Origin of the sequence: Bacteroides reticulotermitis JCM 10512, assembly GCF_000517545.1 — a bacterium.
GTDB classification, from domain to species: domain Bacteria; phylum Bacteroidota; class Bacteroidia; order Bacteroidales; family Bacteroidaceae; genus Bacteroides; species Bacteroides reticulotermitis.
Genome location: NZ_BAIV01000014.1, coordinates 1 through 115,343 on the forward strand (window position 1 = coordinate 1; position 115,343 = coordinate 115,343).

Here is a 115,343-nt window from a genome sequence, read left to right on the forward strand (position 1 = left end):
AGTAGCGGCGACCCCGACACCGGTAAAACCGCCGGGAGCTGGTTTGGAGCCTGCGTCTTCCTCATCGTCGCGGCGACAGTCCTTCGTTCCTTCTTCCTGTAATATAGCAGGCTATGGAATACAATATCAACAAGGGAATCGGACGCAACGTGGAATTCAACGGCTTGCAGGCACAATACCTGTACTTTTTTGTCGGGGGCTTGCTGGCCATTTTCCTGCTGTTCGTCATCTTCTATATGATAGGTATTGACCGGTGGTTCTGTATCGGTTTCGGTGTCCTCTCCGCTTTCTCTCTGATCTTCGGGGTGTTCCACCTGAACAAGAAGTATGGTCCCAACGGCCTGATGAAGCTGGCCGCAGTCAAGTACCACCCGTCCTATATCATCAATCGCAAACGTATATCTTCCTTATTTAAAAAACGCATTCATGAGAAATATATTAAAAGCCGCAACGCTGGAAAGTAAGTTTCCAATCCTGTCCGTGGAGGAAGGGTGCATTCTCTCCAAAGACGCGGACGTGACCATCGGCTTCAAGGTCTTTCTTCCGGAGCTGTTCACGGTCACTTCCGCAGATTATGCATCCATGCACGGCACATGAACAAAGGCAGTCAAGGTACTGCCGAATTATACGATAGTACACCGCCAGGACTGGTTTCTGAAAGAAAATTACAAGGCCGACACGCAGAAAGACGGGATGAGTTTTTTGGACCGTTCTTTCGAACTTCATTTTAATGAACGGCCTTTCCTAAATCATTTCTCTTACCTGTTTATCACCAAGACGACTAAGGAACGCAGCCGCAGCCAGAGCAATTTCTCCATCCTCTGCCGGGGGAATATAATTCCGAAGGAAGTCCGGGACAAAGAAACGGTCAGCCTGTTTTTGGAGAGTGTCGACCAGTTCGAGCGCATCCTGAATGACTCGGCCTTTATCCGTCTGGAGCGGTTGACCACCGATGAGATAGTCGGCACACCACAGCAGGCCGGATTGATTGAAAAGTATTTTTCTCTATCACAGCAGGACACGACCACCCTGAAGGATATACAGATGAGCGCGTCCAAGATGCGCATCGGGGACAATACGCTCTGCGTGCATACGCTTTCCGACGTGGATGATCTTCCCGGCAGTGTCCAGACGGATACCCGGTATGAGAAATACTCCACCGACCGCAGCGACTGCCGTCTAAGTTTTGCCGCTCCGGTGGGGCTAATGCTCTCCTGTAACCATATTTACAACCAGTTCCTGTTCATCGATGATTCGGCAGAAATCCTGCAACGCTTTGAGAAGACGGCACGCAACATGCACTCGCTTTCCAAATACAGCCGAGCCAACCAACTTAACAAGCAGTGGATTGATGCCTACCTGGACGAGGCGCATTCCTTCGGGCTGACCGCCATCCGTTGCCATTGCAATGTCATGGCATGGTCGGACAGCCGGGAGAAGCTCAAGGTGATAAAGAACGATACCGGTTCTGCTCTGGCCCTGATGGGATGCAAGCCCCGTTATAATACCATTGACGCACCTGCCTTGTATTGGGCAGGTATTCCGGGAGGCGAAGGCGATTTCCCTTCCGAGGAGTCCTTTTTCACTTTCGTCGAACAGGGAGTCTGCTTCTTTACGGAAGAGACGAACTATGCGGATTCCCTGTCGCCATTCGGTATCAAGATGGCAGACCGGACAAACGGGAAGCCCCTGCATCTGGATATTTCGGACGAACCGATGCGTCGTGGTATTACAACCAACCGTAACAAGCTGGTCATCGGGCCTTCCGGTTCGGGCAAGTCATTTTTTATGAACCATCTTGTGAGACAGTATTGGGAACAGAATACCCACATTATATTGATCGACATCGGTAACAGTTACAAGGGATTATGTGACCTGATTCACCAGCGCACAAACGGTGAGGATGGCATATATTATACGTATAGTGAAAAACATCCGATAGCTTTTAATCCATTTTTCACCGAAGACAAGGTCTTTGACCTGGAAAAGAAAGAGTCCATTAAAACGCTGATCATGTCGCTCTGGAAAAGGGATACGGAAGTCATTACCCGTGCCGAGGAAGTAGCACTCTCAATGGCGGTTAACCTGTTCCTTGAAAAGATAAAGGAGGACAATGAGCTGGTTCCTTCCTTTAATACTTTCTACGAGTTCGTACAGGGAGAGTTCCGTGGAATACTGGAGGAGAAGCATTACCGCGAGAAGGATTTCGATCTCACTAACTTTCTGAATGTATTGGCTCCTTATTATCGTGGTGGAGAGTACGATTATCTGCTGAACTCCGACGAGCAGCTCGACCTGTTGAACAAGCGTTTTGTGGTATTTGAAATTGACGAAATTAAGGAGCATAAAATTCTTTTTCCGGTAGTCACTGTCATCATTATGGAGGCTTTCATAAACAAAATGAGACGTTTGCATGGGGTGCGAAAGATGATAGTTGTAGAGGAGGCTTGGAAGGCAATCGCACGTGAAGGCATGGCTGACTATATAAAGTTTTTATGTGCGCCCGTAAAGGTTGCATCGTAAATATCTCTTTGGCAAGAGATTAGGAAAGTGTTCTTTGAAAATGACCTATCATCAGCCGACTTATCTGTTTCGGGAAAACTTAACCGAGCAGGGAGTGTAGCATGTCGGAAAAGTCATAAGTCAGTTAGTTACCAAACTGCGACTGAATGGCGAGATGAAAAGATAGATATGAGGATAAAGTCCGAATTGATTGAACGATAGTCCGAATGGTCCCCCTTGAGGCTATGGCGTAAGGTAACTATCAATCGCCATATCGTGATACTACTTCAGTGTATAGGAATGAAGGTAGCAAGAACTTATCACGACACAACCGCAGTAAGCGAGTAAAGGACGGAAGTCGTATCCGACAATCTATCATGCCAACAGTTACGATGTAATAAACGGGGATTACCTATCCCGAAGTGCCGAAAGGCTATTAGGTTCGACCTATGAAAATTCGGAGTGGTAACGGAGCTTCCATAGTAGTTTGAGCAAGGTAACGCCTTGTACATGGCGAAGGGAAGCAGCTAATTATTAATACAATTAACGGAAAATGTGAGAGACATTATGAGAAGTCCAGAAAGAGTATTAAACAGTCTATCAGAACACAGTAAGGATGCAAGCTATAAGTTTGAACGTCTTTACAGAATTTTGTTCAATGAGGAAATGTTCTACGTTGCCTATCAGCGTATCTACGCTAAAGAGGGTAACATGACTAAAGGTTCAGACGGTCAGACCATTGACAACATGAGCCTGAAACGAATTGAAAAGTTGATTGATACGTTAAAAGATGAAACGTACCAGCCCCAACCGTCAAAGAGGGTGTACATACCGAAGAAAAACGGTAAGAAAAGACCTCTTGGCGTGCCGACTTTCAATGACAAGTTGATACAAGAAGTAGTAAGAATGGTACTGGAAGCCATATACGAGGGAAATTTTGAATACACCTCGCATGGTTTCCGTCCCAATCGAAGCTGCCATACTGCATTAACTCATATCCAAAAGGAGTTTAATGGTGCAAAATGGTTTGTGGAGGGAGACATAAAAGGCTTCTTTGATAATATAAACCATGATGTATTGATAAACATTCTCTTGGAGCGTATTGCGGATGAACGCTTCATCCGATTGATACGCAAGTTTATGAAAGCGGGATATATCGAAGACTGGCAATTCCACAATACTTACAGTGGCACACCGCAAGGGGGTATCATCAGCCCGATATTGGCTAATATATACCTTGACAAGCTGGATAAGTATATAAAGGAATACACAGCCAAATTCGACAAAGGGAAGAAACGAAAATTCAGTAGAGAAAGTATGGACTTTGGCAATGCAAGAAAACGTATTGTGCGAAGATTGAAGTTCGTAAAAGACGAAAGGCAAAGGACAAAGCTAATCCTTGAACTGAAAGCAATAGAACAAGGACGGGCTAAATATCCCAACGGCGAAGAAATGGATGCCGATTACAGAAGAATGAAATATGCAAGATATGCAGATGATTTTCTTGTGGGAATTATCGGAAGCAAGCAGGATGCGCAACAGATAAAAGAAGATATTAAAAACTTCCTTGCTGACAGACTGGCATTGGAGCTGTCCGATGAAAAGACACTTGTCACTCACACGGAAAGACCGGCCAAGTTTCTCGGATATGAAATCACTGTAAGAAAGTCCAATGACCAAAGACGGGATAAACGGGGTAGATTGAGAAGAACCTATGGTAAAAGGGTCTGCTTGAATGTCAGTACGGAAACAGTCCGTAAAAAACTTTTCGATTGGGGAGTATTGGAACTGACAAACCGTAACGGAAAGGAAATATGGAAACCGAAATGTAAATCGGGACTGATATTCAATGACGACCTTGAAATCCTTGATAGTTATAATCGGGAAATCGTGGGGTTCTATAATTACTACTCCATAGCCAACAACTGCGCCCATGCCTTGAATAATTTCAAGTACATCATGGAATACAGCATGTACAAAACGTTTGCAGGCAAATATAAGTGCCGAACACGTAAGGTAAACAAGAAATATCGTAAGAACGGTAGGTTTATCGTAACGCACATGACTAAAACTGGTGTAAAGGAAAGATACTTTTACGACGGTGGCTTCAAACGAAAGAAGCCCACCTATAAATCGGAATGTGACATTATGCCACGAACAATTTATACTGCGGGGCGGACAAGCCTTGTTGAAAGGCTGAAAGCCCGTGAGTGTGAATTATGTGGAGCGACAGACGACCTTGTTATGCACCATGTAAGGAAACTAAAGAACTTGCAGGGAAAGGAAAGCTGGGAACGACACATGATTGCCCGTAAACGCAAGACGATTGCCGTGTGCAGGAGTTGTCACAAGAAGATACATGACGGAAAGATAGACTGAAATTAGTGGAGAGCCGGATACGCTGAGAGGTGTAAGTCCGGTTCGGGGGCGAGCATTTGGAAACCTACCATAGAAATATGATAAGGCGCTGGGTGCTTAGCCTACACAAAACGGTTAGAAAGTATTTTGGTGAGGCCGTTGTCGTCACTCAAGAACTGGACGATATTGTATCAAGTCCCATTATCAAAGACACCATTATCAACAATGCCGATTGTAAGATTCTGCTGGATCAGCGAAAGTATATTAACAAGTTTGACTCCGTACAGTCCCTGCTCGGATTGACCGACAAAGAGAAAGGGCAGATATTGTCTATCAATCAGTCCAACGATCCGGCACGGAAGTATAAGGAGGTTTGAATAGGCTTGGGAGGTGTCCGGTCCGCTGTCTATGCCACAGAAACCTCTGTCGAGGAGTATCTCACCTATACCACGGAAGAAACCGAAAAACTGGAAGTCACACAAATGACAGAGAAGCTGGGCGGCAATATGGAGCAGGCTATCCGAATGTTGGCAAGTGAGAAGAAAAAGAAAAAATAAACGATTAAAATAAAGAAGCAATGAGAAAGAGAATTATAAGCATGTTGTTTGTCCTGTCGGCCTTTATAGTACCGGCAAGCGTACAGGCACAGTGGGTGGTGTCCGATCCGGGCAACCTCGTCCAGGGTATCGTGAACAGTGTCAACGAAATAGTGGAGACCTCGGAAACGGCGCAGAATGCCCTCTCCACATGGAAGGAGACCTCAAAGATTTTCGAGCAGGGGCGTGAGTATTACGACAAGCTGCGCAAAGTGAACGACCTGATCAGCGGCAGCGAGAAAGTCAAGGAGTCCGTCCTGATGCTCGGTGATATCTCCGAGATTTACGTGAACAATTTCGGCAAGATGCTAACCGACAAGAATTTCAGCCAGCGGGAGCTGAATGCGATAGCTGCCGGTTATAACACCATCATGAAGAAGAGCAGCCGCAGCATTACCGAGCTGAAGAATATCATCAATCCCACCGGCATGTCCATGAACGACAAGGAACGCATTGACCTGGTGAACCGGGTATACAGGGAAATGACACATTACAAGGAATTGGCCAACTACTACACCCGCAAGAACCTGCATGTATCCTACCTGCGTGCCAAGGAGAAGAACGAGCAGCAACAGGTATTTGACCTGTACGGCAAGGATGAGCGTTATTGGTAGTCTACAATTTTAAAAGAATCAATTATGGTATTATTATCCATTTCATTTGAAAATATGCACCAGATTCTTCGGAATCTCTATGATACGATGACCAAACTCTGCCACCCGATGATGGACATGGCGATGGCACTCGCTGCATTAGGAGCTTTGTTCTATATCGCTTACCGTGTCTGGCAGTCGCTCTCCCGTGCGGAGCCCATCGATGTCTTTTCGATGTTACGGCCTTTTGTCCTGGGCATGTGTATCCTTTTCTTTGACGTGATGGTGCTGGGAACTCTCAACGGTATCTTTAGCCCCATCGTTCAGGGAACCGGAATGCTGCTCCGTGACCAGACCTTCGACTTGCAGAAGTACCAGCAGGAGAAGGACAAGCTCCGTGCGGACATGATGGCTAAGACGATGATGACCGGACGTGTCTTTGCTTCCAATGAGGAGCTGGATGCGGAACTGGATAACATGGGCTGGAGTGAGGAGGAGCATACGGCCTTGCAGACCATGTATGAGGTTTCGTATGCCTTCTCCCTGCAAGGTATTGTCCAGATGGTCATGCGCAAATTGCTGGAGATTCTCTTCCAGTCCGCTTCGCTGGTCATCGACACGATCCGTACCTTTTTCCTGATAGTCCTAAGCATTTTGGGACCGATAGCCTTTGCCCTGAGTGTTTTTGACGGACTGCAGAACACGCTTGTCCAATGGCTGGCACGCTATATCAGTGTCTATCTCTGGCTACCGGTGGCTGATCTCTTCGGGGCGATGCTTGCAAGATACAGACGCTAATCCTGCAGGAAGAGATGAACCTGATGGCCGATCCGATGAGTGTCATTGACGTGGACGGTTCCTCGGCCATCTATCTGATATTCATGGTCATCGGCATTATCGGATATTTTTGTGTGCCCACTGTTTCGAACTGGATTGTCCAAGCGGGAGGTATGAGTGCCTATAACCGGAATGTCAACAATACGACATCCAAGGTGACCAATGTAGCCGGTGCTGCGGCGGGTGCTTCGACGGGAAATGTCGGTGCCGTATTATTGAAAAAGTAGAAATTGAAAAAACATAAAATTATGGAATTTAAAAGTTTTAAAAACATCGAATCCTCGTTCAGGCAGATCCGCCTGTTCACGTTGGTCTTTCTGGGTATTTGTGCCTCACTGACTACGTATGCCATCTGAAAGTCCTACCTCTTTGCTAACCAGCAACGGGAGAAAGTATATGTATTGGATCAGGGCAAGTCACTCATAGTGGCGTTATCCCAAGATGCGGCATTGAACCGTCCGGTGGAGGCCCGCGAGCATGTGCGCCGCATGCATGAACTGTTCTTTACGCTGGCTCCCGATAAGGCCGCTATCGAATCCAATATCAACCGGGCCATGTATCTGGCGGACAAGAGTCTTTATAGTTATTACCGGGATTGGAACGAGAAAGGCTATTATAATCGTCTGATCAGCGGTAATATTAACCAGACTGTCCTGGTAGACAGCATGCAGTGTGATTTCGATAACTATCCGTACCGGATCACCACCTTTGCCCGGCAGATGATTATCCGAAACAGCAATATCACCGAGCGTTCCCTGGTCACCCGTTGCTTCCTGCAGAGTACAGTCAGGTCGGATAATAATCCGCAAGGCTTCATGGCGGAACGCTTTGAGATTTTGGAAAACAGGGATATAAGGACCGTTGAACGCTAATATATTAAGGTAATGAAAAGCAGGAAGATAAAGACAGAGATCAGCGAAAAACTGAAGAACGTTTGCGAGGAGCTGTCCGAAAAAGAGCGTAAGGGAGTGCTTGTGGGCATGCTGGTTACCAGTACCGTTCTATGTGGTATCACCGTAGCACGCGCTTTCGGGCGTTTTCTCTCTCACGGCACACAAAAGGAGTTGCCGTTTGTCCATCCGGTGGACTCCCTCCACCGGGCGGATAAAGACAGTATAATGTATCACCCTAAAACCAACGAGTAATGGAAGATAAAGATTTGGAAAAGCCCGAAGCGGCAGAAGAAACGGCGGTACAGCCGGAAAACGGCAGAGCCTTGAAGGAAGAACCTGAAAAAGAGAAGAAGGTGCTCACACCGGAAGAGATGGAAAAAAGAAGGAAGTTCATTGTGATTCCGGCCTTTGTGCTGGTCTTCCTGGGAGTCATGTACTGAATATTTGCCCCCTCCGGCAAGGAAAACGAGACGGAAGCCCCCGGAAATTCAGGATTCAATGTGAACGTACCCGAACCTACCACTGCCAAACTGGTGGATAAGAAGACCGCTGCCTATGAGAAGCAACAGGCGGAAGTGGAGGAAGAAAGCCGGATGAAGTCGTTGGAGCAGCTTGCCGGGACATTAATGAACGAAGGAAAGGGGGCATCCGATACCGGTGAAAAAGAAAAGGACGGAGACCGGTTGCAACAGTCCGTTAATACCTACGAGCAAATCTCCGGGCAGTTGAATGACTTCTATGAGACTCCCAAAGAGACGGCAAACAGCGATTTGGAAAGAAAAGTAGATGAACTGAACAAAAAGCTGGAAGAGGCGGAAAAGGAGAAGAACAAGGCGGCTACCCGAGAAGAACTGATGGAGCGGTCCTACAAGATGGCGGCAAAGTATCTGAACCCGGATAAGGATACGGTCCAGGAGAAAGCTGTCGGAAAAGAACCCACGGAAACTGTTCCGGTTCAGCGGGCGGAGTATCAGACGACCTCCGGCCTTTCACAACCTGTTACGGATTCCGCCTATATCGCTTCGCTTACTGTCGAGAGGAATTACGGTTTTAATACTGCTGTCGGGAACAGCTACCAAATGGGGACGAATACCATCGCCGCCTGCATTTCGGAGAACCAGATCATTGAACAGGGAGGCAGGGTAAAACTCCGGTTGCTGCAACCTCTACAAGCCGGCAACATTACCGTTCCGGAGAACAGTCTGGTAACAGGTGCGGCGGTCATACAGGGAGAGCGTCTGGATATCCTGATCAGCAGCATCGAGTATGCCGGGAATATCATTCCTGTTCAGTTGGCGACTTACGATATAGACGGGCAGAAAGGTATTTTCGTTCCCGGATCGGAAACCCGCAATGCGGCAAAGGATGCGGCTGGAACGGTCAGCGAGAGCATGGGAAACAGCGTTTCGTTTGCACGTTCTGCCGGACAGCAGGTGGTCATGGACCTGACGCGCGGAGTCATGCAGGGCGGCACGCGGTTGATCACCGGACGGGTTCGCGCGGTCAAGGTGACACTGAAAGCCGGATATAAGGTGCTGCTGGTCACAAAGAGACAATAACGGATTATTCACTTTAATAAAAAAGACAAGACAATGAAAATAGTTATAGCATTCTTGATGGCTGTTCTGGCCTCGGTATCCGGTTTTTCACAGGAGGAAAGGCCGGTAAATCCCGTCAGGATTCTGACGGCGGGCCAGCATATCATCCCTTATAAAATAGAGGTCACTTTTGGGAAGACGGTGCATATCCTCTTCCCTTCGGAAGTGCGCTACGTGGATTTGGGCAGTAACAATATCATCGCAGGCAAGGCTGACGGAGTCGAGAACGTGGTACGTGTCAAAGCGGCGGTGAAGGAGTTTCCGGGAGAGACGAACTTCTCCGTGATTACAGGAGACGGCTCTTTCTTTTCCTTCAATGTCGTTTATAAGGAAGAGCCTTCCACACTGAATATCAATATGGACCAGTGGATGAACCCGGACGAGGGAGAAAAGAAAGGAGGCAGCTCCATCCGTGTCACGGAACTGGGCGAGGAAGATCCGACGGTCATTGCCAGCGTGATGTACACCATCCACCGGCTGGACCGTAGGGACGTGAAGCATATCGGATGCAGGCAGTTCGGGATGCAGGCTCTTTTAAAGGGCATTTATGTGCATAAGGACCTGATCTTCTTCCATGTTTCCCTGACGAACAATTCCAATGTGCCTTTCGATGTGGATTTCGTGCGATTTAAGATAGTGGATAAGAAGATAGCCAAAAGGACGGCTCAGCAGGAAACTTATATTGAACCGGTACGCACGCTCAATGCCCTGACACGCATCGAAGGAAAGAGCACGGGACGGATCGTGTATGCCTTTCCGAAAATTGTCATTCCTGACGACAAGTTGCTGGAAGTGGAAATTTACGAGAAAGGGGGAGGCCGTCACCAGCGGTTCTATATTGAGAACAGTGACCTGGTGGACGCGCGTATTGTGAATGAATTAATCGGTGAGTAATCATGAAAAGAGTTTTATTTATTTTGTTATGCATTTGTCTGCCCTTTGTGGCAGGCAAATCTTTTGCCCAGCGTTACCTGCCGGGGCAGAAAGGTATCCAGCTTACGTTAGGCGGTGTAGACGACTTCGGTTCAAATGTGAAGCATCTGCATGGTAATTTCCAGGTCGGACTGGCTCTGAGTCGGTATAACCGGAACCATTCCCGCTGGCTGTTCGGGGCGGATTATGTGAAAAAGCACTATTCCTATAAGGATGTTGCGATCCCCAAAGCGCAGTTTACCGGGGAGGTAGGTTATTTCGTGCCGTTCATCTCGGACCGTGGTAAGAACGTGTTCTTCTCTGCCGGTCTTTCCGCTCTGGCGGGTTATGAGACGACCAACTGGAACTGCAAGCTGCTCTATGACGGGGCGACTTTAAAGAATGACGGATGCTTCATTTATGGTTTTGCCCCGGCTTTCGAGATGGAGGCGTTCCTTTCCGACAGGCTGGTTTTTCTTTTCAATGTCCGCCAGAGGATATTCTTCGGATCATCCGTGGGGAATTTCCACACGGTGGCAGCTGTCGGTGTCAAGTACATTTTCAATTAGCAGCAACAGTATGGAACAAGGCAATTGGAACGTGGATGAGATGCTTCATTGGCTGGATATGAAAATAAACCGGGAAGACCGGAACATACGTGAACAAAGCAAGAAGATGAATGAGAATTTCCTACACTTTTTCGAATGGAATGCGGAGAGCCTGTATAAGTCTCATTTTATGTCCGGGTGTTATAAGATACTCCGGCAGGCGGTGGACGGGGCAAAGGGCATGGATACGGTTTGGAATATTGTTGAGGACAACATTGCTTACTGTGAGAACAAACTGTTGAACGGTCAGGTGGATTGTAACAGTTCCAGCCGGACAACGAATGTTGCCCATTTCCTGAAGTTGGAGTGTATGCAGCAGTTAGTTAGGGATTACCGGGAATTCGCGAATATCCTTGCGCAAACGCCTCCCGAAGAGAATTTGCAACAGACGGCTAATAAAACAGAAAAGAAGAGAGAAGAGCCGCCTGAAAGAAAGATAAAAACGGGCATCAGGCGTTAGCCGACAACGGACTCAATCAAGTAAATTATTCATTTAGTAATACGTAAAATCATGAAGATGAAATTAATAATAAGTGGTATCATGCTCACATTGCTTTGCCTGCTGGGTGGCTGTGATGATAAATTGGAAGTACAGCAGGCTTATGATTTCTCGCTAACGTCCTGGTATCTCCAGAAGACCATTTCCCCGGATGAGACCGTGGAGATTCGTCTGACACTCAATCGTAGCGGAAACTATGAGGAAGCCGGCTATCAAATCGGTTATATACAGATGGAGGGTAGCGGCGAGGTGTACGACAAGAAGAAGGTCTATCTGGTGAACCGGGAGATGCAACCGTTGGATTCGATAGCGGAGTTGGATGACAGCGATCCCTGCCGCCAGGTATTCACGCTCTTCTATCATAACCGAAGCAGCAAGAATGCGGAAATTAAATTCGTGATAGCGGATAATTTCCATCAGGAAAGAGAACTGGATATATCCTTTCAGAGCGAAACTGAAACGGACATGGAACTATAAATCGGACAACAATGGATAAAAGTGATTTAAGGATCGAACAATTGCAGCAATATCTTGACAAGAAGAAAGGGGTTGTGGAAAGCGATATAAAAGAGTATAACCAGCAACTGGGAAAAAACTATCTTCATTTCTTTGACTGGCATGCCGATGACTTGTATAAGGCCTGTTATATGGATAAGAATTATAAGGCCATTCAGGAGGCGATTGATACCGCTGAAACGCCGAAGGACATTGAAGGCTATTTGAAGCGTTGTACCCTGTATATAGAAGAAGATCTCCTGAACGGTCCGCTTGTCAAGAAAAGTACCAACCCGATGTCGAATATGGCCCATTCCCTGGAGATGGAATGCAAACAGGAGTTACTGAAGGACCTCCGGTATTTAAACAGGCTTCTTCAGAGTGAGACTGTAAGTGAAAGAATAAGGCCGCAAGAAGCACCCCGACAAGAAATTGTGCCTGTGAAAGAAAAGAAGAAAACGGGACCACGGTTGAGATAGTATCAATTGAAAGCAATAAAAAAGCTACTGAATTTTTGTTTCAGTAGCTTTTTTATTTATCCCGGTCTTATATTCCGGCTATACCAGATAAGCCTCAAAAAGATAATGTATGAATAACCGGCCCTTTTCCGTCCAGACCGTCAACATGGCCGTGCCTGTTTCTCCTGTGCGGCTTTCCCATACATGGGTCCGGGTTGCTGTATAGCCTTGATTCTGGTAAGGAGCTTTGAGCAGCCACTGACCGGATTGACGGAACTGGATGCCTGCCCATCGGAGCCGCTTGTTCAACATTCCGGCAGTCATTCCCAATTCTTTCGCTATCTGTGTGGTCGTGTAGGTGCTTTGGGATTGCAGGACTTTGTCGTAATACTGAACTTTTGGGGCCTGTAGCTTGAGTTTCAGGATAGCATAGTTGTTCTCCTTCTCCAATGCTGAAATACGGCTGTCTCGCTCTTTTATACGGTTCTGTGCGAGCAATATGGCACGCGCAAGCAGTTCATTATCCGTTTCGCCATTCTTCTTAAGAAGATAGCCACCGTTCTTTAGTGTTTCGGGAACCAGTTCATCAAATATCCAGCTTTCGAATTTCTCAGCGGAAGGCAGCTTGCTACCGGCAATCAGCGGTATACGTTTCCTTCGCTGATGTACTTGATTTTCTGGACGGCACTGCGTGTAGGGGTGTCGTAAACCACGACACCCATTGGTTTACAATGTCTTACGACGGCATCTCTCGGATTGGAGTAGCCAAGTGCGGCGGCAACATCCGAGGCGCAGAACCATATTTTCCCGTCAATTTCCAGTGTCCGGATGCGTCCGAACTCGGGATGTTCAAATATCGATACTTTATTCATGACTGTTTAATTTATAGGTTTCTTCTATTGCTTTAAATATCTCGTAGACTACCTGGGGGACGATAGCGTTCCCGTATCCTTTAATGGATGCCTGTCTTCACCGAGAAAAGGAGATACCGTCCAATCGGGTGGAAAGCCCATCATCTCGGCTACAAACAGGGGATTGAGTTGGAAACTCTTTCCAGTCCGGGCGAAGAAATCCGGAAGGCTGTTCTTCTGTGGTATCTTTCCCCGTTTCTTCAGGTTCTCCAGTGAAGGTGCGCCTTTCCAATCCCGCGCTGTCGGTGTCGGCATCACTTGTCCTTCTGCCAGCCATTGTAGGATCGATTCTTCCAGATTGTTCCCGTCCGTGTTTTCCAGCTCAGTATTGTCCGGTATCGGTTCCGGTAGTATCCCGTAAAAGTCCAGAAAATCCGTCAGGCCGTTGGGATTCTTCTCTCCGGCTATCTGGGCATGGGGTGAGGATAAATTCATCGATTTCCATTTCCTGACTCTTTCGGCATGGTGTATCTCTGTTGCCACTGGCGTTGGCAGAAGCATTCCATGGATTATCTCCGGTAGTCCCTGCTGCCTGCTGCCCGGCCCCCTGCGCTTGTAGTCCTGTGCCGTCACGGTGGGCAATAAACCAAACTCTATCCCGTCTGTGAGGTGCACCGACGGAACAAGCCGGTATAAGTACCGGCTGGACGGAATATCCTTCGCGTTCAAGATCACGGCAAATGGTTTCAACAACATATTGCTGTCGTCTTTTAAATACAGGCTCACTCTCTCCGAATAGAGTGGATTGACTTCCCACTTCAGTCTCCTGACCGGGCTGTACCATCGTGAGGATGCCAGCAACGTTCTCACCAATGACCCAATCGGGCCTGATCTCATGTATGGCCCTGAGCATGTGAGGCCAGAGATAGCGGTTATCATCCGCTCCCTTTCTTTGGCCTGCGACGGAGAATGGTTGACAAGGAAAACCTCCTGTAAGGACATTGATTTTTCCTCTCCATTCCCTGAAATCTGTCGTTGTGACATCTGTATAACTTTTCGCATCTTTAAACCAGTAATTTAGAATGGTATTACAAAAATCGTCTATCTCGCAATGGAAGGCATTCTGCCATCCCATTCATTCGGCAGCCAGGTCTGGGGCGCCGAATCCACTAAACAGGGAAGCGTGTACCAGACGCTTCCGCTGTTTCTTGTCTTGCTCTTCTTCTTTCATTGTTTATTCATTATTTAGAGGTTCGAGGTTCATTACTTTTTTGTCGATCTTACGATAGATGCTCCCCATCTCCAGCATATTTTCCAATCGGAGCAGGTCCGTGATTTCATAGACGGTCATCCCTTTCTGTGTCGTGAAGCGGATATATCCTTTCTGTCGCTGTATCTCCACTTCTTCGGGAGTCATGTGCAGGACTTCACAGATTTCCTGCAAGGTCAGGGTAAGGCTTACTTCCTTAACTGTGTAGATGTAAGTCAGGATGTTCAGCATCTGGAGGCATTTGCGGTGTGATTTGACGAGTGCTGCGAATTTGTTTCGTTCTATGACGATTACTTTACTTTGATTTTCCATGTGAATTTTTATTTATGAGTTAATAGAATCGGATATGAAATCTTCGTTTAGACATTCTTCTCTCAGGAATTTATATACGTCAGAAGCCCAGAAGTAAATCTTGCCGCTGAGTTTGAAAAATGGGAGTTTCCCGGAATTACGCCAGCGGATCAGTGTCCGGTCGCATACTTTCAGCATCAGGCGCATATCCCGGCTGTCCAGCATTTGCTTACCGTTGAAACTGGTTACTGCTTCCAGAGCCGTTTCCAGCTTGGCAATCAGTTTTCGTTGTTCCTCAAAGTTGTCCTTTATCATTGCTTTGAGTATCTCAATATCATTTCTGTTCTCTTCCATACAATATTCCTTTGTTCTAATGGGTTATTTTTCTTTCTTCGGTTGCAAAGTTTTCAAAATTAGGCATGAAAAATAGGGCTGACGGTAACCGCCAGCCCCACATTTTCCTTGTAACTCACTTGGTATCAATGTGAATTTTCAGAATATTTTTTCTTCATCAGGATAGAAAGGGGAATACACGCAATTCTCCTTCTTAAAAAAGAGACTGATAGAATGACAGAGGATATCGGATAAAAAAGGGCTGACAATTAATTGTCAACCCTTCTATAAATATGCTATGATTAACTTGGAAGCATCAAAAACATTGCTTACCTTTGTGTTACAGAGATATTTGAAATTATGCAGAGCAATGCAATGTGTAGCTGAACTTCCACTACTATATCGTTACCTGCATCTTTATAAAAACACTTTTAATCGCTGATTTATAAAAGATTAAAACGAACTACACTCTTTTGTTGTTTGTAATAAAGTGCTTCATCGGTTCCGGAAATCATTTGAACCTTGGATGTATTGAGCATATAGTCCGGATTTATTTCCGCAGTCAGGTTCATGTTACGGGTAGCAAGCCATGACACAGCCAATAAGGCATCCAAACGATTGATAGGGCGTTTGAAATAATCATAAGCATTGAGGTCTTCTATTTCTTCCTCGAAAGAGGTATCATACTTATGTGTTTCCCTATCGTTACTTGCCATCAACCAAGAGCCCTTTCCGGTAAGCGTTAATTTAGGAGTTAACTTATCCGTGTAAATCAACGAAAAATAATGGCTGTATTCATGCTCACGGGTATCTTTTAGTGTAGATGCAGCGTTCTCTGTATCGGTATTTTCCCGAAGTTGGTCCTGCCTGGTATTCGTTGGCGAAGTTTTAAAGACATAAGACGCATTAAGTTCCTTCTTATCTGGCTTTATATCCAGATGATAAGCCAATGCTCCCTCCCATATACAGTTTTTTACACTTGAAGACGTGCGGTTATTTATCGAAGAACCAGGCTGCTCATTCGATTGAAACTCCGTTTTAGCATATCTATCGGTATAATTGTCCCTCTTCCTAACCGAAAAGCTACCACTGAGAAAGTCTCTAGCCGACAGGTCACGACTAATATTTATATTACCACTATATGCATCCGTTTTATTCTCGACCCGCTCATTATCCAGCAACGAATAATTCGTTCCCTGCGTGGAAGAGATATTTTCCGTATGCAAAGGCTTATCCCATGAATATCCGATAGAGCTTGCTATTCGGGTTTTGTCTGAGCTTGCCGTCACTCGCTGTGAAAGATTCAGGTTTCTGTCCAGACGAAAGGAAGCGAGTGATTCGCCAACCGCTCCAAACAAACGCTGAGTTTTATCCGGGGTCACCGTTATCACATAGTCATATTCCTTATACTTTTCAGGTTTATCAAGCAGAATCTTAACATTGGTAAACCCCATTGCAGGCAACTTTCGCAATACCTCGTTCAGTGAACTTCCACCGGAAAAGAGTGCATCCTTACGTCCGTTGCGAAGTACTATCACACTCTTCAGTGGATCATTTTCAGCTACGATCCGGTCGTCAATAACCGATAAAAAAGGTACTCGTCCCAATATATCCAACATGCTCGATGTAGCACGTGTTGAATCAGCGGTAATATTATAAATCACTTCCCGGGCGTTCTTCTCTACTAACGGCCGGATGGTGACTTCATCAAGCTGAATTTGATCTATTTTAAGCGTAATCTGCCCCAACTTGATCGGTTCGGAGTCAAGTTCGATGTTTCGTATTTGTTCTTTATACCCTACACAAGTTATCTTAAGCTTGTATTTGCCTTTCGGTAAGGGAATTTCGAACTTTCCATACGTATCGCAAGCGGCTGTCCGAAAAACTTTTCCCGGTTGACTCGTCGTTAATACGATTACAGAAGCAAAAGAAATAGGAAGATTTTCGGTGTCCTTGATCACTCCACTGGCGGAGAGAAGGTCTTGCTTTACAGTTTGTGCATTCAACTTCCACACCGATAGTTCGGAAAAACAGATAGGAAGGAGTATAAAACAGAAGTAAAACGCTTTTTTCTTATTCATCTCTATTCAATTTTTCAATTAAGTCTTCATAAATGTATTTATTTACACCACCTGTATGATGCAAAGCTTGAAACATTAGTTTGCGCTCATTACTTTTAACGAGATCAAAATAGACGGAAAGTTTATGTATAAAGGCAGTTAAGCCCTCCCCAAGGTGCATAGTAGCAAAGAAATCACAGGGCACTTTTCCCTTTTCTATAACAATCTATTTTGTCGTTTCCTATTTTTACAAATATAAGTATAACTATTGAAATAAAGATATTTAATTATTATTTACCAGCCATGTTATGAAACATACATATATGTTTACGCTTATAATATGTATTTATATAAGTCATACGCACTTTCGAAAGAGCTTGGGAGTTATGATCGGACCTTTTATTTTCAAAACGCTTCGATAAGTTTACTTTCTACAAAAAACCTCTTGATTACTTAGATTGAAGTGAGGAAAAGCTTTATTTACATAAAATCTTAATCTATTATTATGAAAACGAGAACGTTCCTCATCTTGTCGGATTTATGACTTTTCCGGTTGCCACGTCAAATTTGCGAAGCCGGATCGCGTGATCCGGCTCGAGTACACTCCGATATTAGGTCCATCATTTTATAAATCTATTCGTGGAGGTACTCTCCACCATTGGGGGTAAATAGATAACTTCAGGATCCAGGTTTTCAGAGGAACGATCCCAAATAAGCGTTAAGGGCATAGGTTCTTTTACTAATAAGTGTTATAAAAACACTTATTAAAGGGTAATTACTTGCAGATTTCGCAGAAGTCCGTATCTTTGCACTGTGTTTTTCATAGTATTAGATTTAAGGTTAACAAAGGTTGGAGCAAGGCGTTGCTCCTTTTTTTTGCCCTATACGCTCGTAACGGCTAGATGAAGTAACACCACTCACACGCATCAGTTGCTGATCACTCTGCTGATTTTGAATACAAATAACTATTTTCTCAACGCATCTTTATTATATAATTCTAGGTTCTTAAAATTATCTAAAGATTCTCCACATTGTTGAGCGTCCAGAGAACTATATCTATATTTGAGAATACAAACAACTTTAATCTAGCGAGTATCTATGAAAACAATCAAGGTAATAGCATTATTATTCGTTTTTTCTTGTTTATGTTTCTCGTGCAATCAAAAACAGGATCAGCTTGTGAATCTATTCTATCAGAAGGATGATGGTGTTTTATTCCTCGCAAATACAGAATCTGCTACTTATATTCAGAAATTGGAACTCAATTTGGAAAAAGACACGCTACTACTCACTACTTATAAAAAGGACGTTTCCGGATCGACTAAATTTAAAGCTAGTTTATTTTCTAAATGGAGAGTAAAATTAGATTCAACTTTCCATATTAAGTATCTAAAGTATGGAGACAAAGCGGTTGAATTATCTGAATTGAAATCCCCCTCTAAGGATTTAATCCAACGTTTCTATCCCTCTATTGAGATACAACCTGAAAAGTTTCCATATGTTGTCGAGTAACTCCCTCCTATTAAAGCTTTAAAGAAGACGCGTTGTATTCATACAGCAGCTCAAATGTACTCCACACACACATAGCTAACTCCAAATCTCTCTACATTTGTCACATCCAATATGGATACATTAAACTATTTAATTATGAAAATATACCTTTTACTATTGATCTTGGTTTCTAATACAGTTTATGCACAAAAGATTAATAATCTGATAGAATTAAAACAGAATTCCACCAATGAGCTATTCCATCATTTAGAGAGAGCCATTCGCACTCCCGCATTTCAATCTGAAGGTTACTGGGTATGGGGAAGTTCTGTAACAAAAGGAGGTGATGGGAAATATCATATGTTTGTATCCCGATTTCCTAAAACATTGCGTTTTCATCCGGGCTGGATGGTAGCTTCGGAAATTGTGCATGCAGTATCAGATACTCCCCAAGGTCCATATAATTTTAGTGACGTAGCATTACCGGCACGAGGTGCGCAATACTGGGATGGACGATCTACTCATAATCCACGGATTTTAAAGCACAACCATAAATATTACCTTATCTACATGGGCTCTACTCACCCTTTTGCGGAACCTACTTATGATGAATTGACTCTAAGCAGTCCTTGGTGCACCGTAGCCCGTTCGAGCAAACGTATCGGTTTAGCCATAGCCGATTCGCCTTACGGCCCATGGAAACGACTTGATGAACCGATTTTAAAAACGAAAGCCAATACTTTCTATAGTTATCTGACATCCAATCCCTCTCCCATTATTCAGGAAGACGGTTCGGTTATGATGATTTTTAAAGGACGCGCGCATACCCAGAATGGGAAACACTCCCAGATGGCTTTGGGCATAGCTTATGCTCCATCCATAGAAGGACCGTACACAGTACTAAATAATGATCAACCTATATTCCAAATAGATGGACAAGGCGAAGCAGAAGATCCTTTTCTATGGAAAGATAAAAGAGGATACCATGTTATATTCAAAGATCAGGTAGGCAAATACACAGGTGAACGAGGTGGAGGAGTTATGGCATACTCCGAAGATGGTATTCACTGGACAGTCAATAAAGATCCAAAATCCTACTCACTCACCGTAGAATGGGAAGACGGAAAAGTTGAAAAACAAGGGCAATTGGAACGCTCATTTCTCTTATTTGATGAAAACGGAAAAATGACCCATGCCTTTTTCGCTACAATGGATGGGCCCGGCGGATTTGAAAATGCAAGCAATTCATGGAATATGGTAATACCCATTAAATAATGCCTTAAACAAGAATCAAATAGGAAATAGTTAGCAGCAAAATCGTCCCGACTTGCTCATTACAGAGCTTTAGGTGAATTAGCATCTGCGTTTTATGACTATTGAAATAAACAAAGGGAAACCGTCTTTCTTCACAAATGGTCTCCCTTTTGTTTTAAATACAATACTTATTCAATAAATCAATTATTTTTCAGTTTTTTCCATTAGTAAATCGAAAGTTGTCGGAGTAAAATTCGGAAGATCGACCTGACCTTCGCCTTCATCCAACATTACTTTTTCTGCATTGAATTTGAATTTCAGCTTAGTGGTCTTCAATTCATAGTTGCCGCCTTCTGACTGAGAAACTTTTACTTCAATGTTTAAAGTCTGATCTTCTACATCTTCGTCTCCAGACGGAATGGATACAGCAAGTTTCAACGGTTTCGGATCAAGCACAAATTTCACACTGTCTTTGGCTTCCGTAAGTGTAGGTGTATAACCAATTTTATACTTTACATTACCCACCGCCTCAATTATCTTATCAGCTGTTTCTTCGTCATTTACAATAGAGAGCACAATATCCTTTATCGGAAAGTTCTCAAAATAAACGGTGTCATTATTCACTTTCGCTGAAATATCCAAGCCGGCCGGAGTTTCTTCCTCTCCTTCCAGACCTTCGCTTTCTGTCGGTGATACAGTGAGGATATTCATTTTTCCGGTATAATCACCGAACATAGCAGCAGGTGAAATCACATCGGGTTTTTCCCAAGTAGGATCGTCGTCATCATTACAAGCCGTAAAGCTAAAAGAACATCCAAGTACCAACATGAATACAAATAAACGGTTTAGTTTAAATTCTTTTTTCATTTCCTTTAATTTAAAAATTTAGTAAAAAAAATAGTTATTATTTCATCAGCTGATTTCATTAAAAAAACGGATGCATCTTGAAATTACTGCACATCGCTCATGTTAAAAAAAGCTTCATTGCTAATAATCAAATAGATACATTGATAATAAATTAAAATAAAAAGAGAATGTATACTACCATTTTCTGAACACAACCGAATAAAAGAATAATAAACAGTAAGTCACCCGGTATGCATATTACTATATTTAACTCTTCACGATGCAGTCTTTTCGGAATAAAATCATTTAAGTGATAAGTAGATTATTATTTAACCTAAAAAAGTATATAATGAAAAGTAGTTCATTCTTTTACAAAACCCTGATAACTGCAACGGCAATTATCAGTTCCATCGGTTTACAGTCATGTCTGGACGATGATGACAATAACAATTATTACTACAACAGATATCCCAAGGCACTTGTCACGGTAAAGTCGAGTATCGACGAGACCTTCTTCTTACAGTTGGACGACAGTACAACCCTGTTACCGGTAAATTTATCCGCTTCCCCATACGGAGATAAAGAAGTACGAGCACTAGTCAATTATGAAGAAGTGGACAAGCCCAGTGGAATATACAACAAAGCAATACAAATAAACTGGATTGACAGCATCCTCACCAAGTCCATCGCTCCTGATCTGGGAGATGACAACGACAAGGTATATGGTACAGATCCCGTAGAAATAGTAAAAGATTGGGTAACGATTGCAGAAGACGGTTATCTGACTCTTCGCTTTCGGACCTTATGGGGAGGAAACCGGAAGCCACACTTCGTCAATTTGTTACTGGGACAAGACCCCGAGAATCCTTACGAAGTGGAATTCAGGCATCATGCATACGGGGATATATACGGAGAAAAAGCTGATGCGTTGGTTGCTTTCAAACTAGACGGACTTCCCGATACGAAAGGGAAAACGGTCAAACTGAAACTGAAATGGCAATCATTCAACGGCGAAAAGTCTGTAGAATTTGATTATTGTACCCGAAGGTCGGTAAATCCTCAGAGTTCCGCCATTACAACCGTCAGAAGCAATTTTAAGATGAAATAATTTTCTCATGATCCACGACTTCCCTGGATGACTCCGCTTGTTTAAAGTGTGAATTGTTCAGGGAAGTTTTATTATATCAATATGGGATTTCATTTTCAACCATCCGAAAGTTTTTCCAGCCCCAAGAAACGTTATCCGGACACCAGAGTTACAACACAGCATAATCGAGATAATGAAATCCAAAAAAAATGCGTTAACAAATGACTCAAGAAAGTAACTACATCATTCAATGCAAGTTATTACATTAATAGATGCAAGAGAATTCTTATTTAACGAACGGGCGAGTCTCAGAAATCATCTAGATCTTTTTTAAATTCACCTAGATCGTTGTATTGAAAGAACCCGATCTTTTTAGAATCTATCTAGACGTTTTGAGGGGATAAATCCGCTTGGTTTCTTATCTCTTGAAAAGATGAAAATTTTACCGCAGGACTATTGGTTTTTTCAAATAAATAAAGTATTTTTGCTTATATTACATTTAAAAGATAGTACCATGAAGAAACTAAGTTTGTGTTTTCTGATCGGGTTTCTCTGCTTAAGCAATACCGTTTTTGCACAGGAGACGTTGGAGATAGACTACCCCACTATCAAAGAATATGTAACCACTCACCCTACTGAGTTCCAGGAACTAATGCAGCGTTTTCAAGCCAATGACTCTTTACTAACGCGTCAAGATTATGCAACTGTATACTATGGCTACTCTTTTACGTCTGCATATCAAGGAAGTATGAATACATTTTCCGATTTCTTTGAATTAACAAAGGCAAAGAAGTACGAAGAAGCCTACAGTGCCGCTCAGGAACATTTAAAGAGTAATCCGGTATCTTTGCAATTACTCTATCACTTGTACGAGTTGGGGAGCATGCTTCAAAAAGATTCCAACGAAACAAGAGGATATGCCAAACAATATGCGGCCTTACTCACTACAATATCGTTGAGCGGTGATGGAAAATCTGAAGAAACAGCTATTAAAGTGATTTGTGTGGCTGATGAGTATCAACTAATGTATATATTTTTTAGAGTCGGAAAACTAAAGTCACAAGCCCTGATAAACAATTGTGACCTGATGGAGTTTGAAAGCAGCGAATACTTTCCGGGAACCCAATTGTATTTCGACATCAGCCGCTCTCTCGACTACACAAGCGAACTTTTTAATAAGAAATGAAACGAAAACTAATTTATATCTTTCTCTCTTTTGTCTTTCTTTGCATCGTGAGTATCCTTGTTTGCAACCGGCTGATTAAAAAGAATGCCGTGCAAAAACTGTATAGTCAGGTGACTGAAATGCCCCACAATTCTGTGGGGTTATTGCTTGGCACTTCACCGAAACTCAAGAACGGCAACAACAATCTATATTTCGATTATCGCATTCAGGCAACCGCCAATCTGTATAAGGCGCGAAAGATCGATTACATTTTGATAAGTGGCGACAAACGAAGGGACGATTACAACGAACCCGAGGAGATGAAACAAGCGTTAATCCGCAAAGGTGTCCCTCTACAAGCCATTTATCTCGATTATGCCGGACTGCGAACGCTGGATTCCGTAGTAAGAGCCAAGCTCGTCTTTGGACAAAACAAGCTTACCGTCATATCTCAAAAGTTCCACAACGAACGCGCTATTTATCTTGCCGAACGAAACGGTATAGAAGCCATCGGATTCAATGCCGACGATGTTAGCGCGTATGCCGGTTTCAAAACCCAACTACGCGAACTCTTTGCCCGCGTAAAGATGTTCGCTGACCTGGCAACAGGCAAAAAGCCGAGGTTTCTGGGCGAACACTTTGTCATAGGCAAGCAAGGGAAGTAACGACAATTCTCATCAAACCATATAAAAAACAGTATGTATATCCGACCCACTGAAAAGACTGATTTAAAGAGAATCATGGAGATTTATGATTTTGCCAGAGCTTTTATGCAGGAAAACGGCAACCCAAATCAATGGATTGACGGATACCCAAGCGAAGAGTTCATGTTACAGGAAATAATCGCTAACCATAGTTTCGTTTGTGAGAATGAGCAAGGTGAACTAGTGGGCACCTTTTGTTTCATCATCGGGGAAGATCCTACCTACCGCAAGATAGAGAATGGCAAATGGCTGAATGATAATCCCTACGGTACACTTCACCGAATTGCTTCCAACGGCCGGCAAAAAGGGCTTTTCCACCATTGCATCGAATGGTGCTTCAAGTGTTGCGGGAATATACGTGTAGATACGCATCAGGATAATGTGGTGATGCAAAGTGCCTTGACAAAAGATGGTTTCAAAGAATGTGGAATCATTTATACTACGAACGGTACGCCTCGTATTGCCTATCAAAAGAGTTTATAACAATCGGTCGAAATACCTGTTCCATGGGAAGAAACAAGCAGGGTATTCGAGAAGCACACGCAAATAGGTTCGCTCATTCGATTGTTTTAAGCCAACAATTATATATTTTTGCACAAAAAGCCCCATCATGGAAATAAACGAAGCAAGCCCCAAGTTTCAGGATCTATCAATTTCGCCTATGCACACTGCGGAACATCTGCTGAACGCCACTATGGTCAGAGCCTTCGGATGCCCGCGTTCGCGTAACGCGCACATCGAACGGAAGAAAAGTAAATGCGACTACGAACTCAGCTCCTGCCCTACATCGGAGCAAATACAGCAGATCGAAGATAAAGTGAACGAAGAGATAAGCCGACATCTGCCGGTAACGATCGAGTTCATGACGCACGAACAGGCCAAAGAGATTGTCGATCTGAGTAAGTTGCCCGACGATGCCAGCGAAACATTGCGCATTGTCCGCATTGGCGACTATGACGCCTGTGCCTGCATAGGAACACACGTTGCCAATACCTCCGAAGTCGGTACTTTCAAAATATTCAGTTACGATTATGATGAAAACCGCCAAACGCTACGGTTGAGATTCAAACTGATTCGCGCGAAGTAAATAATCAGTTTAACGCACCCTCTTATCATTTAAGTTAGGCATCAATAGCAAAAAGGCATAAAATAGGAAAATTTGTCACTCCAAAATGACAAATAGTCAAATCGAAATCTAAAAATCCCTTGGCACAAAGTTTGCGCTATACTAAATGAACAGCGGTTCGAAAACAGATGGCGAAAGTGAAACATCGCTTTCCTTCACCGGAAGTTTGAGAAAACCGTCGTTCGCGATTTTATCGAATGTTTAACTTAAAAGATAGGAGACTAAATTATGATGCCTGTTAGAAGAACTCAAAGTTGGTTACCAAGTATCTTTAATGATTTCTTTGATAACGATTGGATGGTAAAAGCAAATGCAACCGCACCTGCCATTAATGTATTTGAAACTGAAAACGAATACAAACTCGAATTGGCAGCTCCGGGAATGACGAAGGATGACTTCAATGTGCGCATTGATGAAGACAACAACCTCGTGATTAGCATGGAGAAGAAGACCGAAAACAAGGAAGAGAAAAAAGACGGACGCTATCTGCGTCGTGAATTCTCTTACTCGAAGTTCCAGCAAACCATGATTTTACCGGAGAATGTGGAAAAAGAGAAAATAGCCGCTGCTGTAGACAATGGCGTTTTGAACATTACATTACCCAAACGATCTGAAGAAGAAGTAAAAAAAGCTCAAAAGCAGATTGAAATTAAGTAAACCAACATTTACTACCCGCCAATGGGGTGAGATAGAATTAGAAAGCCGCTCTTTCCATTATGGAAGAGCGGCTTTTATTTGTCATCACTAACTGCGCCAATCAATGATTCTTCCGGTAACTCAACACCGCCCATACATTGGCTGTGAAAGTAAATAGAAGTAAAACGCCCAATTGGGGCAGTAAATCGGCAATACCACTTCCTTTGAGGTACACCATACGCAACACTTCCATGAAATACTTCAAGGGGTTGAAGTCAGTAATCACCTGTGCCCAGCCGGGCATACTTCTGTCAGGCGTAAAGAGTCCGCTCATCAGCATAAGAATCATCATGAAGAACCACATGACGAACATGGCTTGCTGCATCGTGGCCGAATAATTCGAGATCACCAAGCCCAATCCGGACATAGTCAACACAAAGAAAATGGCAAAGAAGTAAATCACACCGAAATGTCCCACAGGAACAATGCCGTAAAGTGCCCATGCCCAAGCAAAGGCTAACGTCAGTACAACAAAACCCACCAACCAATACGGCAACAATTTAGCCAGAATAAAGGTAAACTTAGGAACAGGCGTTACATTAATCTGTTCGATGGTTCCGATTTCTTTTTCACTCACCACGTTCAGGGCAGGAAGAAAACCGCAAATCAAGGTCAGCAACATAACCATCAATGCCGGAATCATATACAGTTTATAGTTCAGATCGGGGTTAAACAAGTTCTGCGTGTTCAGGCTAATCGATGGATATACACCTGTTGCGTTAACGGGATGCTCGCTACGAAGTTCTTGGGAATAGTTGTTCACAATGGTAGCCAGATAAGAACTTCCCAACCCTCCCTTTGTGCCATTTGTAGCATTGGCGGCAATCAAGATATGCGCTTGCTCACCATTTGTCCAGTCGCGTTCCAAGTCTTGCGGAATCTCCATAACAATATCCGCATCCCCAGACTCAATATTAGCTAAAGCTCCCTGATACGAAGACGGCAATTCCACCAGGTGGAAGTAGCTGGAAGAGGCGATTTTCTCCACCAATCTTGTCGATATGGTAGAATGATCATTATCCACAATATTCAACCGGACGTTTTTGATCTCCATATTTACAGCCCAAGGCATCAACAGCATGATCATGCATGGAAATATCAGAATCAGCTTCGGCAAGAACGAGTTGCGAAGTAATTGCTTAAACTCTTTTTCAATCAGGAACTTTATCATGCTAACCTATGCTTAAATTTCTTAAAACTAATCGTAATCAATACAACCGCCATGAGACTCAGAATCCCGATTTCCTTTACAACAAAGACTACCGAAACTCCTTCGATCATCAATTTACGAATGGCCTGAATATACCAGCGTGCCGGTATTATGTCCGAAATCCATTGCAGAAACAACGGCATGCTTTCGATGGGGAAAATCATTCCCGACAAAATCATGGTAGGCATAAGCAAGACCAATCCCGAAGCAAGCATAGCCGCCACCTGCGTACGCGTTATGGACGAGAATAACAAGCCCAACGCCAGCGAAACGAAAATGAACAATAAAGACACGACAACCAACCAAAACAAACTTCCTGCAATCGGAACATTCAGCACAAAAACCGAAAGTAATAAGATAGTTATCAGGTTGACAAAGGAAAGCACAAAGTAGGGCACAGCCTTAGCCAGAATGATGAATAATGGCTTCATTGGCGATACCAACAGCACTTCCATTGTACCCGTTTCCTTTTCACGTACAATCGAGATGGAAGTCATCATCGCACAGATCAACATCAAGATAAGCCCCATCACACCCGGTACAAAATTATAAGCACTCTTCATTTGCGGATTGTACAGCAATTTAATATCCGGTGTCAATCCAGCCGTATTTATTCCCGGTGGCAAGAGTTCTTTGCCGGCTGCGGCAATTACACCCGAAGCGTAATTGGTTTGGGTAGTAGCCATGTTGGGGTCAGTGGCATCGGCAATCAGCTGTACGCAAGCTTCTCCGGTATACAAACGGTCGGTGAAGCGATCGGTAAACACAATTGCCATATCAATATCTCCCTTACCAAAGGCCTTTTCCACTTCCTTCGGTGTGTGATACAGGCTGGTTACATTAAAATACTCACTGGCATCCAAACGATCTATAATCTTTCGTGTGATCTCATCGTTGGACGGATCGAGCACGCCCATCCGCACATTCCGGACTTCAGTCGTAATGGCAAAGCCGAACAGAATAATTTGTACCACCGGCATTCCCAATAAGATCAGCATCGTCCGCCGATCGCGGAAGATGTGATAAAACTCTTTCTTTACGAACGCGATAAATTGTTTCATTTTCAGTCAGCTTTACGCACCGCATCGCGGGCCAGTTGTTGGAAAACATCATCCATGGTCGACACGCCGAACTGCCTCTTTAGATTATCGGGCGTATCGAGTGCTTTGATTTGTCCATCTACCATGATGGAAATGCGGTTGCAGTACTCCGCTTCATCCATATAGTGGGTAGTTACAAATATGGTAATCCCACGATCGGCAGCCTGATAGATCAACTCCCAGAACTGTCGTCGGGTAGCAGGTTCTACACCTCCTGTAGGCTCATCGAGAAAGACGATCTTAGGCTCATGAAATATAGAAACCGAGAAAGCCAGTTTCTGTTTCCATCCTAATGGAAGACTCTTCACCAAAGTGTTTCGTTCGGCGGTAAGGCCGAGACGTTCCAGCAATTTATCCGTTTTCTCGGCAATATCTTTCTCCTTCATTCCATAAATACCGGCGAACAAGCGGATATTCTCCCACACTTTCAAATCCTCGTACAAAGAAAACTTCTGGCTCATATAGCCAATATGTTTCTTCACCTGCTCCGCATCTTTGCAAATATCGAATCCGCCGATCTTTCCAACCCCCGAAGTCGGTTTGCTCAATCCGCACAACATCCGCATAGCCGTAGTCTTCCCCGCGCCATTAGCCCCAAGAAAACCAAATATTTCTCCACGTTTCACTTGGAAAGAGATATGATCTACGGCCGTAAACGAGCCAAAGCACTTCGTCAATCCTTCCACTTCAATCACCGGAGTTGTCCCTTCGCCCTTCCCCTCTTCACGCGCCAAAGAAGGCGGACAGAGGATATCGGCAAAACGATTCAATATCTCTTCGGGAACATCAATTCCATGAATCTGCCCGTTGTTGATAAAAGCGATCCGGTCGCACTGGCGAGCTTCGTCCATGATGGGGGTCGATACAATGATGGTAATTCCCTGCTGACGCAAGTTTTGCAACATCTGCCAGAACTCTTTACGCGAAACAGGATCGACTCCGGTAGTTGGCTCATCGAGAAACAAGATTTCGGGTTTATGAATCAGCGCACAACTCAAAGCCAACTTCTGTTTCATGCCACCCGACAGGGCACCTGCCCGCCGTTTCTTAAAAGGTTCTATCTGCTGATAGATATCTTTTATCAAATCGTAGTTTTCTTGAATGGTAGTATGAAATACGGTCGCGAAGAATTCCAGGTTCTCTTCCACCGTAAGATCTTGGTAAAGAGAAAATTTCCCCGGCATATACCCAATCTGCCGGCGTATTTGTTTGTAGTCTTTCACCACATCCAACCCGCCAACCGTAGCCGCTCCGCTATCCGCCAGTAGTAAGGTGGTCAAGATGCGAAACATGGTACTCTTGCCGGCGCCGTCGGGTCCTATCAGTCCGAAGATTTCTCCCCGATTCACCGTAAAGGAGACGCCTTTCAAAGCTTCTACCTTACCGTAAGTTTTACTGATATTGGTCGCTACAACGAGCGTGTCTACTTCTTCCATTTCGCTCCTCCGTACATACCTATTTTCAGATAGCCGTCATTCTTCACCGCTATTTTGACGGCATACACCAAATTAGCCCGTTCGTCTTTTGTCAGAATCGTTTTGGGCGTAAATTCCGATCGGTCGGATATCCAGGTAACCGCACCTTCATACGCTTTTTGTTCGGCAGCTCCATAGTCGGAGTAAACCGTTACTTGGTCGCCCAACTTCACATGAGCCAACTGTTCCGAAGTGATATAGGCACGCAAGTACATGCGGTCAATGTCGGCTACCTTAAACAGAGGTTTGCCAACCGAAGCCAATTCGCCCGCTTCGGTATATTTAGCCAGCACGGTTCCGTTTATAGGCGACTGAACATGGCATTTGCTCAACTGATCTTCTACTTGAGCGACCTGCACAATCACCGATTTCCCTTGTTCGGTCAGGCTGTTCGTACTATTCATAAGAGATGATGTCTGGGCAGTAAGCTCACGTTCGAGCAGCGCGATCTGGGCATCCCAATCGTCCAACTGTTTGCGGTTAGCGGCTCCTGCTTCCAATAGATTCTGCACTCTGCGCTTCTCTCGCTGTGCTGTGGCAATCTGTTGTTTAGTAGCTGCAATCTGTTTCGCCAAATCCGGCCGTTGACTTTCCACTGACTTCAAACTTGCTCCCAACTGCATCTTCGTTAAGTAGAGCTGAACGGTATCGATAAGCCCTACCTCCTCGCCCACTTGCAACCGGGTACCTTCTTCCAGATTCAAATGAAGTAGCTTGCCGGATGCCTCGGCCGAAACCGTTACTTCCGTACTTTCAAACGTACCGGTCGCATCATAAACGGGTAATCCGTTTCCACAGGAAGCCAAAAGCAATAACATACCTCCGACCCCTACATTGTATATCGTTTGTTTCATAAGGCAATTCTTCTTATTCATGGTTTGTAGTATATTTCAGTTGATAAATATTCATCAGTAATTGGATCTCATGCAAGGCTTTCGTTTGCTTGGACAGGCTTTCGTTGGTTATTTCCCGCAGCATTTCGGTCACCGTTAAGGTTCCGTTGGCAACCTTAGCTTCGGCGGCTTTACGAATATTACTCCGCAAACGAATTATTTCGTCATCGTCTTGCATCTGTTTCTCCATCGAACGGATGGCATGATCCTGCTGTGTCATTTGCAAACGTGTATTGAAAAGAAATACATCCCGGTTGCTATCTAACTGACGACGGCTGTTTTCTATAACCCGCCGGTCGTTTTTGAGCGTATACAGACTTCCGAAGTTCCACGACAAACGAACACCTGCTATATAATAAGGAGCAAACTTATCTTTCAACATATTCAAGCCCGGGTTGCCGTAAGCTCCCTGAACAAAGAGTCCGAAATGGGGCATATAGCCTACATCGAGTGCTTTCTCGCGTACCTGCAAACTTGTTTTCTGTACATCGAACCAAGTCAGTTCCGGCCGGCGTATTTCACTGGCTGCCGAAACAGTTTCTTCCCGTAAGGTTTTTCAAGAACAGCTTCATCGGGCAACTTCTCGCCTACCAACAACGAAAGCATCTGCATATAGGCTAGGCGAAGCGAAGCAAGCTCCACACGTTTTTGCCGTGTATTCAGTTCTTCCACCTTTACAGCATCCAAGTCGGCCTGATTGGCAATACCATTTTCTACATAAGCCGTTATCTGTCGGAAGCTCCGCGCCAGGTCTTCCTGAAGCAACGCGTTTTGTTCCAATTGTTCGCCAAGTAGCAAGATTCCGAAATACAGATCGTTCACCCGCTCATTAAGTGCGTACATATCTACATTCAGCTTTTCTTTATCTACTTCCGCATTCGCCTCGGTTTGCTTCTTCTTCATCCGGATTCCTCCGCCATCCCAAATGTTCTGTTGCAGTTCTAATAGAACCTGATATTGATCTTTGGGCAATCCTTTGATATCGATCCCTGCCATTTTGATCGGAATTTCCGTTACATCACTCTGGTACGAAGCTTTAGCCGAAAGAGCAAACTGAGGTAAATAGCCCTTGGCAGCATTAGCCAGACTATACTCCTTTGTCTTCTCAATCAGTCCGTATTGACGTACCAAGGGATAGTTTTCCTGCGTTTTCCGCTGACACTCTTTCAATGTAATCTGTCCGTACATTCCTGTAACGGAACACAACCAAAAGAGACTGAAAATCATTCTTTTCATATATCTATCTTCTAACTATTATTCTATAGGCAAAGGTAAGCGTTTGGAGTATATTTCCACAGTCCACAAGTTGGTTATTATGTTCCATTAGTTCGATTTATAAGAAAAAATCCCGAAGCATATCCCAAAATTATTATATTTGCGGGAAAAGTGGACAAAAATGGAACAAAAAGAACCTTTAGACTTTGGACTCAAGAACATAGAGGAAAAGATTATCGACCCACACAGTGAGTTTCGCTTCATTACCTCTAATTTTGGTTTCGTGAATAGCATCACCCATCTAGAACCCTTCTTGTTAAAATTCGGACAGCCTTATCGAATCAAAGAAGGGCGTATTGCATTTATACAAAGAGGTACGGCACGTGTCTCCATCAATTTGATAGAATATACGTATCAAAAGGGCATGATTGCCTTGGTTGCTCCTAATTCGATTATCCAAATGAATGAAATGTCGGCTGATTTCGATGCACAAATGATGGCTATACACGCTGACTTCCTTCCGATACAAAGTAAAGAGGACTTTTTGACCCACCTCCTGAACCACAAACGCCTCCTATTAATCTACTTATCGGATGAGGAACATCAACAGATCGAAGAGTTCTACCTGCTGATGTGGAAAATTATGCAAGAGAAGATATTCCGAAGAGAGGTAATCCAGCATTTGCTGGTGAGTTTACTGTATAACATCGAATACTTTATTAAAGCTAACCACCAGCAAGTCTACGATGAACACTTGACGAGGCAGCAAGACATTTTCCAACGCTTTATCTCATTAGTCAATATATATAGCAAGACAGAGCGTACGGTTGGCTTTTACGCCGACAAGCTTTGCCTCACTCCCCGTTATCTAAATACCGTCATCCGACAAAACAGCCAGCAAACCGTTATGGACTGGATCGATCAATCGGTGATACAAGAAGCTAAAGTGATGTTGAAATGCAGTAATCTGCTGATCTATCAAATAGCTGATGAGCTGAATTTCCCCAACCCGTCCTTCTTCTGCAAATACTTCAAAAGAAAGACGGGAATGACGCCACAAGCTTATCAGCGAAGCTAATAAAATACTATCTGACTTCCACCAGTTCTAACACACGACTAGCATATTCGCGTGGCAAAGGAAGTTCAATGCCCGTATTCATTAGGAGAGCGCCACTAAACACTTTCCCTTCTACGGCAAGCGGATCTTTGCTTCTACATTCAGTTCAGTCAGGCAATATTGCTTGTTCGTCTCTAAGCCGGCCATGCGGAAACGGGGAATTATCTGTCCCTGATAATGCATGGTTTTGAAAGCGAAAAACACGGCCCGTTCCTTTTCAGGAGTAATATACATCAATGAAGCCACTCCTAGATCATCGTAGGGAGAAATAAGACGATACAAATCGCCTTGCTGAATAACCGGACGAATTTGTTTATAAGTCTCAATCGCTTTCCGGGCAAAGACACGCTCCTCTTCCGTCATGTTTTTAGGTTGCATCTCCATCCCCAGGCGACCGGTCATTGCTACATCAAAGCGAAGTTTTAAAGGTAACGCACGTCCCGTCTGATGATTAGGCGACGAACCGACGTGGGCTCCCATGGCGACGGCGGGGAAGAAATAGGAAGTCCCCCACTGCATATAGATACGCTGCAAGGCTTCAGTGTTATCACTTACCCAGAATTCTTCGAAGTTGGGCAGTACTCCATAGTTCGCACGCCCACCCCCGCTGGCACAAGCTTGGATCACTAAATCGGGATACTTCGCCCGGATTCGCTCCATCACCCGGCGCAAGCCACGTTGGTAGTCAATATAAAGATGTGATTGTTTATCGGCAGTTAAATACGAAGAACCATAGTTGGAGATGTTCATGTTCGCATCCCATTTAATGTAGGCAACATCCGGATTGTCAGTCATCAATTTATCGACAAGCTGATACATGAAATCCTGCACTTTCGGATTCGATACGTCCAACACCAATTGAGTTCCTCCTCGCCCTGGCCGTGGTTCGCGATTGGACTGACGGATGATCCAGTCGGGATGCTTCTCATATAGTTCGCTTACGTTGTTTGTCATTTCGGGTTCCAACCATATCCCGAACTTAATACCGTGTTTCTTAGCAGCCTTCACCAGACCGTCTATGCCATGAGGAAGTTTATGGGTATCTACCGTCCAATCCCCTAAAGATGAGTTGTCGCTCTTGCGGGGATATTTATCGCCAAACCAGCCGTCGTCCATCACAAAAAGTTCGCCACCCATATCGCTATATCACCCATCATCTGGTCCATCCCTTGCTCGGTGATGTCGAAGTAAACTCCCTCCCAACTATTCAACAGGACATCGCGTTGTTTCTTTCCACCGTGCACCTTACCATTTCGAGCCCAATGATGGAAGTTACGACTTACGCCACCCAAGCCTTCATCACTATAAGTCAGCGCCAGTTCAGGGGTAACAAACACTTCTTTAGGAGCCAGACTATATGCGGAAGCATCTTCGTTGATTCCGGCAAAGAACGAATGATAGTTCGTATCATCCGTATCAAAACGCAAGCTAAAGTTTCCTCCCCAACAAAGAGCGGCTCCAATAACCCGTCCATACGCCTCCTGTGGTTTACCATCCAATGAGATCATCACCTCGGCATGGCTTGTATGCGAATTACGGACTCCATCCTTATTCTTGATTACTTTCATACCCGGAAGCAGCGGTTCGGCCACAACCTTACTTTCATTTGCCCAAGTACCATAGAGATGAGAGATCCAAACATCGTTCTTGCGCACCGGCAGATAAGCCGAAGCGAACTGTTGCAACTTGACTTCTTTCTTCTCGGTATGAGATATTTCGGTCCAAGTCTCAATTATATCGGAGTTTCGATAGGCTTTATACATCATTTTCACCTCGAAAGGATATACCTTGTCGCATGTTGTTATTTGAGTCAGGCTAAATTCGGGTTCTTCTTTGGTCTGAACACCTGTAACGACGAGATCTAAGGACATATTTCCATCTCCATGTTGCACCTGCAAAGCGGCTTCTGCCGTACATTCAACGCCAAAAACGGGATAAGCCGAACGAGTATCTGGCAGACTCGCCTCCATGATCGAACCGATTTGTTCCGGTTTTATCTTATCTCCGTAGTAGATAAACTTCAACTCGCCCTTATTCGGTGCGGACAGTAGTAAAGAGGTATTTGCAGTAGAAATCAGAACCTCCTTTTCCCAAGCGAAAAGGGGGAAAGTAGTCGATAAGCAAAAGGCTAACAAAAGTAGTTTCTTCATAATCCATTATAATTTAAGAATTCGGTAGGCTAAAATAAAGATTAAATAGAAAAAACAAAAGCCTGAATGTATCATTTCCAACCTTGAAATACAAAATGGAAGTGATATGATACATTCAGGCAGTTGCCAGTAGACAGGCCACTGATTGGAAGGCCCTTTATTGAGAAAATTCCTTGATACGCTGTTCTTCTTCCAAGCGACAGATCAACAGGGTATTGTCTTTTTCGGCAATGATATAACCATCGAGTCCTTGCACCACAACTCGTTTTTCTTCGCTTGCATGTACGATGCAATTCTTGCTTTCATATAGGCGCACATCCTGCCCGATAACGGCGTTTCCGGAATTGTCACGAGGCAATAAACCGTGAAGTGCTCCCCAGGTTCCGAGATCCGACCATCCGAACGATGCCGGCAGAAGGTAAATTTCTTCAGCCTTCTCCATCACAGCATAGTCGATGGAGATGCTTTCGCAAGTTGGGAAAAACTTTCGGATTACTTCATCTTCTCTTTCGGTATAGAGATCGGGGAAAAGCCGATCGAATATCTGAGCAATACCGGGTGCGTATACACGCATCACGGCAGTAATCGTACGTACGTTCCAAACAAATATTCCGGCATTCCAGAAGTAATTGCCTGCCGACAGATAGGCTTCAGCTGTATCCTTATCCGGTTTCTCTTTGAATGCGTCTACTTTCAAAATCTCTTTGTCAGCCAAGATCGCATCCCCTGCCGCAATGTAACCGTATCCGGTTTCAGGGCGGGTTGGACGAACGCCTAACGTGGCAATGGCACTACTCTCTGCCGTAAAGTGAAGTGCTTTTTCTACTATTCTCCGAAACTCAGCCGTATCGATGACTAACGCGTCGGAAGGTGTCACCACGACATTGGCATTCGGATGTTTCTTTTTAATTTTCCAGCAGGCATACGCTATACATGGAGCGGTATTTCGGGCACAAGGTTCGGCCAGGATATTGCTTTCGGGTATCTCGGGCAACTGTTCCCGTACAATACTTACATACTTTTCCGAGGTAACTACCCACACATTCTCTTGCGGACAGATTCCCTTGAAACGATCCACTGTCAATTGAATCAATGTTTTACCACATCCCATCACATCTATAAACTGCTTTGGGCATTCCGGTGTACTCATAGGCCAAAAACGACTTCCTATGCCGCCTGCCATAATTACAATATGATTATCCATAGGCATCTAACAATTCCCCTTAATTGAAACTTCTTTATAAATAAGGGTGCAAGATACTGCAAATCGCGGAAAGAGACAAACGAAAATGCCAAAGATTTGTGGATACAATGAAAAGATGCGAATCAGACAAACTCATTGACAAATCAAAGGTCTAAATAAATCTAGGCATGCATCAATATGTTAAAGATCGCATCTTTTTAAAAATACTGGTAGAAAAATAGTTAAAGTCAAGTTAATTCCTTATCTTTGCGAGATAAACAAACGAAGTTTATGCTAAATCTTTCTTGACAGCAATTTGATCCGTTTTTGTCTTACGGACCTACCCATCGTCAAAATCGAAATCAAAATCAACTTTTGTTTTATTATATACTCTCAAAAGAGTGCTGAGTAATGGATATAGCACATTTTTGAGAATTTTAAAAATAAGGTCTAACAAGTGAGTTATCAGACAATTACTTTGAAAAGACTGAAGAATAAATTATTTTTGCAATGAAATTATTGCAAAAATATTAATTGAGAAATCACCTAAAAAATAAGAAAAATAGCCCATGGCAGTATCATTTAACAAAAGAGAATTACAAAAGAAAAAAGAACAGAAAAAACAAGAAAAGCTGAAGCGTAAAGAAGAACGTAAAGCTAGTGCAAGCGGATCATTTGATGATATGATCGCTTATGTTGATGAGAATGGCATGATAACTGACACTCCTCCCGATCCGAATAAGAAACAAGAAATCGAGATCGAGAATATTGAAGTGTCAACTCCTAAAAAAGAATTCGTGGAAGAAGTTCCATTGATTGGACGCGTTGATTTTTTCAATCCTGATAAAGGTTTTGGATTCATTAAAAATACAACCAACACAGAAAAATACTTCTTTCACATTAGCAACGCTCCGGCTAATATAGCCGAAGGCAATAAAGTAAGTTATGAATTAGAGCGAGGCGATAGAGGTATGAATGCCGTGAAAATCGTTCTAGAGAAATAAAAACAATAATTAATTACATTAAAAACGAAAAGATGAACATTTATGTATCGAATTTAAATTTTAGCACAGAAAGCGAAAATTTACAGGAATTATTTGCAACGTACGGAGAAGTTACTTCTGCTAAAATTATTACAGATCGTGAAACTGGACGCTCACGCGGCTTTGGCTTTGTAGAAATGCCAGACGACAGCGAAGGCCAAAAGGCTATCGACGAGCTAAACAATACTGATTTCGAAGGAAAAACTATTTCAGTAAACGTTGCTCGCCCAAGAACTGAAAGAAGCAATGGCGGTGGATACGGTCATGGCGGCGGTGGTTACAACCGTGGTGGCGGTAATGGCGGTGGATACGGCCGTAGATACTAATTATATTAAGGAGACGTGCCGCGAGAATAAAGGCCTGTAAAGTTTACTTTATCACAAAGCACACTCTTTTTTGAAAATTCAAAGCAATGAAGTTAAGTTTTACTTTTCTTCATTGCTTTTGTTTTTTAGCTACCCTACTCCTGGGCACCGGGCTAATTAGGGATCACCTTTTATACATATGTATATATTATTAAGATAAACAGGGAGAACGTGTCATCAACTCCCACTCACAGCTATACCTCTAAAAAAAATGATTGTTGCATTGAAAAATTACGCAACCTTATTCGTTGACCTGCCCTTACGCGTATCCCTATTAGCAAAGCGGATAGGCTCGTACTAATTGCAGTTAGCATGTACTATCAAGAGGACGATACCGCTCTGTAGCCACTGCATGCACCAAAATGACAAAAAGGACTTTGGCTGCTTTTACTTTTGCATTAAAAGCACTAGTCTATGTGCAGAAAATGGATTCCGAAACGATTCGTTCTATGTTGGCAAGTAGTGATAGTAAGAGAGCCGGCAGCAAATCCTGCAAGCTCTCTATCTTTTGTTTTACAGCCTATTACTCGGTTTCTCCCGTCAGTTCTTTTATCAGTTTCTTATAGATAATCTGATCTAGTCTGCCGGCATCGTCGAGTGCCGACTTTTTGTATTTATTGGCAGATTCGAGATTCTTCTCATTTAAGTAATATTGATATAGCAGATATTTATTGTAGAAGTTGGGACAAATCTCCAAGGCCTTATTAGCGTACTTGTACACATCGGACATCTCTTTGTTTATGTACGCACTACTTGCTTTATAGGAATAATTTAAGAAAGGCAGCAATAGTTCTTTGGAAATCCCCTCTATTTCATGCTCACAGATCGGTTCCTTATCTTTGACGATCTTGTCGAGTTTTTCGCCATAGTTGGCAACTCCCGAAGTTACAGCGACAATCTCTCCTTTTTTATCAAAAAAGAAACAAGTTGGAAAACCGGTCACGAAAAAAGTATATGGAATAGCTTGATTCATATCCCCTAAAAGAAAGTCGGTATAGTAGGGTGTGATCGGGTAATTCTCGAAAATATCACTCGTCCGAAGCCATTCACACGGCATACATCCTTCGTAAGAAGAAATAAGCATAACGTAGTCGTCGGTCTTCAGAAGGCTATCCAAGGCAGTCGTGCTAAAGACCGACTTCTTATCAATAAAACCTTTCGTTGTCAGGGTAGCAGCTTTTGTAAGCCCAATCCGGGTAACTTTTTGCTGAGCAAACAGTTCGGTTGGCGAAAGCATCAACGTGAACGACAAACAAACAGCTAATAATAAATAGTTTTTCATAACATCTTAATTTAGTTTATACTATATAAATTCACAGCGTGAATCAGGAATTTGAAATCAAAATTTCTCTTTACTCTCGAACTTACCTTCCTCGGAATAATACTTCCATGTACCTTTAGGCTGGTTATTCGAATATTTTCCACGCGACTTCAGTTTACCGTTTTCATAATATTCGCGATAACGTCCGTGGCGCTTTCCTCCCTTCACTTCAGCTTCGCTTTTCAACGCTCCTTCCGGATAAAACTCTCGCAAAACATTTCCCTGAAATTTCTCGATATAGAAACGCTTCAGTTCGCTCATCTGCTCCTTTTCGGTTTCAGCATCTTCGTTCATCTCCTCATCGGCTTCATCACTGGCAACGACAACAGATTCTTCGGGCTTGTACGGTTTGTAGTCCATCACATACTGTAAGGAAGCGGAACTACCATCTCCCACTACTTGCATAGTCCAGTAAGGGAACGAATAGAGCACGTCTTTATTCGATTCGATCTCATTCCATGTAGCTACATTCATCATTGGCTTCAGCAATGGGTAGAACTTATTGATGTCTGTATATAGGAAAATCGTAGAATTTGACTTCAAATACGAGAGTGCGTTTTTAAAACCCGGATTATTCTTCAAGAGATTCTTCTGCTCATAGTCTTCTACAAAAGAAAGCAGAGAGGCTGCCTTATTGCTGAAAACCACGTAATCGTCCACATAGGTATAATAGGGCTTCTCAAACTTATCAAACAGTTTTCCGAAAAAGAGACGGAAGAATCCCTTCATTTCGACATAGTTAATATCGAAGTCTTTGTAGTTGACTGTTTTAATCTTAACCGGAGTACGGCGTCTGATCTTCTTTTCGATAAACTCCATGTTCTTTCGGGCATCTTTGATATTCTTAGCTCGAATAGCCAAAATCAGTTCAGGCTCGCGTCCCAACAATCCGGGTTCGGATTGTGTAACGGCAAACTCTCCCGACATCCAACTCAGGAAGTTTTCTTCTAATGAGATTCCGAATAATCCTTCGATCTTCTTCCGCGAGCTTTTATACGTATCATGCAACTGTTTGTCATGAACTGCAAGCGCTTCTTCCAGCTCCTTGACAAAAGTCACCGGATTGTTAAAGCCAATATTCGTGTAGAGCGCCGTTCGTCCGGAGAGTATTTCATGCGCTTTCATCGAATGTTTGCCCGAATTCAGCAAAGCTGCCACATAGGGATCGGCGGTATCTTTGCACAAAGTGTACCCTTTCATTTCCATACGAACCTTATCGGTATTAAAATAAAGTCCGGCAAAGTCCATCGATTGACTGAACAGGTCGATGTATCGTTCTTTTCACCCAAATAAATGCTCATGAACTGAGGCAAGCGTGCGTAATTGATAAAGACCCGGATAAGTCCTTTACCGGCAACCTTCTTTTCAGCTTCGATGAACGCATGATCGAGCCCAATCTTAGGTTTGTTGCGTGAATCGATGGCCGACTCAACAAGCTTGGAAGTATAAGAAGCCACCAGATGATTATCCACAAATGCGGTATAAAAGATATCGCGTGTTTCCAAATCACGCATTTCCAGAATATTAATTCCGTTGTATGTCCGGTTAGTGACCGAGCTGCCGGCTACTGTGAGTACTGTTTCGAGTTGATCTTTCAACAGATCCATTTTGGACGCTTTCTGCATATCGACTACAATCAGAAAGTCCCAGTCCCTCGCACGAGTTTTATGGAGTGAGATAAGCACATCCCGTTTACCAACAAGCGACAACAACGCGCTATTGCTTTTGACCACCGAATCGAGCATTTCCACACTCTTGGTGACTTCCGCAAAGGATTTTGCTTTCTTCAAACATTGCCAGGTATCGCTTTGGCTAAACTTTTCCCAGTCTTCTACAGGGGCCGATGATTGAATGATAAAAGCGGCGTCCTCGGGAACCAAATAGATCTGCTGTACGTTGCGGTCGGGTGAAACGAATAAATGGACGATGGAGTATACCACATATACCGCCAAAGCCAATAGCAGCGTAACCAGCGTTCTTTTTACAAATTTCCGACTCCCTTTTTTCTTTCCGTTTTCAATGTTAATCTCTTGTTTTCCGTTGTTTAATTGGTCCATAGTTAGTTAATGTTTCCCCAAAGATAAATATTTTTCTCAAACCTATTAGCTAAAAAACTATTTTTGACGAAATTAGCTTGTATTCTCTTTACATTCACTAAAATTGTAGGATAAGCACCAGTAAGTTCATTTTCTACAAAAAATAGGTTGCTAGCCACTCCTCGAGAAAATAAAAGTCCTCATTGGATGAACTTTTTTGGAGTTTTTGGAATAGACAAGCAATGCAGAAAGTTACATTAATTACTATCTCAAAGTATATCATAAACACTGTTCATTTGACAAACTCGGCAAAGGGGACGGATTCTATTTATAATTCAAAGGGTTTTCGTACTACGTAAATGTAATCTTGCTAAAAAATTACACGCCACCGTATTTAGTTTCTTGTAAAATCCAACTCTCTTTTTCACAAGAATATATATAAACAAAAGTCGTTGATTCTACAACTGCCATATGGAGGTGGTTTTTTCCTTCAATTTTCGCATTGTACATGGCAAAAGTTATTTTCAAGCTAGTTTTCTCTAATTGCAATCTAGTTAAAGAGATTACTCCTACCCCCTTTTTTAGTTCTTTCTCACATGCAGATCTGTTTTGCAAGTTAATATAGTTGATAGGAATACCTTGTATGGTATCTTCAAATTTAAAATGAGGAGGATAATTATCAATTGAAAAATACGGATATGTACTATTTGAAGATTCTTTTAGTTTCCCTACATATGAATTCAAACTCACCTTAATCATGCTCTCCAATTGATTATTCTCTTGTCCTCGTAATTGACTTGACAAAAGAAGTATAATGATAAATATCCCAATCGTTTTCATATTCTATTGTTTAGAGGTTACAAAATACTTCATGGATATGATCATATAGATTCAACCCATTCTCCATCTCCAATTCTTTATTGTTATACTTATAAGGCTGTTTATCTATAAAGATGCTCTCAACAAATATCATTCCATATGGATAATAGTGATTCGTTTGAACAACCGAGCCATCTGCCTTAGCCACAACACGGTTATTCCCCAAGTGGTCGCAGAGGTAGAAGTGATATTGTTCGCCTACAATATATCCCCATCGCCCCAAATACACTTCAAAGATCCATTCTCATAAATTACCTTTAATCATTTTCTTCTTGATGTGCTTTCAAATAATCATATGCTTTCCTTGCCAATTTATATCCCCAATATATTCCTAGTAAAAGGAAAAACAAATAAGATAATAATAAAGGAATATCTTCACTTATACAAAAACGATATATAAACAGTAAAAAAAAATATCCCCAAAAAAGACGATTTACTATTATATTTGAGTAATAAAAAAATCTATATACTAAGTTTTTATTTTCCATTTTTCATTTTATTGAAAGTTTTACAACCGATCAACACCAATAGTAATATAAAAAAAACTATGCCATAGTGTTTGTCTACTATACCCAAATCTATGTAATTGTCCAAAAAACATTTTCTTAACAGCAAAAATCAAAGTTGCATATACTGCTATGTTATTAATATGTTTCATCGGAATAAATTTAAAATTGATTGCCACCAAATATTGCGCTGTGGTAGTTCCTTAGGTTTTACTTCAAGTTGCACTGAAGGTCGTTGTGATACAGTTTTTGAGGCTGTGTATCTTCACTAACAGATTCAACAGCTGTTGCAGAAACTCCAAATTATATTTTTGTTTTCCTTCCCCATCATTAAGATCTCTTTTAAGAGCAGCGGCTCTATTGGGCATAACACCTGACACATTTGCGTCAAGACTTTGGACGACATTCGCTTGCTCTTGGTTACGTTCATCTCTTGCATCTCTTTCTCGTTTTCGCTGGTTATTATATTCTGGAGAAACAGCATTATTTTGATTTACAACATCCCTAATTCCATCAAGTAATGATTGTTCCACCTTTGCTGCTCGATCAGGATTTAGAAAACAATTGTAATTATAAGATACAACCACTGTTGTGGTTACCGCTGCTGCATCTGCAACTCCAGTTGTTACAGATGCTATTCTTGCCGCCCTATAAGCCTTGTATCCTCTATAGGCTCTAAACATTGCAAATATAGGGTTTCTCCCATCCGGATCAATAAATTTCATAGGATTACTCCTTACATATCTCAGCAAATGTCATTCCATAAGGATAATAGTGATTCGTTTGAACAGCCGAGCCATCTGCCTTAGCCACAACACGGTTATCCCCCAAGTGGTCGCAGAGGTAAAAGTGGTATTGTCCACTTTCAATATATCCACCATCGCCCCAAATACACTTCAAAGAGCCATTCTCATAAATCACATAACTAACATAATCGGTTCTCTTCTCTGTAGAGGAACGGTGCATGACTGATAGCTTAGTACCTGATGCGGAATAAACATATTCAGTTTCCGGCTTATTCACCCCGTTAAAGCTTATCCGTCTTGGCAAATTTAATAAATTATATTTAATAGCAGTGATTCCTTTATTCAAATCTTTAATTTGGTTGCCATTGTCATCATAAGCATACTCAATGTCTTCAGGTGGATAATGCTGTGTGTGCCGCCTGTTTTTCGGCTTTTGACAGTTCGCACATGCACAAAGAGGATTTTTGTCTTTCATGTATTTTATAGCTGTTTGCTGTTCTTCTTCGCTCATCTCGAAAGGCTGTTCGGCGTTGGAGGAATAGCACAGGCGCTTCGCAGGGGCGGGAAACAGTCCGAAAATTCCCCCGAAAAAACAAACCCCGCAGGATTAAAGTGAATCCCGAAAGTCTTTTTTGCACAGACTCTTGGGGGCTTACAATTCACTCACAACGAAAGATGTTTTTCTTAAAATTAATACGATATACTCCAACATTATCATCAAAAGTAACAAAATAACCATTTGTAAAGAGTAAATAAGAGAACGTATTTAATTCGCTTTGTGATAATGATTTTGTTAATTGATAACTTCCGTCTTCATTACTTTTACAATAATAGCCTAAAAACATGTCAAAATCTCAACTTCCGTATTTTGAATAAACACTATCATCTAACTGAAAATAGTACCTATCCCCTACGTCAATAGTGATTTTTTGATTCAATAATTTGAATCAAAAGTCATTGTAATCTAAATTATTAAATTGACTTTGATATACTTCTGTTAACTCTTTGTACTGTAATTTGACGACGTTGTTATTTATTCCTTTACAGAAAAAAACAAAACAGCCATATTGTGAAGGTACAATAGAATCGCCCTGCGTTAATAAATTTATTTCGCAATTTTCAAAAATTAGCTTTGATTTTACTGAACAGCATAATATCCCTATTGATGCCACAATCAAAGCAGAAAGTCTAATCAAGTCCTTGAATTTTTTCCTCTCCATAAGTTATTCTTTTAGGTAGTTTTTTTATCTTTCTTGCACGATTTCCGTTGTTTACAGCTCGTTTTTCTGCGGGGTCTTTTGCTCCGCTTTTCCCTTGGCTATCTTTCATATTCCCGTATCATAATCGTATTAGTGTCGTATTTCGTGTACAACGGTAGTAAAATCCGAATTTGGAACGCTTGTGCTTTCTTTAAACTCTTTTTTGCTTTTTGCTGAAAAATCAAATTGTGTTTGAGCTCCAATACTTTTACCTTCACTTATCGATTCGCTTCTCTATAGAGGAGCTACATCAGAACTATTATCTGCACTTTTTAAATAATAGACATCAATTGTCTTTTATTAGTTACCTCTGAATAGGGCAATGTTATTTTAATTCGATAATTTATCACATATTATTGTTGACTAATATTTGGTGGTTCAAATTCAATAATCCTTCTTAGTGTTGCCGTACAAAATGGGTTGATTATAATTGAATTTACTTTAACTACATAGCTCGTGTCTGGCAAAATAATCTTGTACCAAGCATGAAGATATTCTGGCATAACAGACCTGGGATTGATACTAAGAGTATCTTTATTGACGAAATCTTCTATGCCAGAATAAATATAAATGGTTTCACTTCTTATCACGGTGTAATTTACAGAGCGCTTTCGAAAAAGAATATTATTACCACGACCACAAAGTAACGATAATTGATATTCATCCATGTTTTTTTTATCCACATACAGTTCGTAAATGCAACCTTTTTCTTGAGTTTCGTCCAAAAAAGCCGTCAAAAAACTATCCATCTGCTCATTAAAAAAAACTTCCTCCATGGAATGAATTTGAAAATCCATACAGACTTTATTATTACTTGGAGAATTGCAACTTGTATAAAACACACAAACTATTAAAACTATGAGTAAAATCGTTTGTTTCATTTTCTATTATTTTTAAGTAATGCTTTCATTTGATAATCACCCATTAAACCTTGTATTGTGGGTTTAAGACCTCCTATAGATGGTAAAATAATTGCGTAGTATTGGCTTCGACCATAAGCACGGTACATATGCACCTTACCATCATGCCCCATTACCATAAAACTTTATCGGGTGTAGCGTTAGAAAAATACTGCACGTCATAGACACTAGCGGTAGGATCTCCTGTGCCAGGATCAGGATGGGTGTGCACTGTTCCAAGTGTAGGTTGAGTTTTTCCAGTAACAGGGTCAAATAAATCTCCGTTCTTCCAAGAGTAATCATAATATTCAGGAGTTGCTGTACTACCGTCATTTTTATAACTTGGCAGAACCGAAACACCATCATCTGTAGCTACCCCCATCTCTTCATTACCTGTTTTTTAGAATTATTCCAAACACGCGCATATCCACTTGATTCATTCGCATACATGATACTTCCATCTTTACGATATTCTTCGATTACTCTCCCTTTTTTATTTTTCACAATATCAGTCGCACTAATATAAGTTTGCCCCTCTTGTAATACTCTGACCTGATAATATTTATTTAAAACTGGGTTGAATTGCCGTGTATCATCCTTATCATAATACCAGTCCCGTCCATCTGGGTCAATCCTATTCACAAGCGTACGCCTACGCAGATTTACAACACTATTTTTCGAGGTCAGTTCTTTGTTGGTGTAACTTACCTTTAATTCAGTGTTTTTATACTGTTGGTCTAATATGTGCAGTTTTACGCAACCCATTTTTTCAAGAAACAAGGATTTACAAAAGTAGTAAAAATTGTTCGGATACGGATATAATCGAGTAGGAAGAAAATTTTCATATTCTTCCTACTCGATTTTTTTCTCTTGGCAAGCGTGGACGCTTGCTTTTAACTGCGACATAGCGAGACGCTATGCCGAGCGTTTGCCTTATTTTACTACACTACGGCGAACTAAGGGAATATACTATCTTGATATTACTAAATATCCTGTTTCGTCATCTATTTTACTCGCCACTTTCCATTCAAAGAGTTTTTGTATTATGGCTGTTCTCTCATCATCTGTAATGCCATCTTTTAAAGTTTTATCGTTATCAAAATAGGTTTTTATAAATTCATCAATGCCTTTCTTCACATTAGTTTCAATGCTTGGAACGTTTGGCACTTTGATAAAACTAGAGTTCGGATTTAGAATATCAATTGAACTTCCTTTAATTAGCTTTTCTTTAATTTCTTTTTGATACTGCTCTTTATCTACAGCATTTTGCTTTTGCAGATAATAGAAAAAGTCATCGTTTTCGATAATATATCTTTCTCCATTCGTCATTGGGAAAGAAATATAGTAACTGTATCTTTCAAAATCTGTTAAGACCTTATCAATAAAAGCACCTTGCGTTCCTTTGCTAACCATATACGAATTTAGTAGTAATAAAAAAAACAATTTCATATGTTCAAATTTTTATTTATTATATGTCAGATATAGACAGTGCCTATTTGACATGTTGGTTACATATTGAATATCCTTAGTCATACCCTTATGTGCCCGAAACTTTATTCGGACATGGGTATCTCATAGTATTTTTGTTACTTATGAGCGTCATCTAATAATTTTGCAGGAATAGGCTTGCCACCATATATTGAGATATAGGAGAGTTTGCATTACCATCGTCAGGGTTTGCAGTCATTTTAATAGTATGAATATTTTTACTATCCTGTAATGTGGTAATTCTTCCCGCTAAATCAGTATTATCTTTTGTTAATTAATTTAGGTCTCCCACAACTTTTGTAGCATATTTATTTCCGCCTGTATATGCTTTGCCGTCAGTACCGTAAAGCTTACCATCCTTGTACTAAACTTTTTGTTGTGTCGTAGCCCCAGCCTTATTAGTAACATTAAATGCTATCCATATTTCCCTGCCATCTGGGTCAACATATAAAATTGGGTTATTCCCTACATACACATACGGACTAATCGAATAATATTTTTCCGCCAATGGATCTATCGTAGTAAACCTTGGAACACCTAGGTCTAACTGACGAGCTTCATAATCATATAAATTCAGACCATTCTCCATATCCAATTCTTTATTGTTATACTTATAAGGCTGTTTATCTATAAAGGTGCTCTCAGCAAATGTCATTCCATAAGGATAATAGTGATTCGTTTGAATAACTGTACCATCCGCCTTAGCCACAACACGGTTATTCCCCAAGTGGTCGCAGAGGTAGAAGTGGTATTGTCCACTTTCAATATATCCACTATCGACCAAGATACACTTCAAAGAGCCATTCTCATAAATTACCTTTAATCACTTATATACCGGTCATTTATCTTCTTGATGTGCTTTCAAATAATCATATGCTTCCCTTGCCAATTTATATCCCCAATATATTCCTAGCAAAAGAAAAAACAAATAAGATAATAGTAAAGGAATATCTTCACTTATACAAAAACGATATATAACCATTAAAAGAAAATACCCCCAAAAAAGACGATCTACTATTATATTTGAGTAATAAAAAAATCTATATACTAAGTTTCTATTTTTCATTTTTCATTTTATTGAAAGTTTTACAACCTATTAACACCAATAGTAATATAAAAAAAACTATACCATAGTGTTTGTCTACTATACCCAAATCTATGTAATTGTCAAAAAAACATTTTCTTGACAGCAAAAATTAAAGTTGCATATACTGCTATGTTATTAATATGTTTCATCGGAATAAATTTAAAATTGATTGCCACCAAATATTGCGCTGTGGTAGTTCCTTAGGTTTTACTTCAGGTTGCACTGAAGGTTGTTGTGATACAGTTTTTTGAGGCTGCATACCTTCACTAACAGATTCAACAGCTGTTGCACCAACCCCTGTTGCAGAAACTCCAAATTATATTTTTATTTTCCTTCCTCATCATTAAGATCTCTTTTAAGAGCAGCGGCTCTATTGGGCATAACGCCTGACACATTTGCGTCAAGACTTTTGGCGACATTCGCTTGCTCTTGGTTACGTTCATCTCTTTCTCGTTTTACATATTTCATCAAGAACGCACTCACTTCTGTTGACAAATCTAATAAATTATATTTAATAATAGCAATATCTTTATTCAAATCTTTACTTTGGCTACTATAATCATCACAACTATATTCAATCTCCTCACATACAACACCCTAAACTCTATTAATTTGAAAAAAGGATGAAGTGATTGCAGAACATTTTCCGCTATAAAACACAGGAAAAGATAGCCTTCATAATTACAGAAGCCTCTAATGATAGGGATCGAATTTAAAAACAGCTATACACCTTTCTCAAATCTCCATCCTAAAAACTATTTTTGACACGACAAACTGGCATTCTCTTTACATTCACTAAAAACTTAGAATCCTGAAAATAACCGTTTTTGTCATAAACAAATAAGTTTTTTCACTGTTTTATACATATGAATCAATTAAAACATGGAAATTATGAAGATACCAAACATTTCGATTCTTTTTGCATTGCTTATAGCAGGTAATTTTGCATTTACGACGCATGCGTCAGCTTGTACCCGGGTAGTTTACAAAGGTCCCGACAAGACTGTGATAACCGCTCGGTCCATGGACTGGAAGAGTGAGATAGATGCTAACTTATGGGTGTTCCCCAAGGGGATTCACCGAAGCGGTGAGGTCGGTCCGAAGTCTACCCAATGGACCTCGAAGTACGGAAGTATCATTGCAAGTGCCTGGGATATTGCAACAGCCGACGGGATGAACGAAAAAGGACTGGTTGCCAATATCCTGTGGTTGGTTGAGTCACAATATGCCAAGTTTAACCCGGCCGGTCCCAAAGAAGGATTATCTATCTCGTTGTGGGCACAGTATATGCTGGACAATTTCGCAACGGTGGAAGAAGCGGTTTCCTATATGAAGAACGAACCATTCATTGTGGTGAGCGACTATATTCCGGGAACGGACAAATTTACAACGCTTCATCTATCTTTGTCGGATGCCAATGGAGACAATGCCATTTTTGAATACATCAACGGCAAACTAACCATTCATCATGACCCGACTTATGTGGCGATGACCAACTCGCCCATCTTCGAGAAACAACTCGCTTTGGACGAATATTGGAAAGGAATACCGGGCACAATCATGTTGCCGGGAACCAATCGGGCTGCGGACCGCTTTGTTCGTGCTTCCTATTATATACATGCCATACCTCAAACCAGTGACGTTCGTACAGCGGTTGCCAGTGTATTCAGTGTCATTCGCAACTGTTCGGTTCCCTTCGGTATCTCTTCCGAACAAGAACCTAACATCTCCTCTACCCGCTGGCGTTCGGTGTCTGACCAAAGAAACTTAGTTTACTTTTTCGAAACAGCATTAACGCCCAACACGTTCTGGGTTGAGTTGAAAGATTTCGATCTGAGCGAAAAGGGAAGTGTTATGAAATTGGATTTGAATAATTTTGCCACATACAGCGGAAAATCGAACCGCTCATTTCAAGCCAGTCAACCATTCAAGTTCTTAGGAATATAAACGAACTTATATCATACAAAATGAATGGAGGTGTCTCAAAAGAGGCACCTCTTGTTTTATCAGCAGATAGAAAAGATGCCTAGTTTGAGGATGTCATAACAGTGCACCACGTTGGCACAGCTGTGTTTAGCTGAAGTCAAAGTTATACAAACAGCATGGCATAACCTGATACGATACCTTATTTCAGAAAGAGATTCAATGTAAGACCCAAAAGTACAAACCCAAACAGCTTCTCAACTTAAATATAGAAGTGTAAATCACCTCGACCTTTTCATAAAATGACCGAGATGATTGCACTGGATTATCTAGACGTTTTTTATAAACATCTAGATCTTTTTTTTCGGATTGCATAGATATCTTAAAGAACTGCAATATGTACATCATCAAACGCAGAAAGCCCAATGGAAATACTATATCTTTCAGGGATCATATAAGAATAAAAAAGAGCCTGATCTTTTTGAAATTCAACCTGATCTTTCACTGAAATCAACCTGATCTTTTTTTAATTCGACCTGATCTTTTTGGAGGAAGAGTATAGTGTGACTCTGCCAGATTTCAGCTTACACGTTTTTTGTTAACGTGCATCTTTGATTGTCACTATTCTGTTCTTCGTACTAAGTTGCCTTACAGCCTTTGGTTTTACATACTGTTCTCACTGCTTTACCTGATTTCAGTTTACGATTCTTTGCTTCGTACTAAATAAGTGATCAATACATCGTTCGCGGTTCTATAAACACTGCGTGACTCAACTACTGAAAATATACAATGAAGGTACTCGCACAATAGATCCTATCCATTCTGAGACAAGCCGATTTCCTACCAGAAAACATAGTATGACAAAGCCAATCAAGAAACCCAATAAGAATAAAGAAAGGAATAAGAAGACAAAAAAAAGAATGAGTCCGATGTGTACCGGACTCATTCCCAACTAACGAATATTTAATAGTCCCCCATTGGGGGAATTCAAAAGGATGATTCAAAGAATTGCGTAAATAGCGACAGTTCTTCTGAAAGTCACCACTGACTTATTTTCCGAAAATCTCGCTCAGCTTATCCGCCAGTGCATCCTTTCGGAGTCCTTTGCTGACAATCTTCCCTTCCGGACTGATAAGTACGATGTGAGGAATGGTCAACACAGCATACTGCTTGGCTATTTTCCCATTCTGGTCGCTGAGTTGCAACCAGCTACATCCCTCCTCTTTCAGAGCCTGTTTCCACTTATCCAGATTCTTGTCCAACGAGATACCGATCACTTTAAACTTCTCACCACCGTATTTCTTTTCCAAACGGGCGATGTTGGGAAATTCATTGCGACAAGGTGCACACCACGAAGCCCAGAAGTCGAGCAAGATATACTTTCCCTTCTCGGCGGATAAAGTAAAGCTACTACCGTCTTCAGCTGTCACGGTGAAATCGGGTGCGGGAACACCCTCCTCCGTACGATTCAAATCTTCGGCATACTCTCGCATGCGGATTACCTGCGGATCATTGTTGAAGCAAGTATCGAGAAGCGTGATCGCATCCTTCAATTGCTGACCGGTCATCCGTGCCGATTTATAGTTGAGCAGACGCAACGAAAGAATGGAAGCCGGATACGTGCGAATGTAGTTCATCTCAGCCTGTTCCAATTGCTCGTTTTTCTGTTTGATCTCGTTCTTTAAGCTATCCTTTACGTGCTCAGAATTGCCAGTATATTGAGACAAGGTAGTATGAAGCCACCTATTACGCCATACAAAGGATTGACATCCCGATTAAAAACCAGACTCTCCTCGTTTGTACGAGTTCCTATTGCCGTAGACTGATAACGTTTGCCGGAAACACGGATATCCCCGTTTTCGAGATACAAATCGGCTAAAGGCACAAACTTATCTTTGAAAGACAATGTTGCCCAGATAGGTTTAGGTGTATCTCCGCCTTTAAACCGATAGGCGCCTTTCTTTATGACGGTACTGTCAATGGCAACGGCAGGCGGTCCTACTAGTTTAAGGTACAACATGGTACCGTCCTCAACATCGGACACGTTTCCGTGAATACGGAAGCCGGGCTTTTGGCAAGAGAATAGCATGGCGAGACATGCCAGGTAAATTACTTTTTTCATTCTTACATTATTTTTCGACAAATACTTATTATTTTTCCACCAACGTGGTCGTAACGTTTTAGAATTTCGCCACCCGCTGTCAGCGTCGGATTGATAATCAACAAGCTGCCCGTGCGTTCGGTGTTACTGCCAGTTATCGCGATACCAAATTCATCAATGTTCTTATTGATGTCATAAGCATATTGCATAGCAGCTATTCTACCTTCGTAAGTCGCAATATTGTTCAGCGCACCTGCACCTGCCGAAAGAGCTTCCAAGTTGAGTGCTTTCAACTGATTGCCTGTACCAATCATCAAGTAAGGTATATTGCGATGCGGAGCGAAACAGCTTTCGTCATTGACCGCTCCATCCGGAAACTCATAACGTGCCACCAATGTGAAGATGCCCGCATAGGTGGAAGTCATCACGTCCAGCACATATTTTCCTTCCGGAGTTTTGACGATGCTAAGCGCTTTCTGATCTTTGCTTTGTCCCATCCAGACCGAAGTTCCTTTTACGTTATTCGGATCAAAGTCGCGGGTAGAACTAGCCTCATCAACACTCAGCGACGATACGATGGTTGACAGTGATGAACGATTGAAGTATACATAGCGATGATTCAGTTCATCCAACGTCACATAATAGTCACTGTGAGGTTTGGTAAAGTAAGCTCCTATCTGATAATCTTTGGCGTCTCCTTCCAACGGATACTGATAGTAGGCGTCCTCCGGTGTACCCATTGAGCCGGTTAGCTTCGAATAGATCTTCCCTTTATGAATCATGAACAAGGAGTAATCGTTACCGTAGTATTCTGCATTGATATTCTGTAACTGCAGACCTCCGGGGCGAAACTCATCTTCGTAATATTTCACCCGAAGCAGACTGCTACCATCTAGTTCTGCACTTTTTCCGTCTTTGCAAAGAACGCTGATACGATCTTTATATGCTCCCGTAGAACCATCCTGATAACGCAGTTGCTTTACCATTAATGGGCTACCCGAGAGGCTTCTCCATTCACTTCCTGATAAACATCTTCGTACAATGACAGTTTGTCTTCATAGGATTGGAACGACAGACAAGCAGCGTTGTTCAGCACACTGAAAATCATCCATCCGCTCTGGAATGGAGAAACAACGGCAATCTCCATACGCTTGGCGTAGCGTACATTCGTACTGAGATCGATCACTTCGAATGTCAAAGGGTCTTTCGAGGCTAACACGTTCGTGAACGTATAGTCGAGTACCGGACTTGTAGCGAGCGTATCGTTTCCGATGCGCCAGCAATACGCCAGGTTATCAGCAGTCAGTTCGGTGGTAATCTTCGGAGTAATCGTTTGATGCTCCTGCAAGATGAACCGATACGAGTCGGCCACTCCCTCGATAGTCACTTCCTTGAGGGGCGTATAATCATAATTTCCATCATCGCTGATACAGGCATTCAGAAGCAGTATCGCGGAAAATAGAATGGGATATATCTTTTTCATATCTGTATTTTTTATTAGTAACTACCTAAACTCTGTGCCACCGGCTTTTTGAGATCCTCATCGTAAGGATTGCCTTTGTCATTGTAAAGCCAATTCTTGAACGCCATGATCGTACTGACTACTTCAGAAGTCCTATAATTCTTATAAATATAGTTTCCCGAGCCATAGTCCAACCACTGGATATACTTCTCGGTCTCAAAAGGATCGGTTCCGTCCTCCACGTTCATGAACTCCAACCACAGGCGTAGTTTGGTAGTAGAGTAAGTTCCCAGATAACGGTTGTAGAGTGTAGCACTCCACCAGTCGGGTTTCACAAGCTGATCGGTAATAATGATTTTCACCCGATCGATAGGTCCGGCTTTGAAGTACTCGTTATCCACCAATTGAAGCGTCAGTTCGAATGACTTATCTTTCATATCCGCCGTACGAAGCAGTGTAACAGTAGCCAATCCACTGTTCTGGCTGGCAGCAATCAACTGACCGGCCTGCCGATCGATCTTATAATGTACACCTTCTACAGCCGTGGTCAGCGAATCGACCACTTCCCAAGCAAAAGACATATCTCTGTCCGCAAAGCGCCCTGCATACGTCACAGGTATTTCAAACGTTTTTTCGGTGACAGAAGCATCCGAGAAAGTGAACGTGAATGAGGTGGAAGGAATGGTAGCCTCATCCTTCACATCAAATTTAAATGAGATGTAGTTGTGTGCGTCGAAAACCTCTACTTCATCCGTAGAACAGCTTCCGGCAAAGAACACTCCCATTGTCAATAACAAATATATTAATGGTCTCATATCGTCGTTATTTTTAGATTTTAATTACCTGTTTGAGAAGAAGGAATATTGCCGTATTCTTTTTCATCTTCCGGCAGAGGCAACGTATAATATTCCGGTTTCATCAGCGTCGTCATGCTTGAAGACCAAGGGCTGAATTCGGGAATCGCGTTCAACTTCAACCGTTTGTACATAAAGAATGTTTGTCCCTCGGCATAAGTCTCCTTGCGAGTTTCCTTGCGTACATATTCCAACAACTGAGTTTCGGATGCATCCGCTGCAATTCCTTTGTCGCCGACAAATAACCACGGTGCAGTTTCAGTTCGCGCAACAAGCGGATTGCTTCGTTCGGTTCCTGCGTGATGTTACATTCGGCTGCGATCAGATACATTTCGCCCAAGCGGATCAAAGGAACAGTCTCCTTCATCAACGTAGAAGTAGAATGCGGCTTCTGATCGTATTTACTGGAAATCACCTTATTGTTTTTCTTATCATTCTTAAGCAAATACAAATAGCGGTAGTCATTGCTGTCCTCGAATACGCTTAGCCCGTAAATACCCCATCCGTCTGAAAGCGAATACTTCTCAGAAGTAAAATAGGTATCATAATACGTACTGAGTTTCGGCACGTTCAGGGCACAAATCAGTTCCGAAGTAAACACCCGGTCGGCATAGTCACCCGTAAGTACCGATGCGTCTACCCACGCGAATGGACCTTCTTCGATCACCTTCATCGCATAGTTCAGAGCTTCAGTTTTGTTATTGATATACATATACACACGAGCTTTGAGAGCCTGCACCGCCCAATAGTTGAAACGATACTGACGGTTAGCCAAAAACTCGCCCTTACCCGAAGAAGTTGTTGTACGACCGGAGAGAATCGGATCGCCGGCATCTTTGAAAAGCTTCTCAGCCTTATCCAAATCGGTAAAAATCTTCTTGACAACGTTCTCCTCTGTGATATGCGGGTATCTCACCCGTTCGTATGTTTCGACATAAGGAATGGCAACTGTCTTTTCATTTCCGGTATACGCAGGAGCGAATATTCGCAAAAGATCGAAGTGTGTAAAGGCACGCATCGTCAGCGCTTCGGCTTCCAGAATGTCACCCTCTCCGTTAGAAAAAAGAGACTTACGGGTTTCAATATCCTTTAGGATGCTGTTGACATTGGCAATGTTGTTATACGAAGTCGACCATATCGCGTCAATAGTCGGGCGAATATCGGTCGATAGATAATTGTAGTTTTGAATAGGCGTCCAAACATAGTTTCGGGCCAAGCCTTCAAACATACCATATGTCAGTTGATGACCATACAGCGAAGGGTTAATCATATTGATGTACGTTCCGTAGAGCATCTGTTTAAACCCATCTTCGGTTTCAATCAAATCGTCCCGGTCTTTTTCGGTCGACGGGGCTACGTCCAGCCATTCACTGCATGCAGAAAAGCCTAGAAGGGTGGCTGTAAGAAGAGAATATATTACTTTTTTCATAACTTCTGTTTTTTAAAAGTTTGCACGAAGTCCGAGAGTGAATGTGCGGGCATACGGATAAGAAGTTCCTCTTTCGCGTTTAACCGTCGAGAAATACAAAACGTCGGACATATTGAATGACAACCTCATACTTTGCATATGCAACGGAGAGATATACTTGCGTGGCAACTCATATTGCAGAGAAAGTGAAGACAGTTGCAGATAATTCAAGTCCTGTACAAAACGAGAACTTGCATACGTGAAATATTGCACATAGCGGGCGGTCAGATTGGCTTTGTATTTCACCACATCTCCCGGTTTCTGCCAAGTTTCAGTCAGTACCCGTTTATCTACATTCTGGAACTTATTAGAGTTTTCCACCTTGTCAACCAGTGTCTGGTTGTAAGCTTGTCCGCCATAAGAATAGGAGAAGGTAGCGTTCAGGTACAAACCTTTCCAACCAACGTTCGTTCCGAAAGTTCCCCGAACCTTAGCTTCCGTATCTCCTACCACGACTTTGTTGTCGGCACTCCATACGGTAGTCGGCTTACCGTCTTTAGTTAGGAAAAACTCCTTACCTGTCATCGGATCGATACCCAACGAACGTACGGCGTAAATAGCTGTAGACGACTGACCTTCTTCGTAACGAGTTAGGAACTTATGAGAAGCCTGCGTGTATTCCTGATCCGTATATCCTGTAGAGGAGTCGGTCTTCTTATTATACGATTCCAATGCCGAAGAGATGGCGAGGATCTTATTGCTGTTATGGCTTGCCGATGCGAACAGAGCTACGTTGAACTTCGGTTTTTTAATGATGAACGCACGCAGAGAAAGTTCGTATCCCTGATTCTTCATCTTTCCCAAGTTCTCGGTATAGCTGCTGAACCCTACAGAAGGCGGGGTTGTTACCGGAAGCACCATATCCGAAGTCGTTTTGTTGTAGTAGCCAACCGAAAAGTCGATCCGGTCGAACACGCCCACCGTAGCTCCTAACTCATAAGAGCGTGTACTCTGCCAGCGTAGGTTCTCGTTACCCAGCGAAAGAAGATTGACTCCGATATTGCCATCGTACCGGTCGTTCTTTGTATATTGATACATATCTCTCGCCTGATAGGGAGCAAAGTTTACCGAGCCGGTTTCACCATACGTAGCCCGTACCTTCAACATATTGACAAACTCCAGTCTTTTAATGAAAGCTTCGTTGTGAAGATTCCATCCGATACCTAAGCTATAGAACGGAGCGACTTTCTCTTTCGAACCGAACTGCGAAGAACCATCCAAACGGTAAGAGAAGTCGAAAAGATAACGACTGTCGAAAGCATAGTTGGCAGATGCGAAGAAACTGGCCATACGTGCATGACCTTCCGAGTTGGCAGGTGTTCCTCCCTCCTCGTAACCGTTGGCATAAGCAGGTTGGGCAGCATCTTCCGCACCAAAACCTTGAGCAGTAAAGCCGTACAAGGTACTCTTTGAATCGGAAAGCGAAGTACCGGCCGAAGCGGTAACAAAGTGCTTATCGAATACTTTGGAATACGTCAGCATGACGTTTCCTTCCAATGATTCCTGAAAGCTTTCAGAGTAGGTGTACTTACCTCTCTTATCTTCGTCCGTATCAGTATCGGTAGTGAAACCGTAGTCTACATACGTGGCGGAGTTGGGCGAGAGGAAGGCGGTCGACTTCAATTGAGACTTGGTATAGCTCACACGTCCGTTGAATCGCAGGGTAGGCAGAATAGTCCAGTCGAACGAGAAGTTCTCATTGATATTCATGTTCTCGCTCTTCTTTTCATTCCCTACATTCGCCTCATACAAAGGATTCACGGGAATGTTATTACTATTTCCCCAGATGTTGTAGGGGCTTCCTTGTTCATTTACATAATAGTAGTACTTATACAACTTTCCGTTTTCATCGTGAATGGGATAAAACGAGTTGATCTTGGTATAGTCGCTGAAATCACCGTAGGGCGATTCGGTCGATTTCCGCTGTCCCACAGTCAGGTAGTTGGTAAACAGCAGTTTGTCATTGAGGTTGTACGACAGATTGACGCCAATCCCGTAGTTGTTGCGAGAAGACTTCTTCATCACTCCAGGGTTTCCGGAATAATTAAGATCAAGTCCGTAGCGCATACGTCCGTCACCTCCCGAAAGATTGAGCGAATGTTTGTGTCCAACCGCATTCCGTACAGGCTGACTCAACCAATCGGTGTCAACTCCCTGTGCTACCCATTTGGTAATCTGGTTGTATGCCGGACTAAGTGTTCCGTCATCGAGTCGATACATACCCAAACGGTCATACAATTGTAAGTTCTCACGAGCATTCAAGAGGTCATAGCTAGACAAGTCAGGCAATTCGAAGTTTACATCCAACGAGTAGCTGACCCGCAACTCTCCTTCTTTGGGCTGAACGGTTTTCACTACAATAACTCCATTGGCTGCTCTCGAACCGTAAATGGCTCCGGCGGCAGCGTCTTTCAGAATCGTAACGGACTCTATCCGATTCATATCCAAGTCAACAATTGTTTCCAAGGTAGTTTGGTATCCATCCAGAATGAACAACGGTTGGTTGGGATCGCTCATCAAGCCGGATTTATCGATATTCTCAAACCCCTGAAAGGAGTTTTCACCACGGAATCTGATTTTGGGCATCGTATTGGGGTCCGATCCCATTTCCGTATTCTCGGCTATACTGATGGAAGGGTCCAGGATGCTCAGACTTTTAATCAAGTTCTGACGTCCCACCGTTTTCAGATCTTCTCCTTTATATACGGAAGCGTTACCTGTAAAGCTCTTCGCGTTATGAGTAACAAGACCTGTAACAACTACTTCTTCAATTGCATGCGTATCGTCGAGCATTGTAACGGCCAGCTTACGGCCCGTAAAAGGGACGCTCGTTCTTTTCATTCCCGTAAAAGAGAATACTACGTTTTTCACGTCTTCCGCATTCGCCAAAGGAATACTAAATCCTCCGTTAATGTCGGACACACCGCCTATCGTAGGCGAATTAGTAGTGATATTAACTCCCGGCAACGGTGTTCCTTCCTGATCGACTACGGTACCGAAAAGCATCTTTTTTTCCGTACCTTTCTTTACGGCGGCAATCGTGATGTACTTCTTAGCTATTTTGTAAGAAAGCGGGTAAGACCCGATGATGGCCTGCATCACCTCCTCTATGGAACGTTCTTTGACAGAAGCAGTTACTTTGTAGTTTTGAATTTCGTCGTACGTAAACAGGATTTTGTAATGACTCATTTGCTCTACCTTCTTTAGAGCAGATGACATCGATTCGTTGTGGCAATCGAGTGAGAATTTCTGTCGGGAATCCGTTTGGGACGAAACGGGATTCTGCAATCCCAAGAGCAACACGCCAAACAGAAACAAGAATTTCCAAGGGGGAATTCTTCCCGGACATTCCGGCAATTTTAGTCTTTCCATATTCATTAAATGTTTGATTAGAAACTTAATTCAATGATAATACGGATAAGCTATATTTTTAGTCCCTGAAGATTTACTTTTTTAAGCCAATAGTAATCTTATTGCCCGTTTTGATAGCAGAAAGATAGCTGAAGCTATTTAAGTTTTCGACCACTTCATCTATTGCGGCTTTCCGGTCGGCAATGAAATGCAGCCGATAGCTCATTAAAGAAGGTTTTTCGATTTCGATGTTCACATTATACCATCTGCCCAAATCGCATAGAACTTCGACCAAGGGAACGTTGTCAAAATAAAAATAGCCATCTTTCCACTGCACATAGTAGTTGACGTCTACATCTTTCACCTTAAAAACTTCCTGATCTACAACAACTTCCTGACCGGGAACAAGTGTCACCTCCTTATTAATCTCGGGCATATTCACCACTACGGACCCATTGATCAGTGTGACGTGCGACTCGGTATTCTTATAAGCCTTTACATTAAACTCCGTTCCCAGAGCACGTGTGCTCGTTCGCTCGGTTTCCACAATGAAAGGCATCTGCTCGTTCTTAGCAATTTTAAAATAGGCCTCCCCTTCCAGTTTAACGACTCTCCGGCTTCCGGTGAACTTCCTTGGAAAAGTCAATTTACTCTCCGCATTCAGTAGCACTTCCGTACCGTCATTCAGTATAACCTGATAATCTTTACCCCGCGGAGTCGTGATAACCTGCGTGGGAATATATTTAGGAGAGGTAGCCACCTGTCTGAAATCGACTTCATGCGGTTTGATGATAATATTCTGAGCAGCTTCCTTTTTGATTTCGGCAATAGCCACGCCCTGCGGTTGCAAATCCGTGCCGAGCGTTACCTGTGGGGTGGTTGCTTCTGCTGTAAAGATCATAATAGGTTGATTGGCTTTGTCCGCCTGCCACTGGAAACCAATGACCAATAGCAACGTAGCGGCAATACCGGAAAGGCTTCCCAGTACAAAATAACGTGTCTTATGGCTCTTCTTCTTTTGAACAGCTACAGCAGGCTTCTCTATTTCCGAAGCAATTGTCTCTTTTCGGAACTTTCCCCACTCAGTGTCAACGGAAGGTTGCGGGTATTTCTTGCGAAGCATGGCCTGCTCACAGGTAAACAGCAAGCGAGCATCTTGTTCCATATTATTATCCGGCTCCATATTTTGTGGTATTACATCTTCCTTATTCATATTTTTCAGGTGTCTTCATTAATATATACGTAGTGGCTCTACTTTTATCTACTGCTTTTTTTTATATTTAACAGAAAAATCATCTCGTATCGCACTCAATCCTTTCATGATATGCTTTCGAACCCCACTTTCTGTCAGTCCCATGACTTCAGCAACTTCTTTATATTTTTTCTTATCCAGGTAACATTGTTCCAAAACGAATCGTGTTTGCGGTGGAAGCGTGTCGATGATTTTCAGGATGCGATCCATTTTCTCTTCCTCTTCATTCCAGTCGTTCGAACTCATCTCCGACGTTATTTTCAGGTAAGAAGCGGCATACGAATTCTTCACCTCCTGATGGCGCATATGATCAATGCACAGGTTGTGTACATGGGTGAACATATACGAGAGTACGGTTTCTTGTTTGATGGAATCAAAGCGTTCCCAAAGGAGCCGGAACGATTCGCTCACAATATCCTTGCAAGTTTCGGGGTCGGGAATGAAACCCAAAGCATAGTAGTACAGGCGGGTGTAGTTTTCTTTAAATAGTCGTTCAAATATTTCTTCCTGGCCCCTATCTGTTGTTGTTTCGTTTTTTTCAGTTATACGCATAAAGTGGTCCTATGTGATCCTACATCTGTGACAAAAATAGGGATTTTCATAAGATTTGTGCCTCATCTAACTACTTTTTTTCATATTTCCCTTCCGAATGCTTACTTTCGGATTATTATCTCCATCGACCGAAAAGCAGTTCGTTCGCATGACAATAGAAAATAAATTTGAGCTTTTTCTTTTTTAACTACCTACAAGATTGTATTAATTCCACATTTAGTTTATCTTTGCCACAGAACGGTTCCGGATGTCTATTCTGTCATTCGGATTAAAAGGGAATCGGGTGTAAATCCCGAACAGTCCCGCTGCTGTGAAGCTCCGCTTAAAGTTCCGATAATAGCTATTGCCACTGGGTACCTTGCATAAAAGACCGGGAAGGCATCGGATAAATAGGAGTCAGTCAGAAGACCTGCCGCTTATCAAAGGCTGTTTCCGCTCGTGGAATAGAGGGACAGTACGAAAGAAAATACAATTTCATTAAAAACTAACTCATGGAAATTACCAAGAGAAATGGCATGATAGAGCCCTACAACAGGGACAAGATCGTTGTGGCCATACAAAAGAGCTTTGCCAGTACCGGGCAGGAAGTGACGTATGCTACCATCAGCAGCATTGTGGAAGAAGTCGAAAGTCACGTTTCTTCGGATGTGACCAATCGCAAGGTGGAACAAATTCAGGATAAAGTAGAACAGTGCCTGATGGAACATGGCTTTTATACAGAAGCCAAAAACTACATCCTGTATCGCTGGCAACGCACAGAACGCCGTAAGGCTCTCGTCAGTATCGCAAACCAACTTGATAATGAAACGATTGCGGACATCCTAAAAGAGGTTCAACATGACTTCACAGGCAATGAATACAGCCTCACCATCCTTTCCGAAAAGTTCTTAGGGTTCTGCAAACCGGATATGAAGAAGTCCGAAAGACTGATCGCTCTGATCAAAGCCGCTGTAGAACTAACCACGCAAGAAGCGCCCGATTGGGAATTTATAGCCGCCCGTTTGCTCAACTTCCAATTAACCGAAAGATTGGAAAAGCAGGCTGAGTCAGCAGGCATCCGTTCGTTTTATGATAAGCTGTCCTACCTTACGAATGAAGGATTATACGGGAGTTACATACTCAACTCGTATTCACGAGAGGAGATAGAAGAAGCCGCCGAATTTATCCGTCCCGAAAGAGACAAACTATTCAATTACTCCGGACTGGACTTGCTGGTTAAGCGGTATATAATCCGTACGCACGCTCACGAGCCCGCCGAGTCCGTGCAGGAAATGTATTTAGGCATAGCCTTGCACTTGGGTATGCTCGAAAAGAACGACCGCTTGCTCTGGGTAAAGAAGTTCTACGATCTACTGAGTCAATTGGAAGTTACCATGGCCACTCCTACGCTATCCAACGCACGCAAACCGCATCACCAACTTTCGAGTTGCTTTATCGACACCGTGCCCGATAGCTTGGAAGGAATCTACCGCAGCATCGACAACTTCGCCATGGTGAGCAAATTCGGTGGAGGCATGGGCATGTATTTTGGCAAAGTCCGCGCTTCAGGTGGAGCCATACGAGGTTTCAAAGGTGTGGCAGGCGGAGTAATCCGTTGGATGAAGCTGGTGAACGACACAGCCGTGGCTGTCGACCAATTGGGTATGCGTCAAGGAGCCGCAGCCGTATATCTGGATGTGTGGCACAAAGACCTGCCGGAGTTCCTTCAGCTGCGAACCAATAACGGAGACGACCGGATGAAGGCACACGATATATTTCCTTCGATCTGCTACCCCGATCTTTTCTGGAAGATGGCCAAAGAGAATCTCGACCAGCCGTGGTATTTGTTCTGCCCGAATGAGATTATGACCGTCAAAGGGTATTGCCTCGAAGATTGTTACGGTGAGGAATGGGAACGCAAATATCAGGATTGCGTGAACGACAGCCGACTATCCAAACGCAGCATCAAGATTAAAGATATAGTCAGACTGGTATTGCGCTCAGCCGTGGAAACAGGTACTCCCTTCACGTTCAACCGCGATACTGTGAATCGTTGCAACCCGAACTCACACCAAGGCATCATTTACTGTTCAAACCTTTGCACGGAAATAGCCCAGAATATGTCGCCTATCGAAACCATCTCCACCGAAATCCGCACGGAAGATAATGATACGGTAGTGGTAAAGACCGTTCGTCCGGGCGATTTCGTCGTTTGCAACCTGGCTAGCTTGTCACTCGGACATCTACCGCTGGAAGACGAGCAGCAGATGAAAGAAAAAGTAGCGACTGTGGTACGTGCTTTAGACAACGTGATCGACTTAAACTTCTATCCGATCCCTTACGCCCGCATCACCAACCAACATTTCCGCAGCATCGGATTGGGCGTTAGCGGTTATCACCATGCACTAGCCATTCGGGGTATCCGTTGGGAAAGCGAGGAACACCTCCAGTTTGTCGATAAAGTATTCGAGCGCATCAATTACGCGGCTATCGAAGCCAGTGCCGAATTGGCGAGAGAGAAAGGACGCTATGATTATTTTGAAGGAAGCGATTGGCAAACTGGTACTTACTTCTCCAAACGTGGCTATACATCTCCCAAGTGGAACGAGCTGGCTGCTAAAGTTTCGAACAATGGTATGCGAAACGCCTATCTGCTAGCCATCGCACCTACCAGCAGCACCGGAATTATCGCCGGTACTACCGCCGGTATCGACCCCGTCATGAAGCGCTACTTCCTCGAAGAAAAGAAAGGAGCCATGTTGCCACGTGTAGCTCCCGCCTTGTCGGACAAAACATTCTGGCTATACAAAGAAGCCTATATGCTCGACCAGAAATGGAGCATACGAGCTGCCGGCATCCGTCAGATACATATCGACCAATCACAGAGCCTGAACCTTTATGTCACCAACGAATTCTCCATGCGCCAAGTATTGGACTTGTATCTGCTGGCCTGGGAATGTGGCGTAAAAACGGTCTATTACGTCCGCAGCAAATCGCTGGAAGTAGAAGAGTGTGAAAGTTGTGCATCTTAAATATAAAAAAGAATAGAGATAAAATGGAAACAAAAAAATTAAAGAAGAACGCCCTGTTCAATCCGGAAGGAGATACAGAAACACGCCTTCGTCGAATGATTGGCGGCAACACCACCAACCTGAACGATTTCAATAACATGCGTTATAAATGGGTAAGCGACTGGTACCGTCAGGCAATGAATAACTTTTGGATACCCGAGGAAATCAATCTTTCTCAAGACACCAAAGATTATCCGCATCTGGAACAGGCAGAGCGCACGGCATACGACAAGATTCTGAGCTTCCTTGTTTTCCTCGACTCCTTGCAGAGCAGCAACCTGCCTACAATCAGCGAGTATATCACCGCGAACGAAGTCAATCTATGTCTGCACATTCAGGCTTTTCAGGAATGTGTGCACAGCCAGAGTTACAGTTACATGCTCGATAGTATTTGCAGTCCGGAAGAGCGCAACGATATCCTGTATCAGTGGAAAACAGACGAGCACCTGCTGAAGCGTAATACATTCATAGGTGATTGTTACAATGAGTTTCAGGAACACCGCGATCGTTTTTCGCTCGTAAAGACGTTGATCGCCAATTACATCCTCGAAGGAATCTATTTTTATAGCGGTTTTATGTTCTTCTACAACCTGAGTCGTCACGGCAAAATGTCCGGTTCCGCTCAGGAAATTCGCTACATCAACCGGGATGAGAACACGCATCTCTGGTTGTTCCGCAACATCATTCTGGAGTTGAAAAAGGAAGAACCCGAACTCTTCACACCCGATAAAGTAAGCATATACGAAGAGATGATGCGTGAAGGCGTGCGGCAAGAAGTAGCCTGGGGACAATACGTGATAGGAGATCAGATTCAGGGACTCAACCGCCAAATGATTTCGGACTATATCCACTTTCTGGGGAATCTTCGTTGGAGCAGCCTGGGTTATGGCCCGCTGTATGAGGACAATCGCAAGGAACCCGAAAGCATGCATTGGGTTTCGCAATACTCCAATGCCAACTTGGTAAAGACTGACTTCTTCGAAGCTAAGAGCACCGCCTACGCTAAGAGTACGGCTCTGGAAGACGACTTATAACCCCTATTAACAACAATCCGCATAGCTTGCTTGGTTTCAAGACAGCTGTGCGGATCTATTTATTACCATCGCCCCACGCGACTAGCTATTCAAATCATAGGCCTTTTTATCAATAATCTCGAAGGTTTCAGTCCGAGCATACTGTGTTTTCTTTATGGTTACAAAGTCAACAACTTCCGTTCGGGGAATCGTAGTATAAGCGACCAACTTCCCTTTGAATAAAAAAACAAGTGTGCAAGTAGAGTCAAAGTCAGCGTATGTATTGATGGCTTGTTTATCCGATTCTTCCAACTGAATATGATAATTGTCTACATCATCATAAGGTTTTATTATCAGAATGCTATCCCATACGTGTCCAATATCCAGATTGTCGATAGCCAGCCTATCATTTTGACAGTTTTTCAACAATTTGCTCTTGATATAAATCTCTTTATGAGAACACGATTGGAAAGTGTATAACAGTCCAATACCAACTAGAAACACCGCAATTAACCCCCACATCTTTTTGTTTTTTTTCATTATCAGATCTATTGTTATCTCATTCGGATAGTACAAATCACTATTTCATTGCCCTGTTTTGTACAGATCTAAAACAAACAAAATCAGTCAGATCCCCCTCTGACCTTGTAAGCTTCTATTCTTCTTGCAAAAGTAATTAAAATGCAAATAATGCACAATACCTGTTCCATAGTATTTTTCTAAAAAAAATACCGGATGACAGGTATTGCCTCACCTAACTACTCAGAAGCCACTATATTCTTTGCGGATTTCTTCGGCAGCCCGGATCATCTCGATCAAAGCCTCTTTTGTTTCATTCCAGTTACGGGTTTTCAGTCCACAGTCCGGATTCACCCATAATAAGTCCGGATGGATTATGCCTGCCGCCTTTCTGAGCAACACCAACATTTCCTCCTTATCGGGCACACGGCCGAATGGATATCGTATACCCCCGGTCCTATTTCATTGGGGTATTCAAAGTCGTGAAATACATCGAGCAGTTCCATTTGCGAACGTGAGCATTCGATTGTTATAACATCGGCATCCATGCGGGCAATATGCTCCATGATGTCATTGAACTCAGAGTAACACATGTGGGTATGTATCTGAGTCTCGTTGCGTACACCGCCGGCTGAAATGCGGAAACAATCTACCGCCCATTGCAGATACTCGTTCCAACTCCCACGACGCAGTGGTAGCCCTTCGCGAATAGCAGGTTCGTCTATCTGAATAATCTTGATGCCCGCCTTCTCCAAGTCACACACCTCATCGCGAATGGCCAAGCGATTTGCAGACAAGTCGCCGAACGGGCTGATCATTTCGAACAAACGACCACTGCAAAATGGTAACCGGTCCGGTAAGCATACCTTTTACAGGCTTCGGAGTCAACGACTGCGCAAAGACACTCCAGTCCACCGTCATCGGAAGCGGACGAGATACATCCCCGTAGATAACAGGCGGTTTCACACATCGCGAACCATAACTCTGCACCCAGCCATTTTGTGTAAAGGTGAATCCATCTAGCAGCTCACCGAAGTATTCCACCATGTCGTTGCGCTCGAACTCTCCGTGAACTAAAACGTCCAGTCCTACCTCTTCTTGCCAGTCGATGCATCTCCGAGTCTCTTCTTTGAGCAGGTTGTTGTATTCATCCGCTGAAAGGTTTCCTTTCTTCATTTCAGAACGCCACAGACGCACCTCTTTGGTTTGCGGAAAAGATCCGATTGTCGTAGTCGGGAAAGATGGCAGACCCAGACTATCCCGCTGCACGCGCTGCCGTTCTTTAAAGACAGATTTACGTTTCGCATCCTGCTCTTGCACAGTTGCCACTCTCCGGGCTACCTCCGCATGGTGAATCAGTTTCGAAGCCTTTTTAGCCGCAAGATCTTGTTTGTTCGCTGCCAATACGCGTTGTGCCTGTTCCGAAGGATGGTCTGCCGAAAGATCTTTCAAGGCAGCTACCTCTTGCAGTTTTTGACGTGCGAAAGCCAGCCATCGTTTGATCTCTGCCGAAAGAACTTCTTCCCGGGTTTCCACTTCCAGATCATAAGGTACATGAAGCAAAGACGAAGAGGAGGCGATAAGCACGCGGTCGGTTCCCAACGCCTTCACAGCTTTACGGACAACGCTAAGTGATTGCTCTAGATCATTTTTCCAAATATTCCGTCCGTCGACAATGCCCAAAGAGAGCGTTTTGTCTGCCGGAAATTCCGCCAGCACCGCATCCAACTGTTCGGGACAACGTACCAGATCGAGGTGCAAAGCATCTACCGGCAACGCTAAAGCGATCTGCGTATTATCTTTCAGCCCATCAAAATAGGTAGTCAATAGTAGCTTCGATTTTGTATATTCCCGAATCTGAGCATATACCTTTCTATAGAGTTCCCGCGTTTGCTCATCCAAATCCAATGCCAAGAAAGGTTCGTCTATCTGTATCCACTCGGCTCCCTCATCTTCCAACAGCTTCAAGAGTTGAGCATATACAGGCAACAGCCGTTCAATCAGATCGATGCGGTGAAAGCCTCCTCCCTTCTCCTTACCCAATAGAAGGTACGAAATAGGACCGATCAGCACGGGCTTTGTTTGCACGCCTAGTTTCCGGGCTTCCTTATATTCGTCAACTGCCTTCGTATCGAATAGCGAGAACTCTTGATCTTTCACAAATTCAGGCACAATATAGTGGTAGTTGGTATCAAACCATTTCGTCATTTCCATAGCTATCACATCTTTATCTCCCTTCTGAATCCCCCTTGCCATGGCAAAGTAAAGCTCTAGTTTATCGTTTCGCAACGAATCATATCTTGCAGGTATCGCACCCACCGTCAGAGTCATATCCAGCACATGGTCGTAGAAGGAGAAGTCATTGGAGGGAATGAGGTCGATGCCACTCGTCTCCTGCATCTTCCAATTCTCTTCCCGAATCAGTTTACCTTGGCAAAGGAGTATCTCTTTCGATATTTTACCTCCAATATGCCTCACACGCCTTTTTCAGTTCTCGCAATTTTCCGATTCTCGGATAGCCTAAAATGTTTGTATACATACTTGTTTTATTAGTTAAATATTTCTGCAAAAATAAAATATAAAGGAATTATATCCTATAAATATTTTAAATTTAGAATTATATTCTTTATACTGAAATTTAGCAGAATATCAACCAAGATTACTTAGTCAAAACAACGGGAAACAGAATAATTATCTGGCTTTGAGGAGGGTAAAGACAAGATCAACAAGAAGCGAATCGTAAAAACGAACCGAAACAGAAAAGAAAAACAGTAATTCTACAGCCCATCTCAACTAACTCGCAACGAATTATTGAGTATTGACTATAGAATTACTGATTCAGATGGCGGGACTGTAAAAGCCCCTATGCGCTATTTGCTGCCTTCGCACACCTGCACCGACAGTTATTTAAGAGCAACAAACTGTTTATTTCACTGTTGCTTTGATGTAGCTCTTCCCAGCAGGAGCCTGTTCATCCGTTCCAAAAGCCGGACTGTATTTGCCAACCGGCATATCACTCAGAACAAAGGCCGTGCATTTTCTGCCCGCTACTACTTTATCCGTCAACGCCGTGTTGAGTGCTGTTACCGCTAAATCGACTAAAGAACCCAAAAGGCCACCACCACTTGAACTTACGCTTGTATCAACAGATATCAGCCCTTCCCGTTGATAAAGAGTTTCGCCAGTAGTTGTAGATCGCAAAATGTATTCAATCCCAACGGTCAATACTCCACCGATGTTGCTCCGCTTCCACGATTTTATAATCGTAAACATAGCCGCATCAGCTCCAAGCACATTTCTGAAAGCACTCAGATCCTTTTCAAGAAACATCTCGCTGTCGTATGCACTTTCCGATTGAAACATCTCCATCGTCAGATAAGGGGAGAACACATAGTAACCCTTTTCGCAAAGCGGCATATACAACGTTGTATAGAAGAAGTCCTTCGCTTCCACAAAATCGGTCTGATTTATAGGTGGCATAATGGCGATAGAAACAGGCTTCTCTTCATACAATTTGGGATATTGCTTCCCTCTCGATATTTCTTGTGCACATGACGAGAAAAGAACTGCTACAAGTGCGATGATTATCGTATTTTTCATTGTTCGAGTTGTTTAATAATTCTTGAAATGTATTTTTCCGACTCGGGGTACAGTTTGACTTCCTGTTTCAAGAAAGAGAGTCCTTCTTCCTTTTTCCCTGTTTTATAGAGCAAAAAGCCATATTCGGCATACATGCCGGGAGGTACAACTTTGCGTAGGTCTTTCTGTCTCGTGGTTATTTTCTGGTATTGCTCTAATACCTTGACCTGCAACTCTTCCGTTGTTTTCTTACTATACTGATAGGTAACATCCTCATAATTGTACCACGAGTACAAAGGCTTGGTAGTGCTACAGGAAGCCAGAAGAAACACACAAACTCCTGCGAACAATATTTTCTTGATCATGGCAATGTTATAATTTTAGTTTCTTGTGTTGATACAAAGATCTCTTTCTGATAAATGATTTTCCCGCCGGACTCCACATTTATCTTTTTTCTGCCGGTAGATATGGCATACGATGTTCCGCGCCGATTGGATTTCTTCGCTTTCACAACTTTAGCTTCAAACTTGGTTTGATCGTCCAACGTCACCGTAACATACTGGTTTGCGTATACATTAGGGCTTACGAAGAGCAGATAAGCCATATCTTCTTTCCCTGTTTCCTGAGCAACGGGATAATGGGCCCTGCATCCGCACAACAGCAATACAAGCCCTACCATGAGTAATAATTTTGTTTTCATAAGTATTTTCTTATTTCATTTCTTCTATAAAATATTCACCCAGCTTCTCAGTGTCGATTGTCGTGCTGGGAGACACTTCAACAAAGGAATATTCCGTTTCGGGCGTATCGCCACCTGTAGAAATCACCTTAACAGTTCCAATCGTTTTGCCGGGAAGCTCGATCATCAAGCCCGTCTGCGGATTCTTCACGCTCTTGCCTTTGGTCTTAATATTAAAGGTAGCGCCAACATCAACACCCTGACTAGCTCCACCGCCAATCAAAACAGCTTCATTATCGTACGATAAGAAATAGGTTCTCCAAGGTTTATCGGTACATTTATTAATAATGTTCTCCACCAGTTGCCCGATGGCTTCCGATATCGCCTTATCGCTCAGTGTAGCATCATAATCGGCTCTTCCCCCTACTCCCATCGTTGTTTTAGTTGTAAGATCGGCTGTACCTTTAGCTTCGTCCGAGTAAATAATCAATCCGGTGGATACATCTACCAAACGAATCACAACCGCCGCTTCCACCGTTTGGGTTTTCGTGGTACTAAAGACACCGGACTTACCCGTATTCTTTCTACCGAATTCTGTGATAGAGCCAATAATCATGTAATCTGCGCCAACCGTAGCCAGGCTATTATCCCCTTTCTTAGCTTCTTCCAGCAAAGTAGCTAAATCGCTTCGCTCCAGCAGCAGGAATTTACCGGATGCAGCAAGCTTAGCCGACAAGATGTCTAAGGCTTGTTTTCCCATCGGATCATTCTCTTTATCATAAAAGATCCCCTTTGCGTACTGTGTCTCATTAGAAAATCGGCCGATGGCAACTTTACGCTTTATCACCTTCTCATTAGAAGCAGAGATATTGCTTTGCACAGGCTCCACTACTTCGACTTTTCGTTGTGCATAAGTCATGTGGCATATAAAAAACGCACACATAACCATTACAAGTTTTGTTTTCATTATACAGTTGTATTAGTTTTACTTTTCTACCCACAAAATAGTGCCACTACCCTCGTACTAAGAGATATATAGCATAGCGCAAATATATATATTTCCATTCAAAAACAAGCTAAATGAATCGAAAAATAGCGTGCAAAAGCATCTTTTTTATTTACCACCTCTATTCTATGATTTCCACAGACAAAAGCATTTCAGCCCTCCACGCAGCTCCCGCCTCGGAGCAAAATAAAATGCGACTGATTCTCTACAAATCAGCCGCATCATTTATTATAAACGATGATTTCTTAGAAATGGGCAACTACACCTAGTACGTAATCCATGCGAAACAAACGAATGCGATTCCTACTGCCCGGCCCACAACATACATCAAGCACCCCATAGCTTTTACTAGGTAACCGCTACATTTCTCGATCAAATAAACAACTCTCCACCGGGACGTTTTAGAAATAGATGCTGAAAAAATTGTATTACTCGAATAAATTGGCTATCTTTGTAAATAATCAAAGTTTATATTGAATCCAACTTAACAATGTTTGCTCCGTATTCTACCTAGCAGATTTTTCCAATCGTCAGCAATTGACCTAAGATCAACTATTGTTTTAGATATAAACCAGTTACAAGAAAGTGTGCAACACTGCTATTGCAACCAAGATTTATAGTTTAAAGAATCCGAAGTTCTTAACTCACGTAGCGAGCATTTGCTAAATTCTATTCAGGTGGAGCATTCACCGAGATTGCGTGAGCTTTTTTGTGAGAAAAAATAATTACATATAAATAATACATTAATTAATATAAAGAATTGCCTATGGGAACATTTAGAAAAAAAGAATTAAGAAAGAAGAAACAAGAAAAAAGAAGAGGAAAAATTAAAGCGCAAAGAAGAGCGTAAAGCTAACGCAAGCGGATCATTCGCAGATATGATTGCTTATGTGGATGAAAATGGTGTTATCACTGATACGCCTCCAATCCAGACAAAGAAAGAAGAATTGGAGCTTGACAGCATTATGATTTCAACTCCTAAGAAAGAATTTATAGAAGAAAAACCGTTAGAGGAGCGTGTAGAACACTTCAACTCCGCTAAGGGTTATGGCTTTATCAAAAATATCGCCGGTGTAGAGAAGTACTTCTTCCACATCAGTAACGCTCCTTCCGATATAGCAGAGGGCAATATGATTACTTTTGAACTGGAAAGAAGCCCCAGAGGCATGAATGCTGTACAGATTGCCTTTTTGAAATAAATAAATTTATATAGAAACGATTATGTCAACAAAACAAAAATCTTCCGTTACGAAGAAAGATGGTGAAATTACTCGCTCCGAAAGAGTGTCGGCAACTCGCCAGACCAAGAACGCATTGAAGAATGCCAAAGAAAAAGCGGGAGCCGTCGTCCACATCGCTATCAGCAATCGAACAACTATCGAACTGCCGGCACATCTAACGAAAGAAGAGATCGCTGCCCGGATTGAAAGATATAACAAACTACGTGGGTCGACCGTATAAGTAACATTCCAACATCTTACTCTGTGTAAACAGAAGAAAACTGTGCCGGCAAAGAGAAATACATCTCCTTTGCCGGCACAGTTTTTATATATACCACGCGCAGTGCTCACTCTGCACTTTCGATATAGTCCACAGCCTCCATAATCCATTTATCGTCACCGACTACAACATCCTGTACAGTCTGCTTCACCGGAATATCGATTCGCACCCCTACCCGCTGGTTCATTCCCCAATTGGGATAGAACGCACCCGCCATTGTATAGTTAAACCGTATGCCACGAGGAAGAAACAGATACCCTATATGCCGTTAGCACCGGCCGTTTGAGTTCCAATGACCGCACTGCGGGGAGCTACTCGGAAAGCGATAGCCGACAACTCACCGAAGCTCTGAGTTCCTTCATTTACCAAAATAGCGATTTTACCTTTGAAGTAATCCGGATTTTCTTTCATACCCACATCCCCTTTTATGTCCAAAAAATAGTTGCCCGGATACTTCTTTGAGTTCATCGAGAACCACATATAAGGAGTCAGTTGAGGATAGAGATACTTCTCCATCATGTCTTTGGTAAACCCTTTCGGATATTTGCGCAAGTCGAGAATAAGTCCTTTGGCTTGGGCACTGTTCCGCATCAACTGTTCCAATTCGTTGGATTGGATTTCTCCCATATTTATATAGATTATGCCTCTTGTACTCAAAAAATACTCCTCAGGCTTTTTTCGTTCCATCTCTTTTCTCATCGTAAAGGTCTGCGTAGGTACCTTTTTATTGTAAACCCGGTCGTCAAACTTTACCCGGACCGAGATCTCTTTATCCGGCGTCAGGAACAGTTTGGGAGCTACATCTCTCAACAGCGTCCGTTCATTGGAGGCAGGTATAATTGGACGATACTCTTCTACAATCTCTTCCACGGTTTTGCCTTTTACTCTCAAAATGACAGATCCTCTCTCTATCTCCTGCAACCACGTAGACCGCACGGCAAATTTCCCATCCACCGTCTGAGTCAACCCCAAAGGAAGTCCACGCATACTGGGTTGAAATTTACGAAATACCAACCTCCATGCGAATCATTGATTTCGGCTGCCAACTTCTGCATGGAACGGTCCAATTGCTCTTCGGAAGCGGCAGTGATAAATTCCGGAAGATATTTTGCCAGTACCGTGCTCCAGGGGTTATCAGTCAGATTCCGATAGGGAAAACTATATTCAATGGCATTCCACATTCGGTAAGCAGTCAGGATACGGTACCCGAGATCCTCCCAACTAACGTTCGGATAAGGTTTATCTCTGACAAATTCGATCTCTTCCTTTCCCGTAAGCTGGGGCAGGTAATAGTTGAACACACTGTTTCGTTTCGCGTTTTTGATTTTCACCAATTTGGCTGACAGATCGCTGTCGAAGAGGTTTGAATCTTCCAGCCAACCCAAATACGCGAAGCGATGATATTGAGTAGAGTCTTCGACCGTATAGTCCTCTGTTTCCGTTATTTCGCCGTATTGGTCGATCCACTGGCTTAGAAGCAGATTTCTCGCTGTCCGATCTTTGGCTGCGGCTATGCGAGGAAGTATTCGGAACAGTTCGAAATCCCAATTATACGTACCAGCAGTGACTTGAGGATGAAAGTATTTAAGGAATCCCCAGACTTTCCCTAAGACTTCGAGATTGTCTACCGTCTGCTTGTCGATTGGAAGGGTCTGAATGCCTGAGTTCTCCATAAATTCCCGGTCTTTATCTGCTTCGATAGTCGGCTTTTCGAGAATATCCCACGATTGACCGTCAACGAAGACTTGGCAATCGCTCAACCAAAGGGTTCCCTCTCCCTGACTAGCGATGCGAAAGTAGAAAATAGAAGTACGGGCCAGGGGCATTTCAACAGAGAATTCCTTCCAGTCTTCCTCTCCTTTGCAGTCGGCAGTGACCGATTCGGTCAAATTGCGTCGCAAGAAAGTATTCAGCACAATGGAGAAACGAACACTCATTCGGTCGGCCTGCTTGTATTTGTATTTGCCCGTAAAGCGGATTTTCTTACCGACTATATCTCGGTTTGAGAAATAGAAATGCACATCCGTCGCTTTGTCCGAGGTCGAGGGAATCAGCAAAGACGACTGCCCGGAGCACAGCGTCTCGTTATCAACCTTGACTGCCGGATTGCTACTAAACCAAGCCATTTTGGGAGAGAAACGAGGATCATTCCCGTAAAGAATCTGCGCTTCATTAAAAGAGAGAAAACCATTTCGGGTTTGAGGCGATTGCGCGCAAAGGTTGAAGCCAATCAGCATGAACAGCCATAAAGCTAGCATTCGGTTTTTCATATGTATCATTGTTGGTTATTCTTTTACAATATTTTATCATATAGAGAATATCATCTAAAAAAGGCTGAGACTCCGTAAAGGTATATCGTGCATTGGGACATAATTCTAATGAATATAATCACGTAGATCCCATCCGCCTCGGTAAGAATAAGTAGCCTTTAGATACCTTCCCTGAAATATCCGTCCATCCAGTGTTTCTAAATATCGAAAGCTTCCGACAGGTAGTTCATTTATCGTTCTTTCCAATTCCGATACAACCCTTCTGTCAAACCATCCCATTTTTTCGGGTCGAAGAATGTGCACATACGACTTTCCCGATAAATCGGTGAATAACAATAAGGAATAATCCTTCTGAAAAAACGTAAAGACAGGGTCATAATTATCTCTGATGAATTTCTCCAGACATTTAATTTCAGGCAGATCCCGGTTCCAACATCCATCGTTGATGTGAACTCCGTTTCCGCAATTATGCAAGCTTCCTCTTGGTATACCACACGGATCTACTGAAGTAATATACCCCCTATCGACTGTCAGTATCGTTTTTTCTCTCGACACCCATTCACCGTATAAGTTGTATGGGCAAATTAAAGCATTTAGTGTTCCGGTAAACCACGATGCAAAGACTCCTTTTTCCCGACTTCCGCCGTATTTTTTTAAAAGCATAGAAAACACCTCTTCAGCACGTGCTTCTGACATCCCAATGGGAAGAATCTTTTTCAAGACCAATTGAGAATAGTAATTTTCCCAAATTGCATGAAAATTCGTAGCAGGCATATCCAAATTCTTTATTAACACTGGAGATACTACAAGTCTGGCTATATTCGCTTCACAAACTCTTTCTATAGCATCATAATAATTTAAAGGACGAGAGGGTTGCTTTCCTTTATTGAAATAGGCTACCATCTCTTTTACGGAAACAGTATCAATAGCCGTACGATTAACCGGCTTCTGCGAACAGACATTCCCATTGAACCAGAAGCAGATTATAAGGCAAGTAATTCTTTGCATATAGACGAAAGAATTAATACGGATAGCTATTCTCATCTTTCGCGGAATATTGGCAGACATATCCATAGTCCAGTATCTTTTAAGATTAAGCATTTGCAAAAATTGCCATAATATTGAAAAACGAATAACAATTACTGTTCAATAAAGGATAAAACTAGTCCAATTTACATATAATTGCCTGTCATTGAACAAGTCTTCCCGGCCAACGTTTATAAAAAGGAAGAAATAGCCGAACAGACAGCAGCTATTTATTACCAAGCAGATTCAGTATTTACCACTTAAAATAGATGGGTATGAAAACGATTTTCGATTTTACCGCACTGAGTAATAAAGGCAAAGAGATTAACTTTGATGAGTTTAAGGGCCATGTGCTCCTGATTGTCAACACCGCCAGCAAATGTGGATTCACCCCACAATACAAAGCACTGGAAGAGTTGTACAAAAAGTACAAAGACCAAGGCCTTGTGATTCTTGGGTTCCCTTGCGATCAGTTTGGGCATCAGGAACCGGGGAGTGACGAGGAGATCGCTTCTTTCTGTGAAGTAAACTTTGGGGTAACCTTTCCCCTTATGGCAAAGGTTGAAGTGAACGGTGACAAGGCCTCTCCGATCTTCAAGTATCTAAAGAAGAGTACCAGTGGCTTTCTCGGATCGAGCATCAAGTGGAACTTCACAAAATTCCTGATCTCCAAAGACGGACAAACGATCAAGCGATTCAGTCCGGTAACGAAGCCGATGTCTTTAGAAAGTAGTATTATCAACTTCCTCAACGAGTAGTCCGCCCATCGGTAATGCCCTTCATCCGGCTCCCAAAGCATCCGAACCGGATCGAAAATAGTCAGATAAATGTCTGATATGAAGCCAATCTGTGCCAAATAAAGCCTGATATACTGAAAATAAGCAAATAAAATCAATAAAAAACCCCTCATTCCGTAATTCATAAATTTATTTGCTTAGCTTTGCACCCACAACAATCAAGTTATCATTGTATCTCTTCTTCTCTATGATATGTTCCGCTCCAGATTTGCGGATCTTCCCATCGTCAAAATTGACTGCAAAATGAACTTTCTTGTTTTTTATTAATCAGTTGCGAAAAGATGGAATACAAATAATCGTAACACGTTTCGCAAATAAGATGAAATCATTTTTTATCAGCAATCTGGAAGTAAAGCTTCCGGTGATTCAAGGAGGAATGGGTGTAGGAGTATCCTTATCCGGGTTAGCAGCAGCAGTAGCCAATGAAGGCGGTATAGGAGTTATATCATGTGCCGGTTTAGGACTGATTTACCACAATTCGCAAGGAGATTATCCAACCAAGAGTATGTTTGGATTGAAAGAAGAGATCCAGAAAGCCCGAGTGAAAAGCAAAGGCATAATCGGCGTCAACATCATGGTCGTTCTTACCAACTACGCGGATATGGTAAAAACATCGATTGCCGAAAAGGTAGACGTTATCTTCTCCGGTGCCGGACTTCCCCTCGATCTCCCCTCCTTTCTGACAAAAGATAGTAAAACCAAACTGGTTCCCATCGTATCCTCCCCGCGAGCAGCCAAAATTATATGCGAAAAGTGGAAGATGAACTATAATTATCTGCCCGATGCCATAGTTGTTGAAGGACCCAAGGCCGGCGGACATTTAGGATTCAAGGCAGACCAGCTGGACGATGAGCAATACGCTTTGGAACATCTCGTCCCGGAAGTGATTAAGATCACACAGCTCTATCAAAATGAGAAGAATATACCGGTCATTGCTGCCGGAGGAATTTCATCCGGACAAGACATATACGATTTAATCAAGATGGGCGCATCGGGTGTACAAATGGGAACCCTATTCGTTACCACCACCGAGTGCGATGCCTCCGACACGTTTAAAAACGTTTTTTGAAAGCATGCCAAAAAAGACGTAAAAATCATACAAAGTCCCGTCGGAATGCCCGGAAGAGCTATCGATGGCGAGTTCATCCAAAGCATGGAAATGGGCAACGAGATGCCTAAAAGCTGCCCCTTCCATTGCATCAAAACCTGTGATTACAGCCGAAGCCCCTACTGCATTGCCCAATGTTTATATCAGGCAGCCAGAGGAAATATGAAAAAAGGCTATGCTTTCACAGGAATCAACGTTCATTTGTCGGAAAAGATATCGAGTGTAAAAGAACTCATCTCCAATCTGAAATTGCAATTCAGCGCAGCCGAATTAGCCTATTCCAAGCAGCTCCAAAGCGGTAAATGAATGTTGCCCAGACAAAGTGCAGCAAACAAATAGATCAGCGCATAGAACAACAGTTAGAGTCTTTGATCTACATCAGGCAATAGTGCCGAAAAAGACACGAATACCAAACCACCATTCGTGTTTGCAACAAGATTAACACTCACGTCGGAGTGAGGTTACTACTTATCCGAAAGCTGACAGGCGAAAAGTAGTAAAAGTAATTCAGCTCTTCTTTGTCGAAAAGAGGAATGCCACCTTTATATATATACACAGAAATGGTTGCTGAATTTGATAGTCAGGAAAGACGTCAGCAAGAAGCAAATTATAAATTAAAAAAAGATTGTCTAGCGGACAATTACAAGTATGACATTTAAAGAATTAAATATAATAGAGCCACTATTGAAGGCTCTGAACGAAAAAGGATATACCAACCCTACACCTATACAACAACAAGCCATAACACCTGCACTTGCCAATCGTGATATTTTAGGAATAGCACAAACAGGAACAGGTAAGACGCTTGCTTTTTCACTGCCCATCATCCAACATTTGCATTCGCAGAAAGCCGATGAAAGGGTAAAGGGAATTAAGGCCTTAATCTTAACCCCTACCCGGGAACTGGCCATCCAGATCAATGAGTGTTTGAATGATTACACGCGTTACACCGCCATTCGCCACGCCGTTATTTTTGGAGGCGTGAAACAAAATGCACAGGTAGCCCAACTTAGAGCAGGTGTAGATATATTGGTAGCCACGCCGGGACGTTTGATCGATCTAATCAATCAGAAGATAATCGACCTAAGCCAAATCCGGTATTTTGTGCTCGATGAAGCCGACCGAATGTTGGACACCGGTTTCATACATGATATCAAAAGGCTGTTGCCAAGGCTTCCTAAGAATAAGCAAACACTTTTCTTCTCGCTACCATGCCCAAGGAGATAGCCGATCTGTCAAGGTCCATTCTCAAGAACCCCGTAAAGGTAGAAGTTACGCCCGAATCGTCGACAGTAGACACCGTCAAGCAATATCTCTATTTTGTAGAGAAGACCGAGAAGTCCGAATTGCTGATCGATCTACTAAAGAAAGACCGGGCTAAATCGACACTGATATTCTCCCGGACAAAGCACGGAGCCAATAAGATTGTGCAAATCCTCTGCCGGGCAGGTATCGGAAGTTCGGCTATCCATGGAAATAAATCGCAGAATGCGAGACAAAAAGCCCTATCAGATTTCAAATCACATAGCATCCAGGTTCTTATCGCAACAGATATAGCTGCCAGAGGGATCGACATCAACCAGTTGGATTTGGTTATCAATTACGATATACCCAATGTGGCCGAAACGTATGTACACCGAATCGGACGTACAGGAAGAGCCGGTAATAAGGGTACAGCGTTGACATTCTGTAGCAATGAAGAAAAGAAGATGCTCAAAGACATACAAAACCTGACCGGGAAAAATCTCATTGTGTTAAAGCAATAGTAAAGTTACTTTAAAGAGAGCAAGTATGGCAACAAGGAAAAGACTCATTGTAGACAAAAAAGAGGGTGAAATAACCCGTTCCGAAAGAAGTTCGGCAAACCGACAAGCCCAAGAGGTGCTGAAAAAAGCAAAGGAACAGGCCGGAAGTGTTGTCCACATCACCATCAGTGAAAAGATAACCATTGAGCTCTCGGCCCATCTGTCGCAACAGGAGATAGACGAACGGATAGAAAAGTATCACAGGCTGCATCATAAATAGGGATTTCACCTCTCAAAAATCCCTATTTTAAGGTATTGGTTTCCGTTGGATATATGGCGTACTTTGCAAACAAAAAAAGAAAGTGCTTCTTTCCAGCCGTGCAGACAATCGAAGTATTGCGCAAGCTGAAGAAGAAATACCTATATGGAAAAGCCGAACAAAGGAACTCTCCCAACGGAGAAAAGACCGGATACACTCTTCTCTTCCTGCCTGCAATGTAAACCCTGCGGAGGTGGATGTAAAATTGTGGATAACCGTGTATCTTTCGTTTTCGATCCTGAACAGAAAAGCGTCAGTCATCTGATACTCGACACGGCACCGAAAGCCTGCCTCGGCAGATGTGGACGGTCATGTCAGACAGAATTGCGACTGGTACAAACACTGGAACTTCGGACCACTGTGGTCGAACCAATAAATACATTCAATATGAGCATCACCGACATTATCAGCAACGAAAACGTAACACTCGTTCAAGGCGTCAACGGCATCTGTCTTTGTGAAGAATCATGGGTTACATCGAGACAAAAGCTTGCCTCTCAAAAGAAAAACCGCTCCAACGGCCCAACGGAAGCCGAACGGTTGCAAAAGGAAAAAGAAGTACGACGCTTTCTTCAAAGTAGTAATGAATACGTAGATTTCGGGCGTACACATACGCCATAAACCGGAGTTGGCAAATTCTTGCCCATGCATAGCCGAAAATACCGGTATTGCCGGCAACCAAAGCGCAAATCGGATTATTTGCTCCCAGTAAGCAAGGGTTGCAAACGCAATCAACCCACTTGACGATAAACAAAGAATGCTGCCATCTTATTCAGGATGTGCAGCATTCTCTGTTTTTATTTCCGCATCTCCTCTCTCCCATTCGCTGTTCACCCCACACATTCCGAGTGCAAGCACATATCCGTCAACGGAGTTAGCACAATTACAGTGAAGAAATGAGTGGGCCTATTTTAAGATTCTATTTGTTTTTTTAAATCGTTTAGTTATATTTGCGCCGCTATTTACGAAGCGTCCCCAATCGATTGATACGATTTGTCAGGAGCCGTGTATAAGCGTTAACAAACAATCTAATATTTGGAAGACCAATGGAACAGGCTCGTATTGCTCAAAGGATTGAAGTGGTGGATGTGATCAGAGGGTTTGCCATAATGGCAATCTTATTGTTGCACAACATCGAACATTTTGATTTCATCAATCGCCCCGATTATTTACCCGACTTTGTGAAAGCCCTGGATAAGAGCATATTCGCTGTGGCACGTTTCCTGTTTAGTGGCAAAGCTTACGCCATATTCGCCTTGCTTTTTGGTTTCACATTCTTTTTGCAGTTGAATAAGCAACAAAAGCTCGGCAAGGATTTCCGGGGACGGTTTGCCTGGCGAATGCTCATCCTCTTACTTTTCGGTGTTGTTAACTCAGCCTTTTATCTCGGAGATATTTTGATGATATATGCCACCATCGCGTTCTTTCTGCTCCCTGTTTTCAATCTGAGCAATCGTAATCTGCTGATTATTGCAATTATATGCCTGTTACAGCCTATCGCTCTTTTCAGTATAACGAAGATCATTTCAGACCCCTCAATCGAGTTCGTGAAGGTCTCCTACTTCAAGGGGACGAAGGAGTATCTGGCGAATGGATCTTTTTTCGAAGTGCTGTGGTCGAATCTGACAATAGGCAAAAAAGCGGTTTGGCTGTGGTCGTGGGAAAAAGGTCGATTCCTCCAGACCTACGCTTTATTTCTGCTGGGATATTTGGCGGGAAGGAAAGGTGTCTTTCTCCCTCAGCATCGCAAGGTATGGGGCAAGGTGCTTGTATACGCGCTGATTGCAGCTGTTATCCTATTCTTGGCGGAAAGCCTGTCGAACGAATATATTTCCAGAAAAGCGGTATCAAAACCTGTGGGCGAATTAATCTCGAGTTGGTATAATTTCTCTTTTATGCTCTGCTGGGTAGCTCTGATCAATCTTCTTTTCATTTACGAAGGTTTTCGCAAGTGTACCCATTTCTTGTCCTATATCGGCAAAATGGCCCTTACCAACTATATGATGCAATCGGTTATCGGCTCATTTCTCTATTATGGATTTGGCTTGGGGCTGTATTATTATACAGGTGCGAGTTATAGTTTACTCATTGGCATCCTTATTCTCCTTTTTCAAGTTTACTTCTGCAAGTGGTGGCTGCGTACACACGCCCGAGGACCGATGGAAAGCATTTGGCACAGACTGACTTGGATCAGGAAATCCTGAACAGGTAGGCAAACTCGCAGGCTTTGGGGAAAACTCTGCCATTTTGTTTCTATTATGCAGCAATTATGATGCATTTTAGAAACAAAACATTCGCTTTATTGGGAGATACACCTGTTCTATCTATAAAGAGCCTGTGGTAATTGTATTAGAAAGTATCTTTAGCTAGGTTTAACAGCATTTTCTCTAATTCTTCCCCCCACATGTTTTTAGCGATGATAACTCCTTGCTCGTCCAGCAGAAAGGTGGTTGGATAGCTTTTTATACCAAACTTTTCTTTTATTCCATTGGCGTCATCCGATAATATCTGAGGCCAAGTGATTGCATATTTATCCATCATTTGGGTAAGTTGAGCAGGCTGACTATCGCCGACAATGCCGATGAATTCGATTTTAGATCTGTCCACTTTGTCATACAGTTCTTTCAGGTGCGGCATTTCTTGCAAACAAGGGCCACACCAGATTGCCCAGAAATCGAGCAGTACATATTTACCTTTCAAGCTTTCTGAGGTTATCAAATCTTGTGATTTGAAATTATTGCCTTGAAACGAATGAGCCTTATAGCCAACCTGTGTCGATTGCAACTGCTCTTTGGGTTGCTCGGTCTTTCTCAAAACGAGGGTATTCTTATTCGTGTTCACGCCTGCAATCTGATAGATCTGATTCCGGATCTCGATATATTCATTCTTTCTGTATATATTATTATCACCTATTTTTTCTCCTGCTTTCAGCTCGCAATCAACAAAAGCCAGCTCCAACCTTTGATAAGATAATTCCGTAAACGTATTCGAGACAACAGCAATTCGCCTGCCTTCATATTCGGTGGTTGCGTATTGCGAGAAATTGCACAAAAACGTACGATACTGATCGTTATACATCATAAACAAAGGAACAGTTACCGGAACAATTTGACCGTTTGCAAATGTTTCGAGAGACACTTTGACCCCATGGGTCTGCGCCAATAATTCTTTCTTCCCATTATTCTCAGCCGTCATTTCAAGTGGTGTCAACAAAGCGTCGTCGCTTAAATCAAGGTTGTTGTTGGCATCTATTACAAGTTTCAGGTTACCGTCCTTATCTTTCCCATAGCAAAGGCCACTTTTGTTTTCAACGGGGTTTTCGAAAGTTGCAAGGTATCGGGAATCCATCCCCATGACTTTTGCAATTGTTCGTACCACTCCTTCGTGATATTACCCTGCAAATAATCCTGATAAACAGACTGGTACATATAAGCATCAATACTCCCCTGCTTTATTTCTGCCAATCCCTGAGGTAACTTGCTAATTTTCAGATATGTATCTAGCCATGGATTTTCTTTATCTTCATTATTAGCCGACACTCCTTTCAAGGCCATCCGAAAAGGCCCATAACCTATCTCTGGGGTTAAAGGCAGTTCGATGATATTCTCTTGAGCATATCCCAGTCGGAAAGTCAAAGATAAAATAATTAGTAAGGTTGTTTTCAGTTTCATAGTAGTAATTATTAGAAGGATCTATTACCTCTGGCGTTACATGCAATTAACCCGAAGGCATTTTGCAAAGATATAAGATTGAATCACAACGCCAAAAAAATAGCCATACCCATCTTTACCTAGCAAACGGAATGGGGTATATATCCACTGAACATGTCACATAACTAGCACCGATAAAAAACGGGTGTTCGCGAGGAAAGATCACTGTGCAAGTCTGTTTTATATAAGTTTCTATCTCTTCCAAGACCGGTATGGGTATGGGTTCTTTAACCACAGAATAAGCAAAATAAACTTCAACAATCTTACCTGTAAAATCACTTCCTATACCTATCAGAGCTACTTTATCCGCAGATTTCGTTTCATCGGAAAGACCGAAATAAGAATAAACTTTCTTGCGTGCGAAAGCCTGGACAGAATCCCTGTCTGATATATAAATTGCAGGAGAATTGACATCCGGATCCGGATTGTAACGGTTCACAACCTTAGCATAAGGGTTGGCTATATTATAGACGAGAAAGGTATCACCTGTCGTCTTCACCAGATATTCATTGTATTTCCCTTTTTGATAGGAAATGCCCTCCTGCGAGTAAATCGATTGGGCCAATAACACCGCAAACAGCAATAATAAAGTTTTCTTCATAATGGCAAGCTATTCGTTTCTTAATAATAGAATAACAGATAAAGGCATGAATAAAGTTACAGTTAGTTGATTTACAGATGCATATTAACAGCAAACAAATTTATAAAACATTTTGTTTGATAAATCTTTTTTTCGCAAGTTTTTTTTCATATCTCATTCCATTTAGCTAGCAATTTCCAATCATCAGACGCGGTAGTTTTCACTCTATTCTTTCCGCATTTCCACTAGCCTGTTCGACCTTGTCATTGACAAGCTCGCATATAATTGAAAATAAAAGACAAATAAATATGGCAATTCTAAAAAATATTCGTACATTTATCGCGCTATTTTAAAAAAAAACTACATCATCATCTGGCATAATTATAAAAGAATGATGAAAGAACATTTGATAAAACTTAATTTAGTAGAGATATGAGAGCGAATGTTTTTTGGAGTAAAACGGTGAAAGGCATAACTTTATCAGCCCTGCTTATTTTAGTAGCAGTAAGTGTCTTTTTTTACTAGAGGGATCGTTTTGGAGTCTTTTTATGATGGTTATTCTTCTTTTGGCTATTGTGTATTGCATGTATTGGGCTCCTAATTTTATTAGCATAACAGATAATTCGTTGATCTTGCATAAACTATTGGGACGTTTGACTCTTCCTTTCGATCAAATAAGAACAATAGACATTTATCAATCCGAAGGCGTCAATGCCCGTATTTGTGGCAGTGGAGGACTGTTTGGGTTTACAGGACTGTTTTATAATAAGCAAATTGGCAAATACCGCTCATATATCGGTTCGTATCGGCAGGCATTCCTTGTTACTATGATTAGTGGTAAGAAGTATTTATTTAGTTGTGAAAACAGAGAGCAAGTTGTAGCCTTAGTGAAGCCTAAGCTAACGAAACTAGCTGATTAGACTACTCAGGTAGTACGTGTTTTGAGCACCAGGAGTCATTCAGTCTCCGGACCGAAGTCGGCACCTTGGCCGGACCTGATCCGGAGACGAAACGGGTGGCGTTACCGAAGCAACTCTCCTCCATCCCTTATTTATATTTCCACAACTGCAACCCGTCCCACACCTTTTTAGCCTCTTCGTGCCCTGCATTGAACGACTTCTCCATCCACAAGGCAGCCGACTTGGTGTTCTTCGGTGTGCCTTTACCGTAGTAATAGATCAGACCCAGTTCGTACTGCGCTGCTGCATAACCGTTCTCAGCACCCTGCTTCATCCACTTGAACGCACCGGGCAGATCAGTCTTTTCCTTGCACATCAGTCCGAGTTCATACTGAGCTTCACTGTTACCCAATCCGGCACTCTTCTCGAAGAGCACCTTCGCCTTAGCGGGGTTCTTGAGCACACCGTCGCCAGCCTTATACAATCGTCCGAGCGAACAACAGGCGTACGGGCTGTTCAGTTCAGCCGACTGCGTATAGCACCGGACGGCTTGGGCGATGTCGTAGCTGGCACCTCCGCTATATTCCTTTTGGTAGTAAAGATTGCCCATATTGTTGTAGGCAGCGGATTTCAGCTCATTGTCGGACGTATTAGCGAGGGCTTTGCCATACCATTCAAGAGCTTCAGCCCTGTCTCCATTATCGCCATGCAGGCGGGCGAGCCAGAATTGCCCCCAGTCATAGCCGTTATCTGCGCTATACTGTAGCCATGCGGCTGCCTTGTCTTTGTCTTTGCCTGTGCCACTGCCGAAGTAGTAGGCCAGTCCCAGCTTGCACTGCGCCTCTGCATAACCCTGCATAGCCGACTTCTGATACCAATCGAAGGCTTCTTCATATCTTCCACCGTTATTGGCAATATTACCTAAGAGGTATTGCCCCCAATAATTACCGTTTTCGGCACTTCTGGAGAGCCAGTTGTGGGCAACTTCCTCGTTTTTGGGAGTACCGTAGCCTCTGCACAGAAGCGCGATACATAGTATTGAGCATCGGCCAAACCTCCCATGGCTGCATGAAGCATATAGGTATAGCATTTTTCAGCATCGCCCGACAGCGTACCATCCAGCATGGCTATCGCCACGAGGTATTCCGCGGCGATACTCCCCTTCTCCGCACCTAGCTGCAGGTATTGCAGGGCCATCGTTTCGTCCTTGGCAACTCCTTTCCCTTTCCGGTATTTCATGGCGAGCTCGTAGGCAGCGTCAGCGTCTCCACCGTCAGCATTCCGTTTGAGTTCATTCAGTTCGACACGTATCTGAGCATCGGTCTTCAGCCGGACATCGATAAAGTTCCATTTAGGGAGGTGATACAAGCCGGGAACACCCGATTCGTTTTCCACCAAATCGAAACTGATGACGTCAAAAGGGATTTTCTCGAAGGCAACGGCAAACCACTGCTCCCTGCCGGGCTGTACGTAGCCTCTGTGTTGCTGACTGGAACTTTGTATTCCTTTATACACGTTTCCGTCGTCGGCACGTATTTCCAGATACTTGTGGGGCTGTTCGGGAATCATGGTAATGGAGGCGTCGTTCGTCTTATACAGGAAATCCACTTTGGTCATCTGCCCGTCAATCGTCACGCTCATAATGTGCAGGTAGGGATCGCCCTGCCTCTGCACGGAAGGTTTCTCAATATTGATACTCGCAATATCCTTTGAGCTTTGCGCACAAACATGGGTCGAAAGGCAGAAGATGGCAAGGGTTGTTTTCAAATATTTATTCATCGCTTTTATTTATTTAAATGTAACTTCTATCCAAATCGCTGAACCGTACTTTCTGATATTAAACTCCATAGAGGAGGTATGAATCGTGCTCTCACTATTCGCTAGGTCTATCGCTGAATCGCTTCCGTATTTCTTCACGATCGCATCGGCAATGCCCTGCATGATGTTTGTCGGCTTATTCACGGCCTTGTAGTCCAACTCGAGGCGGTATTTGACACAGCTAACTCTTGCCGCCGTGTTTTCTTCCGTTTCGTATATATTGTCGTAGTAGTTGTAAGAAGATTTGGACAGTTCCTCCGGGAATTCGAAAATGATCTGTGCAATGGACACCCCGTTGCTCAAATCGACCGTTTCGCTACTTTTGCGTGAGCTGGACGAGAAGTACGACAAATCCCCGTACGACTCCTTGATCTGCCCGAAGGTGGTATTGCCACTAATCCCCCGGAATGAACCCGAATCCGAATTTTTCAGTAGGTTGGTGGTAACAGCCTCTACGTCGAAATAGTCGGTACTGACAAACAGCCTGTCATCATTCAACATATACGTTTTAACTGTACCCATATAATCAGAAGGAACGTCCGTGTATTGGGGATTAATCACAATCTTTCCCTCCCTGTCGATAAATCCGACTTTCCCGCTCATCACAAAGGGGGCAATGTCACCGATAAAAGAGCCTATCGCATCATACTGAGGGTTGAGAACATACTTCCCCTCCCGGTCAATTATGCCCCATTTCTTATCGTCGATACTCACACCGGTAACGTTCGCCTTTCTAAAATAGAATGTGTCCTTGAACTGCGGATTAATAATTATCTTTCCTTTCCGGTCTATCCAGCCATACACACCTGAAGATTTGACTATATAGGTATCTCCGTCGGGTTTGATTTGGTCATATTGGGGCGACACTACGTATTTCCCTTTCCGGTCGATAAGGCCGTATTTCTGGTCTCTGTCTCCAATGCCGACCACGGCCAGCCCGTTATCATCGAAACAGTTAGCTCCCGAGAACTGCGGCTGAATGACGAACTCACCTTTCGGATTGATATATCCCCACCCTACGGCTTCGTCTTTGACAGCAGGTGTCAAGCCGCCACTAAAGCCTGAACAATCCACAAAAGCGGGGTGGATGGCGGTTTTCCCCTTGTTGTCGACGTATCCCCATACCCGGATGCCGTCCTCCATGAAACAGACGGGGGCAAGCCCCTCGGAGAATATCCCCACTCTTTCGCAGGCCTTCAATGCAAAGAGCGTCTCTCCCGTGGGAGTGATGGCCGTGGGGAAGCCGTTTTCTTCCACCACCCAGGCTATTCCGTCGTTGAAGATGGTGGCGTATTTGTACTTCTTTCCGTTGATGAACTCGCCTTTCTTGTTTATGAAAGCCAGCGGACGGGAAAGCGTTTGTGATGTTTCATCGGCGACCTCCACCCGTGAGCGGCCTTCGTAGAAAAACGAGGCTTCATAGATCTGTTGTACAGGCTTTATCACGACCTCTCCTTCCGAATCAATAAAGATCCAACCGCCCTCATTCGTTTTAACGGGGATAAGGTCTGTATCGGCTTCGTTTTTAGGCTGGCAACTGCCAAGTAAAACGCCAACTGTTGCTGTGATTAATAAGAAGCGAATATGTCTCATTTTTGTAGTATTATAGGGTTTAAAAATAGGTTATCTCCCGTTTTTCGAGCAGGATTTCCGTATGGATGCTTTTCTTCTCTTGTTCATCGGTCTGCGCTATTTTGCGGTCTACTTTGCGTTCCGTCCAGTTACCTCTGCTATCCGTCTTCAGGTATTCAAACTTGTCGACGTTTGTGTAAGTTCCTGTTTCATCGCTACCATTCTCGGTTTGCATACTCGGCAACTTGTCCTTTTCGCTCGGGTACTTGTATTCGATGGTCAACGCACTAAATCCCACGTTGGGATTAGACTTGATGAGCCTGCCCGAATTATCGAAAGTGAAGCTGTCACGGAAATATTCACCGCCTTGCTCTATTTCACTTCTCGTATTCTTTTCGTATTCAATTTTATAACTATACGCCCCTCCGGATGAATATTCATTCGGGCTTGAGTAGACGTTTGTCACCGTATGGGTATGTTTGCTTCCGTCTTCCAACACCCACACAGTTGTTTGCTTGGTCAGATTGCCGTCGCTGTTAAATTCCAAGTAACCGCCGGTGTCGTATTTCACCGACTTGGCGCGCCCGAGCAGTCCGTAACATTTCCAGCCGCACATGGCAGGCGTTTCTTCTACTGCGACAGCTCCCGTCGGCGTTGTGCCTGTGCCGCTGGTGGTAACAGCGGGTGTTTGCACTGCTTCCTTCGCTTTGCCGGTGCAGCCGGACAGAAGCACCGACACGAGCAGGAATAAAATTGTTTTTGAGTTCATATTCGATTTGATTTTGAGTGAATTAAACAGTTGCAAGATTGACATCTCCTCCTCAAATGCCAGCACGACAACTATCAAGTGTACGAAGATTATGACGGCTCATCCGGAGATGGAGGGGAGGAAATAGGCCCAACGGGTCAAATAATACAGTTTAGGGAATGCCCGTACCGAAGTTTTTAGGCGCGTGGTTTACTACGATGTATTCATTTTCTGTTGCCATAATATTTTCCCCCTGTGTTAATAAAGATGAGCGCACGTAGTGCAAAAGTAATCGAATGCCCTGAGTCTAAATACCCCTAAATAGGGTATATTGCAAACTTTCTGCCCGGGTCCGGATATGTTATTAATCGATAGGTTCAGTTCGCCAGCATCGCTTCGTTTTCATCGATCGTCTCGCCCGCCTTCACGAGTCTCATAGCGTTGATTATAAACAGCGTAGGGGCGAATAAGAAGTTTATCGACAGTTTAATTTGACAGATGATAATTTAGATGGGAATGTAAGGGGATATCCACCTATGCTAACAAAATCCACATGATTTTATAAAGGAGGGTGTGAAAGCAGTTCTGTTGTGATAAGACATCGTATAGCTCTCAACTGGAACTAAGATTCGGGTATTTTTCATTTCTCGATAGTAGAGAATAATACGATGCCGGCAAGAGGAAAATCGGTTCTTCTTGCCGGCATGACTATAAGGTGTATGCTTAGTGCGCAGGAGGCCAATTGCATTAAGCCAAGATTTCAAATACAAGCACTTCCGGCAAGCTTATCATCATCAAGAACGATTTTCAACGCTCATTCCTGCCTTCATGATGTCCGATGCCGATTGTGCGAAGCCAACCGGACTCACTTTTTTAAAGGTTAATAAATCAATCCCATTTCGCTACCACTTCCCAATCGTCAGGTGTAGTAGTTTTCACTCCATTTTTTCCATGTGGCACAGTTCTTATCACGATGTCCTTCTTACCGCTGAACTGAGATTACACCTGACGCAAGAATATGAATCAATAAAAAAACTTTATTATCACAAAAAACTCAATTTATGTGAAAAAGTATCCCACTTGGAGAGGCAAACAAGGTAATAGATATAACACATATCTGACCAAGCTGGTCCAGCTATCAAAGGAGTCATTGAATATATAAACAATCCAAAGGTATTATGGTCGTATGGAGAAATGAGATCACAGATGCAAATAATATCATAAAATGAATTGAGAGACGTATTCGTCTACTTTCTTTAGCTCTTAAATATTCTTCAATTAAATAGGACCTATTATCCTAATTGATACATATTTAATTGAATACTTATGAAAACTTCTTGTTTTCTAAACAGGACAGTATCCTTAGTTGTTTATTCCTCTAAATTTGAAACTATCATTTTTAATGATATAATTAAGTTAAGAGTAATGAAATCAGTGTCTGAACTTCAAGATATCCTTCTGAGGCTATATTACAAAGAAGATATTCGCTACGCATTAGTTATCGTTAATCGGGAAAACGGAGAAATAAGATTAACACCAACAATCACAGAAGCAATTGCAGACCTTAAATATTGTGTTTTGGAAACTAAGAAAACGGATTCGAACTACTCAATCAAAGAGATCATGAAATAATAGAATTCTAATGCGCCCCTAAGAAGGGGCAAATATATATTGGAGTATAAAAGTCTCGTTTCTACTTGTAAAATGAGGGGCATGCAATCATGACGCTAATCACGTCTTGACTCAATTCAAATAATAAGCCATTAAAGCCTTCTTAAAAGTTATAGGTGTTTACTTTTTAGCCAAGCACTCTCGACAAGTACCTTTATAATAGAGATGCGTTTCTGCGACTTCATGTCCGTTCATCTTCTGCCCTTCTACGTACTTTATACCGGGAGGTAGCGGCAAGTCATAGATATGCGTACACCGCTTGCAGAAGAAGTGTGCATGAGGGGAGTTGTCCACATCAAAACGAGTGCTATCTTCATCGATTGTAAGCATTAGGATTGCTTTATGGTCAGCCAGTAGCTTTAAAGTCTTATAAACCGTTGTCCTCGTAAGTGTGGGCATTGAGGGAGATAAAGCATTATATATCTGAGTTGCTGTCGGATGGCTACAACAATGATCAAGTAAATATTCCATTATGGCAAGCCTCTGGTGTGATGGCTTCATGTTAAAATTTAGCAAAAAGGACAATGATTTCATACCTTGGAGTGTTTTTATGTTATTACGATTCTGGAATTATATAGAATCTAAACTTTTAGTATATCCTATAAAACCTTTTTGCAACATAATATGTTCAACTCAGGAAACTTAAACTTTTTATAGAGACCGGCATCGATTTGGGAAAATAAATGTTGGCTATCATTTTTATGAAACTTCAGCACCACACAAGGCTAAGACCTTCATTTTTGCCCTTCATCATTCAACGTCGTAAAATGCCAAACATTAGCAATCTTCACAAAATTCACAGTTATGATATTACCTTCACCATCATCTACATTGACAGTCCAAGAGCGAAAAAGGAATAGTCCTGGATTTGGAAGTGCTTCAACAGCTTCTTTGATTATCTGGTACATTTCTTTCCTCATACATCACTTTTTATAAATTGCAACATTTAGTTGGCTTCTATTTTTTTTCTGAAGTTAATCAATTGGCCTATAGTTTTTGAAAAGTAAGATATTCACAGTTGTTTTCAATCCTTAGTAGCAGCACTTTCCAAAGTCCTCAAGCGAGAATCAGACATGATTGATATTAAACTCCTGAATAGCCCCTGTTTTCTTATATTTTTCGTCCATGATAGTAATTCTTTTAGTGACTAGAAAGTGGGCCTATCCTTCATTACATACTTTCTGCAAAAGTAAGAAAAAGCCCTGATACTTCATCACGAATTTCAGGGCTTAAAATCTTATTAAAAATGAGAAGTAAAACTACTTCGCTATCTTCCAGATGAAGTTTTGCATCCTTCCGGATTTGAAATAAAGACTTTCAGTGAACTTTATGCGCAGAAAGTTGCACAGGAAACGATATATGAAAAGCACAGAGCCTCCTTTTATCATATCTTCCGGTATAAAGGAGACAGTAGTTGTCACTATGTTAAGAACAAGCAATTAACTTTCGAAAAAGACAGTCTGTTGATCGTTAACCGAGATGTATTTCAACAATATTCCCGCTATAAATGTATGGACGATATGATACTGTTCAGCTTCGATTTCTTTGGATATAATCAAGAGGAAATTGATTTTCTAAATACATGTAGCCTTTTTCGCACCGATTATGTCGTGATTCCTCCATCTTTGGAAAGCTTTATAACCGACATAGAGGAGTATTTTTATTTATTGAAAAATATAACAACAAATGAAAATAATAAAAAACCGGAAACAAAAATGATCATACTGCGTAACATTTTGCATAATACGTTGATAATAATCGAAAGGGAATACCGTCGACATAAAAAAAATAGATCCATACCTCTCCTGAATATCCCCAATTGCGTACAGCAATTCAAAGAACTTTTATGTGAGCATTATCAAACACAAAAACAGGTCGCTTTCTACGCCAAAAAACTAAACATAACAGAAAGAAAATTATCTCGGACCATTTATAATACACACGGGCTCTCAGCTAAAGAATATATTAACGAAAAGGTCTTAACGGAAGCCCTCCGACTATTGGAGAATACAACACTCAGCCAAGGAGAAATAGCCTCCAAGCTGGGCTTTGATCTTACATATTTCATTAAATTCTTCCGAAAACACAAGAAGATATCACCAGCTCAATACAAACAAAAATTACAAATAAAGTTATGAAACACCGGACTCTTGTTTGTCTATCAAAAAGGACAAATAACACATACCTCCCGCAAACTAAATACAGTAAAAACACAGATTAACAAACGAATGATTCATTCAAAATATACGAGAATAAAATATATATATCTTTTTGGTAGGTCACGGTTAGGTTAGGACAAGATAGGCAACATACCCAAGCGGAAATATCGAATAAATGGGTTTTGCATAATATACATTTTGTGTGGGGTGCGTGTACTTGCAATTTCCAGAAAGGGCCGAACTATTAAATATACACATTGATGCTTATTGTTTTTTTAATATTTCCATATAGTCCATTCTCCGTTTACTTTGCGGCGGGTCTTAAAATTTAGCTCTTCTTTAATAATCCCCAGACCATCACCGTCATAATACTGCTTGAGGTTTCCCTCGGGCAAGAACAAAGTAACGGTGCGCGCCGTGACAGAACCGTTACGGATAAGCCGATAATCCTCGCTGATTTTGTCCGCATCGTCGTATCCGGTCAACTTTTCCCACCCGTCCCCAGCAGCTGTGATATAGCTCTCTCCCGTCAATTTGCCGTTATCATCGTATTGGTAGCCTTGTACGGTTCCACCGATGACCTTCCTATAACTGTTTTCACCTGTTTTTTCCATGTACATCACGGTCATACTTCCATCAAGGCGGTACGTACACATAATTTCCACTTTACCTGCTTCCAAGTAACGTATTGCACGCTCCCGGCATAAAGTGGACGAATTAGCTTTTCCGTCTGTGGACAAGTCCGGCTTAAACTCTTTCTCGAGAACAATCCGGCCTTGTCCATCGTAGTTCAGTTCCACTCTCCTGATAGTCATTTTATCTCCGTCTCCCGTTCCGGGCAGTAAGACAGCGTTTACCCTTCCATCCGCACCGTTCTCAAAGCGGACAGTGACGGTCATTGGCCCGCCATCCTTGTAATCCATACCGGTAACCCTTCCGTTCGCTCCGAAGAAATCATAACGGCGTGCATTATAGGTAATGGAAACTGCAGCGCCAGCAGGGAATGAGACCTTCAATTCCCTGATATTCTTCAGTGTCGGATCTGCAGAAAAACGTTGCGCACCAATCAAACCGTCGTTATCATAGAGCGTTTCGAGCTTTACGACATAGGGCGTACCAGAGGAATCATCCAGTTGGATGAAGGCCAACAGGGCATCCACGGCAGACTGTATCAGTCTGTTTGTCGTTTTACCTTGCTGTGCCTTCACACAAGGAAGCACAGCAAAGCAAACGATAGCTCCTGTCACTATTAGCCGGTAAATGTTCATTCCGAGGGCTTGATTAGATAGGGTGCAATAAGTTTAAAGTCGGCAACCCTTGAACGGAGCGCTTCCATATTTGCCGGGACCCTATTCATGCTACGGTCGGTAATCCTGACAAATTCGAGTTTTTTACAACCTGACAGTTCAGGAAACTCTATGTTGTTGAAACATCCAGTCAACTCCATTTTTTTGAGGTGGACAAGCGTTTCCATTCCTTCCGGATAAGCTCCCATAGGCTTGTCCGGAAGAGAAATGTTCAGTTCTTTCAGGCTGGTCCACCCAGCCAGTGCGGGTACAAATTCCACCCGGGCCGCTCTCACAGTCAACTTTTCCAACTGCTTTAGTTTTACCGGAAGATTGGCGGGAAGCCGGATTCATAATTAATCAGTGAGAGCTCCTTCAGCCCTGTCAGGTTACCGAGATCCGCAAGAACCGCAGGACTGTTGCCGGCGCTCACATCTAGCACGTTCACAGACAACTGTTCAAGTTTGGAAATACCACTCAGCACCGGGTGTGCTATAAAAGCATTCAGCAAGGTCAGACTACACAAGGACGGGCTTTTCTTTATCCATTTGGGACACTCGGCAATGAATGTATTCCGCAACTCTAGATGTTGCAAAGCAGACAATGCAGCCAGTTCATCCAACCCCTTGAGCGGGACTTTTTTCTGTTGGTTGTCCATGACGGTAATACTCAGCGAAATTAAGCCGGAGAGATCCTTTACGAAAGAAGGAATGATGTCGCCGGATGCCAAAGTCAACTTCAAGTCTCTTAAATTTTTCATATCACGGACGCTGGCGGTAATTTCCTCCATATTATCTTTAGACGTGATCTCCAGGCGCACCAAATGGGTGAAATCGGTAGAGAAGCTACTAGTATAATTGTAAAAGCCATAGTAGCGATAGTCTTCAGCCGTGGTAGAAGAATTTAATTTCCGTATCACAGTCAAGTCCTTATAGTCCGGCTCCTTTTCCAACGGATTACAAGAAGGAAGATAACTATATGTAAGGGTATCCGAGATTAATTCGCATACCCGAAATCCCTCAACCATTTTCCCAAGCTTCTTCCGGTATCCTTCAATGAGAGTTTCCGGATCCTGTACAAATACGCCCCACAGCTTATACACACCGAACCGAGGCGTTTCCACGCTACCCCCTATAACCCTAACGCTTTCACCGGGTTTCAGTTTGACAAGTCCTTTCTTTTGTGGACTTTCCGAGACCATGGGCGGTGAATTGGAAACGGGCGGTTTCACCACCCCATTCTGCGACACAAACCATAGGCTTTATAGCCGCCCCAATAGGGTTCCGTGTCATAAGGAACGATAACTGTAACCTCCTGGTCCGATACATTCTTAACGGAAAATTCAAAATGCTTAGTATCTCTGACTCCTGCTTTTTCATCTTTCGGTACCAGTTTAAGTTCCAAAGGAGCACTTTGGCAACATATATCACCACAATAAGCCACCGCAAGAGTCAAGGTGATAAAAAAACGAAAAAGCAGAGCAGAATATACAAAAAACTGTTTCATTATTTCTAAGCTTTATTTGTGTTTACCGTATTATTCTACTTGTTTTTTGCCAGAGAGTGCTTCAAAGGTCGCCAACACTTCCGATCCATGTTTCAACGTCAACCGATCGGCTTCTAGTTCATAGCCATCGGCAGATGCAAAAACTTTTAAAACAGCATTCTCCACATCCATTCCTTGCATACAGTATTTTTTTGTGGAAATCATTCTTTCAAATTTTATGGTCTTTTTATCAACTGTCACCATACCGTTGTAATTGTTGCATCCGCTAACGCCGGATACTTTATCCCCGACTATTTTCATTGTGACCGGAAAGCCGTCTGTCGGTACAAGTTCCTTGTCACTTACAACGTTTTTCACGGAAATCAGGCTCCATTCAGCAGTTTCGATGCTTGCCTGCTTCTCGTACTGTTTCACCGTTGAGCATGAGCATATCAATGTAACGGTGATCATGCCTGAAATAAATAAAATTTTCTTCATTGTTTTAATTTGTTTATTTAGTTAATCAATAAATATGGAAAATAAAAAAGCTGACGAACGTGTCCCGGCACCCTCCGGCGAATAAATCTCTATCCGAATGTCGTACAGATTGTTCCGTACGGGTAAGGGAAGTCCGGTGTTTACAGCATAATCCTTTACCTCCCCCCCCAGTTCGGTATAGATATGTATGTGCGGGGCCGAAGATGACTCGTATATATAGGCTACGCTTTCAAACTCTTGTGCATTCGCTTGTGCAAAAGCGATACGGGGATATGAGACCATATCGATGGACGTGAAAGCAGGAATATAGCCCTGAACATAGGATGTATATGGTGCTGCGTTTTCAATGGTATATGCGTTTCCCCCACCCACCCACGAAGTGTCAGTAAAAGCCAGAGTGATCCGTAATTTGGCACAAGTGCGTTTGAGCATGACGAGCGCCGAACTTCTGACCGAGGTTGCCTCCAGATTCATATCATTCGATTCACCATACATAGGTAATCCCTCTGCAATAGACAGGCCGGCAACTGCAGTAGCCTGTGGTGTCCGCAACGCCTTGAGCCCGGAAAGATTTGCGACGGCATTCAGGGCGGCAATATCCCCACAATTGGCTACCACATATACATCCTTCCTGCCTGATTTGGAAGGATTCAGCGGCAAGGCCACCTGCTTGTAGTTCATGGCCGTTGCAGGATCTACGGACGAAAAAGCTTGATGGACAAACCGGTCGGTAATGAGATTTGAACCCACTTCGGTCAAGAATATGCTGAGATTCCTGATTTCGTATTCTTCGGCCAAGTCGTCTTCACTTGTTCCCGCCCGGGTAATCTCCTCCGGCGTAAATCTGATGTAGACCGTTTCATGTCCTTCAGCCGGATTACCGTCGTCATCCTTGCAGCAAATAAAAATTACGACTGCCAGAAATAATATCAGATACTTCTTCATAGGAAAAACTGTTTATTCCACGCTCCTCACGCAGCGTGTAACCGTGGAGGAGAAGCTGTAACGTTGAAACTCCTGGTACAATACCCGATCATAATTGTCCGGATCGCTATAGTTCAGGTAACCGCTGTACCAGTAACCCTTCACTTGATGCACAACCTCCATGGGGTACCAGTCTTCTATGCCTGTGAACGGAGGAGCAGGATAAGGCCATCCATTAGGAAACTGACGCGTGGTCACCACAATATCACCCGGGGTGAAAAACTGGTCAAGAATTCCCAGTTTAACTCCTCCGGACGTATCCCCTCCGTATATTTCCGAAGGTTCATAGCCCGACAAGTCTGTGCCCGTAAGTTTCTCCAGAAGTTCCTGTGCCTGTCGGCGGAAAGCCACCGGATATAGAGACAAACCGGAATTGATTCCTTGCCATGTATTGGATTGCCAAATGCGGTAAGTCTGGTCGAAAAGGGATAAAAAAGACATCATCTCGCAGGATTCTATAATCCTCCATTCTTTCCCGTATTTCTTTTCACAATAGTATGGGGTCTTTCCCTTGATTATATTCGGTCCCTGAACATTCGGATCCCACCAGTTGACCACATCCCCGTAAGCGCCTTGAAGACCTTGTTGCAAATATTCATTGCTGGAACGTATCTCGATCTTTCCACAGGATGTGGGAACCACCACGCTTGAATCTGTAGGCAGTATAGGAGGAATCACTATTCCCTGACCCGGATCCTGAAACATATAGGTATAGGAAGATTTAGTCCATGGTTCCACTCCCGTTTTTAGAAATATATCACCTTGACTATCTATATAAGCATTGATCATGTAATGGTAGTTCCTCACCACACTGCTATCCGACAGAAGGGGCATATTTCGCCTCTGATCAGTGAGCCCAACTCTTGCTTGGTCCGTCAGTATTGGGAATGACCGATTGTTGATGCATAATTCGGTATAAACCGTCCCCCCCTTTTTATTCAGAAACTCTGGAACATAGAAAGTAATCGTACCAATAGAATCATTACTGTAATTGAGTCCGGAAGGATTTACATTATTTGACGTGGAAACGGGACCGGTATAATAACGGTCGACTGCCGGTACGGAACTGTTTGCCGCAGTGTTGCGTGCCTGCACCGAAAGAATATATTTTTCTGCAGGAATAGTACTTCCTGCAGTCTTTTTCCTGAAAACAACTTCTACTTTAGCCAGCGACCGGATTAGTTCCACTTCTGCTGTAGGAAGTAAAAGCAGCTGCGGATCATCCTGTGTTCCACCCGAAAAGACTCGGATTCCTTTATAGCTGGCGGACATCAAAAATCGCCCTAGAACTGTGGAGGCATCCGGATGAAAGTCTGGATCATATTGCAAAGCATTAAGAATAGGATCGCTTTGTAGCTGTATTGCTTGGCTCACTGCTGCCAGTGCAGATGTCAACCCTGGATAGACGGACTCATTAGCGATAAAATGGAAATCGTATATTCCAGGGGGGAACTTGACGGCTTCACACTTTTGACTTAATCCATTGGGAAAGTTTAGCATAGCGTTGTAAACGACACCTCCCTTTACATCAAATGCCATCATCCGAACCTCAGTAACCCGGTCTTCACCTCTAAGCACATCTTCATTAATCCCAGTGGAAGAAGTCCTTAGTTGTAAATTGATGTACCCGCCACTATCGGTAGCTTCAGATTCCTTATTCCGATCACAGCTAGCCAATAGGATTATCCAAGCATATGTCAGAAAATATATTGCAGTTCTCAACTGTTCCATATTTTTTTTTATAAATCGGTTGAATAACTATGCACTAACCAATTATTTACCCAAATTTTCATTATCATATAGGTACCACACTTACACTGGTCAGCCAGGGTAAAACGGATTACATAATCGTGGTCACATTCAGGATTTATTTCTGGATTCTTCAATAGGAGGTACCCAGTAAATCACCACGATACAGTTCTCTACCCTCTTGCTTATCTTTAATGACTAGCGAAGTATGGTAGCCAGGTATCAATTTCAATATGGTAAATTCTGCTTGTAGAACACCGTCATCGTCAAAGGCAGGTGATGAACCGTATATCGTTTCTCCACCTGCGCCTATGAAACCTCCAACATTCATCGCTCCATTGGCAGACTCAATCGTGATCTCATAATCATCCTGACGTGCAAGTCCCTCCACCTCTACTTTCACTCGGTTTGTAACCTCCTGCAGATTGACGTAAGCCGTTTCGAAGACAGAACCGTATTCCGATGGATCCGGCAGGTATACTGCCGGGCTTTCACCGAAATAGATTCTTTTCCCCGTTAAGATAGCAGTTGTTTGGGTAGCCTGTTGCAACCTGAACAATAAGTCTCCTTTGGTGGTAATATATGGTACAGGAGTCTCGAGACTGATATTGGTATTGTCCATCCCTCCCCATATCACTACAGTAAAAAGTCCGTTTTCAGCACTTAATGCCTTCACATGCTGCTGCTCTATTTCCGTAGTACCAGCTTTACAATAAGAAACCAATGTACCGGAACGGTCAAAAACATAGAGTTCTAACCCGTTGGGTTGTGGGCGCAACGTGTCAGGACTACACGGAGCTTGGAATAAAAACGCACATGGATGCCTTGCGGGCAGTCGTCTGTATTGTCATAAATACAACTACCGATCCCACAGAGCAGGAAAAATACGGAGAATAATCGAACAACCGGGAGTATCTTCCGTTCATAATTTGGCTTTTGTCCGCTATCTTTCATCCACTGCATGTCCGTATATTCAATTTATTATAAATCAATATCGTATGTGTGCACATGCCAGTTCAATACCGTAATGTCAACAGACATATAAGTATCTGTTGTACTTAATGGGTCGGTTGGTTTGATCGGATTTTCAGGTTCTGGTCCTGTTGGTCTTGGATTGGGATTAGAAGGACCTCTCGGAACGAGTGGATTCCAATTCACGCCGATACTTTTAAAAGAATTAATGTTCACGTGATAGATATTATTCCGGACTACGGGAGAATTGATGGGCTTCTGTATATTATCAGGATTCAACCAGATGAAGTATAATACTTTTCCGTTTGTATAAGTGGCTACAGGTTGGTTTTGTATACCAATATTGTAATCCTGTGCGTTTTCTATACTGGAATATATCTTCCCATCCGTACCCCCTATATAGAAAGTTCCGTCGGTCAAGGTACCGCCATCCGCTATCTGGGCGGGATCAGGAGTGAAGACAGCTCGTATCAGGATGTATGCAGTGTTTCCTTTTCTGTACATAGTGGAAGAGAGATCCGCAGCACTCTTGTGCGTGCTTTCCAACAGGAACTTACCTGGAAGGGTGATCTGGCTTCCATTGCTTGGCTTGGCCGGTACGGCATCCGTCAGGTTGGACAAATCGGAATAATCATAATATTTGCTTGCGGTCGTTGTGTAAAGTACTTCGGGGCCCGGTACATAATCGTATCCCCATGTCTTAGTCGTTCCATTCGTATTGGTTTGTGGAAACAGATATACAGCATTTGCCCCTTGGGCCACGGAATATGTAACGTCTGAAATAAGTCCCAGTTTCACTCCGTTCGTGTTTGTCACATCGACAGGAGCAGAGCTTGTGACAATGGCACGTGACGGTATCCTAGTCACATCAAGGGTCACCAAATTTTTCCCGTTGGATGTCACTTCCTGAGCAGTCACTCCATCTTCAATGGAAAAGACTTCACTGCTACCGCTTAATGTCAGGACATCGGCATATATTGCCACCCCATTCGAAGTAGTCGTTGATTTACCGTAATCGACCTGTGCTATTTGAGACAAAGGAAGAGAGGTTGACAAAGAATAGAGGTAATCAACCGAAGGAGCCGATGGTAACAACGCCTCGGGACTGTTAATGATAACAATCATTCGTTTATTTCCAGGTGTGGTTTTAAATGGCGTAGTAATCCTTATTGCATCACTGCCGTCAGCATTAGAACTAAAACTGTATTCGCCGGAGGTAAACCTACGGTTTTCCAGCAGGTTGTTGCCGTCTGAGGAGAGAAGGTAGATATCCAGTGTTTTAATTTCTGTAACACCGGAATATTCGCCGACCGAATTATAGTCCTGATCTTCAACTGCCCTTGTCCTTATCTGTGCGGGAAGAGACAGAGTTATACCCATATAAGTTATACCTTGTGCGGTTTCTTCCAACGACGAATTGTCGTTATCACTGCAAGCGCTTATCCCGAGTATCAAGGAGAGCGTGATCAAAAAATGGCATACATTCTGTTTCATAACTAAAAAAGTTAAATTGGTTACTGCATTATAATTCATTTTATTGTTTATCCAAAACTCCGGTATCGTATAGCTGATTCGATATGGCAAATACGTAGAGTTGGATGGATCTCGCATAACAAGTTAAGTATAGGCCTTCCGCCTTCATATTGCCTGATGAGTTTTTGGCGTACGGCATTATTTACATAGGCATGTGTAAACGAGAAAAAAGTACCGTTAAGATTAGTATATTCCTTTTCTGAGCCGTCGCCCCAATCAACAAGGATACTTTTCGCCGTGGCTCGGAGTGACACGTTGCTATAAGTAGGCGTACACGTAAATTCTAAAATTTCGTGCGGTTCGGAAATTGCTGCTGCTTGAATGGTTACGGTTTCGGTAAGCGTGCCGCCCTTAACGGTGATTGTCGCCTCGCGCGCTGTCGTGGTGTTTTCCTCGACGGAAACGACAATTGTACAGTTACCTGTGTCAGAGGTAGGGTTAAGGGTGAACCATGCGGCATCCTCAGTAGCAACCCATGCGATGTTACTTGTTACAGTAATAGAGTAGTTTTCATCGGCATTTTCAACCAAGACTACCGATAATTCGGGAGAAAGTTCGTCTTTCGCGCAACCACCCCACAGTATCGTCACTACAAGTATCAGGATAGAAATGTTTCTCATAATCATATCTTTATTAGTATTAAAATTATCCACATAACGCTCGTTAAATAGTCATCCCTCAAACGCAGAAAACAGTCAGACCCTCTTTTTTATATTACTGATATTCAATACATTTACAAAGATATAGAAAGACACAGCTTGAATATACTTAATTTCATGCAACAATTCTATTCCAGAATACTAACAACAGGGACAGTTTTATAGCCCCGCTCTGTTTCATATTTATATATTCCAATTTGCCTCGCACGCTTACCTAGTGGAATTTCAATTATTTCATCATCATAATATAATCTCCCATCATTATTAACAAATAGCACAACAGGACCAAGAAAAAGAGAATAATCGCCTTCTCTATTTTTCCTTTCGCCACTAGCGAGTGTAACTCCAAAATCTATTACTTGAAAAACCTTAAATCGGTTCCCTTCAATATAATCTCCCGGCTCATCAAACATAGTAATTCCATTGTAGAATGACTTCGCTAAGAATAAATAAATCAAAACGGTCAAAACAATGCCTGTTATTACAACTGCAATGTGTATCCATTTTTCTTTCATTTCCAACATTTTTGTATATTTGTATAATATTAAAAGACCGTACCTAAAACATAATAATAGACAAAGGTACATCCTACAAAGAGGAATTTATTGCAAACATAGACCGGACAGATGAAATATTGCGCTAATATCGTATAATTACGACCTGTGCAATCGTCAAAGAGAGAGATACTTGAATTCTTATTGCTAATGTAGGGTAGAGGACGTTATTCAAAGTATAAAAGGCTTCTATCCTCACGAACCGAAGCCTACCTGTTACTCCTCTACATGCTTATGAAAAATTGCTCCTTAGTTTTTTAAAAGAGAGACTCACCGAGACATCCTTTTACGAATGAATGATTATGAAACTAAATCGGAAATGTTGTCCGTGTACAAAAGGTATTCTATCCTTTCACCTAGTGTATTCAATACTTCAGAAGCAATACCTATCCACCCTTCCCCTACAGAAGCTTGAAACAGTTTAGCTAATCCCCACAGGGAGGGAGCTAGGTCTGGCATGAGATTTGTACCTACCCTATGCAAGGCTCGTCCAAAAATGTGTCTTTCATATCAAAAATAATCATATGTATAGTTTGCTTACTTGTAAACTTCCGAGCCATTCTTATCTTAAAGCTAGCGGTCTAAAATTTATAGGTAGCACCTAAGGAAATGTTCATATTCTTGGCTTTCACATCATCCATCACATTTATCAACCTTGTTGATATTCAAGTCCTATTATGAACTTACCGAAATCTAGCCCTACTCCCAGACCAACTCCGGCATCCAGACGGTTAAGACCTCCATCTCCGAAAGTATTGGAACTTACAGTTATCCCACCTTCACTCATCTTATTTTTTCCAAACAGACCATAGGCTACATAGGGTCCGGCATTGGCTACTAAACTAAATTTGTCCGACAGAGCCCAATGCCCCGCTACGTAAACCGGTAGTTCCAGATATGCGGCAGTAAGTGTTTGGTCACTATCACCAAAATCGAATTTCGCCCCTTTGGCAGAAAGTAATAAGGAGGGCTGCAGAGACCATGTTTCATTAAAAGCATAGTCCAAACCCACACCCATACGATAACCAAGTTTAAACTTGGCATCTCCAGTATCTTTTCCCGTAAAATTACTCAGATTCAATCCAACTTTTGCATTCCAAGTTACTTGAGCAGAAGCCATAACAGTCAATAAAGTAAAAAAAATAAAAACTAATTTGCGTTTCATACTACATACATTTTTTTATTGTTTAATAATTTCACTGCAATAATAGTCGATTTAACAAATTTCGCAGTGAATTATTGTACAATAGAAGGAGAGTATTATCGTAAATTTTACGTTTATCCGCATGTACGATCTGACAATGTACAGAATATAAGATTATTAGAAGAGATATAACACTAAAAAAAACGCTTCCCATAGAAGCCTACCCGCGCATGATACCCCACCGAATTAATCTGAAAACACCGCATCCTCCATGTAAAGTTAATAAGATATGCGAATCAGTAGTTGACCTCTGATTCTGTTGTTTTAAAAAATTAGATAAATAAATGCGATGGCTATTTTCCCCATCGTATGTATTAAAAGTCCAGGTGTTGACCTGATTTTGATCGCTCTTTGAATATTTGTTTTCTCATTAATCCAGTTGAATAATGACTCTATGGGTTGTCTGATTTTGGATACTGCGGTTGAGAACAGGTCTCTGGCTGCTTTTTCTCTTTGGGTAATTACAGGCTCTTCGCCTTTGATTGCTTTGACTGGAGTTAGCATACATACTCCTTGGTTCTTCTGTTTCTCTGTCCAATATGGAAAATCTGAGTAGATTTTGTCTGCAAAGATATTCCTACCCGTTAGGCTATCTACTACTTCTGTTTTGAGTACGGTCAAATCGTTTTGGTCCGCAGATGATAGCATTAGCATTTCAGGGAATGGTAGTGTTCCTTTTCTTCTAAAAGCTAACGCATGGAGTTTGAGTCCAAAGTAATACATGTTCTTTGTAGAGCAGTATCCTTTGGTGGCAATCTCAGTTAGCCACTTTCCCTGTTTTATTCTTCCCTGCACAAGTGATAATGGGCATAGAATCAATAATGGATGTCGTAGTATCACAATCAGCTGGTTTAAAGGAGGTAATAAGGTGCTCTACAAGGTGGCTAATGGCTTCGCTCATCAGGTTCAATCGATAATTGAACGTCTGATAAGAAGGCAGTTTAGGAAACCATGAGAGCAAATATTCCTGTGTGAACGTATGTATCTCTTTGATACTGAAGTATCGCTGATAGGCTCCGCAAAATAGATAAGCAGTAAGCAGTTCCTGATCCGTAAAGGTTGGATTTGCATTATTACTGAATCTCTGGCAGTAGAACTTCAGTGAAGACTCGTAAATATCGCAGATATACATATATATTTTTATAAGTTTTAATTCTTTCTCCTTGGGAATCATAATTAGAAAAATGAATGGTTTTATTCTTCTAATATACTGATTTTCAAGGAGATGTGGAAATGTTTCGATGAGATAATTAACTGAGTAACAACATTTTAACGAACTGATTCAGCATGTGATTTCAACTACTGATTCGCATAAGATATAACTTCACGCCCTCTTATGGATTCTCTGTTCCGAACTGATAAAACTACGGTAGCCAGCATAAGTGCTGAACCCCACTTTCAGTACCAGTTCCTTTTCGCTGAAGTCGTGATATTCAGGATCAGCTTGCAAGCGTTTGAGTTCATTCAACCGCAACGTATTGATATACCGGCTGAAGTTCATGCCATACTCCTTATTGATAAAGGCCGACAGATAAGAGCGGTTAGTCATCAGTGGTAGGATGAGGTCGGTAATCTTTAATGCGAAATCTAGATAAGGCTTTTCTATACACATATAAGATTCAAAAGTATCCTTATCCAAACGACCGAACTTTGCTATTCTCCGTTCTTTAACACTAATTACAACATAATTGCCCACCAAGATATTGTAACACAATATGGAATATTGCAACATATACACCAGTCTCATAAACAACAGGAATGACGAGTCCATCACCTCCCGTTCGGAAAGATATAAAGTACTCACATGGGACAAAATGGGAAGCACTGCAAGAAAAAGGAATACTCTCAGCCATCGCAAAGAAGTGCGCGATTTGTCGGCTGAATATTCCACCACCGCTTTCCGATAGTTCAGAATCCGACGGACACATAACGCCACATAAAACATGGTATACAACTCGCGTATGCTCAAACGCTGACCGTACAGTATAGAAAACGCTTCATATCCCTCTTGTACAGCTCCCCTTGACACAGCTAAAGCAAGACGCACTTCATATGGCTGGGCAAGCGACCATAAGGCAAATAGTCCCGCCAATGCACATGGAAGTATATAATGGAATACAGAATAAGGTTTGGATGAACCTACACCCGTAATCAAATATAGCAGATGATAAAAGACCACCGGGGATAGCAACAAGCTGAATGAATACAGCAACGTTTCATATACGTAAGCCTCCGGAAAATAGAAGTACAACATTGGACTTAACCAATTGACAATCTGTATTATGTAATAAGCCATCATGATCCACAACAACTTTTTATCCTGAAGAGCCTCCCTGAGAGGGAACAGACGACAAAACAAAAGTAGAAAGAAGCAAACCAACGCCGTTAGCAATGGTTCCATGTAGCCCAATATACGCAAAATATCACTCATTTCCACTTTCTCCTTCCACCTTTTTACGTGCCTTCAAATAACCTTCATACGTTCCGAAACCAACTGTTGCCACAAGCTGGCGGATATTCTTTTTTTTATTCCTCGATAATGATTTCAAATAATCCAATTCTTTCAACCGACAGGAATTGACATATTGGCTAAAGTTCATCCCATATTCCCTGTTGATAAAGGCCGACAGATAAGTACGATTAGTTTGAAGCTGCCTCGCAAGTTCCGTTAGTGACAAATCTGGATCAAGATAGCATTTGTGTTTGAAAAAGAAGCGCTCGAATTTCTGACAAGTAAGTCCTCCCACTGCCTCTTTCCGGGAGTTCTTTCTCCTTATATTCATTTGTATCCTATGTTTATCATTGGCTTGTCCACTCGTTTTCAACCGATCAAAGATTCCCAATTTGATATAGTTCCCACTTTGAGCTAAATCCGTAGAATCACTTTCCATATATGCCATGCTATTTTCTTTCCCATTTGCCATTCTTTGCACTCTGTTTTTTCTGCCTATCTCTGCACTTTGATAAAAGAAATAAAAGTCTCTGCACACCACATGATACAGGAATAGCATGAGCAACAAAGAAATGGGAAGTGCGCTCATAACAAAAAAAGACAATCCTTCATGCAACAAGTTATTTCCTTTTCTGAGGAAAATTATAGAGTTGAAAAAACGAACCAGAATGATGGAAATCAACAACCACCGCCAGGCAACAGGCATCAGATAAACGCCTCGGTAAAACCGTTTTTCCTTATATTCCCTGAGAAGTAAAGCGAGGATCAGCCCGCAATATACCGCCGAAAAAGCCAAATGTAGCCGATGCATACCCAAAACCCCATCCATGCCCGTCACACTTTGTACAAACTCCGGTTGTCTGAACGGTGCCAGCAATAACGCGAGAATGAGAGGTAATATATAATGCCTCCAAGCCGACTTTTCAGCCCATCCATTTACCATCAGACGTATGTATGCATACATGGTTATCGGAAGACACAAGGTGGGAATACCATGAAGGGAGGGAAATTCCGCAAAGAAACTCGGATGAGAAAAATAAACAAACCTGCCTATCCATGTACCTATCAGTAAAAGCAAAAACAGTAGCAAACGCTTATGCATACGCCTTCCAAGGCTATCTATGCTATTACTCCACGCAAGCCCCACGATTACACACCCCACCATCGCCACAAAGATAGGCAAACTGAGCAGGAAAATCTTAACGAAAGTAACTAAGTCTATCTGCATGGTGCAAATATAATAAAAGAACTGTAAAAGCAACGAACTCATGCCATAAACGTTGAAGATTTATTATTAACTATTGTGAATTTTGTACCTGCCAGTTTATACAATCTGAGAACGTACTAAATATAAGATTATTCTCTTTCGCTAACTCCACCCACCATCGTCTTCCACCAGTGTATAGCACATGCTATTAAAATGGGCTATAATTCAATTTTCAAGCGGAAAATCTAGACACAGTATCAGCATCTGAGCAATATTATCTATAGAGAATTATTTATATAATTTTCGAAACATTGTATAGACTAAATTATTTGATATCCATTTTATACTTCAAGACCGTCCGGCTTGTTACCGCCTTGATTAAAACACATCATCCGCCCTCACGGGTAGGATGATGCCTAAACATATTTATAAAATGTAGTACATCTTATAAAATATAGTCCGGAAGAGCATCATTTATGTATAAGGATTGTACGTTTTTCTCTTGTATTACTCTTCCTCGCTTTCTTCATTGATTCACTATCTTCTGAGTTTTTGCGTGTAACTCTTACAAGGGGGTTAACCCTCCGCTATTGATACCGTTGTATTCCGCTTGGTGTATTGCCCAAAACATCATATTGGCAAAAATATGTGCGTTACGTGCGGTACCATTCGCCCAACCACTATAAGCTTGAGGATAATTATTCGAATCTGTGTGGAATGGAGTGATGGTTGCGCTATTTACACCGGAAGAAATAAAGCCTCCGTCACCGACCCAAATAATATTTTTCTTCTTGTACATACACATGGTAACCCAATTGTTACGCGAGCTGAGAACATCAAAAAGACTTTCTGAACCACTCTTTATTCGTATACCACCGCATAGTGAAGCGTCATACCCCCACTGCATATTTGAGCAATCTTCAAAAGGACGCAGTCCATTAATCATCCCCGTTACAATAGGATTGGTGGAACCAGTAGGCAGTCGGTCGCTTTGACCGGCAGCGCCTAAACTGATATTCGTCGCATCATTAAGATTGTCATCGAAAATAGCCTGATAGGTGTCCCAATTGTTGTCGGGATATTCGTCGAATGCGATAATCACCCCGCCACGATTGGCATAACTCCTCAAAGCAGCCCTAAAATTACTGTTGTTCAAGCCTAATGCATGCCCAATAATCAGAATATCAGGTGGTGTTGTACTGTTTAAGCGACTCGTTACATTACCAATGCTATTATCGTTACCAACGATGTCGAAACCGCCATCAATGAACTCGTAATTTATTGCCTGTACGGGTACCCGTCCTGTAGCGCTGAAATTACGCACTTCTTTAAGGAATGCATTCGACCGTGCTTGTCAGCAGCATAGCCATACGTAGCATTAAAGTTACAAGTCCCCAAAATACTCATTGACTTGTAGCCAATCATAACATTCACCCCACAACTTACTCCCGCCGTACTATTGCTGTTTATTATCAACTCAGCCACCCCTGTAGGTGTTATTTTATTTGCAGGGTCGGCATAGAGCGTTACTTCCATGGAACCATCTTCACTAATGGTAAATTCCCCTGTACCGCTGAAATGTAAGCCGTGAGATGTATTGGTCTCAATAGCCCAGATTGCACCAACCATATCATCCACAATGCCCGTCAGGGTGAGGGTAATATAATTCTTATCAGGGTCTGGATTGGAATCAAGCATATATGAGCCGTGAACTTTTACTGAACTACAGTTAATCCCATAGTCCATTCTCACTGAGGCCTGTTTAGCGGTGATATGTCCTTCTATGTCTCCTGCCGTGAATTTCAACTGCTTCATAAGGATGCTACCCGTGTAGTTGACAATGGCATGGAAAGTGAGTGTTCCGGTAATGACACCCCCCACAGGATCGGGGATGACCGGAGTAGCGGGATCCAACATGATGCTGGCAGGACCGGACTCCCAGTTGAATGCCAGCTTGTCCTTAGGCAGGTTGGTCGTATATTCCACGGTGACATCGGTCTTGCCATTGGCATGCAAAGTCACTGTCCGTTGGGAAACTTTAAAATAGTAATTTCCGGACACCCACACGTTGGATACTGTTTCATCCCACGGCGTTACCACATAGGAAATATCAGAAGATGCTGCATTTTCCGCTTCTTCGGGCGTAGGCATTCCACTTCCCGTAACGGCAGTCACGCTAAACACATAGTGATGGTTGCGAAGGATACTTTCCCTCGTTCCGTCCTTGTCGGCATCCACATCCATACGGTAGTAGCCTACATTCCCAGTCGCTAAATTTTTGATTCCTACAACGATGTTGGTGGCATCCGCGAAATCGATCAACGCATTTTCGGGCACATAAATCTCCCTCACGGATTTCTTTTCCATCTCAGTGCCATAATTTTGAGCGGTATAAACAAACCCGTTGTCACCGCTACCCACCGCAGCCGAGTGATTGGTTCCGGCGGTTGCCGGAACACTGGCGGCAGTCGCAACTTTGCCTGCTACGCTATAATTGGCTTCCACAGGGATAACATAAGCTTTGTCACGGCTACGGTAAAGGTGCACTGTTTGCAATTCATACCCCGCCAGACCCAGAAATACTTCCGAATTTTCCTGCTTGTCGAACATCAGCCCCACGTCGAAACGGGCAAGGGAACGCAACATATTTACCTTGCTCGAATTTTCAAAAGAAATAGATTCATTGATGACCTGTGCACCAACCTCTCCCCACATCGGTATGGGATCATAATCAGTGCTACCGTCCAAGGCAGCTTTCCAACGGTCGGTACAGTCAAACACCAACGCCTGCTGTAGCTCAGCTTTCGTTTTTCCATAATAGTTGTAGCCTATGTCGTTGCCTTTGTTGGCAATCACTACCAGACTATATTGCTCATTATCCACCGATTTTTGCAACTTCACAATCGCCGAGAACTCACCATTGGAACCCGATATATTTCCTACGATTTCCGCCTGATAGTCCAAGATTTCCCTATCAGCTGCCTCTTTCTTGAAAACAAGTACGGATGCATTCCGGATTTCCTCGTCCGCGGCAACCGGCATGGCACGGGTAGCCGAAGTTCCCGATGTATTGCCTGTGTTCAGAGCCAAGGTGATATATACACTTCCCCCCTTCCTGACCGACTCATGCTGATCGGTCATGCATCCGGTGAAGAGAAGCAACAACAGAACTGCCAATGCCAGACATGTAGCTGTCCTTATTTTAATTTTTTCGATAGACATTCTTTTCATATAATAAGTTTGTTTAGACTGTGCATTTATTTACTCCAACTTGAATAACTCTGTCCTTCCGTTTTATTGTTCATACCGTAGAATTCGGCATAGTCTATCGCCCAATACATTGCATTGGCGAATATCTTCGAGTTATCCGCAGAACCACTGTATCTTGTATTCGTGATAGGTCTTCCGCTACCATCTACCAGAAAGGCTCTATAATCGGTGAAATGCTTGTACGATTGCTTTGGCTGAGGAATCCTCCGTCACCTATGTAAAGAAGTCCATTACGACGGAACATGGTTACATCTCCCGAATTATAATCATTACTTCCTCTTGTATAGATGACGGAATTAAGGTCCGAGAAATTGGTGATACCCACTGTTGAGGAAGCGTCTTCACCCCAATTCGCGCCCCACAGGCTACCGAACGGACCTACCATGATAGGGTCGGTGTCTGTCGGTGTCTGCCCGCTTCCCGACACCATGGTAAGGGAAAAGTATACCCTGCGGAACCGACACTCGCAACTCCCAGATTTCCGACGCCGGTAACTACACGACACAATCGTGTCACATTGTTGGCGGCATGGTTGTTTCCGCTTGCATGGTCGTTCAGCATAATTATCACCCCTCCATTCGTAATGTATTCGTTCAGTGAATTGGCAGCACTAGCAGACAACTCGAAATCAAATCCGAGCAATACGATATCCGGCTGAGGATAGTTGGAGAGCGCCTGCATAAAGTCATCCCCCGATTCAATGGTCCATCCTACGTTCGATACGCGCGCCCATGATCTGTCCACCCGTTCTATGGGTATCGTGCCCGATAGGCCAAAGTTGGAACCACTTTTCATGAAAGCATTGCTTCCCCCACTATTGGTACTATATCCATACATATTCTGATAATAGGAGTAACACAGCATTTTTTTCGCCTTGTATCCGCATAGCACACGGACATTCTCAATTATAGGCTGCGTGCCCGGAGTATCCAGCGATTCACCGTCACCTGTCAGTGTGAAGTAATTATAACCTCCGCTGTTCGGAGTTCCCGTAGCCGGTAGCGTGACGTGAAAATAACGGAAAGCACCATTATCCGTGTAAGACGTACTATTGAAACGTCCAGTGGTTTCCGCGAAAGAGTAGCCGTTCACTGTGCTGCTCTTGATGGTATATGTTGCAGTCGAGTTCTGCAAATCGTCACTCTTGTTTGTCTCCAAATCAAGAGTAATGTAGTGCACGCCGCCAATGAGCGGATAGGACTTCTGCGTACCTCCCAAGTTCATTTTAGGCAAATAGATGCCGTGCACGCTGAGGTTCTTGAAATTGAATTTCACACGCCCAATGTCCTGAGTGACTGTCACATTAAACTCATCAATAGGCGAAGGCATTACCCTAATAGTATGCATTATCGGATTTTCGGTTATATTGGTGCTTTCTGTGGTAAACGTAATGAAGCCCATAGTGGGAGAGCTTATATCAAAGTTGACACCACCTGCATCAGGAGTAACCCATGCAAGGTTTGAGGTTGAAAATGAAGGTATGTTTGTCTTGTAAGCCACTTTCGTGGTAGAACCGATCGTTCCTCCAAGCAGAATGTCTACTTTCTCTATCTCAAAGAAATAGCTACCGGATACATGTGTCAGGTTGTTGGCTATATCGTCAACTACCAGCGTCCATTGCGCATTCATAGGTTTATTGGCCAGAGCGGTTTCCGCATCGGCATACCCCTTTCCGGTAATGCTCTTGATATTAATGATATAGCGATGATTGCGGAGCAACGGCAGACGATCCGTAGTATTGTTGGTTGCCCGCAATTCAATGGGGTAATAAGTCACGACGTTATCATATTTGATACCTGCAACCAATACGACTGGATTGGAAGATGCCCCGTTGACAGTATTTTCCGCCAGATAAATCTCCCTTACGCACACGTCCCCGCTTACTTCAGCAGCCGAAGAATATGTAATGGCTTCGATATAAGTACCCGCTGTACCGGGGATACTCGGATCTGTTGCCACTCCGCTTACAAGATTGCTTGCAGCAGGAATGACATAACCGCTCGTACGACTTCTGTACAGTGTAATGTTCTCCAGAGAATAACCACTGATTCCTCCTGCCACTTCGAAACCGTTTAGCGTGGCGGTGAAATTCAGCCCGACATCAATACGCGCCATAGCACGCATCATTTCAACTGCCGGTGTCGTAAAATTGGCGGTAACCTCAAACTGCTCGGTCTCCCCCCACATGGGAATGCTTTTGGATGCCACATCCCATTTGCCCGAAGATGCGAAAGTAATCAGAGTCTGCACCTCCTCCTTGGTTTTGTCTTTCAGTGTTGCTTCATCAACCGTCGTATTGGCAACGAACATCAATCTGTATGTATCGGCAACCCCCAAAGACAGCTTCATCTTCACCCTGACTTTAGCCGAACCGTCTCCTGCAGGATCTACAACAGAGGTAGCGATGTAAGCGAATTTATCATCTTTGTCGAACACCAGCGTATTGACATTGAGTAACGCTTCTTCATTCTGGACGCTTGTTGCTCTCGTACTGACGTTTACTGCACCGGGAACGTCCAGCCTCCATTCCAGCATAGCTTCTTTGCCTGAAAAATTAGAACTCTCCCGTTCGTCTGTGCAAGAACCTACCAAAAAGGCAAGAATAAATACATAAGATATGATATGATATAGTTTCATTATTCGATCCTTTAAAATTTAGACATCTTGTTCTATCGTCACATCTGTCCAGTCTATAGTGGACAACTGTACCACATATTCGGCAAAATTGGTTTCAGGCAATACAGACAAATGTTCCAACCCGAAAGCCAGATTCTGGATTACATACGCTTTTCCGCCCTCAAAATGCATGACGGGACCGTTTGTATCTTGGTATCGGCGCACGGTAAGGAAAAGCGGACCAGTCAGTATTTCACCACTTCCCTCCACTTTAATATTGGATAACTTCAGGATAACATGCGGAACCACTCCTTGCTGCTCACCGTTTATTGTAGTTCCGGCGACAGATTGCCCCATCCCATTCTTATCGGATAGCGGGACGATGTAATATCCCCATACCCCTATTGTCGGGGCATAAGATGATTCCCCTATTCCATTTATCACATCATAAAATCCTGGCATGTAGTTGGAAGTGGGATTTCCCCAGGGAGATGTACTTCCTGTCAGATCACCTCCTCCATACGCAAGAGTTGCAGAAGTACCGGGTTTGGTGATTCTGTTCAGCCCCAAAGAAGTATAAGTATTGTTGATATATATAGCATCAAGGTCAAATTGAGTGATTGGTTTCTTTATAATGAGACCTGCCGGAGGATCTGCAGGATCTATTTTCACTATTTCCAAACGTGATATGACAGGTCTCATTTCTATCGTAACGTTAACTTTATCTCCTTCCTGATAGGCTGAGAAATCTACAACCTGAGTTCCGAATGTATTCACTTTTCTCGGATTGGTTCCATCTTGCGAACTCGCTTCGATCATTGTTTGTAATAAATCTGACTCCATAAGTTTCGATGACGATACAGTCGGCGAGGTACTACTTGCATCCGGATAGCCCAGTAAGATAACCTTATTAACGAAATTGGGTATATTTTTAAAAACAGCTATGCCATTTACCAAAGTTATTTGCTGTTTTACCACTATCACACCATCCTTGAGGAATCCCCCCCATATATGATCGATGAGCGGCTCGCTTCCTTCGGCAACAGGGCCTACCATACGGCTACTGCCCTTGACAGATACCGACAATGTGACATTTACGTTGCTATCTACCAATATTTCGTTATCGTCATTACAACCGTAAAAGACCATGCTTGTTATTGTCAGCAAAGCTACAATATGTAAAAATCGTTTTTCCATCTTTAATGTGTTACGGTTTAGTAATAGGTGAGACATTCACTTTATTCCAAGGCAGGGGATGAATGATTATTTCGACATCCGCGACATTCTTCTTCTTAATTTCAAAAGTGATATAGATGGTCAATTCCTTTTGCGGGATAATTTTGTATTGGGCATATCGGATGATGTACTCTTTCAAGATGATAGACTGAAGCGCTGAATCAGTTATCTGGTCGATAAGGCTGATGGTAACCGGATTATCGTTTCCCATACGATGGACTTTTGTACAGAATGTCAGTAAATCGCGCACTGCATCATATCCTTTAGAAGAGGGATAGAAAGTAAACTCTCCTGCGGGAACTGGATTCATGTTAAAGTCGTAAGTTTCGCAGTCCAGACGATCCATCCTGATATAGGGTATAGTCCCAGGAGCCGGTGTCACAGCCAGATTTTTGAGACCAAGTACTGAAATTTCAAAGTTAATGTGGCCCGGTTCAAAATGCACTATATATTTCACGGGACCTGTATTTTCTTTCAGTTCAAAACGCTCCTGTTGTGCATAGTATAAAGAGTCATCAGAATCAACATAATTTGTTATACTTCCCAGATCAGGATGATAAACTCTTCCCTGATTCCGGTTATTCCAACCATCTAGTTTTGTTTTTACATGAGCATTTCCCCAAAATACAGCGGTATATTCACCCAACGGCAATGTTACTTTCATACCCGGCATACCTTGTTGTCTGCGGAAAGCCTCAAGAGAATCTTTCTCTATTTGCCTGCTTTCAACCAATATTCCATCTGTACTATATATGCCTACGTTTACACGTTCTATCCGGTCTTGGAAAGAGGCACTATTATATGGATAATCGAAATACCACATGACTACTTCGCCACACTCAGACAAATTTTCGTTGATGCAACCTGTCATTAAGACCCAAAATAGCAAGAAGTAGTGGAATTTTGTTTTCTGCAATTTCATTATTTTTCGATATTTAAAAGCGAATATGCCAAAAGAATAAATCAAAAGAGACGAGACATCTCACACTACATTCTCCCGTCTCTTTGTTTTAGGCAAAAAGTCTCCTCTTTAGTTATAGATCGGAGTAACACCTACTTTAGTCCATGTGATAGGAGTAACCTTAATATCTGCATCAATCAAACTAGTGTTTGGAGCAGGACGAAGATCTGATTCACCGATTTCTAACGAACCGCTTACAGTTGAGAATACATAACCGGAAACTATACTGCTAACTTTCGTCGGAGTTCCGGCCTTGTCAAAGTTGAAACCATTTATGGTTACAAACCAAATTTTGGAAGGATCACCATAAACAGACTGCAACCCAGCATATAAATCTGGATCAGTAATTGCCAAAGCAGGATCAATAGTAACACCGTTAATTCTAAGAATCAAACGAGGAACTTCACTTCCGCTGGTTGTGCCCAAATCAAAGTTCTTAACATAAGGTGCA

Annotated in this window: 111 protein-coding genes, 12 pseudogenes and 1 riboswitch (1 of these 124 running past the window's edge); of the genes and pseudogenes, 40 read left to right on the forward strand and 83 right to left on the reverse strand. The window is 42.7% G+C overall.

Features of this window, described 5'->3' with window-relative positions; translation table 11 throughout:
- The 16 genes and pseudogenes from JCM10512_RS21965 to JCM10512_RS09675 form a co-directional block, all read left to right on the forward strand.
- Positions 1-102 (forward strand): DUF4134 family protein (locus JCM10512_RS21965; protein ID WP_139016528.1); only part of this gene is annotated, 102 nt, incomplete at its 5' end.
- Between the two features lie 11 nt (positions 103-113).
- On the forward strand, positions 114-464 hold the full coding sequence (locus tag JCM10512_RS09595; protein WP_004309896.1) for a DUF4133 domain-containing protein: 351 nt from the start codon (positions 114-116) through the stop codon (positions 462-464).
- Positions 427-2,511 (forward strand): annotated as a pseudogene (locus JCM10512_RS09600) (TraG family conjugative transposon ATPase); the annotation flags it as partial. The gene JCM10512_RS09595 and the pseudogene JCM10512_RS09600, both read left to right, overlap by 38 nt.
- A 558-nt stretch (positions 2,512-3,069) precedes the next feature.
- On the forward strand, positions 3,070-4,881 hold the full coding sequence (locus JCM10512_RS09605) for a reverse transcriptase/maturase family protein (protein WP_004318718.1): 1,812 nt from the start codon (positions 3,070-3,072) through the stop codon (positions 4,879-4,881).
- Between the two features lie 89 nt (positions 4,882-4,970).
- A pseudogene (locus JCM10512_RS23770) lies at positions 4,971-5,417 on the forward strand (TraG/VirB4 family ATPase); the annotation flags it as partial.
- Between the two features lie 20 nt (positions 5,418-5,437).
- On the forward strand, positions 5,438-6,070 hold the full coding sequence (locus JCM10512_RS09620) for a DUF4141 domain-containing protein (RefSeq protein ID WP_004318720.1): 633 nt from the start codon (positions 5,438-5,440) through the stop codon (positions 6,068-6,070).
- A 24-nt stretch (positions 6,071-6,094) separates the two neighbouring features.
- Positions 6,095-7,113, forward strand: a pseudogene (gene traJ, locus JCM10512_RS09625) (conjugative transposon protein TraJ).
- A 21-nt stretch (positions 7,114-7,134) separates the two neighbouring features.
- Positions 7,135-7,758, forward strand: a pseudogene (gene traK / locus JCM10512_RS09635) (conjugative transposon protein TraK).
- A gap of 12 nt (positions 7,759-7,770) precedes the next feature.
- Positions 7,771-8,031: a hypothetical protein gene (locus tag JCM10512_RS09640; protein WP_004318726.1), complete on the forward strand. Its 261-nt coding sequence runs from the start codon at positions 7,771-7,773 to the stop codon at positions 8,029-8,031.
- On the forward strand, positions 8,031-8,219 hold the full coding sequence (locus tag JCM10512_RS09645; RefSeq protein WP_004308045.1) for a hypothetical protein: 189 nt from the start codon (positions 8,031-8,033) through the stop codon (positions 8,217-8,219). Before JCM10512_RS09640 ends, JCM10512_RS09645 begins: the two co-directional genes overlap by 1 nt.
- The gene (traM, locus tag JCM10512_RS09650) at positions 8,220-9,338 is read left to right on the forward strand and encodes a conjugative transposon protein TraM (protein ID WP_081741272.1); all 1,119 of its coding nucleotides are present in this window, start codon (positions 8,220-8,222) and stop codon (positions 9,336-9,338) included. It abuts the gene before it with no gap.
- A gap of 33 nt (positions 9,339-9,371) precedes the next feature.
- A complete protein-coding gene (traN, locus tag JCM10512_RS09655; protein ID WP_004308047.1) occupies positions 9,372-10,271 on the forward strand; it encodes a conjugative transposon protein TraN in 900 nt (299 codons plus the stop codon).
- A gap of 2 nt (positions 10,272-10,273) precedes the next feature.
- Complete coding sequence (locus JCM10512_RS09660) at positions 10,274-10,858, forward strand: conjugal transfer protein TraO (RefSeq protein WP_004308048.1); 585 nt, start codon at positions 10,274-10,276, stop codon at positions 10,856-10,858.
- Positions 10,859-10,868: 10 nt separating this feature from the next.
- A complete protein-coding gene (locus JCM10512_RS09665; RefSeq protein ID WP_004308049.1) occupies positions 10,869-11,357 on the forward strand; it encodes a hypothetical protein in 489 nt (162 codons plus the stop codon).
- Between the two features lie 51 nt (positions 11,358-11,408).
- A complete protein-coding gene (locus JCM10512_RS09670; protein WP_004308050.1) occupies positions 11,409-11,873 on the forward strand; it encodes a TraQ conjugal transfer family protein in 465 nt (154 codons plus the stop codon).
- Between the two features lie 11 nt (positions 11,874-11,884).
- A complete protein-coding gene (locus JCM10512_RS09675; RefSeq protein WP_004318733.1) occupies positions 11,885-12,370 on the forward strand; it encodes a hypothetical protein in 486 nt (161 codons plus the stop codon).
- Between the two features lie 78 nt (positions 12,371-12,448).
- Here JCM10512_RS09675 and JCM10512_RS09680 read toward each other — a convergent pair.
- From JCM10512_RS09680 to JCM10512_RS09700, 6 genes and pseudogenes are all read right to left on the reverse strand, one after another.
- Positions 12,449-13,221: pseudogene (locus tag JCM10512_RS09680) on the reverse strand (phage antirepressor KilAC domain-containing protein).
- Positions 13,222-13,269: 48 nt separating this feature from the next.
- A complete protein-coding gene (locus JCM10512_RS24825; protein ID WP_132061476.1) occupies positions 13,270-13,695 on the reverse strand; it encodes a hypothetical protein in 426 nt (141 codons plus the stop codon).
- Positions 13,583-14,335, reverse strand: a complete 753-nt coding sequence (locus JCM10512_RS21980; protein WP_008776848.1) for a DNA cytosine methyltransferase — start codon at positions 14,333-14,335, stop codon at positions 13,583-13,585. The genes JCM10512_RS24825 and JCM10512_RS21980 overlap by 113 nt, the downstream gene beginning before the upstream one ends.
- Before the next feature lie 99 nt (positions 14,336-14,434).
- The gene (locus tag JCM10512_RS09690; RefSeq protein WP_004313787.1) at positions 14,435-14,782 is read right to left on the reverse strand and encodes a hypothetical protein; all 348 of its coding nucleotides are present in this window, start codon (positions 14,780-14,782) and stop codon (positions 14,435-14,437) included.
- A 12-nt stretch (positions 14,783-14,794) separates the two neighbouring features.
- A complete protein-coding gene (locus tag JCM10512_RS09695) occupies positions 14,795-15,115 on the reverse strand; it encodes a helix-turn-helix domain-containing protein (protein ID WP_004308054.1) in 321 nt (106 codons plus the stop codon).
- 422 nt (positions 15,116-15,537) lie between these two features.
- Positions 15,538-17,175 (reverse strand): carboxypeptidase-like regulatory domain-containing protein, encoded by a 1,638-nt coding sequence (locus JCM10512_RS09700; RefSeq protein ID WP_044162567.1) that lies wholly within the window; start codon positions 17,173-17,175, stop codon positions 15,538-15,540.
- 1,077 nt (positions 17,176-18,252) lie between these two features.
- Here JCM10512_RS09700 and JCM10512_RS09705 point away from each other — a divergent pair.
- Together JCM10512_RS09705 and JCM10512_RS09710 are read left to right on the forward strand one after the other, a co-directional pair.
- Positions 18,253-18,666, forward strand: a complete 414-nt coding sequence (locus JCM10512_RS09705; RefSeq protein WP_044162569.1) for a hypothetical protein — start codon at positions 18,253-18,255, stop codon at positions 18,664-18,666.
- Between the two features lie 135 nt (positions 18,667-18,801).
- On the forward strand, positions 18,802-19,920 hold the full coding sequence (locus JCM10512_RS09710) for a glycoside hydrolase family protein (protein ID WP_044162730.1): 1,119 nt from the start codon (positions 18,802-18,804) through the stop codon (positions 19,918-19,920).
- A 183-nt stretch (positions 19,921-20,103) separates the two neighbouring features.
- Here the strand turns inward: JCM10512_RS09710 and JCM10512_RS09715 are convergent, their stop codons facing one another.
- Positions 20,104-20,766, reverse strand: a complete 663-nt coding sequence (locus tag JCM10512_RS09715) for a DUF4840 domain-containing protein (RefSeq protein WP_044162570.1) — start codon at positions 20,764-20,766, stop codon at positions 20,104-20,106.
- A 328-nt stretch (positions 20,767-21,094) separates the two neighbouring features.
- On the opposite strand from JCM10512_RS09715, the gene JCM10512_RS09720 reads away from it, so the two are divergent.
- The 6 genes from JCM10512_RS09720 to JCM10512_RS09745 all read left to right on the forward strand — a co-directional run bounded on the left by JCM10512_RS09720 (position 21,095) and on the right by JCM10512_RS09745 (position 25,484).
- Complete coding sequence (locus tag JCM10512_RS09720) at positions 21,095-21,853, forward strand: NigD1/NigD2 family lipoprotein (protein ID WP_044162572.1); 759 nt, start codon at positions 21,095-21,097, stop codon at positions 21,851-21,853.
- Between the two features lie 493 nt (positions 21,854-22,346).
- Positions 22,347-23,018 (forward strand): DUF4919 domain-containing protein, encoded by a 672-nt coding sequence (locus tag JCM10512_RS09725; protein ID WP_044162732.1) that lies wholly within the window; start codon positions 22,347-22,349, stop codon positions 23,016-23,018.
- Positions 23,015-23,662, forward strand: coding sequence for a SanA/YdcF family protein (locus JCM10512_RS09730; protein WP_044162574.1), 648 nt, complete (start codon positions 23,015-23,017; stop codon positions 23,660-23,662). The genes JCM10512_RS09725 and JCM10512_RS09730 overlap by 4 nt, the downstream gene beginning before the upstream one ends.
- A 33-nt stretch (positions 23,663-23,695) precedes the next feature.
- Positions 23,696-24,184, forward strand: coding sequence for a GNAT family N-acetyltransferase (locus tag JCM10512_RS09735; RefSeq protein WP_044162576.1), 489 nt, complete (start codon positions 23,696-23,698; stop codon positions 24,182-24,184).
- Between the two features lie 127 nt (positions 24,185-24,311).
- On the forward strand, positions 24,312-24,788 hold the full coding sequence (locus tag JCM10512_RS09740) for an alanyl-tRNA editing protein (RefSeq protein WP_044162578.1): 477 nt from the start codon (positions 24,312-24,314) through the stop codon (positions 24,786-24,788).
- A gap of 267 nt (positions 24,789-25,055) precedes the next feature.
- On the forward strand, positions 25,056-25,484 hold the full coding sequence (locus JCM10512_RS09745; protein WP_148298347.1) for an Hsp20/alpha crystallin family protein: 429 nt from the start codon (positions 25,056-25,058) through the stop codon (positions 25,482-25,484).
- A 100-nt stretch (positions 25,485-25,584) separates the two neighbouring features.
- Here JCM10512_RS09745 and JCM10512_RS09750 read toward each other — a convergent pair whose 3' ends face one another.
- The 5 genes and pseudogenes from JCM10512_RS09750 to JCM10512_RS09770 all read right to left on the reverse strand — a co-directional run bounded on the left by JCM10512_RS09750 (position 25,585) and on the right by JCM10512_RS09770 (position 31,437).
- Positions 25,585-26,694 (reverse strand): ABC transporter permease, encoded by a 1,110-nt coding sequence (locus tag JCM10512_RS09750; RefSeq protein WP_044162580.1) that lies wholly within the window; start codon positions 26,692-26,694, stop codon positions 25,585-25,587.
- Positions 26,691-27,794, reverse strand: coding sequence for an ABC transporter permease (locus tag JCM10512_RS09755; protein ID WP_044162582.1), 1,104 nt, complete (start codon positions 27,792-27,794; stop codon positions 26,691-26,693). The genes JCM10512_RS09750 and JCM10512_RS09755 overlap by 4 nt, the downstream gene beginning before the upstream one ends.
- 2 nt (positions 27,795-27,796) lie before the next feature.
- A complete protein-coding gene (locus tag JCM10512_RS09760) occupies positions 27,797-29,269 on the reverse strand; it encodes an ATP-binding cassette domain-containing protein (RefSeq protein ID WP_044162584.1) in 1,473 nt (490 codons plus the stop codon).
- Positions 29,257-30,162: an HlyD family secretion protein gene (locus tag JCM10512_RS09765; RefSeq protein ID WP_044162736.1), complete on the reverse strand. Its 906-nt coding sequence runs from the start codon at positions 30,160-30,162 to the stop codon at positions 29,257-29,259. Before JCM10512_RS09765 ends, JCM10512_RS09760 begins: the two co-directional genes overlap by 13 nt.
- A gap of 13 nt (positions 30,163-30,175) precedes the next feature.
- Positions 30,176-31,437 (reverse strand): annotated as a pseudogene (locus tag JCM10512_RS09770) (TolC family protein).
- A gap of 160 nt (positions 31,438-31,597) precedes the next feature.
- Between JCM10512_RS09770 and JCM10512_RS09775 the strand changes: the two are divergent.
- Complete coding sequence (locus JCM10512_RS09775; protein WP_044162738.1) at positions 31,598-32,494, forward strand: AraC family transcriptional regulator; 897 nt, start codon at positions 31,598-31,600, stop codon at positions 32,492-32,494.
- A gap of 7 nt (positions 32,495-32,501) precedes the next feature.
- On the opposite strand, the pseudogene JCM10512_RS09780 reads toward JCM10512_RS09775, so the two are convergent.
- A pseudogene (locus tag JCM10512_RS09780) lies at positions 32,502-34,683 on the reverse strand (alpha-galactosidase).
- 157 nt (positions 34,684-34,840) lie between these two features.
- Positions 34,841-35,887 carry a mannose-1-phosphate guanylyltransferase gene (locus JCM10512_RS09785; protein ID WP_044162586.1) on the reverse strand — a complete coding sequence of 349 codons (1,047 nt, stop codon included), beginning with the start codon at positions 35,885-35,887 and terminating at the stop codon, positions 34,841-34,843.
- A gap of 548 nt (positions 35,888-36,435) precedes the next feature.
- Between JCM10512_RS09785 and JCM10512_RS09790 the strand changes: the two genes are divergently transcribed.
- Together JCM10512_RS09790 and rbp are read left to right on the forward strand one after the other, a co-directional pair.
- Positions 36,436-36,870, forward strand: a complete 435-nt coding sequence (locus JCM10512_RS09790; RefSeq protein WP_044162588.1) for a cold-shock protein — start codon at positions 36,436-36,438, stop codon at positions 36,868-36,870.
- A 32-nt stretch (positions 36,871-36,902) separates the two neighbouring features.
- On the forward strand, positions 36,903-37,235 hold the full coding sequence (gene rbp / locus JCM10512_RS09795) for an RNA-binding regulator (protein WP_044162591.1): 333 nt from the start codon (positions 36,903-36,905) through the stop codon (positions 37,233-37,235).
- A 562-nt stretch (positions 37,236-37,797) separates the two neighbouring features.
- Here rbp and JCM10512_RS09800 read toward each other — a convergent pair.
- The 15 genes and pseudogenes from JCM10512_RS09800 to JCM10512_RS09860 form a co-directional block, all read right to left on the reverse strand.
- Positions 37,798-38,556 (reverse strand): hypothetical protein, encoded by a 759-nt coding sequence (locus JCM10512_RS09800; RefSeq protein WP_148298349.1) that lies wholly within the window; start codon positions 38,554-38,556, stop codon positions 37,798-37,800.
- A 57-nt stretch (positions 38,557-38,613) separates the two neighbouring features.
- A pseudogene (locus JCM10512_RS09805) lies at positions 38,614-40,652 on the reverse strand (DUF3352 domain-containing protein).
- 357 nt (positions 40,653-41,009) lie between these two features.
- Positions 41,010-41,471: a hypothetical protein gene (locus JCM10512_RS09810; RefSeq protein WP_044162596.1), complete on the reverse strand. Its 462-nt coding sequence runs from the start codon at positions 41,469-41,471 to the stop codon at positions 41,010-41,012.
- A gap of 10 nt (positions 41,472-41,481) precedes the next feature.
- Positions 41,482-41,733: a hypothetical protein gene (locus JCM10512_RS09815; RefSeq protein ID WP_206777881.1), complete on the reverse strand. Its 252-nt coding sequence runs from the start codon at positions 41,731-41,733 to the stop codon at positions 41,482-41,484.
- Between the two features lie 34 nt (positions 41,734-41,767).
- Positions 41,768-41,998 (reverse strand): hypothetical protein, encoded by a 231-nt coding sequence (locus JCM10512_RS22475; RefSeq protein WP_148298350.1) that lies wholly within the window; start codon positions 41,996-41,998, stop codon positions 41,768-41,770.
- A gap of 233 nt (positions 41,999-42,231) precedes the next feature.
- The gene (locus tag JCM10512_RS21345) at positions 42,232-42,741 is read right to left on the reverse strand and encodes a hypothetical protein (RefSeq protein WP_052517167.1); all 510 of its coding nucleotides are present in this window, start codon (positions 42,739-42,741) and stop codon (positions 42,232-42,234) included.
- A 4-nt stretch (positions 42,742-42,745) separates the two neighbouring features.
- Positions 42,746-43,273, reverse strand: a complete 528-nt coding sequence (locus JCM10512_RS09825; RefSeq protein WP_052517168.1) for an RHS repeat domain-containing protein — start codon at positions 43,271-43,273, stop codon at positions 42,746-42,748.
- A 677-nt stretch (positions 43,274-43,950) separates the two neighbouring features.
- Positions 43,951-44,091, reverse strand: coding sequence for a hypothetical protein (locus JCM10512_RS22755; protein ID WP_158332199.1), 141 nt, complete (start codon positions 44,089-44,091; stop codon positions 43,951-43,953).
- Between the two features lie 283 nt (positions 44,092-44,374).
- On the reverse strand, positions 44,375-44,902 hold the full coding sequence (locus JCM10512_RS09835; protein ID WP_044162600.1) for a hypothetical protein: 528 nt from the start codon (positions 44,900-44,902) through the stop codon (positions 44,375-44,377).
- 151 nt (positions 44,903-45,053) lie between these two features.
- Positions 45,054-45,302 carry a hypothetical protein gene (locus JCM10512_RS09840; protein WP_044162602.1) on the reverse strand — a complete coding sequence of 83 codons (249 nt, stop codon included), beginning with the start codon at positions 45,300-45,302 and terminating at the stop codon, positions 45,054-45,056.
- A complete protein-coding gene (locus JCM10512_RS09845) occupies positions 45,293-45,685 on the reverse strand; it encodes a hypothetical protein (protein ID WP_044162604.1) in 393 nt (130 codons plus the stop codon). The genes JCM10512_RS09840 and JCM10512_RS09845 overlap by 10 nt, the downstream gene beginning before the upstream one ends.
- 204 nt (positions 45,686-45,889) lie before the next feature.
- A complete protein-coding gene (locus JCM10512_RS09850) occupies positions 45,890-46,333 on the reverse strand; it encodes a hypothetical protein (protein WP_148298351.1) in 444 nt (147 codons plus the stop codon).
- A 439-nt stretch (positions 46,334-46,772) separates the two neighbouring features.
- Complete coding sequence (locus tag JCM10512_RS09855; protein ID WP_221240149.1) at positions 46,773-47,204, reverse strand: RHS repeat domain-containing protein; 432 nt, start codon at positions 47,202-47,204, stop codon at positions 46,773-46,775.
- Between the two features lie 42 nt (positions 47,205-47,246).
- Positions 47,247-47,474 carry a hypothetical protein gene (locus JCM10512_RS22480; protein ID WP_148298352.1) on the reverse strand — a complete coding sequence of 76 codons (228 nt, stop codon included), beginning with the start codon at positions 47,472-47,474 and terminating at the stop codon, positions 47,247-47,249.
- 345 nt (positions 47,475-47,819) lie between these two features.
- On the reverse strand, positions 47,820-48,032 hold the full coding sequence (locus tag JCM10512_RS09860) for a hypothetical protein (protein WP_044162610.1): 213 nt from the start codon (positions 48,030-48,032) through the stop codon (positions 47,820-47,822).
- A 354-nt stretch (positions 48,033-48,386) separates the two neighbouring features.
- Between JCM10512_RS09860 and JCM10512_RS09865 the strand changes: the two genes are divergently transcribed.
- Complete coding sequence (locus tag JCM10512_RS09865) at positions 48,387-49,442, forward strand: linear amide C-N hydrolase (protein ID WP_044162748.1); 1,056 nt, start codon at positions 48,387-48,389, stop codon at positions 49,440-49,442.
- A gap of 1,025 nt (positions 49,443-50,467) precedes the next feature.
- On the opposite strand, the gene JCM10512_RS09870 is transcribed toward JCM10512_RS09865, so the two are convergent.
- The 10 genes from JCM10512_RS09870 to JCM10512_RS09910 form a co-directional block, all read right to left on the reverse strand.
- The gene (locus JCM10512_RS09870; RefSeq protein ID WP_158332200.1) at positions 50,468-51,145 is read right to left on the reverse strand and encodes a TlpA family protein disulfide reductase; all 678 of its coding nucleotides are present in this window, start codon (positions 51,143-51,145) and stop codon (positions 50,468-50,470) included.
- Positions 51,112-51,540 carry a DUF4369 domain-containing protein gene (locus JCM10512_RS09875; protein ID WP_044162612.1) on the reverse strand — a complete coding sequence of 143 codons (429 nt, stop codon included), beginning with the start codon at positions 51,538-51,540 and terminating at the stop codon, positions 51,112-51,114. Before JCM10512_RS09875 ends, JCM10512_RS09870 begins: the two co-directional genes overlap by 34 nt.
- A gap of 2 nt (positions 51,541-51,542) precedes the next feature.
- Complete coding sequence (locus JCM10512_RS09880; protein ID WP_044162615.1) at positions 51,543-52,505, reverse strand: hypothetical protein; 963 nt, start codon at positions 52,503-52,505, stop codon at positions 51,543-51,545.
- A complete protein-coding gene (locus JCM10512_RS09885) occupies positions 52,505-53,002 on the reverse strand; it encodes a PKD-like family lipoprotein (RefSeq protein ID WP_044162617.1) in 498 nt (165 codons plus the stop codon). The genes JCM10512_RS09880 and JCM10512_RS09885 overlap by 1 nt, the downstream gene beginning before the upstream one ends.
- A gap of 14 nt (positions 53,003-53,016) precedes the next feature.
- Positions 53,017-53,796, reverse strand: coding sequence for a DUF4843 domain-containing protein (locus JCM10512_RS09890; protein WP_081741274.1), 780 nt, complete (start codon positions 53,794-53,796; stop codon positions 53,017-53,019).
- Positions 53,797-53,816: 20 nt separating this feature from the next.
- Complete coding sequence (locus tag JCM10512_RS22760; RefSeq protein WP_158332201.1) at positions 53,817-53,969, reverse strand: hypothetical protein; 153 nt, start codon at positions 53,967-53,969, stop codon at positions 53,817-53,819.
- Positions 53,954-55,264 carry a RagB/SusD family nutrient uptake outer membrane protein gene (locus tag JCM10512_RS09895; protein WP_044162621.1) on the reverse strand — a complete coding sequence of 437 codons (1,311 nt, stop codon included), beginning with the start codon at positions 55,262-55,264 and terminating at the stop codon, positions 53,954-53,956. The genes JCM10512_RS22760 and JCM10512_RS09895 overlap by 16 nt, the downstream gene beginning before the upstream one ends.
- 12 nt (positions 55,265-55,276) lie before the next feature.
- Complete coding sequence (locus tag JCM10512_RS09900; RefSeq protein ID WP_158332202.1) at positions 55,277-58,675, reverse strand: SusC/RagA family TonB-linked outer membrane protein; 3,399 nt, start codon at positions 58,673-58,675, stop codon at positions 55,277-55,279.
- A gap of 73 nt (positions 58,676-58,748) precedes the next feature.
- Complete coding sequence (locus JCM10512_RS09905) at positions 58,749-59,867, reverse strand: FecR family protein (RefSeq protein ID WP_052517171.1); 1,119 nt, start codon at positions 59,865-59,867, stop codon at positions 58,749-58,751.
- A 48-nt stretch (positions 59,868-59,915) separates the two neighbouring features.
- The gene (locus JCM10512_RS09910; protein ID WP_044162624.1) at positions 59,916-60,458 is read right to left on the reverse strand and encodes an RNA polymerase sigma-70 factor; all 543 of its coding nucleotides are present in this window, start codon (positions 60,456-60,458) and stop codon (positions 59,916-59,918) included.
- Positions 60,459-60,679: 221 nt separating this feature from the next.
- Positions 60,680-60,889, forward strand: a riboswitch (cobalamin riboswitch).
- A 60-nt stretch (positions 60,890-60,949) separates the two neighbouring features.
- Between JCM10512_RS09910 and JCM10512_RS09915 the strand changes: the two genes are divergently transcribed.
- On the forward strand, positions 60,950-63,469 hold the full coding sequence (locus JCM10512_RS09915; protein ID WP_044162626.1) for a ribonucleoside-diphosphate reductase subunit alpha: 2,520 nt from the start codon (positions 60,950-60,952) through the stop codon (positions 63,467-63,469).
- Positions 63,470-63,492: 23 nt separating this feature from the next.
- On the forward strand, positions 63,493-64,542 hold the full coding sequence (locus JCM10512_RS09920) for a ribonucleotide-diphosphate reductase subunit beta (protein WP_044162628.1): 1,050 nt from the start codon (positions 63,493-63,495) through the stop codon (positions 64,540-64,542).
- A gap of 81 nt (positions 64,543-64,623) precedes the next feature.
- Here the strand turns inward: JCM10512_RS09920 and JCM10512_RS09925 are convergent, their stop codons facing one another.
- The 7 genes and pseudogenes from JCM10512_RS09925 to JCM10512_RS09950 all read right to left on the reverse strand — a co-directional run bounded on the left by JCM10512_RS09925 (position 64,624) and on the right by JCM10512_RS09950 (position 70,265).
- Positions 64,624-65,061, reverse strand: a complete 438-nt coding sequence (locus JCM10512_RS09925; protein ID WP_148298353.1) for a hypothetical protein — start codon at positions 65,059-65,061, stop codon at positions 64,624-64,626.
- Positions 65,062-65,283: 222 nt separating this feature from the next.
- A pseudogene (locus JCM10512_RS24570) lies at positions 65,284-65,858 on the reverse strand (hypothetical protein).
- Positions 65,806-67,579, reverse strand: a pseudogene (metE, locus tag JCM10512_RS09930) (5-methyltetrahydropteroyltriglutamate--homocysteine S-methyltransferase). The pseudogenes JCM10512_RS24570 and metE overlap by 53 nt, the downstream one beginning before the upstream one ends.
- A gap of 386 nt (positions 67,580-67,965) precedes the next feature.
- Positions 67,966-68,640 (reverse strand): GNA1162 family protein, encoded by a 675-nt coding sequence (locus JCM10512_RS09935; protein WP_044162632.1) that lies wholly within the window; start codon positions 68,638-68,640, stop codon positions 67,966-67,968.
- The gene (locus tag JCM10512_RS09940) at positions 68,637-68,984 is read right to left on the reverse strand and encodes a DUF4810 domain-containing protein (protein WP_221240148.1); all 348 of its coding nucleotides are present in this window, start codon (positions 68,982-68,984) and stop codon (positions 68,637-68,639) included. Before JCM10512_RS09940 ends, JCM10512_RS09935 begins: the two co-directional genes overlap by 4 nt.
- Entirely contained in the window at positions 68,981-69,319 is a 339-nt protein-coding gene (locus tag JCM10512_RS09945; protein WP_044162635.1) for a hypothetical protein, read from the reverse strand. The genes JCM10512_RS09940 and JCM10512_RS09945 overlap by 4 nt, the downstream gene beginning before the upstream one ends.
- A 10-nt stretch (positions 69,320-69,329) precedes the next feature.
- Positions 69,330-70,265, reverse strand: a complete 936-nt coding sequence (locus JCM10512_RS09950) for a CsgG/HfaB family protein (RefSeq protein ID WP_044162638.1) — start codon at positions 70,263-70,265, stop codon at positions 69,330-69,332.
- 929 nt (positions 70,266-71,194) lie between these two features.
- Here JCM10512_RS09950 and JCM10512_RS09955 point away from each other — a divergent pair.
- Both JCM10512_RS09955 and JCM10512_RS09960 read left to right on the forward strand, forming a co-directional pair.
- Positions 71,195-71,503 (forward strand): cold-shock protein, encoded by a 309-nt coding sequence (locus tag JCM10512_RS09955; protein WP_244437086.1) that lies wholly within the window; start codon positions 71,195-71,197, stop codon positions 71,501-71,503.
- A 22-nt stretch (positions 71,504-71,525) separates the two neighbouring features.
- Entirely contained in the window at positions 71,526-71,765 is a 240-nt protein-coding gene (locus JCM10512_RS09960; protein WP_044162640.1) for a hypothetical protein, read from the forward strand.
- A 106-nt stretch (positions 71,766-71,871) separates the two neighbouring features.
- On the opposite strand, the gene JCM10512_RS23785 is transcribed toward JCM10512_RS09960, so the two are convergent.
- The 4 genes from JCM10512_RS23785 to JCM10512_RS09970 form a co-directional block, all read right to left on the reverse strand.
- On the reverse strand, positions 71,872-72,021 hold the full coding sequence (locus tag JCM10512_RS23785; protein ID WP_244437088.1) for a hypothetical protein: 150 nt from the start codon (positions 72,019-72,021) through the stop codon (positions 71,872-71,874).
- 41 nt (positions 72,022-72,062) lie between these two features.
- Positions 72,063-72,791: a S41 family peptidase gene (locus JCM10512_RS23790; RefSeq protein ID WP_244437091.1), complete on the reverse strand. Its 729-nt coding sequence runs from the start codon at positions 72,789-72,791 to the stop codon at positions 72,063-72,065.
- Positions 72,767-74,083 carry a S41 family peptidase gene (locus tag JCM10512_RS23795; RefSeq protein ID WP_244437093.1) on the reverse strand — a complete coding sequence of 439 codons (1,317 nt, stop codon included), beginning with the start codon at positions 74,081-74,083 and terminating at the stop codon, positions 72,767-72,769. Before JCM10512_RS23795 ends, JCM10512_RS23790 begins: the two co-directional genes overlap by 25 nt.
- Before the next feature lie 96 nt (positions 74,084-74,179).
- Positions 74,180-75,148: a DUF5030 domain-containing protein gene (locus JCM10512_RS09970; protein WP_044162643.1), complete on the reverse strand. Its 969-nt coding sequence runs from the start codon at positions 75,146-75,148 to the stop codon at positions 74,180-74,182.
- Between the two features lie 227 nt (positions 75,149-75,375).
- Here JCM10512_RS09970 and JCM10512_RS09975 point away from each other — a divergent pair, with 227 nt between their 5' ends.
- The 6 genes and pseudogenes from JCM10512_RS09975 to JCM10512_RS10005 all read left to right on the forward strand — a co-directional run bounded on the left by JCM10512_RS09975 (position 75,376) and on the right by JCM10512_RS10005 (position 81,273).
- Positions 75,376-75,858, forward strand: a complete 483-nt coding sequence (locus JCM10512_RS09975; protein WP_044162757.1) for a glutathione peroxidase — start codon at positions 75,376-75,378, stop codon at positions 75,856-75,858.
- A 358-nt stretch (positions 75,859-76,216) separates the two neighbouring features.
- Positions 76,217-77,311 (forward strand): annotated as a pseudogene (locus JCM10512_RS09980) (NAD(P)H-dependent flavin oxidoreductase).
- A gap of 342 nt (positions 77,312-77,653) precedes the next feature.
- Positions 77,654-78,771 (forward strand): annotated as a pseudogene (locus tag JCM10512_RS09985) (DEAD/DEAH box helicase).
- A gap of 25 nt (positions 78,772-78,796) precedes the next feature.
- Positions 78,797-79,030, forward strand: coding sequence for a hypothetical protein (locus tag JCM10512_RS09990; RefSeq protein ID WP_044162644.1), 234 nt, complete (start codon positions 78,797-78,799; stop codon positions 79,028-79,030).
- Positions 79,031-79,174: 144 nt separating this feature from the next.
- Positions 79,175-79,690: a hypothetical protein gene (locus tag JCM10512_RS23800; protein ID WP_244437095.1), complete on the forward strand. Its 516-nt coding sequence runs from the start codon at positions 79,175-79,177 to the stop codon at positions 79,688-79,690.
- Positions 79,691-80,115: 425 nt separating this feature from the next.
- Positions 80,116-81,273 carry a DUF418 domain-containing protein gene (locus JCM10512_RS10005; protein ID WP_044162646.1) on the forward strand — a complete coding sequence of 386 codons (1,158 nt, stop codon included), beginning with the start codon at positions 80,116-80,118 and terminating at the stop codon, positions 81,271-81,273.
- A 145-nt stretch (positions 81,274-81,418) separates the two neighbouring features.
- Here JCM10512_RS10005 and JCM10512_RS10010 read toward each other — a convergent pair whose 3' ends face one another.
- From JCM10512_RS10010 to JCM10512_RS10020, 3 genes are all read right to left on the reverse strand, one after another.
- Positions 81,419-82,417: a TlpA family protein disulfide reductase gene (locus tag JCM10512_RS10010; RefSeq protein WP_158332203.1), complete on the reverse strand. Its 999-nt coding sequence runs from the start codon at positions 82,415-82,417 to the stop codon at positions 81,419-81,421.
- Positions 82,330-82,740, reverse strand: coding sequence for a hypothetical protein (locus JCM10512_RS10015; protein WP_081741277.1), 411 nt, complete (start codon positions 82,738-82,740; stop codon positions 82,330-82,332). The genes JCM10512_RS10010 and JCM10512_RS10015 overlap by 88 nt, the downstream gene beginning before the upstream one ends.
- A 115-nt stretch (positions 82,741-82,855) precedes the next feature.
- Complete coding sequence (locus tag JCM10512_RS10020; RefSeq protein WP_044162652.1) at positions 82,856-83,380, reverse strand: hypothetical protein; 525 nt, start codon at positions 83,378-83,380, stop codon at positions 82,856-82,858.
- A gap of 527 nt (positions 83,381-83,907) precedes the next feature.
- On the opposite strand from JCM10512_RS10020, the gene JCM10512_RS10025 reads away from it, so the two are divergent.
- On the forward strand, positions 83,908-84,279 hold the full coding sequence (locus JCM10512_RS10025) for a PH domain-containing protein (protein WP_044162654.1): 372 nt from the start codon (positions 83,908-83,910) through the stop codon (positions 84,277-84,279).
- A gap of 127 nt (positions 84,280-84,406) precedes the next feature.
- Here the strand turns inward: JCM10512_RS10025 and JCM10512_RS21350 are convergent, their stop codons facing one another.
- The 6 genes from JCM10512_RS21350 to JCM10512_RS22485 form a co-directional block, all read right to left on the reverse strand.
- Entirely contained in the window at positions 84,407-85,297 is an 891-nt protein-coding gene (locus JCM10512_RS21350; RefSeq protein ID WP_369346467.1) for a tetratricopeptide repeat protein, read from the reverse strand.
- On the reverse strand, positions 85,180-86,037 hold the full coding sequence (locus JCM10512_RS23805; protein ID WP_044162657.1) for a tetratricopeptide repeat protein: 858 nt from the start codon (positions 86,035-86,037) through the stop codon (positions 85,180-85,182). The genes JCM10512_RS21350 and JCM10512_RS23805 overlap by 118 nt, the downstream gene beginning before the upstream one ends.
- A gap of 9 nt (positions 86,038-86,046) precedes the next feature.
- Positions 86,047-87,669, reverse strand: a complete 1,623-nt coding sequence (locus JCM10512_RS10040; protein ID WP_044162659.1) for a WG repeat-containing protein — start codon at positions 87,667-87,669, stop codon at positions 86,047-86,049.
- Between the two features lie 19 nt (positions 87,670-87,688).
- On the reverse strand, positions 87,689-88,417 hold the full coding sequence (locus JCM10512_RS10045) for a hypothetical protein (protein WP_148298355.1): 729 nt from the start codon (positions 88,415-88,417) through the stop codon (positions 87,689-87,691).
- A 1,770-nt stretch (positions 88,418-90,187) separates the two neighbouring features.
- Positions 90,188-90,601, reverse strand: coding sequence for a Fur family transcriptional regulator (locus tag JCM10512_RS10055; RefSeq protein ID WP_044162665.1), 414 nt, complete (start codon positions 90,599-90,601; stop codon positions 90,188-90,190).
- Positions 90,602-90,801: 200 nt separating this feature from the next.
- On the reverse strand, positions 90,802-90,987 hold the full coding sequence (locus tag JCM10512_RS22485; protein WP_148298356.1) for a hypothetical protein: 186 nt from the start codon (positions 90,985-90,987) through the stop codon (positions 90,802-90,804).
- A 591-nt stretch (positions 90,988-91,578) separates the two neighbouring features.
- Here JCM10512_RS22485 and JCM10512_RS21355 point away from each other — a divergent pair.
- Complete coding sequence (locus JCM10512_RS21355) at positions 91,579-92,205, forward strand: helix-turn-helix domain-containing protein (RefSeq protein ID WP_148298357.1); 627 nt, start codon at positions 91,579-91,581, stop codon at positions 92,203-92,205.
- Positions 92,206-92,501: 296 nt separating this feature from the next.
- Here JCM10512_RS21355 and JCM10512_RS10065 read toward each other — a convergent pair whose 3' ends face one another.
- The 24 genes from JCM10512_RS10065 to JCM10512_RS10175 all read right to left on the reverse strand — a co-directional run.
- Positions 92,502-93,494, reverse strand: coding sequence for a hypothetical protein (locus JCM10512_RS10065; protein ID WP_044162667.1), 993 nt, complete (start codon positions 93,492-93,494; stop codon positions 92,502-92,504).
- On the reverse strand, positions 93,491-93,823 hold the full coding sequence (locus tag JCM10512_RS10070; RefSeq protein ID WP_044162670.1) for a leucine-rich repeat domain-containing protein: 333 nt from the start codon (positions 93,821-93,823) through the stop codon (positions 93,491-93,493). Before JCM10512_RS10070 ends, JCM10512_RS10065 begins: the two co-directional genes overlap by 4 nt.
- Before the next feature lie 11 nt (positions 93,824-93,834).
- Complete coding sequence (locus tag JCM10512_RS10075) at positions 93,835-94,761, reverse strand: leucine-rich repeat domain-containing protein (protein WP_148298358.1); 927 nt, start codon at positions 94,759-94,761, stop codon at positions 93,835-93,837.
- Entirely contained in the window at positions 94,740-95,018 is a 279-nt protein-coding gene (locus JCM10512_RS10080) for a hypothetical protein (protein WP_044162673.1), read from the reverse strand. The genes JCM10512_RS10075 and JCM10512_RS10080 overlap by 22 nt, the downstream gene beginning before the upstream one ends.
- Before the next feature lie 30 nt (positions 95,019-95,048).
- On the reverse strand, positions 95,049-95,495 hold the full coding sequence (locus JCM10512_RS10085) for an META domain-containing protein (RefSeq protein ID WP_081741279.1): 447 nt from the start codon (positions 95,493-95,495) through the stop codon (positions 95,049-95,051).
- Positions 95,496-95,516: 21 nt separating this feature from the next.
- Positions 95,517-96,440, reverse strand: coding sequence for a fimbrial protein (locus JCM10512_RS10090; RefSeq protein WP_044162676.1), 924 nt, complete (start codon positions 96,438-96,440; stop codon positions 95,517-95,519).
- A 12-nt stretch (positions 96,441-96,452) separates the two neighbouring features.
- Positions 96,453-98,210: a hypothetical protein gene (locus JCM10512_RS10095; protein ID WP_044162678.1), complete on the reverse strand. Its 1,758-nt coding sequence runs from the start codon at positions 98,208-98,210 to the stop codon at positions 96,453-96,455.
- A gap of 151 nt (positions 98,211-98,361) precedes the next feature.
- Positions 98,362-99,006 carry a FimB/Mfa2 family fimbrial subunit gene (locus JCM10512_RS10100; RefSeq protein WP_044162680.1) on the reverse strand — a complete coding sequence of 215 codons (645 nt, stop codon included), beginning with the start codon at positions 99,004-99,006 and terminating at the stop codon, positions 98,362-98,364.
- Positions 98,982-99,191 (reverse strand): hypothetical protein, encoded by a 210-nt coding sequence (locus tag JCM10512_RS22765; protein ID WP_158332204.1) that lies wholly within the window; start codon positions 99,189-99,191, stop codon positions 98,982-98,984. The genes JCM10512_RS10100 and JCM10512_RS22765 overlap by 25 nt, the downstream gene beginning before the upstream one ends.
- Before the next feature lie 18 nt (positions 99,192-99,209).
- On the reverse strand, positions 99,210-100,694 hold the full coding sequence (locus JCM10512_RS10105; RefSeq protein ID WP_044162769.1) for an Mfa1 family fimbria major subunit: 1,485 nt from the start codon (positions 100,692-100,694) through the stop codon (positions 99,210-99,212).
- A gap of 47 nt (positions 100,695-100,741) precedes the next feature.
- The gene (locus tag JCM10512_RS10110) at positions 100,742-101,323 is read right to left on the reverse strand and encodes a BACON domain-containing protein (protein WP_158332205.1); all 582 of its coding nucleotides are present in this window, start codon (positions 101,321-101,323) and stop codon (positions 100,742-100,744) included.
- Between the two features lie 197 nt (positions 101,324-101,520).
- Entirely contained in the window at positions 101,521-101,907 is a 387-nt protein-coding gene (locus tag JCM10512_RS10115; RefSeq protein WP_044162771.1) for a hypothetical protein, read from the reverse strand.
- Positions 101,908-102,595: 688 nt separating this feature from the next.
- Entirely contained in the window at positions 102,596-103,111 is a 516-nt protein-coding gene (locus JCM10512_RS10125; protein WP_052517176.1) for a porin family protein, read from the reverse strand.
- Positions 103,112-103,414: 303 nt separating this feature from the next.
- Positions 103,415-103,873, reverse strand: a complete 459-nt coding sequence (locus JCM10512_RS23810; RefSeq protein ID WP_244437097.1) for a transposase — start codon at positions 103,871-103,873, stop codon at positions 103,415-103,417.
- Positions 103,874-103,907: 34 nt separating this feature from the next.
- Positions 103,908-104,282, reverse strand: coding sequence for a hypothetical protein (locus tag JCM10512_RS23815; RefSeq protein ID WP_244437098.1), 375 nt, complete (start codon positions 104,280-104,282; stop codon positions 103,908-103,910).
- Positions 104,283-104,474: 192 nt separating this feature from the next.
- Positions 104,475-105,581: a helix-turn-helix domain-containing protein gene (locus JCM10512_RS21360; RefSeq protein WP_052517177.1), complete on the reverse strand. Its 1,107-nt coding sequence runs from the start codon at positions 105,579-105,581 to the stop codon at positions 104,475-104,477.
- Complete coding sequence (locus tag JCM10512_RS10140; RefSeq protein WP_148298361.1) at positions 105,574-106,830, reverse strand: helix-turn-helix domain-containing protein; 1,257 nt, start codon at positions 106,828-106,830, stop codon at positions 105,574-105,576. The genes JCM10512_RS21360 and JCM10512_RS10140 overlap by 8 nt, the downstream gene beginning before the upstream one ends.
- A gap of 544 nt (positions 106,831-107,374) precedes the next feature.
- Entirely contained in the window at positions 107,375-108,133 is a 759-nt protein-coding gene (locus tag JCM10512_RS10145; RefSeq protein ID WP_044162688.1) for a hypothetical protein, read from the reverse strand.
- Positions 108,088-110,040, reverse strand: a complete 1,953-nt coding sequence (locus JCM10512_RS10150) for a hypothetical protein (protein WP_148298362.1) — start codon at positions 110,038-110,040, stop codon at positions 108,088-108,090. Before JCM10512_RS10150 ends, JCM10512_RS10145 begins: the two co-directional genes overlap by 46 nt.
- A 184-nt stretch (positions 110,041-110,224) precedes the next feature.
- Complete coding sequence (locus tag JCM10512_RS10155) at positions 110,225-110,464, reverse strand: hypothetical protein (RefSeq protein ID WP_044162692.1); 240 nt, start codon at positions 110,462-110,464, stop codon at positions 110,225-110,227.
- Entirely contained in the window at positions 110,458-112,716 is a 2,259-nt protein-coding gene (locus JCM10512_RS10160) for a hypothetical protein (protein ID WP_044162699.1), read from the reverse strand. Before JCM10512_RS10160 ends, JCM10512_RS10155 begins: the two co-directional genes overlap by 7 nt.
- Before the next feature lie 18 nt (positions 112,717-112,734).
- On the reverse strand, positions 112,735-113,892 hold the full coding sequence (locus tag JCM10512_RS10165; protein WP_148298363.1) for a hypothetical protein: 1,158 nt from the start codon (positions 113,890-113,892) through the stop codon (positions 112,735-112,737).
- 10 nt (positions 113,893-113,902) lie between these two features.
- Entirely contained in the window at positions 113,903-114,853 is a 951-nt protein-coding gene (locus tag JCM10512_RS10170; protein ID WP_044162703.1) for a FimB/Mfa2 family fimbrial subunit, read from the reverse strand.
- Positions 114,854-114,961: 108 nt separating this feature from the next.
- Positions 114,962-115,343 carry the final stretch of a hypothetical protein gene (locus JCM10512_RS10175; protein ID WP_044162705.1) on the reverse strand. Its footprint extends 755 nt past the window's final position, so 382 of the gene's 1,137 nt are visible here — the last part of the coding sequence; the start codon falls outside the window, past its right edge; its stop codon occupies positions 114,962-114,964.

What these genes read in the sequence shown, in the direction of transcription:
- JCM10512_RS09765 (WP_044162736.1), bottom strand. Translation starts at nt 30,162, where the DNA reads ATGAAACAAACGATATACAATGTAGGGGTCGGAGGTATGTTATTGCTT.
- JCM10512_RS23785 (WP_244437088.1), bottom strand. Translation starts at nt 72,021, where the DNA reads ATGGCGGGTGCGTTCTATCCCAATTGGGGAATGAACCAGCGGGTAGGG.
- JCM10512_RS09595 (WP_004309896.1), top strand. Translation starts at nt 114, where the DNA reads ATGGAATACAATATCAACAAGGGAATCGGACGCAACGTGGAATTCAAC.
- JCM10512_RS09695 (WP_004308054.1), bottom strand. Translation starts at nt 15,115, where the DNA reads ATGGAAGAGAACAGAAATGATATTGAGATACTCAAAGCAATGATAAAG.
- JCM10512_RS10125 (WP_052517176.1), bottom strand. Translation starts at nt 103,111, where the DNA reads ATGAAACGCAAATTAGTTTTTATTTTTTTTACTTTATTGACTGTTATG.
- JCM10512_RS09940 (WP_221240148.1), bottom strand. Translation starts at nt 68,984, where the DNA reads ATGATCAAGAAAATATTGTTCGCAGGAGTTTGTGTGTTTCTTCTGGCT.
- JCM10512_RS10160 (WP_044162699.1), bottom strand. Translation starts at nt 112,716, where the DNA reads ATGAAACTATATCATATCATATCTTATGTATTTATTCTTGCCTTTTTG.
- JCM10512_RS09745 (WP_148298347.1), top strand. Translation starts at nt 25,056, where the DNA reads ATGATGCCTGTTAGAAGAACTCAAAGTTGGTTACCAAGTATCTTTAAT.
- JCM10512_RS09730 (WP_044162574.1), top strand. Translation starts at nt 23,015, where the DNA reads ATGAAACGAAAACTAATTTATATCTTTCTCTCTTTTGTCTTTCTTTGC.
- JCM10512_RS10085 (WP_081741279.1), bottom strand. Translation starts at nt 95,495, where the DNA reads ATGAAGAAAATTTTATTTATTTCAGGCATGATCACCGTTACATTGATA.
- JCM10512_RS09715 (WP_044162570.1), bottom strand. Translation starts at nt 20,766, where the DNA reads ATGAAAAAAGAATTTAAACTAAACCGTTTATTTGTATTCATGTTGGTA.
- JCM10512_RS23810 (WP_244437097.1), bottom strand. Translation starts at nt 103,873, where the DNA reads ATGTATTACTTTGGACTCAAACTCCATGCGTTAGCTTTTAGAAGAAAA.
- JCM10512_RS10040 (WP_044162659.1), bottom strand. Translation starts at nt 87,669, where the DNA reads ATGAGACATATTCGCTTCTTATTAATCACAGCAACAGTTGGCGTTTTA.
- JCM10512_RS09750 (WP_044162580.1), bottom strand. Translation starts at nt 26,694, where the DNA reads ATGATAAAGTTCCTGATTGAAAAAGAGTTTAAGCAATTACTTCGCAAC.
- JCM10512_RS09960 (WP_044162640.1), top strand. Translation starts at nt 71,526, where the DNA reads ATGTCAACAAAACAAAAATCTTCCGTTACGAAGAAAGATGGTGAAATT.
- JCM10512_RS09850 (WP_148298351.1), bottom strand. Translation starts at nt 46,333, where the DNA reads ATGGTTAGCAAAGGAACGCAAGGTGCTTTTATTGATAAGGTCTTAACA.
- JCM10512_RS09905 (WP_052517171.1), bottom strand. Translation starts at nt 59,867, where the DNA reads ATGAATAAGGAAGATGTAATACCACAAAATATGGAGCCGGATAATAAT.
- JCM10512_RS10105 (WP_044162769.1), bottom strand. Translation starts at nt 100,694, where the DNA reads ATGAAACAGAATGTATGCCATTTTTTGATCACGCTCTCCTTGATACTC.
- JCM10512_RS09945 (WP_044162635.1), bottom strand. Translation starts at nt 69,319, where the DNA reads ATGAAAACAAAATTATTACTCATGGTAGGGCTTGTATTGCTGTTGTGC.
- JCM10512_RS23805 (WP_044162657.1), bottom strand. Translation starts at nt 86,037, where the DNA reads ATGAATAAATATTTGAAAACAACCCTTGCCATCTTCTGCCTTTCGACC.
- JCM10512_RS09845 (WP_044162604.1), bottom strand. Translation starts at nt 45,685, where the DNA reads ATGGGTTGCGTAAAACTGCACATATTAGACCAACAGTATAAAAACACT.
- JCM10512_RS09920 (WP_044162628.1), top strand. Translation starts at nt 63,493, where the DNA reads ATGGAAACAAAAAAATTAAAGAAGAACGCCCTGTTCAATCCGGAAGGA.
- rbp (WP_044162591.1), top strand. Translation starts at nt 36,903, where the DNA reads ATGAACATTTATGTATCGAATTTAAATTTTAGCACAGAAAGCGAAAAT.
- JCM10512_RS09950 (WP_044162638.1), bottom strand. Translation starts at nt 70,265, where the DNA reads ATGAAAACAAAACTTGTAATGGTTATGTGTGCGTTTTTTATATGCCAC.
- JCM10512_RS21355 (WP_148298357.1), top strand. Translation starts at nt 91,579, where the DNA reads ATGGACGATATGATACTGTTCAGCTTCGATTTCTTTGGATATAATCAA.
- JCM10512_RS09970 (WP_044162643.1), bottom strand. Translation starts at nt 75,148, where the DNA reads ATGGATATGTCTGCCAATATTCCGCGAAAGATGAGAATAGCTATCCGT.
- JCM10512_RS10025 (WP_044162654.1), top strand. Translation starts at nt 83,908, where the DNA reads ATGATGGTTATTCTTCTTTTGGCTATTGTGTATTGCATGTATTGGGCT.
- JCM10512_RS10055 (WP_044162665.1), bottom strand. Translation starts at nt 90,601, where the DNA reads ATGAAATCATTGTCCTTTTTGCTAAATTTTAACATGAAGCCATCACAC.
- JCM10512_RS09865 (WP_044162748.1), top strand. Translation starts at nt 48,387, where the DNA reads ATGAAGATACCAAACATTTCGATTCTTTTTGCATTGCTTATAGCAGGT.
- JCM10512_RS09690 (WP_004313787.1), bottom strand. Translation starts at nt 14,782, where the DNA reads ATGGAAAATCAAAGTAAAGTAATCGTCATAGAACGAAACAAATTCGCA.
- JCM10512_RS09835 (WP_044162600.1), bottom strand. Translation starts at nt 44,902, where the DNA reads ATGAAACAAACGATTTTACTCATAGTTTTAATAGTTTGTGTGTTTTAT.
- JCM10512_RS09915 (WP_044162626.1), top strand. Translation starts at nt 60,950, where the DNA reads ATGGAAATTACCAAGAGAAATGGCATGATAGAGCCCTACAACAGGGAC.
- JCM10512_RS09665 (WP_004308049.1), top strand. Translation starts at nt 10,869, where the DNA reads ATGGAACAAGGCAATTGGAACGTGGATGAGATGCTTCATTGGCTGGAT.
- JCM10512_RS10165 (WP_148298363.1), bottom strand. Translation starts at nt 113,892, where the DNA reads ATGGAAAAACGATTTTTACATATTGTAGCTTTGCTGACAATAACAAGC.
- JCM10512_RS10140 (WP_148298361.1), bottom strand. Translation starts at nt 106,830, where the DNA reads ATGCAGATAGACTTAGTTACTTTCGTTAAGATTTTCCTGCTCAGTTTG.
- JCM10512_RS09895 (WP_044162621.1), bottom strand. Translation starts at nt 55,264, where the DNA reads ATGAAAAAAGTAATATATTCTCTTCTTACAGCCACCCTTCTAGGCTTT.
- JCM10512_RS10015 (WP_081741277.1), bottom strand. Translation starts at nt 82,740, where the DNA reads ATGAAACTGAAAACAACCTTACTAATTATTTTATCTTTGACTTTCCGA.
- JCM10512_RS09700 (WP_044162567.1), bottom strand. Translation starts at nt 17,175, where the DNA reads ATGAATAAGAAAAAAGCGTTTTACTTCTGTTTTATACTCCTTCCTATC.
- JCM10512_RS09990 (WP_044162644.1), top strand. Translation starts at nt 78,797, where the DNA reads ATGGCAACAAGGAAAAGACTCATTGTAGACAAAAAAGAGGGTGAAATA.
- JCM10512_RS09720 (WP_044162572.1), top strand. Translation starts at nt 21,095, where the DNA reads ATGAAAAGTAGTTCATTCTTTTACAAAACCCTGATAACTGCAACGGCA.
- JCM10512_RS10155 (WP_044162692.1), bottom strand. Translation starts at nt 110,464, where the DNA reads ATGGTAGGTCCGTTCGGTAGCCTGTGGGGCGCGAATTGGGGTGAAGAC.
- JCM10512_RS09740 (WP_044162578.1), top strand. Translation starts at nt 24,312, where the DNA reads ATGGAAATAAACGAAGCAAGCCCCAAGTTTCAGGATCTATCAATTTCG.
- JCM10512_RS22480 (WP_148298352.1), bottom strand. Translation starts at nt 47,474, where the DNA reads ATGAAAAATAGAAACTTAGTATATAGATTTTTTTATTACTCAAATATA.
- JCM10512_RS09710 (WP_044162730.1), top strand. Translation starts at nt 18,802, where the DNA reads ATGAAAATATACCTTTTACTATTGATCTTGGTTTCTAATACAGTTTAT.
- JCM10512_RS09910 (WP_044162624.1), bottom strand. Translation starts at nt 60,458, where the DNA reads ATGCGTATAACTGAAAAAAACGAAACAACAACAGATAGGGGCCAGGAA.
- JCM10512_RS10115 (WP_044162771.1), bottom strand. Translation starts at nt 101,907, where the DNA reads ATGAAAGAAAAATGGATACACATTGCAGTTGTAATAACAGGCATTGTT.
- JCM10512_RS09790 (WP_044162588.1), top strand. Translation starts at nt 36,436, where the DNA reads ATGGCAGTATCATTTAACAAAAGAGAATTACAAAAGAAAAAAGAACAG.
- JCM10512_RS09645 (WP_004308045.1), top strand. Translation starts at nt 8,031, where the DNA reads ATGGAAGATAAAGATTTGGAAAAGCCCGAAGCGGCAGAAGAAACGGCG.
- JCM10512_RS09670 (WP_004308050.1), top strand. Translation starts at nt 11,409, where the DNA reads ATGAAGATGAAATTAATAATAAGTGGTATCATGCTCACATTGCTTTGC.
- JCM10512_RS10020 (WP_044162652.1), bottom strand. Translation starts at nt 83,380, where the DNA reads ATGAAGAAAACTTTATTATTGCTGTTTGCGGTGTTATTGGCCCAATCG.
- JCM10512_RS09875 (WP_044162612.1), bottom strand. Translation starts at nt 51,540, where the DNA reads ATGAAAAAAGTAATTTACCTGGCATGTCTCGCCATGCTATTCTCTTGC.
- JCM10512_RS09785 (WP_044162586.1), bottom strand. Translation starts at nt 35,887, where the DNA reads ATGGATAATCATATTGTAATTATGGCAGGCGGCATAGGAAGTCGTTTT.
- JCM10512_RS10005 (WP_044162646.1), top strand. Translation starts at nt 80,116, where the DNA reads ATGGAACAGGCTCGTATTGCTCAAAGGATTGAAGTGGTGGATGTGATC.
- JCM10512_RS09890 (WP_081741274.1), bottom strand. Translation starts at nt 53,796, where the DNA reads ATGAGACCATTAATATATTTGTTATTGACAATGGGAGTGTTCTTTGCC.
- JCM10512_RS09735 (WP_044162576.1), top strand. Translation starts at nt 23,696, where the DNA reads ATGTATATCCGACCCACTGAAAAGACTGATTTAAAGAGAATCATGGAG.
- JCM10512_RS09725 (WP_044162732.1), top strand. Translation starts at nt 22,347, where the DNA reads ATGAAGAAACTAAGTTTGTGTTTTCTGATCGGGTTTCTCTGCTTAAGC.
- JCM10512_RS09825 (WP_052517168.1), bottom strand. Translation starts at nt 43,273, where the DNA reads ATGAGCGAAGAAGAACAGCAAACAGCTATAAAATACATGAAAGACAAA.
- JCM10512_RS10150 (WP_148298362.1), bottom strand. Translation starts at nt 110,040, where the DNA reads ATGAAAAGAATGTCTATCGAAAAAATTAAAATAAGGACAGCTACATGT.
- JCM10512_RS22485 (WP_148298356.1), bottom strand. Translation starts at nt 90,987, where the DNA reads ATGAGGAAAGAAATGTACCAGATAATCAAAGAAGCTGTTGAAGCACTT.
- JCM10512_RS22760 (WP_158332201.1), bottom strand. Translation starts at nt 53,969, where the DNA reads ATGTACAAACGGTTGAAGTTGAACGCGATTCCCGAATTCAGCCCTTGG.
- JCM10512_RS09885 (WP_044162617.1), bottom strand. Translation starts at nt 53,002, where the DNA reads ATGAAAAAGATATATCCCATTCTATTTTCCGCGATACTGCTTCTGAAT.
- JCM10512_RS09760 (WP_044162584.1), bottom strand. Translation starts at nt 29,269, where the DNA reads ATGGAAGAAGTAGACACGCTCGTTGTAGCGACCAATATCAGTAAAACT.
- JCM10512_RS22765 (WP_158332204.1), bottom strand. Translation starts at nt 99,191, where the DNA reads ATGCAGTGGATGAAAGATAGCGGACAAAAGCCAAATTATGAACGGAAG.
- JCM10512_RS10045 (WP_148298355.1), bottom strand. Translation starts at nt 88,417, where the DNA reads ATGAACTCAAAAACAATTTTATTCCTGCTCGTGTCGGTGCTTCTGTCC.
- JCM10512_RS10010 (WP_158332203.1), bottom strand. Translation starts at nt 82,417, where the DNA reads ATGGATTCCCGATACCTTGCAACTTTCGAAAACCCCGTTGAAAACAAA.
- JCM10512_RS09675 (WP_004318733.1), top strand. Translation starts at nt 11,885, where the DNA reads ATGGATAAAAGTGATTTAAGGATCGAACAATTGCAGCAATATCTTGAC.
- JCM10512_RS09705 (WP_044162569.1), top strand. Translation starts at nt 18,253, where the DNA reads ATGAAAACAATCAAGGTAATAGCATTATTATTCGTTTTTTCTTGTTTA.
- JCM10512_RS22475 (WP_148298350.1), bottom strand. Translation starts at nt 41,998, where the DNA reads ATGGAAAATAAAAACTTAGTATATAGATTTTTTTATTACTCAAATATA.
- traN (WP_004308047.1), top strand. Translation starts at nt 9,372, where the DNA reads ATGAAAATAGTTATAGCATTCTTGATGGCTGTTCTGGCCTCGGTATCC.
- JCM10512_RS09900 (WP_158332202.1), bottom strand. Translation starts at nt 58,675, where the DNA reads ATGGAAAGACTAAAATTGCCGGAATGTCCGGGAAGAATTCCCCCTTGG.
- JCM10512_RS09605 (WP_004318718.1), top strand. Translation starts at nt 3,070, where the DNA reads ATGAGAAGTCCAGAAAGAGTATTAAACAGTCTATCAGAACACAGTAAG.
- JCM10512_RS10080 (WP_044162673.1), bottom strand. Translation starts at nt 95,018, where the DNA reads ATGAAACAGTTTTTTGTATATTCTGCTCTGCTTTTTCGTTTTTTTATC.
- JCM10512_RS21360 (WP_052517177.1), bottom strand. Translation starts at nt 105,581, where the DNA reads ATGAGTGATATTTTGCGTATATTGGGCTACATGGAACCATTGCTAACG.
- JCM10512_RS09755 (WP_044162582.1), bottom strand. Translation starts at nt 27,794, where the DNA reads ATGAAACAATTTATCGCGTTCGTAAAGAAAGAGTTTTATCACATCTTC.
- JCM10512_RS09810 (WP_044162596.1), bottom strand. Translation starts at nt 41,471, where the DNA reads ATGAAAACGATTGGGATATTTATCATTATACTTCTTTTGTCAAGTCAA.
- JCM10512_RS09775 (WP_044162738.1), top strand. Translation starts at nt 31,598, where the DNA reads ATGGAACAAAAAGAACCTTTAGACTTTGGACTCAAGAACATAGAGGAA.
- JCM10512_RS23795 (WP_244437093.1), bottom strand. Translation starts at nt 74,083, where the DNA reads ATGATACATATGAAAAACCGAATGCTAGCTTTATGGCTGTTCATGCTG.
- JCM10512_RS09935 (WP_044162632.1), bottom strand. Translation starts at nt 68,640, where the DNA reads ATGAAAAATACGATAATCATCGCACTTGTAGCAGTTCTTTTCTCGTCA.
- JCM10512_RS09800 (WP_148298349.1), bottom strand. Translation starts at nt 38,556, where the DNA reads ATGAAAAACTATTTATTATTAGCTGTTTGTTTGTCGTTCACGTTGATG.
- JCM10512_RS09880 (WP_044162615.1), bottom strand. Translation starts at nt 52,505, where the DNA reads ATGGTAAAGCAACTGCGTTATCAGGATGGTTCTACGGGAGCATATAAA.
- JCM10512_RS09925 (WP_148298353.1), bottom strand. Translation starts at nt 65,061, where the DNA reads ATGAAAAAAAACAAAAAGATGTGGGGGTTAATTGCGGTGTTTCTAGTT.
- JCM10512_RS10065 (WP_044162667.1), bottom strand. Translation starts at nt 93,494, where the DNA reads ATGAACATTTACCGGCTAATAGTGACAGGAGCTATCGTTTGCTTTGCT.
- JCM10512_RS10090 (WP_044162676.1), bottom strand. Translation starts at nt 96,440, where the DNA reads ATGAAGAAGTATCTGATATTATTTCTGGCAGTCGTAATTTTTATTTGC.
- JCM10512_RS21980 (WP_008776848.1), bottom strand. Translation starts at nt 14,335, where the DNA reads ATGGGATGGCAGAATGCCTTCCATTGCGAGATAGACGATTTTTGTAAT.
- JCM10512_RS22755 (WP_158332199.1), bottom strand. Translation starts at nt 44,091, where the DNA reads ATGAAAGATAGCCAAGGGAAAAGCGGAGCAAAAGACCCCGCAGAAAAA.
- JCM10512_RS09840 (WP_044162602.1), bottom strand. Translation starts at nt 45,302, where the DNA reads ATGGGGGTAGCTACAGATGATGGTGTTTCGGTTCTGCCAAGTTATAAA.
- JCM10512_RS10095 (WP_044162678.1), bottom strand. Translation starts at nt 98,210, where the DNA reads ATGGAACAGTTGAGAACTGCAATATATTTTCTGACATATGCTTGGATA.
- JCM10512_RS21345 (WP_052517167.1), bottom strand. Translation starts at nt 42,741, where the DNA reads ATGAAATTTATTGATCCGGATGGGAGAAACCCTATATTTGCAATGTTT.
- JCM10512_RS10170 (WP_044162703.1), bottom strand. Translation starts at nt 114,853, where the DNA reads ATGAAATTGCAGAAAACAAAATTCCACTACTTCTTGCTATTTTGGGTC.
- JCM10512_RS23815 (WP_244437098.1), bottom strand. Translation starts at nt 104,282, where the DNA reads ATGTATATCTGCGATATTTACGAGTCTTCACTGAAGTTCTACTGCCAG.
- JCM10512_RS23800 (WP_244437095.1), top strand. Translation starts at nt 79,175, where the DNA reads ATGGAAAAGCCGAACAAAGGAACTCTCCCAACGGAGAAAAGACCGGAT.
- JCM10512_RS09975 (WP_044162757.1), top strand. Translation starts at nt 75,376, where the DNA reads ATGAAAACGATTTTCGATTTTACCGCACTGAGTAATAAAGGCAAAGAG.
- JCM10512_RS09660 (WP_004308048.1), top strand. Translation starts at nt 10,274, where the DNA reads ATGAAAAGAGTTTTATTTATTTTGTTATGCATTTGTCTGCCCTTTGTG.
- JCM10512_RS24825 (WP_132061476.1), bottom strand. Translation starts at nt 13,695, where the DNA reads ATGAATTTATCCTCACCCCATGCCCAGATAGCCGGAGAGAAGAATCCC.
- JCM10512_RS09620 (WP_004318720.1), top strand. Translation starts at nt 5,438, where the DNA reads ATGAGAAAGAGAATTATAAGCATGTTGTTTGTCCTGTCGGCCTTTATA.
- JCM10512_RS09640 (WP_004318726.1), top strand. Translation starts at nt 7,771, where the DNA reads ATGAAAAGCAGGAAGATAAAGACAGAGATCAGCGAAAAACTGAAGAAC.
- JCM10512_RS23790 (WP_244437091.1), bottom strand. Translation starts at nt 72,791, where the DNA reads ATGCGTGGACTTCCTTTGGGGTTGACTCAGACGGTGGATGGGAAATTT.